Origin of the sequence: Actinokineospora fastidiosa (genome assembly GCF_014648415.1) — a bacterium.
Taxonomy (GTDB): Bacteria; Actinomycetota; Actinomycetes; order Mycobacteriales; family Pseudonocardiaceae; genus Actinokineospora; species Actinokineospora fastidiosa.
This window is the reverse complement of record NZ_BMRB01000010.1, coordinates 1-115,343: the sequence shown is the minus strand read 5'-3', so window position 1 is coordinate 115,343 and position 115,343 is coordinate 1. Positions and strand designations below refer to the sequence as shown.

At 73.3% G+C, this 115,343-nt stretch carries 73 protein-coding genes and 1 pseudogene (1 of these 74 running past the window's edge); 28 read left to right on the top strand and 46 right to left on the bottom strand.

Annotation, left to right across the window (positions count from 1 at the left end):
- Positions 1–2,342 carry the 5' portion of a Pls/PosA family non-ribosomal peptide synthetase gene (locus tag IEY98_RS30715; protein WP_189214191.1) on the bottom strand. 1,492 nt of this gene lie to the left of the window's left edge, so the window shows 2,342 of its 3,834 coding nt (coding positions 1–2,342); its start codon is at positions 2,340–2,342; the stop codon falls past the left edge of the window.
- A gap of 235 nt (positions 2,343–2,577) precedes the next feature.
- Between IEY98_RS30715 and IEY98_RS30710 the strand changes: the two genes are divergently transcribed.
- Positions 2,578–2,877 (top strand): PadR family transcriptional regulator, encoded by a 300-nt coding sequence (locus tag IEY98_RS30710; RefSeq protein ID WP_189214190.1) that lies wholly within the window; start codon positions 2,578–2,580, stop codon positions 2,875–2,877.
- Positions 2,878–2,887: 10 nt separating this feature from the next.
- On the opposite strand, the gene IEY98_RS30705 is transcribed toward IEY98_RS30710, so the two are convergent.
- Entirely contained in the window at positions 2,888–3,928 is a 1,041-nt protein-coding gene (locus IEY98_RS30705) for a LacI family DNA-binding transcriptional regulator (RefSeq protein ID WP_189214189.1), read from the bottom strand.
- 312 nt (positions 3,929–4,240) lie between these two features.
- Here IEY98_RS30705 and IEY98_RS30700 point away from each other — a divergent pair, with 312 nt between their 5' ends.
- The gene (locus IEY98_RS30700) at positions 4,241–5,773 is read left to right on the top strand and encodes a non-reducing end alpha-L-arabinofuranosidase family hydrolase (protein WP_229787766.1); all 1,533 of its coding nucleotides are present in this window, start codon (positions 4,241–4,243) and stop codon (positions 5,771–5,773) included.
- Positions 5,774–5,835: 62 nt separating this feature from the next.
- Here the strand turns inward: IEY98_RS30700 and IEY98_RS30695 are convergent, their stop codons facing one another.
- The gene (locus IEY98_RS30695; RefSeq protein ID WP_229787764.1) at positions 5,836–7,224 is read right to left on the bottom strand and encodes a glycoside hydrolase family 10 protein; all 1,389 of its coding nucleotides are present in this window, start codon (positions 7,222–7,224) and stop codon (positions 5,836–5,838) included.
- A gap of 520 nt (positions 7,225–7,744) precedes the next feature.
- Here IEY98_RS30695 and IEY98_RS30690 point away from each other — a divergent pair.
- The 4 genes from IEY98_RS30690 to IEY98_RS30675 all read left to right on the top strand — a co-directional run bounded on the left by IEY98_RS30690 (position 7,745) and on the right by IEY98_RS30675 (position 10,702).
- Positions 7,745–8,728: a methionine ABC transporter ATP-binding protein gene (locus IEY98_RS30690; protein ID WP_189214187.1), complete on the top strand. Its 984-nt coding sequence runs from the start codon at positions 7,745–7,747 to the stop codon at positions 8,726–8,728.
- Positions 8,728–9,408, top strand: a complete 681-nt coding sequence (locus tag IEY98_RS30685) for a methionine ABC transporter permease (RefSeq protein WP_189214186.1) — start codon at positions 8,728–8,730, stop codon at positions 9,406–9,408. Before IEY98_RS30690 ends, IEY98_RS30685 begins: the two co-directional genes overlap by 1 nt.
- Positions 9,409–9,437: 29 nt before the next feature.
- The gene (locus IEY98_RS30680) at positions 9,438–10,271 is read left to right on the top strand and encodes a MetQ/NlpA family ABC transporter substrate-binding protein (protein ID WP_189214185.1); all 834 of its coding nucleotides are present in this window, start codon (positions 9,438–9,440) and stop codon (positions 10,269–10,271) included.
- A 77-nt stretch (positions 10,272–10,348) separates the two neighbouring features.
- Positions 10,349–10,702: a hypothetical protein gene (locus tag IEY98_RS30675; RefSeq protein WP_189214184.1), complete on the top strand. Its 354-nt coding sequence runs from the start codon at positions 10,349–10,351 to the stop codon at positions 10,700–10,702.
- 67 nt (positions 10,703–10,769) lie between these two features.
- Here IEY98_RS30675 and IEY98_RS30670 read toward each other — a convergent pair whose 3' ends face one another.
- The 8 genes from IEY98_RS30670 to IEY98_RS30635 all read right to left on the bottom strand — a co-directional run bounded on the left by IEY98_RS30670 (position 10,770) and on the right by IEY98_RS30635 (position 19,348).
- Complete coding sequence (locus IEY98_RS30670; protein ID WP_189214183.1) at positions 10,770–11,585, bottom strand: carbohydrate ABC transporter permease; 816 nt, start codon at positions 11,583–11,585, stop codon at positions 10,770–10,772.
- Positions 11,578–12,528, bottom strand: coding sequence for a carbohydrate ABC transporter permease (locus IEY98_RS30665; RefSeq protein WP_229787762.1), 951 nt, complete (start codon positions 12,526–12,528; stop codon positions 11,578–11,580). Before IEY98_RS30665 ends, IEY98_RS30670 begins: the two co-directional genes overlap by 8 nt.
- The gene (locus IEY98_RS30660; RefSeq protein WP_189214181.1) at positions 12,525–13,820 is read right to left on the bottom strand and encodes an ABC transporter substrate-binding protein; all 1,296 of its coding nucleotides are present in this window, start codon (positions 13,818–13,820) and stop codon (positions 12,525–12,527) included. The genes IEY98_RS30665 and IEY98_RS30660 overlap by 4 nt, the downstream gene beginning before the upstream one ends.
- Before the next feature lie 8 nt (positions 13,821–13,828).
- Entirely contained in the window at positions 13,829–15,019 is a 1,191-nt protein-coding gene (locus IEY98_RS30655; protein ID WP_189214180.1) for a Gfo/Idh/MocA family protein, read from the bottom strand.
- Between the two features lie 140 nt (positions 15,020–15,159).
- On the bottom strand, positions 15,160–16,311 hold the full coding sequence (locus tag IEY98_RS30650; protein ID WP_189214179.1) for an ROK family transcriptional regulator: 1,152 nt from the start codon (positions 16,309–16,311) through the stop codon (positions 15,160–15,162).
- Between the two features lie 113 nt (positions 16,312–16,424).
- Positions 16,425–17,408: a serine hydrolase domain-containing protein gene (locus IEY98_RS30645; protein ID WP_189214178.1), complete on the bottom strand. Its 984-nt coding sequence runs from the start codon at positions 17,406–17,408 to the stop codon at positions 16,425–16,427.
- A 65-nt stretch (positions 17,409–17,473) separates the two neighbouring features.
- Positions 17,474–18,640: a Cmx/CmrA family chloramphenicol efflux MFS transporter gene (locus IEY98_RS30640; RefSeq protein WP_189214177.1), complete on the bottom strand. Its 1,167-nt coding sequence runs from the start codon at positions 18,638–18,640 to the stop codon at positions 17,474–17,476.
- Positions 18,641–19,186: 546 nt separating this feature from the next.
- The gene (locus tag IEY98_RS30635; RefSeq protein WP_189214176.1) at positions 19,187–19,348 is read right to left on the bottom strand and encodes a hypothetical protein; all 162 of its coding nucleotides are present in this window, start codon (positions 19,346–19,348) and stop codon (positions 19,187–19,189) included.
- 117 nt (positions 19,349–19,465) lie between these two features.
- Between IEY98_RS30635 and IEY98_RS30630 the strand changes: the two genes are divergently transcribed.
- Entirely contained in the window at positions 19,466–19,666 is a 201-nt protein-coding gene (locus IEY98_RS30630) for a class I tRNA ligase family protein (RefSeq protein WP_229787761.1), read from the top strand.
- Here the strand turns inward: IEY98_RS30630 and IEY98_RS30625 are convergent.
- Genes IEY98_RS30625 through IEY98_RS30615 form a run of 3 tightly spaced genes read right to left on the bottom strand, consistent with a single transcriptional unit; the run spans position 19,635 to position 22,301 of the window.
- Positions 19,635–20,987 carry a sensor histidine kinase gene (locus IEY98_RS30625; protein ID WP_189214211.1) on the bottom strand — a complete coding sequence of 451 codons (1,353 nt, stop codon included), beginning with the start codon at positions 20,985–20,987 and terminating at the stop codon, positions 19,635–19,637. The genes IEY98_RS30630 and IEY98_RS30625 overlap by 32 nt on opposite strands.
- A gap of 35 nt (positions 20,988–21,022) precedes the next feature.
- Positions 21,023–21,709, bottom strand: a complete 687-nt coding sequence (locus IEY98_RS30620) for a response regulator (protein WP_189214175.1) — start codon at positions 21,707–21,709, stop codon at positions 21,023–21,025.
- A 49-nt stretch (positions 21,710–21,758) separates the two neighbouring features.
- Positions 21,759–22,301, bottom strand: a complete 543-nt coding sequence (locus tag IEY98_RS30615; RefSeq protein ID WP_189214174.1) for a D-alanyl-D-alanine carboxypeptidase family protein — start codon at positions 22,299–22,301, stop codon at positions 21,759–21,761.
- A 231-nt stretch (positions 22,302–22,532) separates the two neighbouring features.
- Between IEY98_RS30615 and IEY98_RS30610 the strand changes: the two genes are divergently transcribed.
- Positions 22,533–23,096, top strand: a complete 564-nt coding sequence (locus tag IEY98_RS30610; RefSeq protein ID WP_189214173.1) for a hypothetical protein — start codon at positions 22,533–22,535, stop codon at positions 23,094–23,096.
- A gap of 131 nt (positions 23,097–23,227) precedes the next feature.
- Positions 23,228–23,581: a hypothetical protein gene (locus IEY98_RS30605; RefSeq protein WP_189214172.1), complete on the top strand. Its 354-nt coding sequence runs from the start codon at positions 23,228–23,230 to the stop codon at positions 23,579–23,581.
- A 143-nt stretch (positions 23,582–23,724) separates the two neighbouring features.
- Here the strand turns inward: IEY98_RS30605 and IEY98_RS30600 are convergent, their stop codons facing one another.
- A complete protein-coding gene (locus tag IEY98_RS30600) occupies positions 23,725–24,699 on the bottom strand; it encodes a TerC/Alx family metal homeostasis membrane protein (protein WP_189214171.1) in 975 nt (324 codons plus the stop codon).
- Between the two features lie 400 nt (positions 24,700–25,099).
- Here IEY98_RS30600 and IEY98_RS33330 point away from each other — a divergent pair, with 400 nt between their 5' ends.
- Positions 25,100–26,278, top strand: a complete 1,179-nt coding sequence (locus IEY98_RS33330) for a trypsin-like serine protease (protein ID WP_308425940.1) — start codon at positions 25,100–25,102, stop codon at positions 26,276–26,278.
- Between the two features lie 142 nt (positions 26,279–26,420).
- Here IEY98_RS33330 and IEY98_RS30590 read toward each other — a convergent pair whose 3' ends face one another.
- Entirely contained in the window at positions 26,421–27,023 is a 603-nt protein-coding gene (locus IEY98_RS30590) for a TetR/AcrR family transcriptional regulator (protein ID WP_189214170.1), read from the bottom strand.
- Positions 27,020–28,456: an FAD-dependent monooxygenase gene (locus IEY98_RS30585; RefSeq protein ID WP_189214169.1), complete on the bottom strand. Its 1,437-nt coding sequence runs from the start codon at positions 28,454–28,456 to the stop codon at positions 27,020–27,022. The genes IEY98_RS30590 and IEY98_RS30585 overlap by 4 nt, the downstream gene beginning before the upstream one ends.
- Positions 28,457–28,640: 184 nt before the next feature.
- On the opposite strand from IEY98_RS30585, the gene IEY98_RS30580 reads away from it, so the two are divergent.
- Positions 28,641–29,372 carry a hypothetical protein gene (locus IEY98_RS30580; protein ID WP_189214168.1) on the top strand — a complete coding sequence of 244 codons (732 nt, stop codon included), beginning with the start codon at positions 28,641–28,643 and terminating at the stop codon, positions 29,370–29,372.
- Positions 29,373–29,406: 34 nt separating this feature from the next.
- Here IEY98_RS30580 and IEY98_RS30575 read toward each other — a convergent pair whose 3' ends face one another.
- The 5 genes and pseudogenes from IEY98_RS30575 to IEY98_RS30555 form a co-directional block, all read right to left on the bottom strand.
- On the bottom strand, positions 29,407–29,610 hold the full coding sequence (locus IEY98_RS30575; protein ID WP_189214167.1) for an MbtH family protein: 204 nt from the start codon (positions 29,608–29,610) through the stop codon (positions 29,407–29,409).
- Complete coding sequence (locus IEY98_RS30570; protein ID WP_189214166.1) at positions 29,607–30,836, bottom strand: MFS transporter; 1,230 nt, start codon at positions 30,834–30,836, stop codon at positions 29,607–29,609. The genes IEY98_RS30575 and IEY98_RS30570 overlap by 4 nt, the downstream gene beginning before the upstream one ends.
- 55 nt (positions 30,837–30,891) lie before the next feature.
- Positions 30,892–50,172: a non-ribosomal peptide synthase/polyketide synthase gene (locus IEY98_RS30565; RefSeq protein ID WP_189214165.1), complete on the bottom strand. Its 19,281-nt coding sequence runs from the start codon at positions 50,170–50,172 to the stop codon at positions 30,892–30,894.
- Positions 50,169–57,677, bottom strand: a pseudogene (locus IEY98_RS30560) (amino acid adenylation domain-containing protein); the annotation flags it as partial. The gene IEY98_RS30565 and the pseudogene IEY98_RS30560, both read right to left, overlap by 4 nt.
- Before the next feature lie 55 nt (positions 57,678–57,732).
- Complete coding sequence (locus IEY98_RS30555; protein WP_189214163.1) at positions 57,733–59,061, bottom strand: serine hydrolase domain-containing protein; 1,329 nt, start codon at positions 59,059–59,061, stop codon at positions 57,733–57,735.
- A 659-nt stretch (positions 59,062–59,720) separates the two neighbouring features.
- On the opposite strand from IEY98_RS30555, the gene IEY98_RS30550 reads away from it, so the two are divergent.
- Positions 59,721–59,924 carry a hypothetical protein gene (locus IEY98_RS30550; RefSeq protein WP_189214162.1) on the top strand — a complete coding sequence of 68 codons (204 nt, stop codon included), beginning with the start codon at positions 59,721–59,723 and terminating at the stop codon, positions 59,922–59,924.
- A 15-nt stretch (positions 59,925–59,939) separates the two neighbouring features.
- On the opposite strand, the gene IEY98_RS30545 is transcribed toward IEY98_RS30550, so the two are convergent.
- Entirely contained in the window at positions 59,940–61,274 is a 1,335-nt protein-coding gene (locus IEY98_RS30545) for a hypothetical protein (protein ID WP_189214161.1), read from the bottom strand.
- A 144-nt stretch (positions 61,275–61,418) separates the two neighbouring features.
- Between IEY98_RS30545 and IEY98_RS30540 the strand changes: the two genes are divergently transcribed.
- From IEY98_RS30540 to IEY98_RS30525, 4 genes are all read left to right on the top strand, one after another.
- On the top strand, positions 61,419–62,624 hold the full coding sequence (locus IEY98_RS30540; RefSeq protein WP_189214160.1) for an NAD(P)/FAD-dependent oxidoreductase: 1,206 nt from the start codon (positions 61,419–61,421) through the stop codon (positions 62,622–62,624).
- A gap of 10 nt (positions 62,625–62,634) precedes the next feature.
- A complete protein-coding gene (locus IEY98_RS30535; protein WP_189214159.1) occupies positions 62,635–63,573 on the top strand; it encodes a sigma-70 family RNA polymerase sigma factor in 939 nt (312 codons plus the stop codon).
- A 216-nt stretch (positions 63,574–63,789) separates the two neighbouring features.
- Positions 63,790–64,374, top strand: a complete 585-nt coding sequence (locus IEY98_RS30530) for a LuxR C-terminal-related transcriptional regulator (RefSeq protein WP_189214158.1) — start codon at positions 63,790–63,792, stop codon at positions 64,372–64,374.
- A 109-nt stretch (positions 64,375–64,483) separates the two neighbouring features.
- Positions 64,484–65,851, top strand: coding sequence for an Evf family palmitoylated virulence factor (locus tag IEY98_RS30525; protein WP_189214157.1), 1,368 nt, complete (start codon positions 64,484–64,486; stop codon positions 65,849–65,851).
- A 36-nt stretch (positions 65,852–65,887) separates the two neighbouring features.
- On the opposite strand, the gene IEY98_RS30520 is transcribed toward IEY98_RS30525, so the two are convergent.
- The 3 genes from IEY98_RS30520 to IEY98_RS30510 form a co-directional block, all read right to left on the bottom strand.
- Positions 65,888–66,748 carry a metal-dependent hydrolase gene (locus IEY98_RS30520; protein ID WP_229787759.1) on the bottom strand — a complete coding sequence of 287 codons (861 nt, stop codon included), beginning with the start codon at positions 66,746–66,748 and terminating at the stop codon, positions 65,888–65,890.
- Between the two features lie 219 nt (positions 66,749–66,967).
- The gene (locus tag IEY98_RS30515; protein ID WP_189214156.1) at positions 66,968–68,344 is read right to left on the bottom strand and encodes an aspartate aminotransferase family protein; all 1,377 of its coding nucleotides are present in this window, start codon (positions 68,342–68,344) and stop codon (positions 66,968–66,970) included.
- A 34-nt stretch (positions 68,345–68,378) separates the two neighbouring features.
- Positions 68,379–69,869: a CoA-acylating methylmalonate-semialdehyde dehydrogenase gene (locus IEY98_RS30510; RefSeq protein ID WP_189214155.1), complete on the bottom strand. Its 1,491-nt coding sequence runs from the start codon at positions 69,867–69,869 to the stop codon at positions 68,379–68,381.
- Between the two features lie 132 nt (positions 69,870–70,001).
- On the opposite strand from IEY98_RS30510, the gene IEY98_RS30505 reads away from it, so the two are divergent.
- From IEY98_RS30505 to IEY98_RS30495, 3 genes are all read left to right on the top strand, one after another.
- Positions 70,002–71,618, top strand: a complete 1,617-nt coding sequence (locus IEY98_RS30505; RefSeq protein ID WP_189214154.1) for a PucR family transcriptional regulator — start codon at positions 70,002–70,004, stop codon at positions 71,616–71,618.
- A 79-nt stretch (positions 71,619–71,697) separates the two neighbouring features.
- Positions 71,698–72,528, top strand: coding sequence for a carbon-nitrogen hydrolase family protein (locus IEY98_RS30500; protein ID WP_189214153.1), 831 nt, complete (start codon positions 71,698–71,700; stop codon positions 72,526–72,528).
- Positions 72,525–73,982 carry an APC family permease gene (locus IEY98_RS30495; protein WP_189214152.1) on the top strand — a complete coding sequence of 486 codons (1,458 nt, stop codon included), beginning with the start codon at positions 72,525–72,527 and terminating at the stop codon, positions 73,980–73,982. Before IEY98_RS30500 ends, IEY98_RS30495 begins: the two co-directional genes overlap by 4 nt.
- A gap of 130 nt (positions 73,983–74,112) precedes the next feature.
- On the opposite strand, the gene IEY98_RS30490 is transcribed toward IEY98_RS30495, so the two are convergent.
- Both IEY98_RS30490 and IEY98_RS30485 read right to left on the bottom strand, forming a co-directional pair.
- A complete protein-coding gene (locus tag IEY98_RS30490) occupies positions 74,113–74,544 on the bottom strand; it encodes a nuclear transport factor 2 family protein (RefSeq protein ID WP_189214151.1) in 432 nt (143 codons plus the stop codon).
- A gap of 71 nt (positions 74,545–74,615) precedes the next feature.
- Positions 74,616–75,089, bottom strand: coding sequence for a MarR family winged helix-turn-helix transcriptional regulator (locus IEY98_RS30485; protein WP_189214150.1), 474 nt, complete (start codon positions 75,087–75,089; stop codon positions 74,616–74,618).
- A gap of 86 nt (positions 75,090–75,175) precedes the next feature.
- On the opposite strand from IEY98_RS30485, the gene IEY98_RS30480 reads away from it, so the two are divergent.
- Genes IEY98_RS30480 through IEY98_RS30470 form a run of 3 tightly spaced genes read left to right on the top strand, consistent with a single transcriptional unit; the run spans position 75,176 to position 79,846 of the window.
- Entirely contained in the window at positions 75,176–77,203 is a 2,028-nt protein-coding gene (locus tag IEY98_RS30480) for an MMPL family transporter (protein ID WP_189214149.1), read from the top strand.
- Between the two features lie 50 nt (positions 77,204–77,253).
- Positions 77,254–77,838: a class I SAM-dependent methyltransferase gene (locus IEY98_RS30475; RefSeq protein ID WP_189214148.1), complete on the top strand. Its 585-nt coding sequence runs from the start codon at positions 77,254–77,256 to the stop codon at positions 77,836–77,838.
- A gap of 28 nt (positions 77,839–77,866) precedes the next feature.
- Positions 77,867–79,846, top strand: a complete 1,980-nt coding sequence (locus IEY98_RS30470; protein WP_189214147.1) for a carbamoyltransferase family protein — start codon at positions 77,867–77,869, stop codon at positions 79,844–79,846.
- 3 nt (positions 79,847–79,849) lie between these two features.
- On the opposite strand, the gene IEY98_RS30465 is transcribed toward IEY98_RS30470, so the two are convergent.
- Positions 79,850–80,488, bottom strand: coding sequence for a hypothetical protein (locus tag IEY98_RS30465; RefSeq protein ID WP_189214146.1), 639 nt, complete (start codon positions 80,486–80,488; stop codon positions 79,850–79,852).
- A 272-nt stretch (positions 80,489–80,760) separates the two neighbouring features.
- On the opposite strand from IEY98_RS30465, the gene IEY98_RS30460 reads away from it, so the two are divergent.
- The 3 genes from IEY98_RS30460 (at position 80,761) to IEY98_RS30450 (ending at position 85,246) form a co-directional block, all read left to right on the top strand.
- Positions 80,761–81,624, top strand: a complete 864-nt coding sequence (locus IEY98_RS30460) for an SGNH/GDSL hydrolase family protein (RefSeq protein WP_189214145.1) — start codon at positions 80,761–80,763, stop codon at positions 81,622–81,624.
- Positions 81,625–81,729: 105 nt separating this feature from the next.
- Positions 81,730–82,866 carry a helix-turn-helix domain-containing protein gene (locus IEY98_RS30455; RefSeq protein WP_229787776.1) on the top strand — a complete coding sequence of 379 codons (1,137 nt, stop codon included), beginning with the start codon at positions 81,730–81,732 and terminating at the stop codon, positions 82,864–82,866.
- A 43-nt stretch (positions 82,867–82,909) separates the two neighbouring features.
- Positions 82,910–85,246, top strand: a complete 2,337-nt coding sequence (locus tag IEY98_RS30450; RefSeq protein ID WP_229787774.1) for a LuxR C-terminal-related transcriptional regulator — start codon at positions 82,910–82,912, stop codon at positions 85,244–85,246.
- On the opposite strand, the gene IEY98_RS30445 is transcribed toward IEY98_RS30450, so the two are convergent.
- The 9 genes from IEY98_RS30445 to glpK are packed head-to-tail and all read right to left on the bottom strand — an operon-like array spanning position 85,168 to position 95,389.
- Positions 85,168–86,814, bottom strand: a complete 1,647-nt coding sequence (locus IEY98_RS30445) for a carboxylesterase/lipase family protein (RefSeq protein WP_189214142.1) — start codon at positions 86,812–86,814, stop codon at positions 85,168–85,170. The genes IEY98_RS30450 and IEY98_RS30445 overlap by 79 nt on opposite strands.
- Positions 86,814–88,076, bottom strand: coding sequence for an ABC transporter substrate-binding protein (locus IEY98_RS30440; protein ID WP_189214141.1), 1,263 nt, complete (start codon positions 88,074–88,076; stop codon positions 86,814–86,816). Before IEY98_RS30440 ends, IEY98_RS30445 begins: the two co-directional genes overlap by 1 nt.
- Positions 88,077–88,081: 5 nt before the next feature.
- Positions 88,082–89,083 (bottom strand): branched-chain amino acid ABC transporter permease, encoded by a 1,002-nt coding sequence (locus IEY98_RS30435; protein ID WP_189214140.1) that lies wholly within the window; start codon positions 89,081–89,083, stop codon positions 88,082–88,084.
- Positions 89,080–89,961: a branched-chain amino acid ABC transporter permease gene (locus tag IEY98_RS30430; protein ID WP_189214139.1), complete on the bottom strand. Its 882-nt coding sequence runs from the start codon at positions 89,959–89,961 to the stop codon at positions 89,080–89,082. The genes IEY98_RS30435 and IEY98_RS30430 overlap by 4 nt, the downstream gene beginning before the upstream one ends.
- A 2-nt stretch (positions 89,962–89,963) precedes the next feature.
- Positions 89,964–90,689 carry an ABC transporter ATP-binding protein gene (locus tag IEY98_RS30425; protein ID WP_189214138.1) on the bottom strand — a complete coding sequence of 242 codons (726 nt, stop codon included), beginning with the start codon at positions 90,687–90,689 and terminating at the stop codon, positions 89,964–89,966.
- Positions 90,686–91,444 carry an ABC transporter ATP-binding protein gene (locus IEY98_RS30420; RefSeq protein ID WP_189214137.1) on the bottom strand — a complete coding sequence of 253 codons (759 nt, stop codon included), beginning with the start codon at positions 91,442–91,444 and terminating at the stop codon, positions 90,686–90,688. The genes IEY98_RS30425 and IEY98_RS30420 overlap by 4 nt, the downstream gene beginning before the upstream one ends.
- On the bottom strand, positions 91,438–92,280 hold the full coding sequence (locus tag IEY98_RS30415; protein WP_268244620.1) for an alpha/beta fold hydrolase: 843 nt from the start codon (positions 92,278–92,280) through the stop codon (positions 91,438–91,440). Before IEY98_RS30415 ends, IEY98_RS30420 begins: the two co-directional genes overlap by 7 nt.
- Positions 92,281–92,315: 35 nt before the next feature.
- Positions 92,316–93,842, bottom strand: a complete 1,527-nt coding sequence (locus tag IEY98_RS30410) for a glycerol-3-phosphate dehydrogenase/oxidase (protein WP_229787755.1) — start codon at positions 93,840–93,842, stop codon at positions 92,316–92,318.
- Between the two features lie 2 nt (positions 93,843–93,844).
- Positions 93,845–95,389, bottom strand: a complete 1,545-nt coding sequence (gene glpK / locus IEY98_RS30405; RefSeq protein WP_308425939.1) for a glycerol kinase GlpK — start codon at positions 95,387–95,389, stop codon at positions 93,845–93,847.
- 169 nt (positions 95,390–95,558) lie between these two features.
- On the opposite strand from glpK, the gene IEY98_RS30400 reads away from it, so the two are divergent.
- Positions 95,559–96,431, top strand: a complete 873-nt coding sequence (locus IEY98_RS30400) for an alpha/beta hydrolase family protein (RefSeq protein WP_189214135.1) — start codon at positions 95,559–95,561, stop codon at positions 96,429–96,431.
- A 125-nt stretch (positions 96,432–96,556) separates the two neighbouring features.
- Positions 96,557–97,120 carry an EF-hand domain-containing protein gene (locus IEY98_RS30395; RefSeq protein ID WP_189214134.1) on the top strand — a complete coding sequence of 188 codons (564 nt, stop codon included), beginning with the start codon at positions 96,557–96,559 and terminating at the stop codon, positions 97,118–97,120.
- Positions 97,121–97,142: 22 nt separating this feature from the next.
- Here IEY98_RS30395 and IEY98_RS30390 read toward each other — a convergent pair whose 3' ends face one another.
- The 6 genes from IEY98_RS30390 to IEY98_RS30365 all read right to left on the bottom strand — a co-directional run bounded on the left by IEY98_RS30390 (position 97,143) and on the right by IEY98_RS30365 (position 111,623).
- Positions 97,143–98,192 carry a Dyp-type peroxidase gene (locus IEY98_RS30390; protein WP_189214133.1) on the bottom strand — a complete coding sequence of 350 codons (1,050 nt, stop codon included), beginning with the start codon at positions 98,190–98,192 and terminating at the stop codon, positions 97,143–97,145.
- Entirely contained in the window at positions 98,182–100,050 is a 1,869-nt protein-coding gene (locus IEY98_RS30385; RefSeq protein ID WP_189214132.1) for a S8 family serine peptidase, read from the bottom strand. Before IEY98_RS30385 ends, IEY98_RS30390 begins: the two co-directional genes overlap by 11 nt.
- Before the next feature lie 28 nt (positions 100,051–100,078).
- Positions 100,079–100,393 (bottom strand): PIM8 family immunity protein, encoded by a 315-nt coding sequence (locus tag IEY98_RS30380; RefSeq protein ID WP_189214131.1) that lies wholly within the window; start codon positions 100,391–100,393, stop codon positions 100,079–100,081.
- Positions 100,390–110,253, bottom strand: a complete 9,864-nt coding sequence (locus tag IEY98_RS30375; protein ID WP_189214130.1) for a DNRLRE domain-containing protein — start codon at positions 110,251–110,253, stop codon at positions 100,390–100,392. The genes IEY98_RS30380 and IEY98_RS30375 overlap by 4 nt, the downstream gene beginning before the upstream one ends.
- A 128-nt stretch (positions 110,254–110,381) precedes the next feature.
- Positions 110,382–110,651, bottom strand: a complete 270-nt coding sequence (locus IEY98_RS30370) for a hypothetical protein (protein WP_189214129.1) — start codon at positions 110,649–110,651, stop codon at positions 110,382–110,384.
- A 132-nt stretch (positions 110,652–110,783) separates the two neighbouring features.
- Positions 110,784–111,623 (bottom strand): SGNH/GDSL hydrolase family protein, encoded by an 840-nt coding sequence (locus IEY98_RS30365; RefSeq protein WP_189214206.1) that lies wholly within the window; start codon positions 111,621–111,623, stop codon positions 110,784–110,786.
- Positions 111,624–111,846: 223 nt separating this feature from the next.
- Here IEY98_RS30365 and IEY98_RS30360 point away from each other — a divergent pair, with 223 nt between their 5' ends.
- Positions 111,847–113,088: a PucR family transcriptional regulator gene (locus IEY98_RS30360; protein ID WP_229787753.1), complete on the top strand. Its 1,242-nt coding sequence runs from the start codon at positions 111,847–111,849 to the stop codon at positions 113,086–113,088.
- Between the two features lie 9 nt (positions 113,089–113,097).
- On the opposite strand, the gene IEY98_RS30355 is transcribed toward IEY98_RS30360, so the two are convergent.
- Together IEY98_RS30355 and IEY98_RS33225 are read right to left on the bottom strand one after the other, a co-directional pair.
- Positions 113,098–114,204 carry a hypothetical protein gene (locus tag IEY98_RS30355; RefSeq protein ID WP_189214128.1) on the bottom strand — a complete coding sequence of 369 codons (1,107 nt, stop codon included), beginning with the start codon at positions 114,202–114,204 and terminating at the stop codon, positions 113,098–113,100.
- 71 nt (positions 114,205–114,275) lie between these two features.
- Complete coding sequence (locus tag IEY98_RS33225; protein ID WP_189214127.1) at positions 114,276–115,154, bottom strand: hypothetical protein; 879 nt, start codon at positions 115,152–115,154, stop codon at positions 114,276–114,278.
- Between the last annotated feature and the right edge of the window lie 189 nt (positions 115,155–115,343).

The following is a 115,343-nucleotide window of genomic DNA, read 5'->3' as shown; positions in this document are numbered from 1 at the left end:
GGCGCGACCTCGGCGCGCTTGCCGATCCGGGCGCCGGGCAGCAGCGTGCTGCGCGCGCCCACGACCGCGCCCGCGCCGATCCGGACGGTCCCGATGTGCAGCAGGTCGCCGTCGAGCCAGTGGCCGGACAGGTCGACCTCGGGTTCCACGGCCGCTCCCCGGCCCACCCGCAGCAGACCGGTGACCGGCGGCGCGGAGTGCAGGTCGACGTCGTCGCCGACGCGCGCGCCAAGGGCGCGGGCGTAGAGCGTGAGCCAGGACGCGCAGCCGATCCCGGTGACACCCGCCAACTCCGCGATCCGCTCCGCGGCCCAGAGTCGCATGTGGACGCTGCCGCCGCGCGGATAGGCGCCCGGGGCAACGCCGCGCAGCAGCAGGCGGGCCGCGCCCGCGGCAAGCCCGATCCGCCCCGGCGGGGACAGGAAGACCGCCCAGCCGACCGCGATCACCCACCACGGGGTCGTCGGCGCCCAAGCGGTCCCCAGCAGGTTGCTCAGCGCGGCGAGCACGACGGCCCAGCGGGCGCCGACCAGGGTCAGCAGGGGGATGGTGAGCAGCGTCTGGACGAATCGCGCCGATCGCGGGGTGGGGACGACTTCGCGGGGCCGCTGCCGGTCGGTCCCCGCGACCGATTCGACCAGCGTGGCGAGGGCGCCCAGCGTCGGGTGCTGGTAGAGGTCGGCCACGGCGATGCCGGGGTGCGTCGCCCGGATCCGGGAGACGAGCTGGGCCGCGGCGAGGCTGCCGCCGCCCGCGGCGAAGAAGTCGGCGTCCGGGCCGCTCGGGCCGATCCCGACGACCTCGGTCCAGCGCTCGGCGAGCCAGGCCTCGGTCGCCGACAGCGGCACTGCGACCTCGGTGGCCTCGGTGGTGGTCAGCGGCCAGGGCAGCCGGTCGCGGTCGACCTTGCCGGACGTGCGGGTGGGCAGGGTGTCGACCTGGGCCAGCAGCGGCACCAGCGCGGCGGGCAGGGCGGCGGTCAGCCGCTCGCGCGCGGCGTCGGGGTCGAAGCCGGGTTCGGCGACGACGTAGCCGACGAGCAGCTGCGCGCCCGCCGCGGTGGCGCGGATCGCCGCGGCCGCGCCCGCGACGCCGGGCAGCGCGGCGAGGGCCGCGTCGACCTCGCCCAGCTCGACGCGCCTGCCGTGCAGCTTGACCTGCTCGTCGGCGCGGCCGAGGAAGACAAGGCCCTCGGCGTCGCCGCGGACGAGGTCGCCGCTGCGGTAGGCGCGCCGCCAGCCGAGGGCGGGCAGCGGGGCGAACTTCTCGGCATCCTTGGCGGGGTCGAGGTAGCGGGCCAGCCCGGCGCCGCCGATGACCAGCTCGCCCGAGCCGCCCATGGGCACCGGCTCGCCGTCGCCGTCGACGACGGCCAGCTCCCAGCCCTCCAGCGGAAGGCCGATGCGGACCGGGCCGGAGCCGGTCAGCCGGGCGGCGCAGGCGACGACGGTGGCCTCGGTGGGGCCGTAGGTGTTCCACACCTCGCGGCCGGGAGCGGCCAGGCGCGCGGCCAGCTCCGCGGAGCACGCCTCCCCGCCGAGGATCAGCAGGCGCACGGCGTCCAGCGACTCCACCGGCCACAGCGCGGCCAGCGTGGGGACGGTCGAGACGACGGTGACGCCGCGCTCGACCAGCCACGGGCCGAGGTCGACGCCGGAGCGGACCAGCGACCGGGGCGCGGGCACCAGGCACGCGCCGCGCCGCCAGGCCAGCCACATCTCCTCGCAGGACGCGTCGAAGGCCACCGACAGCCCGGCCAGCACGCGGTCGCCCGGCCCGATCGGGGCGTCCGGCAGGAACAGGTCGGCCTCGGCATCGACGAACGCGGCGGCGGAGCGGTGGCCGACGGCGACGCCCTTGGGCCTGCCGGTCGAGCCGGAGGTGAAGATGATCCACGCGTCGTCGTCCGGCGCGGGACCGCCCGGCGCTCCCCCGGCCGGTCCGCGCAGCGCGAGCGCCCGGCCCTCGCCGATGACCGCGCACACGCCCGCCTCGGTGAACACGGTCTCGGCCCGCTCGTCGGGGTCGTCGAAGTCGACCGGCACGTACGCGGCCCCGGCGCTGAGGGCGGCGAGGATCGCCACGTAGAGGTCGGCGGTGCCGGAGGGGACCCGGACGCCGACCCGGTCGCCGCGGCCGACGCCCGCACCGGCCAGCACCGCGGCCAGCCCGTCCACCTCCGCGAGCAGTCCGGCGTAGTCGAGGACGCTCGTGCCGTCGTCGAGCGCGGGCGCGTCCGGGTGGCGCGCGGCGGTGGCGGCGAGGATGTCGACCAGGGTGCGCGGCGGGCTTTCCGGACCGGACCGGAAGACGGCGCGCTGGGCGAGAACGGGAAGGGTCATCGGTGGCGTGTGCTTCACTCGGGCCTGGAGAACAGCGACAACCGCAGGACATTACCCGGTGTTGATCGCCGCTGTCGCGCCGGAACGCCCCCTTGGTGCGCGGCGTCACACGCCCGAACGGTTGCGCCACAAGGACTATCAGATCGTGACCCGATATCGTTAACCGATATTCTTTGCCCTACCGGGATTCTAACTCGACTCGGCCTTCGATATCGGCATCCGATATCATCGGGTGATGGACGTCCTCCGCGAGTTCCACACCGGCGCGCTGCGGCTCCGGGTGCTCCACCACGCCGCCGAGACCCCGGTGCACGGGGCCTGGCTCGCCGAGGAGCTGGCCGCGCGCGGACACCGGGTCTCCCCCGGAACGCTCTATCCCCTGCTGCACCGCATGCAGGAAGCGGGTCTGCTCAAGTCCACCAGCGTCGTCGAGGCGGGCAGGCGCCTGCGCCGCTACCGCACCACCAAGCGCGGCAAGCGCCTGCTCGCCGACTGCCGCGCCGTCGTCGCCGAACTGGCCCGCGACCTCGGCTGACCTCGCCCGTTCACGGAGTAAGCCGCCGTCGCGGGGGCGCGGTGCTCGCCCGCACCACCAGTTCGGTCGGCAGGACGACCCGACGCTGGCGGTCGGACAGCCCCCTCGACAGCTCCACGACCAGTTCCGTCGCGATCGCCGCCATCTCGCCCAGCGGCTGCCGGACGGTGGTCAGCGCCGGGATCATGATCTCCGCGGGCGGCAGGTCGTCGAACCCGACCACGCTGAGGTCGTCGGGTATGCGCAGGCCGAGGGCGTGGGCGGCCTGGTAGACGCCGAGCGCCTCACCGTCGTTGCTGGCGAAGATCGCCGTCGGCGGCTCGGGGAGGCGCATCAGCGCCGTGGTGTGGCGGTAGCCGTCAACGATCCGGTACTCGCCCTCGCGGATCAGCGTCGGGTCGACGGGCAGGCCCGCCTCCTCCAGGGCCGCGCGGTAGCCGTCGAGGCGGGCGCGGGCGGAGAGCATCGGACCGCCGGTGATGATGGCGACGCGGCGATGGCCGAGGTTCACCAGGTGCCGGGTCGCGGCCAGGCCGCCGCTCCAGTTGTCCGCGCCCACCGAGGGCACGCCGTGGGCAGGTTCGCCGGTCGGGTCGACCAGCACGAACGGGATGTCGCGGCTGGCCAGCTGCACCTGCTGCGCCGAGGTGAGCTCGGAGTACACCATGACCACGCCGGTCGGCCTCCGGGTGAGCACGGTGTCGGTCCAGCTGCGGCCCGGCTCGTGCCTGCCCTGCAGCTGGGTCAGCACGATGGACAGCCCGTGCGCCCGGGCTGCCCGCTCGACGCCGTTGAGCACCGAGACCGGGTAGGGCCCGGCGAGCTCGTGGAAGACGACCTCCAGCAGCTGCGCCTTCGCCTGCCGCTTCTGCCTGCGGTACCCGTGCCGCTGGATCACGGACTCGACCATCGCCCGGGTGTCGGAGGCGACCTCCTGGTGGCCGTTCACGACCTTCGACACCGTCGCCGTCGACACCCCGGCCAGCTCCGCGATCTGCGCGAGGGTGAGCACACCCTGGGCCTCACCTGCGGAATCGGGGGCGTCGGTCATGGCGGGAGTCTATCGACCGCGCGTCCGCTCCCCCCGGGCGCAGCGCGCCGCCGTCGTTGACGCCGCCGGGCTTCGGTGGATAAATTGATCCGCGAAGTTCCGGCCATTCGTCCGAAAGTTTCAGAAGCGACCGGAGATCCCGCAGTTCCCGCCCCAGCCTGCGCGCGGCGCGGATTGTTAACGCTAACAATCGGTCGTGGAATGCCGGAACCCGGCAACGAGAGGAGCGTGCCCATGGTCGGCACGGAGAAACCCACCACGAAGACACGCACGACGACATCCACCCCGAGGACATCCACCCCGAGGACACCGATGCGGAGACGGCACAAGCTCGCGGCGCTGGCCGCGGCGGTCATCACCACCCTGGTCGGTGGCCTGATGATCGCGGGCGCTGCCCCGTCATCGGCGGCGTCGGTGGACACCAGCGCGTGGTATGTGCTGGTGAACCGCAACAGCGGCAAGGCGCTCGACGTCTACAACCTCGCCACCAATGACGGCGCCCGCATCACCCAGTGGACCCGCAACGACGGCAACTGGCAGCAGTGGCAGTTCGTCGACTCCGGCAACGGCTACTACCGGCTCCGGTCGCGGCACTCGGGCAAGGTGCTCGACGTCCACAACTGGTCGACGGCCAACGGCGGGGCGATCGTGCAGTGGGCCGACACCAACGGGACCAACCAGCAGTTCCGGCTGGCCGACTCCGCGGGCGGCCACGTGCGGCTGATCAGCCGCCACTCCGGCAAGGCCGTCGAGGTGCAGGGCGCCTCCACCGCGGACGGCGCCAACGTGGTCCAGTACGACGACTGGGGCGGCGCCAACCAGCAGTGGCAGCTCGTGCGGGTCGGCGGCGGCCAGCCGACCACCACGACGCCCCAGCCCGGCGGCGAGCTGCCCTCGTCGTTCCGCTGGTCGTCCAGCGGCGTGCTCGCAGGCCCGAAGTCGGACGCGCAGCACGACATCGTCGCCATCAAGGACTACTCGGTCGTGCGGCACAACGGCAACTGGCAGGTGTACGCCACCACGGCCAGCAGGCAGGGCGGCTGGAACCTCGCGCACTTCCAGTTCCCGGACTGGGCGCAGGCCGCGGCCGCGCCGCACACGTTCCTCGACACCGCGTCCGGCGTCGGCCCCGGGTACCGGGCCGCGCCGCACGTGTTCTACTTCGCGCCGCAGAACCTGTGGTACCTCGTCTACCAGACCGGTCTGCCGAGCTACTCGACCAGCAGCGACCCCAGCAACCCCCGGTCCTGGTCCGCGCCGCGCAACTTCATGAGCGCCGAGCCGGACATCGTCCGCCGGAACAAGGGCAACGGCCACTGGCTCGACTTCTGGGTCATCTGCGACACCGCGAACTGCCACCTGTTCTCCAGCGATGACAACGGGCACATCTACCGCGCCCAGACCTCGCTGGCGAACTTCCCCAACGGCTTCGGCAACACCGTCATCGCGCTGCAGGACTCGAACCCCTACGGCCTGTTCGAGGGCACCGCGGTCTACAAAGTCGGCGACAGCGGCCAGTACCTGCTGCTGCAGGAGGCCATCGGCTCCACCGGCCGCTACTACAAGTCCTTCGTCTCCACCCGCATCGAGGGTCCCTGGACCCCGCACGCCGCGAGCGAGTCGAACCCGTTCGCCCGCACGAGCACCACGACGTTCCCCACCGGGCAGTGGACCCGCGACATCAGCCACGGCGAGTTGCTCAGGGCGGGCAACGACCAGACGATGCCGATAACCCCGTGCCGCCTGCAGTTCCTGTACCAGGGCCTGGACCCGAGCGCGGGCGGCGAGTACTCGCAGCTGCCCTACCGCATGGGCCTGCTGACCCAGACCAACTCCCCCTGCTGACGTTTCGGGTGAGGCCCCGGAGGGGAGGCCGTCGCGCCTCCCCTCCGGGGGTCGTTCGCCGGTCAGGCGGCCCGGCAGGTCAGGCTCGGCCAGGTCCAGTTGCCGCCGTGCATGACGGTGAAGCCGAACGCGTTGCCGTTGCCGTTGGGCCGGGCGGTCATGACGTTGCCGCTGGAGTCCCAGCTCGGGGTCGTGTTCCAGGTGGCGATGATCCGCTGCGGGTAGCGCACCGTCACGGTCACGACCCAGTTGTCGGTCCCGGTCACGGTGACGTTCCCGTTGAACCGGTCGCCCCACTTCTGGCCTTCGGAGTAGGTGGCCGTGCAGCCCCCGCCGGGCGGGGTCGTGGTCGTGGGCGGGTTCGAGGTGGGCGGCGTGGTGGTGGGCGGGTTGCCGGGGTCCGCGGCGTTCAGGGTCTCCAGGACGGCGTGGTAGGCGGCCTTCTTGTTGCCGGAGCCGTCGAAGAGCAGCGGGGTGCCGTACGAGCGCCACGAGTCCGTGTCGCGCACGCCCCACACGGTGATGCCGGTGCAGCGCGAGACCGCCAGGCAGGCCTGGGTGACGCCGCGGTACTGCTCGGCCTGGGACGTGCCCGACCCCTCGATGTCCAACTCGGTGATCTGCACGTCCACGCCGAGGTTGGCGAAGTTCTGCAGGGTGGTGTGGTAGTTCGACGGCACGGGGTTGCCGCTGTTGAAGTGCGCCTGGAAGCCGACGCAGTCGATGGGCACGCCGCGGGCCTTGAAGTCCTGGACCATCCGGTAGACGGCCTGCGTCTTGGCGTGGGACCAGTTGTCGGTGTTGTAGTCGTTGTAGCAGAGCTTGGCGCCGGGGTCGGCGGCGCGGGCGGCGCGGAAGGCGGCCTCGATCCAGTCGTTGCCGGTGCGCTGGAGGTTGGAGTCGCGGCGGGCGCCGCTGGAGCCGTCGGCGAAGGCCTCGTTGACCACGTCCCAGGAGTGGATCTTGCCGCGGTAGTAGGTCGCCACGCGCGTGACGTGGTTCAGCATCGCCTGCCGCAGGGCGGAGCCCTCCATGCGCGCCATCCAGCCCGGCTGCTGGGAGTGCCAGGCCAGCGTGTGCCCCCGGACCTTCTTGCCCTGCTGCAGGGCGAGGTTCACGATCCGGTCGGCGTTGGTGAAGGTGAACTGGTTCTGGTTGGGCTCGGTCGCGTCGAGCTTCATCTCGTTCTCGGCGGTCACCGAGTCGAACTCGCGGCCGATGATCCCGGTGTACGTCGAGTCGGACAACCGGCCCGCCGCCACGGCCACCCCGAAGTAGCGGCCGGAGATGTTCGCCGCCCCGGCCAGCGTGGTGGCGCTCGCCTCGACGGCCGCGTCGTCGGCGACGGCGCCCCCGCCGACCGCGGTCATCGTCCCCAGCGCGGCCACGGCCGCGACCGCCAGTCCCACCGCCAGCCTGCGGCTCCTGAATTGCTGTGCACTCGTACTCACTACTACACCTCGCACGGATTCGGCCGGAATTCGACACTGAGCGCGACCGAAACATTCGGTCAACATCTCGAAACATTCTGGATTGTAAGCCGCCGGAGTGGCGGACGAAATGCCGTGCGCGGTTTTCGAGAATTCTTCGGACTTTCGTAGGAGGAATGACTTTCCCGGGCGCTCATTCGGGCCCGTCCGCTCGACGGAGCCAGCCGCACCGGTTCTGGCGCGCCGTGGGAGACCGAAGTCACTCCGCTGGTCGGGTCCGCATGGCCTGGAGTCGCAGGGAAGTTCACATAGTGGAACGGCGGCTCGGCGATTCCGGAAGCGGCGGGGGCGGGTGCGAGCATCGCGGCATGGACAGCGCGCCGGTCACGACGGGAGGGCACATGCGGCCCCCCTGCGCGGCCCGCTGACCGAGGTCCGTCCCCGGGGGCTTCCCGCCCGATCGAGCGCGCCCGTCGTCCCTTCCCGTTCCAGGAGGTCGTCCTTCCATGTCCACAGCCCAGTCCCCCAGCCCGAGGCGGTCATGACCGACGGGATCGTGCTGACCGGGCTGCGCAAGGTGTACCCGCTGCGCGGCGGGGACGTCGTCGCGCTGGACGGGATCGACCTGCGGGTGCCGCGGGGCGCCATCCACGGCATCGTCGGCGAGTCCGGGGCGGGGAAGTCGACCCTGGTGCGCTGCGTCACGGCGCTGGAGCGGCCGACGTCCGGCACCGTGCTGGTCGACGGGGAGGCGGTCGACGCGGCGGGCGAGCGCGACCTGCGCCGGGTGCGCCGCCGCATCGGCATGGTGTTCCAGCAGGTCAACCTGTTCGACGCGCGCACGGCGGCGGAGAACATCGCCTACCCGCTGCGGATCGCCAAGGTCCCGGCGGCGCGCAGGCGCGAGCGGGTGGCCGAGCTGCTCGACCTCGTCGGCCTCGCCGGGCGCGGCGGGTCCTACCCGGCCCAGCTCTCCGGCGGGCAGAAGCAGCGGGTCGGCATCGCCCGCGCGCTGGCCGCCGACCCGTCGGTGCTGCTGTGCGACGAGCCCACCTCCGCCCTCGACGCGGCGACGACCCGGCAGATCCTGGCGCTGATCCGCGACGTGCGCGACCGCGTCGGGGTGACCGTGCTGATCATCACCCACGAGATGTCCGTGGTGCGCGAGGTCTGCGACTCCGTCTCGCTGCTCGACCGGGGCCGGATCGTCGAGCACGGGCCGATCGGCGAGGTCGTCGGCAGGCACGGGACCCGGTTGGCGCGCGAGCTGATCCCGCTGCCGGTGACCGCCGACAGCACCACGGTGGAGGCGGCGTTCGCCGTCGAGCACACCGGGGAGGTCTTCCGCGCCATCGGCGGGATCGACGGCGTCGCCGTCGCCGCGGGCACCGTCGAGACGCTGGGCGGGGTCCGGGTCGGCAGGCTGCGCCTCGACGTGGCGCCCGACCGCCGCGCCGCCGCACTCGCCGCGCTGCGGCAGGCGGGCCTGCACGTCACGGTCGCGCCCGGCGAGGAGGCAGCCTGATGGGCGACTGGCTCTCCGACCTGTTCAGCAACCCCGCGATCACCGACCGGCTGCCGGAAGCGACGCTGGAGACGCTGCTGATGGTGGGCTGGTCGGCGCTGCTGGCCGCGGTCGGCGGACTGCCGCTGGGCCTGTGGCTGCACACCACCGGCCCGGGCGGGCTGCGGCCGCGGCGCTCGGTCAACGCGCTGCTGTCGCTGGTGGTGAACGTCGGCCGGTCGCTGCCGTTCATCATCCTGGCGATCGCGCTGATCCCGTTCACCCGCTCGGTGACCGGCTCGGCGCTGGGCTGGCAGGCCGCGGTCGTGCCGCTGACCGTCGGCGCGATCCCGTTCTTCGCCCGCCTCGTCGAGAGCGCCGTGCGCGAGGTGCCCGCAGGCAAGGTCGAGGCCGCGCAGCTCGCCGGGGCGTCGAGGGCGCAGATCCTGACCGGGGTCCTGGTCCGCGAGTCGCTGCCCGGCCTGGTGTCCGGCTTCACCGTGACGGTGATCGCCCTGGTGTCGTACTCGGCGATGGCGGGCGCGATCGGCGCGGGCGGGCTCGGCTTCCTCGCCATCAGCTACGGCTACAACCGCTTCCAGTCGGACGTGATGATCGTGTGCGTGATCGTCATCGTGCTGCTGGTCCAACTCCTGCAAACCGCGGGCGACCTCATCGCCCGCGCTGTCGACCACCGGTGAGACCCACCACCCGTCAGAGAAGGAAACCCATGCGCAAGGCCATCAGCACCACCGCGCTGTCCGTCGCCGCCGCTCTGGCGCTGACGGCGTGCGGTTCCGAGGAGCCCGCCGCGGGCGACGCCACGCTCTCGGTCGGCGCGAGCATCACCCCGCACGCGGAGATCCTGAAGTTCGTGCAGGAGGAGCTGGCCCCCAAGGCGGGCATCGAGCTGGAGATCGTCGAGTACGAGGACTACGTGCTGCCGAACGAGAACCTCGCCGACGGCACGCTCCACGCCAACTACTTCCAGCACAAGCCGTACTTCGACGCCCAGGTCGCCGAGCGCGGCTACGAGTTCGGCCACTTCCCCGGCGTGCACATCGAGCCGTACGCGCTCTACTCGGGCCGCGAGGGCGGCAAGCCGCGCTACACCTCGACGAAGGACCTGCCCGACGGCGCGGTCATCGGGATCACCAACGACCCGTCGAACCAGGCGAGGGCCCTCAACCTGCTGGTGAAGGACGGCCTGATCACCCTCAAGGACCCCGCCGACCCGGCAGCGTCGGTCCTCGACGTCCAGGACAACCCGAAGGGCCTGCGGTTCCAGGAGGCCGACCCCGCCTCCCTGGCCCGCACGCTGGAGGACGTGGACGCCGCGATCATCAACGGCAACTACGCCCTTGAGGCGGACCTCAGCGCCACGAACGACTCCCTGCTCGTCGAGTCCGGCCAGGACAACCCGTACGCCAACTTCCTGGCCTACCGGAAGTCGGACGAGGGAAACGCGGCCCTGACCACCCTCGACCGCCTGCTGCGCTCCCCCGAGGTCCGCGGCTTCATCCAGCAGCGCTGGCCGAACGGCGAGGTCCTGCCCGCCTTCTGATCCGGGACGCCGGGCGCCAGCCCGGTAGGGCTGGCGCCCGGATATCCTCGGTTTCACCGAGGGCGGACGGAGGCGCGATGGCCACGAGTGATCCGCACATCCACGTCGACCGGCGGGTCCTCCACGCACACCCCGCCATGCGCAACCTGATCTCGACCACCCTGGGCCGGGCCACCGACGCCCCCACCGTCGTCACCACAGGCTGCGGGCTCCAGGTGCCCTACGCGATGACCTCTCCCCGCCCGGAAAGCGTCACGTGCCTCGCCTGCCGCGACCACGCCCACCGCGAGCACCTGCGCTTCGCCGACCAGGTCGAGCGTCTGGGCCGCACCCCGATGCCCGGCGTGGACATCACCCGCGAGCAGCTGGACGACGCCGTGGCACACCTCCGGGATCTCGCGAGAAGGTTCTCCAGCCCATCCGGCCGGTGACGCCCGTGCGCAAGCCGGAAGGCGGCGTCCTCGACCGTGCCGCCGTCACGGCCGAGGACGCCGGGGACTACTTCAGTCCGGAGTGCGCGATCCCCTCGATCACCCGCCGCTGGAGGGTGATGAACAGGATCAGGACGGGGGCCATCGCCAGCAGGCTGGCCGCCATGACCAGGGGGATCTGCGTGCTGCGCTCGCCCTGCAGGGTCGCAAGGCCGACCGCGAGGGGCATGTCCGTGCTGTTGGTGGTGACGACGAGCGGCCACAGCAGGTCGTTCCACGACCACAGCACCGTGATGATCGCCAGCGCGACGAGTCCGGGCCGGGTGAGCGGGAGCATCACCCGCCAGAACACCTGGAACGGGTTGCAGCCGTCGAGGCGGGCGGCCTCCTCCAACTCGGGGGGCAGCGCCGCGAAGAACTGGCGCATCAGGAACGTCCCGAACGCGCTGAACAGGCCGGGGGCCACCACGCCCTGCACTGTGTTCAGCCAGTCCAGCGACTCGACGATCTCGTACTGCGGGATCAGGTACACCTGGCTGGGCACCATCAGGACCGACAGCGTCAGCGCGAGCAGGACCCCGCGCCCGCGGAACCGCATCCTGGCGAAGGCGTAGCCCGCCATCGAGCACAGGACGAGCTGCGCGGCGGTGCGCAGCACCGTGATCAGCACCGACACCCAGAACTGGGACAGGAACGGCAGCCGCTCGAAGACCAGCGCGTAGGCGGCGAGGCTGGGCGCGGCGGGCAGCGTCGGCGTCGCGCTCGTCGCCTCGCTCTGCGTGGACAGGCTGAGGACGACCTGCCACACGAACGGGAACAGCATCGTCGCCGCGCCGACCGCGAGGACCAGGTGGGTCGGCCACGCCCGCGTGCGGTCAGACATCGTGCACCCACTTCCGCTGCAGGAGGAACTGGACGGCGGTGACGCAGGCGGTCATCACCAGGATGGCGATGGCGATCGCGGCGCCGTAGCCCTTCTCGTTGCTGGGGAACGAGGCCTCCCAGAACAGGTAGACCAGCGACTTCGTCTCCCGCATCACCGGGTTCGCCGTGCCGACCAGCGCGTAGAGCAGGTCGAACAGCTGCAGGCCGCCGATCACCGTCACGACGGTCACGAAGAACACCGACCGGCCGACCATCGGCACCGTGATCGCGAGGAACTGCCGGGCGGGCGACGCGCCGTCCAGCGACGCCGCCTCGTACAGCTCGCGGGGCACGTTCCGCAGCGCGGCCGAGAGGATGATGATGTTGAACCCGAGGGAGAGCCACAGCCCGAGCACCGCGGTGGCCACCAGCGACCAGCCGGGCGTGGACACCCAGTAGACGCCCTCGATCCCGACCAGGCCGAGCGCCCAGTTGAGGATGCCGTAGTCGCCGTTGTAGATGATCTTCCACACCTGGGCGACGGCGACCGGCATCGCCACGTACGGCAGGAAGAACAGCGTCCGGTACAGCGTCGCGCCGCGCAGGCCCGGCCGGTTGAGCAGTGCGGCCAGCACCAGCGCGATGGGCACGCCGAGCAGGACGATGGCGGTGTAGGCCAGGGTGTTGAGCGCGGCGCGGCCCAGCTCCGGGTCGGTCACCAGCCGCGCGTAGTTGTCGAACCCCACCCAGGTGGACCCGCCGAACACGCCCCACTCGGTGAAGCTGAAGTACGCGGTGCGCAGGATCGGCCACAGGTAGAACACCGCGACGCCGAACACCAGGGGCCCGACGAACAGCAGCGGCCACGCGCCCTGGCCAGCGCCCGGCCCGCGCCGCCGGGCGGGGCCGCCCGGGGCGGGAGCCGTGCGTCCCGCCCCGGGCGCGGTCGTGCCCGCGGTCACTCCTTCTCCAGCGCCTGGTTCATCGCCTCGGCCATGGCCCTGGCGGCCTCGGCCACCGGCTTGGCCCCGGAGAACGCGTCCGGCAGCAGCTCGGGCTCGAACTTGCCCCATGCCGCCGAGTTCTTGCTGACCGGGTACGGCACGGCGTAGTTCTCCGCGCCGTCGAGGAACACCCGCAGGTTGGCGTCGGGCAGCACCGTGAGGAACGAGTCCTGCGTGCCCTTGTGGGCCGAGATGACGCCGCTGAGCTCGCTGAAGGTCACGGCGGCCTCCTTGCCTGCCAGGTAGGTCAGGAACGCCTCCGCCGCTGCCTTGTTCTCGGTGTCGGCGCTGATGGCGTGCGCCAGCCCGTGGATGACCGTGGCCTGCCGCTTGTCGCGCGGCAGCGGGGCGACGGCCACGTCCGCGGCGATGGGACTGTCGGCGATCAGCTTGGTGTCCCAGGAGCCGGACCAGAACATGGCGGCGCGGCCGCTGGTGAACCGGCTCAGCGCGGAGGTGTCGGCGTCCTGCTCCAGGCTCGGCATCGCGTCGGCGGCGATCAGGTCGGCCCACACCTGCAGGCCGCGCGCGGCCTCGGGGCTGTCGAAGCCGGACCGCTTGCCGTCCGGGGAGATGACGTGCCCGTCCGCCGCGGCGATGGTGTTGTAGTAGGTCTGCTGCCCGCCGTCGACGAGGGTAGCGGTCACCCCGAAGACGTCCTTGGACTTCAGCTTGGCGCGGATGTCCTTGGCGGCCTGGGTGAACTGCTCGACCGTCCAGTCCGCCGCGGGCTCGGCCACGCCCGCCTCGGCGAACAGCTTCTTGTTGTAGAACACCGCGATGGTGTCGAAGTCCTTCGGGACGCCGTAGCGGACGCCCTCGTAGGTGTAGAGCGTGTCCAGCGCCTGCGGGTAGTTCGCCGGGTCGATCTTCCCGGCGTCGACCAGGCCGGTGATCGGGGCGAGTTTGCCGTTGCTGGCGTACAGCTGGAAGTTCGGCCCGTTCATCCAGAGCACGTCGGGCATGGTCCCGGAGCCCGCCTGGGTCTGCAGCTTGGTCCAGTAGCTCTTGTAGGGCGTGACCTGGACGTTGACCTTGACGTTGGGGTAGGTCCGGTTGAAGTCCGCGACCACCCGCTGGGTCGCCTCGGCGACGTTCTCGCCCCAGACCCCGTAGGAGATCTCGGCCGTGAGGTCGGCGGGGTCGGCGGGCTGCTCAGCTGCCGCGTTCCCGCCGGGGCCGCCGCCGCAGCCCGCGAGGGCGACGGACGCGGCGACGAGCGCGGACAGCACGGCGAGGTGCTTTTTCATCGGTGCTCCTAGTGGTCGAGCAGGGGGCGTGCGGGTTGGTGGGCGGCGAAGTAGGCGGCCACCTCGGGGGCGACCGGCGGGACGCGCTGCGGCGTCGACCCGGTGCGCAGGGACCGGGTCGCGGCGCACCCGGCCGCGATGGCCTCGCGGGCGGAGACGGGATCGGTGTCGGTCGGCACGCCGTCCCGGACGAACCGCAGGAACTCGGCCATCGTCAGCGCGTCGGCGTCCCCGTGCCCGCCGTCGTCGCCGGTGATCGGGTAGGACCGGTCGCCGCCGGGGAGGTAGCCGGTGCGCTTGGTCCAGACCCTGACCTCGCCGCCCGCGCCGTCCCCGAAGTTCTCGATCCGGCCCTCGGTGCCGATGACGGTGTAGTTGCGCCAGTAGTCCGGGGTGTAGTGGCACTGCTGGTAGCTCGCCAGCACGCCGTTGTCCAGTCGCATGAGGACCATCGACAGGTCCTCGACGTCGATGTCCCGGTTCAGGTCGGTCTGGGCCAGCGGCGGCCAGTTGTCCAGGGAGAACCAGTCGCGCATGGTGCGGTCGCTGTTGTCGCGGCGCGAGTCGACGCGGCCGTAGACCGTCAGGTCCCCCATGGCGACGACCTCGCGGGTGACGCCGCCCGCCAGCCAGTGGACCACGTCGATGTCGTGCGCGCCCTTCTGCAGCAGCAGCGACGTCGTCTTGGCGCGTTCGGCGTGCCAGTCCTTGAAGTAGAAGTCGCCGCCGTGGCCGACGAAGTGCCTGCACCAGATCGACGTGACCTCGCCGATGTCGCCGCGCGCGATGATCTCCCGCATCAGCCGCACGACGTGCATGTGCCGCATGTTGTGCCCGACGTAGAGCCGGGCGCCGGACGCGTGCGCGGCGGCGAGCACGCGGTCGGCGTCCTCGATGGTCGTGGCCAGCGGCTTCTCCAGGTATACCGCCACGCCCGCGCTGAGCAGCCGCTCGCTCACCTCGGCATGGGTGTGGTCGGGGCTGGTGACGATCGCGGCGTCGAGGTCAGGGCACGCGCGCAGCAGGGCGGAGACGTCGCGGTGCACCGGGATGTCCCCGAACCAGCGCGCGGCGCGCTCCGCTGCCCGGTCGTCGGGGTCGACCGCGGCGACCAGCCGCGCCCCCTCGGCCACCGCGTGCTCGGCGATGGGCGCCCGCGCGCCCACCCCGACGACGGCGATGGTCAGGTCCTTGATCACACGCTCTCCCCGCAGTAGTGAAAAGCAGTTTTCTTACTGTTGGGTGAGCAGGGTTGCCGAGATACTTGGTCAACTCAAGGGTTGAACGGGTGCGCGTTAGCCAACCGTGACCTGAACGGCCCCGGTTCTGCTGCGCGGTTTCACAACGCGGCGGGTAGGTGCTCGCGCGGCGAGTCCGGGTGCAGGGCCAGCGGCGGCGTGCTCACGTCCGAGCTGCCCAGCAGCGTGCCGCCGAGGGTGTCGAAGGTCCGCAGGACGCCGCCGAGCGGGACGTCGAGCTCGCCGAGCGCGTGCCCGACGATCGGGTACTCGAAGGGCAGGTCGAGCTGGGCGGCCACTTTCGAGCGCAGCATGGGGACCAGCAGGTCGGCGTAGCGGCCGAGCCGTCCGCCGAGGACGACGAGGTCGGGGTCGACGGCGGCGAGCAGGCCGCCCACCGCGGGCGCCATCCGGTCGGTCAGGTCCTCGGCGACCCGCAGCCCCTCCGGCCCGCCCGCGGCGAGCCGCGCGTCGGCCGCCTCGATGTGCTCCCACGGCCGCTCGTCGCCGCGCGCGGGCCCGGCGAGGACCCGCAGCGCCAGCAGCTCGCCCGCCTGGTGGTGGCGGCCGACGTGGACCCGCCCGCCGAGCACGATCCGGGCGGAGACGTGGAACCAGGTGAGCAGGTACAGGCTGGTGTCGGCGAAGCGGGCCGCGCCGAGCGTGGCCTCGGCGGCCGCGGCGAGCACGAGGTCGTTCTCCACGGCGACCGGGCAGCCGAACAGCTCGCCCAGCCTGCTCGCGATGTCGACGTCCTGCCACTCCCGGACCGCGGGCGACCGGGCGAGCCTGCCGTCGTCGCCGACGATGCCGGGCACCGCCAGCGTGACGCCCGCCAGCGTGCCCAGCGGCAGCCGCGCCGCCTCGAACGCCCGCGCGACGTGGGCGCGCAGCGGCAGCAGGTCCGCCGAGCCGGTGCGCGGGCTGGCGGGTCCGTCGATGTCGGTGTGGACGATGTCGCCCGCCAGGTTCGCGATCGCCACGCGCTGGCGCACGTCGGACAGGTCCAGCCCGACCACGTGGTGCCGCTCGGCGCGGAAGCGGTACCGCCGCGCGGGCCTGCCGCCACCCGAACTCGGCGGGGCGGGCGGGACGTCGCCGTCCACCAGGCCGTCGGCCTCCAGGTCGGCGATCAGCGCCTCCACTGTCGGCCGCGACAGCCCGGTCCGGGTGGCCAGCTCCCGGATGGTCGCCACGCGCACCTCGCGCAGCCCTTCCAGGCACCGCCCCCTCGGCGTCGTCGCCCTCAGCATGCACCGACCCCCCGCGTCCATCCACCGGCCTCCACCGCCGAGCTTATGACCAGCGCACACCGTAGGCCGTGCGGGTCGCGCCCGGCACGCGCGGCCTCGGCAGGCGCCGGACGTCACACGCCGAGGAAGCGCACCAGTGGCCAGGCGCCCTCCGACGTGTTCGCGATGACCGTGTGGGTCGTGCCGGACTCGGGCACGTGCACGCTCTTGAACGACACCCCGGCGTCGCCGCCGATCAGGATGACCGCGCCGCCGGTCTCGTGCAGCCAGAAGCCGAGTCCGTACCGCATCGACTCGGCGGGGACGTCGCTGCGCGGGCGCACCATCTCGGCCACCCGGTCCGGGGACACGATCCGCCCGGCGAACAGCGCCCGCCACAACGCGGTGACGTCGGCCGCGGTGGTGTAGATCCCGCCGTCGCCGCCGCCGCGGATGGGCAGGTGGAACACATTGGTCCGCCACTCCCCGTCGACCTGTAGATAGCCGACCGCCGTGCGCTCGCCGAGCGAGTCGGACCGGAGGAAATCGGTGTCGACGAGCCCGGCCGGTTCGCAGACGCGTTGCCGCACCAGGTCGTGGAACGGCACCCCGCTCACCCGCTCGGCGATCAGGGCGAGCACGACGAAACCGCTGTTGCAGTAGGAGAACCGCTCGCCGGGCGGGAACTTCTGCGGATACCCGTCGAGCACCGGCAGGTATTGCTCGATGTCGAGCAGGCACTGCACCGGCACGGGCAGCACGTACGCGGAGAGGTCGGTGACGACGTCCTCGTCGAAGTAGTCCCCGATCCCGGACCGGTGCGCCAGCAGGTGCTCGACGGTGACGGCGGCATCGATCAGCGGAAGGTCCTCCCCCAGCACCTCCCGCGCCGTCGTCGACAGCGTCAACAGCCCTTGCTCCATCAGGCTCACCACGGTCAACGCGGTGAACCCCTTGCAACCGCTGGCGATCGCGAACCGGGTGTCGACCGTGTTCGCGATGCCGTATCCCCGGTGGGCCAGCCCGTACGCCTTGGCGAACACCTGCCCGTCCCGATCGACCCGGACCACGCCGGAGAACCCGGTGTCCCGAGCGACGACGTCCAGCCCATCCTCCATCGACCCACGATGACAGGGTGGGCGTGCCGAAGTCCCCCGATTTTCCGCGCTCTCCGGCACGTGGGCTAGCCCGTCGACACTCCCGACCTGGTGCGGGCGGACAGCAGGGCGATGCCGCCGACCAGCAGCGCCGCGGCGACCAAGGCGGCGCTGACCAACAGCGGGGAGCGGAAGCCCGCGCCCGCGCCGATGGCCGCGCCGCCGAGGGCCGGGCCCGCCGCCGCGCCCACGTTGAGGGCGGCGGTGGCGAAGCCGCCCGCGAGGGTCGGCGCGCCGCTGGCCGCGTAGAGGGCCTGGGAGATCAGCGTCGAGCCGACAGCGAACGACAGCGTTCCCTGGACGACCGTGCACACGAACGCCGCGACCGGGTCCCCCGCGGTCGTGGCGAACACGAGCCAGCCGATCAGCAGCCCGATCGCGCCGAGGCCGAGCAGCGCCGTCGGGTTGGTGTCGGCGTACCGGCCGCCGAGGGTGACGCCCGCGAACGAGCCGAGGCCGAACAGCAGCAGCGCCAGCGGGACCCAGCCCGACGGCAGTCCGGCCACCTCCGTCACCACGGGGGCGAGGTAGGCGAACGAGCAGAAGGTGGCGCCGTTGACCAGTGCCCCGAGCACCAGCACGACGATCAGGCGTGGGCTGCGCATCGCCCGCAGCTCGTGCAGCGCGCTCGGCGCGTTCCGGTCGGGTGCGGCGCCGGGGACCGACCGCAGGATGGCGACGACGGGCGGCGCGGACAGGACCGCGACCGCCCAGAACGCCGAGCGCCACCCCCACAGCTCGCCGAGGTACGCGCCCGCGGGCACACCGGCGACGCAGGCGATGGTCACGCCGCCGACCAGGACCGCGGTCGCCCTGCCCTTGGCGTTCGCGCCGACCATGCCCGCCGCCGCGGCGATGCCCACGGCCAGGAAGCCCGCGTTGGCCAAGGCGGCGACCACTCGGGTGACCAGCAGGACGGTGAAGCTGTCGGTCATCGCGCCGACCACGTGCATCACCAGGAAGGTGACGAGAAAGGCCAACAGCGCGGCCCGGCGCGGCCAGCGCAGGCTCAGCACCGCCACCACGGGCGCGCCGACGACCATCCCGACAGCGAACGCGGAGATCAGCGACCCCGAAGCGGGGATCGACACCCCCAACTCGACAGCGATGTCCGGCACCAGGCCGGACAGCATGAACTCCGACATCCCCATGGCGAAGACCGCCAACGCGAGGACATACACGGCGAAAGGCATCAAGAGGCTCCAGGAGACAGGATCCACCGACGGCACCGGACGGCACGGCCGGCCCCCGGGCGAATCCGGGGGTGCGGGGCGATCGCGAGAACGGTGGCGGGACCGACGAAGCCCGGACGGAGGGCAAGGCCCAAGCACATCAGCGCGGCCGAGGACCACTCCGCTGGACACCGGTCTCGCTGGCGGGACCGACGAAACCCGGACACGCCAACGAAGCAGGCTGCTCGGCCACGAGGTGGCAGACCGACGAATTCGGACACGCCAACGAAGCCGCGGGCTGTTCGACCGCAAGCAGTGGCGGGACCGGGAAAGCCCGAGCGAGCGCGCGGTCCGAACAGTCAGCGCCGGATGGGCGCGACAGCGGAGAGGGCCACCGTTCGGTGGCTACCTACTGGAGGCCTCGGGGCTGGACACGCCCCACAAGCTACAGCGCCCCTCCGACACCGTCCACCCGCGGGCCTCCCATCGCGGGATAGGTCAGCGGTCCAGCAACCAGCGGATGGGAGACGCCGGATCGTCGTGGGTGATGGGGTCGGCAAGGGTCAGTCATCCCCGGCCGGTGAACCCGTCGGCCAGCACGTCGGCGAACACCGGGCCGGGATCGCAGACAGCCTCGTCGACCGGCACGTCACCGCTGCCGAACACCACCGTCTGCGCCTGCACGACGGTCCCGATCACCGTCCCCGGGCGCAGGGGGTTCACGGTCATCCCCGGCTCGGCCACCCACACCCCCGATCACGGACACGCGCCCCAGTATGGAATAGCGCGGCGCGGGCGGGCGATCAACGGATAGCCTGGGCCGGTCCTAGCTGGGGGGAGGCCAGGATGACCCGTCGGTACCTCACCACCGCCATCCCGTACGTGAACGCCGAGCCCCGCCTGGGCTTCGCGCTGGAACTGGTGCAGGCCGACGTCATGGCCCGGCACCGGCGGCATCGCGGCCACGAGGTCCGGTTCCGTGGCGCAAGCGTCTGTCCACACTCGCCGGTCGCCCTCAGTCAGGTGGGGTGCCTCGGGGCAGGGTGAGGATGAAGGTGGAACCGCCCGCGGCACGCAGGGTTCCGTTGTGGAGGGCGGCGTTCTCGCGGGCGATGGCCAGGCCGAGGCCACTGCCCTCCGAGCCAGTCCTGGCCCGGTCGCCGCGGACGAAGCGGTCGAAGACGACCGGGAGGAGGTCGGCGGGGAGGCCGGGGCCCGCGTCGGTGACGGTGATCGACACCTGGGTGGGGTCGCGACCGTCGATGGTGACGGTGATCGGGGGCGCGCCGTGGCGGGCGGCGTTGGAGAGGAGGTTGCGCATGATGGTGTGCAGCCTGCGCGGGTCGCCGACGACCGTGGCGTCGCCGGAGGTGGTGACGGTGACGGACTGGTCGGGGGCGGCCAGGGCCGCGGCGTCGGCGGTCAGGGCGGGGAGGTCGACGGGTTCGGGGCGGTAGTCGGCCGCGCCCGCGTCCAGCAGCGACATCTCCAGCAGGTCGTCCACCAGGGCGCTCAGGCGGCGCGCTTGGGCGGTGACCAGGTGGGCCGAGCGCTCGCGGTCGCCGGGGTCGGCGCTGTCCAGGCTCTCGGCGGCGGCCAGCATCGACGCCAGCGGGGTGCGCAGGTCGTGGGCGACATCGGCGATGAACCGGCGCTGCTGGCGCTCCTTGGCCCGCAGCGCGGCGATGGAGTCGCCGAGGCGGGCGGCCATGCTGTTGAAGGAGCCCGCCAGGTCGGCCAGCTCGTCGCTGCCGCGCACGGGCACGCGCACGTCGAGTTCGCCAGCGCCGAAGCGCCGCGCGGCGGCCGCGGCGACCCGGACGGGTCGCTGGACCAGGCCCGCCGCCAGCACGCCGATCAGCGCGGCCGCCACCGACACGACCGACGCCACGACGACGAGCCGCGTCCGCAGCCAGGCCAGCTCCCGGTCGATCTTGTCGCGGTTGTAGAACTCGACGAGCACGATGTCCGGGGACACCGTGCCCGCCACCGCGAACCACGCCCGGGGGCCGTCGTCGGCGGTGTAGGTGACCGGGTCGAGACCCTGGCGGGCGATATCGATCTCGTCCACCCGCAGGTCCCCCGGATGGCCGGGCGAGCCCGCGGCCGCGGTGTACCGGACACCGTCGGCCGCCGTCGCGCCGCGCAGGTCCACCACCGCCCACGCCACGCCGAGCCTGCCCTCCATGAAATCGGCGATGCGCTCCACTTTGGACGAACCAGGCGCCCCGAAGTGCCTCGCCGCCTGCTGGGCGTCCGAGCGGAAGCCCGCGAGCGCCGACGCGGCGAAGCGGTCCCACGCCGGACCGGACTGCATCTGGTAGGACAGCGCAGCGACCGCGATGGACGCCGCCACCGTGATCAGCATGACCGTCACCGCGATGCTCCCCCGCAGGCCGAGCCTCACGGCTTGACCAGCCGGTACCCCAGCCCGCGCGCGGTGCGCAGCAGCGTCGGGTTGGCCGGGTCCGGCTCGATCTTGGCGCGCAGCCGGGCCACCGCGGCGTCGACCAGCCGCGAGTCGCCGGAGTAGCCGTAGTCCCAGACGTTGCGCAGCAGGGTCTGCCTGCTGAGCACCTGGCCGGGGTGGTCGGCGAACTCGATCAGCAGGCGCAGCTCGGTCGAGGTGAGGCCCAGCTCGACCCCGTCGCGGGTGACCAGCATCGCCGCGCGGTCGATCACCAGGTCGCCCACCCGCGTCACCGGTGACGGCGCGGGCGGGGCGGCGGCCCGGCGCAGGATCGTCTTCACCCGCGCGTCGAGCACCCGGGGCTCGGCGGGCTTGACCACGTAGTCGTCGGCACCGCCCTCCAGCCCGACGACCACGTCCACCGGATCGCCCCGCGCCGTCAGCAGCACGACCGGGACGGTGGCGCGGGCCCGGATGCGCCTGCAGACCTCGAACCCGTCGATGCCGGGCAGCATCACGTCGAGCAGGACCAGGTCGACCGGCAGCGCGGCGTCGAAGAGCTCGGCCAGCGCCTGCTCCCCGGACCCGGCCACGGCGACGTCGTGCCCCAGGCCGCGCAACGCGCGGGCGAGCGCCTCGGCGAGCGCCGCGTCATCCTCGACGAGGAGGAGTCGGGGCACCGTTGCTCCCTTCGGGTGAGTGGGGTGACCTGCACACGTATACCACCGGTCACCAGTGGCGGGCGGTCCGCGCCGCGCCCGGGTGGGGCAGCCGGACCGGCGGTAAGCCCGCCCTGCCGGGGTGGTGCTCGAAGTGCCACCACTCGTTGTCGTAGGTGCGGTACAGGTCGTACCGGCCGCCGTTGACCTCCAGCCAGCGGGCGCCCTCCACCGGCCGCACGTCCAGCGCCGTGCCCGCGACGTGCCGGGACTCCTCCGGCGGCAGCGCCCGCAGCCGCGCGGCCGCCGCCGACCCCGTGCGCCGCACCTCGGCGGCGAACAGCCGGTGCTGCTCCCCCGCGTCCCGGTGTCCCGAGGTGAGCCCGATCAGCACCCCGTCGCGCCAGAACGCCTCGGTCCGCGCCGCCGTGAACGCCGCGCGCGTCCCCGCGGCCAGCCCGGTCAGCGACTCGCGGGGAAACCGCAGGCCGAGGGCCCACTGGCAGGCCCGTCTGCGCCCACCGCCCGGCCCGACCGCCCAGGCGATGGGGAGCAGGACGACGGCGATGACGATGGTGGCGACGTGGAGCACACGCTCTCGCAAGATCCTCATGCCTGCCACGGTGCCCGCGCAGTGTGCGTCCACATCCGCCGTTCTGTGACAGTTCGTCGACGAGATGAGACGGTTCCCCACGGAGTGCGGGGAACAGTCCGCCGACGGCCACTGCTGGGACCGGCACAGCGTTCACGGGCCTGCCGGGGAGAAGGTGCTCGAACCCCGAAACCACCCGGGAGACCATGATCGTTCCCGTATGCTGTGGCGGGCCCGAGGGGAGTAGCGCGCATGCGGAACGAGAAGCCGGAACCGCTGTCGGAGCACCGGCGGGAACTGGTCCTGGCCGAGTACCGGGCGCTGCGCGACGAGAGCATGAAGCGGATGGACCACCGGGTCACCCTCCTGGTCAGCTCGCTGACCATCAGCGGCGCGATCCTCGGGTTCGGCGTGGAGCGCAAGGACGGCTCGCTCCTGCTGGTGGCCCCCGTCATGGCCGTGCTGTTCGGACTGCTGGTCCTCTACCACACCGCCATCGTCGCCGAGATCGCCCAGCACGTGGCGACGCGCATCGAGGCGCCCATGAACGCGCTCTACGACGGGGCGATGGGCTGGCACACGCGGCCGGAGCGGCAGAACCGCTTCCGCGGGCTCTCCCTCCTCCACCTCCCGATCATGCTGACCGTGCTGGCGCCGACGGTCGCGGCCCTCGTGCTGGCGTGGCAGTTCGACGGCTCGCTCGGCACGAAGATCCCGCTCGCCGTCCTCGACGGCGCACTCGTCGTCTACTACCTGGTCCAGTACACGAGGCGGATCAGCCGCTCCTCGGCGCGCGCCGACGGCAAGGCGGCGTAGTCGGCACCAGGATCGTGCGGAACCACGTGCTGTCGCGGTTCCGGTTCACACGATCGGTTGTCGGTGTGGCAGCGGGCCGGGGCGTTCTTGATGATGAGGGAGCAGTGTCCGCCTGAATGATGGAGGGTTTCGTGCGTACGGTTACCCGCTCGATCGCGGCAGTCGTCCTCTCCGTGCCGCTGGTCTTCGCAGGCGCGGGCGTCGCCGCTGCCGACAGCGGTCGCTCGAACGTGGCTGGCTACCAGCAGTCGAACGCCACCGCGGGCCCTGACGGGGCGGCGCGCCACCTGATCCTCAGCGGCGTCGACGCCGACGGCAACGCGTACTTCTACGAGGTCCAGTTCTACGCCGGGCCGGACGGCGCGGGCTCCCTCGGCACGACGGCCGTGGCCGGGCGCGACGGCGCGCACTTCCAGCAGTTCCACTCCCATGCCGGACCGTACAGCGCGGGCTCGACGCACACGTCGTCCAGCTCGGGGCGCTGACACCTCGCGACGGCGGCCGCGGCTCCACCGCGGCCGCCACAGCTAGTGAAACGGCCTCGGCGGAATCAGCGCCGCGCAGGTGATCACCAGTGCGGCCATGACCAACAGGACCAGCGCCAGGTCGAGGAGCGCGGCGAGCATGGTCACTCCCGGGAGGCCAGGGCGCGCGGCCGGTTCCCGGCGCGCAGGCTGGTCGCGGTGACCACGGCCAGGACGCCGATGATGACGGCCAGGGAGACCGCGGTCGGGATCTCCGGCACGGCGGGCCAGATGCCGTGCGCCCAGTGCAGCGTCAACTTCACCCCGATGAACGCCAGGATGACCGCGAGCCCGTGGTTGAGGTGGATGAGCTTGGCCAGCGCGGTGTGCAGCACGAAGTACAGCGCGCGCAGGCCGAGCAGGGCGAAGGCGTTGGTGGCGAAGACCAGGTAGGGGTCGTCGGTGATGCCGTAGACGGCGGGCACCGAGTCGATGGCGAACACCACGTCGGTCGCGAACACCGCCACCACGACCACCGCCAGCGGGGTCAGCGCCCGCCTGCCGTGTTCCCGCACGGTGAGCCGGGCGCCGTGGTACTCGTTGGTGACCGGCATCAGCTTGCGCAGGAACCGCACCGACCGCATCCGGGAGATGTCCGGCTCGGCCTCCGACCCGGACAGCGCGCTGTGCAGCATCTTCACGGCCGAGGCGAACAGGATCAGGCCGAACACCAGGAAGGCCCAGGTCCCGGCCGCGAGCAGCGCGGCGCCCGCCGCGATGAAGACGCCGCGCAGCACCAGCGCGCCGACGATGCCGTACAGCAGGACGCGCTGCTGCACGGCGGGCGGGACCGCGAACGCGGCCAGCAGCAGCATGAACACGAACAGGTTGTCCACGGACAAGGACTTCTCGACCACGTAGCCCGTCAGGAACTCGACGGCCTGGTCACCGCCGAAGTCCCACCACAGCCAGACCCCGAACAGCATCGGGAGCGCCAGGTAGAACACCGACCACCCGACGGCCTCCCGCACGGACACCTCGTGCGGGCGGCGGGTCACCAGGAAATCGGCGACCACCAGCGCCAGCAGGACGATGATGCTGATCAGCCACAGCATGGGCGAACCGACGGAATGCGGCATGGAGACCTCCTCAAACGACTACGCGTTCGAGGTCTCCTTCACCCCTCCCGGGGCGGCCTCCCGAGGACATCCACGCTGTCCGTATTGACCGGGTAGACCCTGACGGAAGTACTCCCCTCGCGACCAGTATCACCAATGCGGGCGCGTCAGTAAAGCCGGGGTAAAGCAGTCGCTGTCACCCGAACGGGCGGAACGCCGCCACGTGCGCCGATCGAGTGACGAACATCGGCCGGAAAACCCCTACCGCAATGGCGGGGAAGACCCGTGGCGGCACGGATTGATAGACCGGTCCCCGGTTGAGCACGATCGGGTTTCCGGCGCCGAGAACGGCGCCGGGATGTCCCTGCGAGGACGGGTTCGGCGCCCTGCTGCTCCATTGCCGGCCCGGAAAGGACTGATCGTGCGAAAGACATCGAGGATGGCGCTCGCCCTGACGACGAGCGCCGCCGCGGCCCTGGTCGCGACGGCGGGGCCCGCCCTGGCGGCGCCGCCGCCGGATTCGGGGGAGGCGGGCATCCAGGTCGTGGGCGGCACTCGGGCCGCCGAGGGCGAGTTCCCGTGGATGGTGCGGCTGTCGATGGGCTGCGGTGGCGCGATGATCACCGACCAGGTCGTGCTCACCGCCGCGCACTGCTTCCGGTACTCCCCTCCGGGCGGCAGTGACCACACCTCGACCACCGTCACCTACGGCGTGGTCGACCTGCAGGACTCGCGGGCGGTCGAGCGCCGGGCGAGCTACCTGTACATCAACCCGGACTACTCCGACGCGAACGCGGGCGACTGGGCGCTGCTGAAGCTGTCCAGCCCGATCGCGGGCGCGGCGACGCTGCCGATCACCACCACCAAGGCGTACGACACGGGCACCTTCACCATCGCGGGCTGGGGCGACACCCGCGAGGGCAGCCAGACGGGCTCGCGGTACCTGCTGAAGGCCGAGGTGCCCTTCGTCAGCGACTCGAAGTGCGCCGCGGCGGGCGGGATCTACGACGGCCTGGTCCCCGAGCGGGAGATCTGCGCGGGCTACGACCAGGGCGGGATCGACACCTGCCAGGGCGACTCGGGCGGTCCGATGTTCCGCAGGGACGGCGCTGGCAACTGGATCCAGGTCGGCATCGTCAGCTGGGGCCTGGGCTGCGCGCGGCCCGGCAAGCCCGGCGTCTACACCGAGGTGAGCACCTTCGCCGCGGAGATCTCCCGCAAGGCCGCCGAGCTCGACGGCGAGCCGCAGCCCGGGGGCAAGGAGTTCGCGAACACGGACAACGTGGCGATCCGCGACCTCACCACCGTCTCCAGCTCGGTCGCCGTCTCGGGCCTGAGCGGCAACGCCCCGTCGGGGCTGCAGGTGGGTGTGGACATCAAGCACACCTACCGCGGTGACCTGGTGATCGACCTCGTCGCGCCGGACGGCACCGCCTACCGGCTGAAGGACTCCTCCAGCAGCGACTCCGCGGACAACGTGATCACCACCTACACGGTCAACGCCTCAGCCGAGGCCGCCAACGGCACCTGGAAGCTCCAGGTCCGCGACGTCTACTCCGGCGACACCGGCTACATCGACGCCTGGAAGCTGGTCTTCTAGCGGGGTTCCCCGCCCACCCCGCCGCCGTCCTGGCGGGGTGGGCAACGGGGCACGCGACGCGGACCAGATCACGCAGACCCCTTGCCGCAGAACATTTTTGGTCCAGCGACGGAAGGTACCGCACGAATACCTCGATCCCGGCTCACCCCGGTAGGGCGAAGCCCACCTGGCGGAGCATGCGGCGAAGGTAGGCGGTCAGCTCCGTGGCCGAGCGGTCGCCGGGCGCCAGCACCAGCTGGTGCAGCACGGCCCCCCACATCAGGTCGATCACCATGTCGACGTCCGTGGTGGCAGGCAGCACGCCGTCCCGCTTCGCGCGGGCGAGGGTCTTCCGGGCACGTTCGCGGCGGGGCTCGAGGTGGTGGCGCCAGTACGTGGAGAGCAGCTCCGGGTGGTCCGGTCCGGCGCCGATCATCCGGGCGGTCAGCGCTCGCGCGCCGGGGTCGGCCAGCAGTTCACCCCACCGGGGCAGCAGCTCCTCGATCACGTCGAGCAGCGGACCGCCGACCTCGTCGACGGCGCGGACCTGCTCGTGCATGGACTCGAGCGCGTGGGCGAACAGCTTCTCCTTCGAGCTCCACCGCCGGTACACGGTCACCTTGGCCACGCCTGCCCGCCGGGCGATCTGCTCGATGCTCGTCCGCTCGACACCCCGCTCGATCAGGAGCTCGACGGCGGCCCGCAGGATCGCCTCGTCCGCCTCCGGGTCGCGCGGACGGCCAGGACCGGTGCGTGGGGAAGTCACGGGCGCATTGTGTCAACGCCCGGCGGCCGCAGCATCGCTGTCAGCCGATCCCGCAGCGCGGCCGGGTCGTCGCCGCGCCACGCGAGGTGCGCGTCCGGGCGGATGAGCAGCGCGTCTCCCTCCCCTCGCAGCCAGGCCACTTCGCCCAACGCTGTGCGGGCCACGGCCGACAGCTCGGCCGAGCCGCCGACCAAGGCCCATTCCGGGCCAAGCTCCGCGTGCAGCCGTGTCCGGGTTCCGTCGGTGCGCTGGTACTCACCGTCCGGGATGCGGTCACCGGGCCGGGGCGCCGGGCCGCGGCCACCGAGGGGGCCACGCCGGTAGGTGACCCACAACTGCGACGCCACCCGGGTGGCGCGGCGCTGCACGGCCGGGATGCCGAGCAACGGCACCACCACCCGGTCGCGGAGGAACCGCGTGAGCGCCGTCTCGCCGAGCAGCAGCCGCGTGTTCGCCGTGGTGTTGCGCAGGACGTCCGCCGCCAGCGGCCTGCGCTCGGCGCCATAGGTGTCGAGCAGTTCGGGGCCTGCCAGGCCGCGGACCACCAGGCCCAGCTTCCACGCGAGGTTCTCCGCGTCGCCGATGCCCGTGTTCATGCCCTGACCGCCGATCGGGCTGTGGATGTGCGCCGCGTCGCCCGCCAGCAGGACCCGGCCGCGGCGGTAGTCGGCCGCCAGCCGTCGGTGGATGCGGAACACCGAGGCCCACACGGTCTCGCGGATGCCGATCTCCGACTGACCCGCGCGCTCGGCGAGGAGCTGCCGCAGCCGGTCGACGACCTGCTCGGGGGCGAGCCGCTCGCCGTCGTGCGGCACGTCGGCCATGAGGCGCCAGAGGTCCGGCTCGCCGGGCATCGGCATGGCAAGCAGCATGCCGTCCCGGTGGTACCAGCCTGCGGAGACGCTGCGGTCGCGGTCCCAGTCGGCGCGGACGTCGGCGAGCAGGAACCGCTCGGCGACCGGCACGCCGGGGAAGGCGATCCCCGCGAGTTCGCGGACCGTGCTGCGGGCGCCGTCGCACCCGACCACCCAGTCCGCCCGCGGATTCTGGTCGAGGGACGTAATCTCGGTCCCCCAGTGGATGGGCACGCCCAGCTCGGTGAGCCTGCGGCGCAGCTCGGCCTCGATCGCGGCCTGCGACACGAACAGCGCCTGCGTGCGCTCCCGCCGGTCCGGCAGGAACCGCATGGTGGCGATCGGCCTGCCGCCGACGTGCATCCGCATGCCTGCGGGCTCGAGCGTCCGTTCCCGCAGGTCACCGAGGGCACCCAGTCGGTCAAGGACCTCGACGCCCCGGGCGTGCAGGATGTTCGCCCGCGAGGTCTCGGCGGGCCCGGTGGCGCGGTCGACGAGCCGCACCCCGACACCCTGCGCGGCCAGGCCGCACGCCAACGCCATCCCCGTCGGTCCCGCTCCCACGATCAGCACGTCCATGCGTCAATAGTATACGTGGTCGTAGGCGTATCGTAATTGCTCGCTACCGCGGCCTCTGGGGGCAGGGGGCGTGCGTCCCGGGGGCGATGCCGGGTCGGACCCGAGGGTGAGATCGGCGATCGGGGGTCCGACCACGGTCTGATCTTGCTTGTGCCCGAGGCCGCCGCACCCGCCCAATGAGGGGGTGCGGATTCTGGAAGTGCCTGCCACCGTCCACCGGGGGAGCTGGTTCCCCGGGCGGATCGTGGGCGGGGCAGCGCTGGTTGTGGGGCCCGTCGTGTGGTTTGCCGGGCTGCTGATCCGGTATCTGGCCGTCGACCACTCGACGTCCGATGTGGAGCCGTTGGCCGCGGTGGCGGAGTTGGCGGCGTATGTGCGGAATCCGGGATTGATGACGGCGGGCTACGCGCTGTTCGCCGCGGGGGCCATCCTGATGATGCTCGCTCTCGTCACCCTGGGGCGGCTGGCGGCGGGGCGGTGTCCGCGTCTTGCGACGGCGGGGGCCGTGTTCGTCGTGGTGGGGATCTGTGCGCGGGTCTACTACAGCGGGGTCGACCACACCGCGTTCCAACTGGTGGAGCGGTTGGGGGTCGAGGCGGCGACGCAGCTCGTGCGGGACGCCTATGTGCCGATCTCCTATGGGCCGCTGCGGATTCCGGTGATCATCGTGGTGTTCTACTACCTCGGGCTCGCTCTCCTGGCCATCGCCGCGATCAGGTCCGGCACGGTGGGGGTCGTGCGCGGTGTGGTCGTGTTCGCGGCCGGTCTCTGGATGGGTGTGCTCAAGGAGGCGCACGTCCATGAGCTGGTGATCCTTGGGCTGCTGGTGGCGACGCTGGCGCCGCTCGGTGTCCGGATGCTGCGGTCGGCGGAGATCGATCCGGTGGACAGACCATGGCGGGTCAGTTGGCTCTGACGGAGGCGGGGGACGGTGTCCCCCGCCCGCACCATCAGGTCGGGTTGGCCTCCATGTGCTTGCGGAGGCTGATCGGGCGCATGTCGGTCCACACGCGGTCGACGTGGGCCGAGCAGTCCTCCTTGGTGCCGGTGGTGCCTTCGGCGTGCCAGCCCGCGGGGATCTCGTGGTCGGCGGGCCACAGGGAGTACTGGCCCTCGTCGTTCACGAGGACCTGGTAGGTGATGTCGTCCCTCATAGCTGGACTTCCTCTCTCTGGTGGGCGCGCCCGGGATAGCGGCGCAGGGTGGGGTTGACGGTGACGAACAGCGTCACCACGGCCATGCCGATCACGCAGACGACGACGGCGTGGCGGGCGGTGAGGGTTTCGGCGAGGACGCCGCCGAGGGCGGGTCCGATGGCGGCGGCGGCGCCTACCGCCACGTTCATGACGCCGCTGAGCCTGCCGCGCATTTCGTCGGGGGTGAGCAGGAGTTGGTGGGTGGTGATGGTCGTGTTGGCGGTGGGGGCGAACAGGGCCATGGCGGCGAACACCGCGCCCATGAGGTAGCCGCCGGGCACCAGGAGGGTGAGCGGGGCCAGCGCGGTGAGCGCCCAGAACACCGCGGCGATCGCGATGTGCGGGCGCAGGGCGCGGTGCAGCGCGGGGGCGATCAGGGCGCCGAGGAGGCCGCCGGCGCCCAGCATCGCGGCCATGATCCCGATCTCGCCCGCCGGGACGCCGCGCTGGTCGGCCAGGACGATGACGATGAGGTAGAAGGCGCTGAAGAACAGGTTGAGCACGACCGCGCACAGCGTCGTCACCCGGATCTCGGGGTGGCGGGCGACCCAGCGGATCCCGTCGCGGACCTCCCGTCCGAGACCGCGCAGCGGCGCCCGTTCGACCCGGCGCGGGGGCAGGCGCAGGAACAGCAGCGCGGTGAAGGCGATGACGTGGGTGATGAGGTCGAGCAGGAAGGGCACCCAGCGGGCGATGGCGAACAGCACGCCGCCGAGCGCGGTGCCCGCGAGCTGGCCGATCGACGACCGGGCCGAGTTCAGGGCGATGGCGGTCGCCAGCTGGTCGTCGGGGACGATGGCGGCGATGCTGGCGTCCTCGGCGGGCTCGAACAGCGCGCGGCACGCGCCCAACACCACGGCGACGAGCACCAGGTGCGGGAGTACGACGGCGTCCAGCAGCAGGACGGCGACGAGCGAGGCCAGCGCCGCCGCCTGCACGCCCTCGCACGCCAGCATGACCCGCCGCCGGTCCCACCGGTCGGCCAGCGCTCCCCCGGGCAGGCCGACGACGAACTGCGCCACGGCGTCCGCGGCGAGCACGACGCCGGACGCCACCGCGGAGCCGGTGACGGCCAGCACGAGCAACGGGAACGCGATGAGCGACGCGCTGAACCCGACCTCGGCGCAGGCCTGGCCGACCCAGAGGAGCGTGTAGTCGCGGTTGCGACGGAGCGGGACGGTCATCGCCCACCTCGGCGATCGGCGGCGCGCCTGTCGGCGTTGTGTCGCGGAGGGATGGTCATCGGCATTCCCCGGCGATGGCGCGGAGGGCGTCGGCGAAGTCCGCGGCGAGTGCTTCCACGGCGGCCCGACGGCAGCGGTCGGTGCGGTAGTGCCAGGCGAAGGTCATGACCCCGTCGTTGACCTCGCCCACGACGTCGATCGTGTGCGGGGAGTGGTCGTCGTGGTCCTGGCCGATGACGGGGAGGCTGGACCGCAACAGCCCGCTGTCGGCCGGGGCGTCCTCGAACTGGCCGAGGTAGTTGAACGAGACCGCGGGGGTCGGCAGCTCGGGGAGGTCACCGAGGTAGCGCAAGGCGCTGTAGCTGAAGCCGTTGCGCGGCACGGCTCGCAACGCCCCGCGCACCTCGCGAACCATCTCCCGCCAGTTCTGCCCGGTGACGGTGAGGGTGACGGGGAACATCGTGGTGAACCAGCCGACCGTCCGCGATAAATCGATACCGTCGATGACGTCCTCGCGGCCATGGCCCTCCAGGTCCACGGTGATCCTCGGCTGACCGGTGCAGCGGGTCAACGACCACGCCAGGGCAGTCAGCAGCACATCGTTGATCCGGGTGCGGTACGTCCGCGGCGCACCCCGCAGAAGTGCGGCGGTGTCGTCGATGTCCAGGACAACGGCGACGGGCTCGGCGGGGGTGGGGCTGGATTCAGCCGAAGCGTAGCCAGATTCCGCCGGACGGTTACCCGACTCGGCCGGGACGCGGCCGGGTTCGGCGGGGTCCGGGGTGGATTCCGCCGCGGGGTGGGCTTCGGCGTGGCCGCTCTCGACCTGCCCACCACGCTCGGGACGACCGGGGTCAGCCGGAGTGGGGTGGAGGTCGGGGGTGGCAGCCACCGCAGGGCGCGCACCGGCATGCCCACCTTCTGCCCGCCCACCTCGCCCGACGTGACCGGGCCCAACCGGAGTGAGGTGGTCCATGGGGAGGTAGGGGGCGGTTTCCATGGTGGACCAGAAAGTGCGGTCCTCGTCCAAGGCACCTGTGGTGACGAGGGTCGTCAGGGAGTGGGACCAGTGTTGGAAGGACGTGGTCTTGGGGCCGAGGTCGATGGGCGTGCCCGTTCTGGCTTGGTTGTATGCGGTTTCCAGGTCCTCCAGCAGGATGCGCCAGGAGACTCCGTCCACCACCAGGTGGTGGGCTGCCAGTAGGAGGCGGGGGGCGGAGCCGTCGGTGAAGTGGAAGAGGGCGGCGTGGAAGAGGGGGCCCTGGGTGAGGTCGAAGCTGGTGTGGAGGTGATCGGCGATGGTGGTCACCTCGGGGGAGTCCGGGGTGGGCACCTGGTGGACGGTGAGGTGGTCGGCCTCGGTGGGGGCGGCGTTGTGCTGGCGCCAGCCGTCGGGGTCTTGGGTGAAGCGCAGGCGGAGGGCGTCGTGGTGGGTCGTCAGGGCGTTCAGGGCCGTGCGTAGTGCGGTTGAGTCGACGTCGGGGGACAGTTCGGTGTGGTGGGCCTGGTTGAAGTGGTGCGGGTTGGCGCGCTCGCCCGAGAAGAACCAGTGCTGGATGGGGGTGAGCGGCACCGGGCCCGTCACCAGGGCGTGGTCGGCGGGGTGGTCGGTGGTGGCGGTGACCGTGGGGGCCAGTTCGGCGATGGTCTGGTGGCGGAACAGGTCCTTGGTGGTCACCGTGAGACCCGCGCGGCGGGCTCGGGAGACGACCTGGATGCTGAGGATGGAGTCGCCGCCGAGGGTGAAGAAGTTGTCGTCGACGCCGACCCGGTCGACGCCCAGCACGTCGGCCCACACCTCGGCGAGCGCGACCTCGACGGCGGTCCGGGGTTCCCGGTGCTCGGTGCCGGTGGCGGCGAGGTCGGGCGCGGGCAGCGCCCGGCGGTCGACCTTGCCGTTGGGCGAGACGGGAAGGGCGTCGAGCACCACGAAGGCGCTCGGGATGAGGTGGTCGGGCAGGGTGGCGGCGAGGAAGTCCCGCAGCTCCCCGGCCGGGACCGGCGGACAGGCCACGTAGGCGACCAGGCGCTTGTGCCCGCGATCATCCGTGTGCACGGTGGCGACCGCGTCCACGACGGCGGGATGGCGCCGCAGCGCGGCCTCCACCTCGCCGAGTTCGACCCGGAACCCGCGGATCTTGACCTGGTGGTCGACCCGCCCGAGGAAGCGCAGTTGGCCGTCCCGCGTCCAGCGCACCAGGTCGCCCGTGCGGTACATCCGCTCCCCCGGCCCGCCGAACGGGTTCGCGACGAACCGCTCCGCGGTGAGGCCGGGCCGGTTCAGGTAGCCGCGGGCCAGCCCGACCCCGGCGACGTACAGCTCCCCCGCGACCCCGATCGGCACCGGGTTCAGCGCGGCGTCGAGGACGTGCGCCTCGGTGTTCCAGATGGGCCTGCCGATCGGCGGCGTGCCGTCGTCCGGCAGCGGGTCGCTCCACGTGCTGACCACAGTGGACTCCGTAGGGCCGTAGGCGTTGATCATCCGCCTGCCCGGCGCCCACCGCCGCACCAGCTCGGCCGAGCAGGCGTCGCCGCCGACGACCAGCGTGCGCAGGTCCGGCAGGTCCCCCGCGGGCAGCGTCGCCAGGGCGACCGGCGGGATCAGCGCGTGCGTGACCCGCCGCCCGCGCAGCACCTCGGCCAACGGGTCGCCCACCAGCGGCCCCGGTGGGGGCACCACGAGCGCCGCGCCGGAGGTCAGCGCCAGGCACAGCTCCAGGACCGACGCGTCGAAGCTCGGCGAGGAGAACGCCAGCACCCGGTCCCCCGGCTCGACCGCGAACCGCTCCGCCTCCGCGGCGGCGAAGCTCGCCAGTCCGCGGTTGGTGACGACCACGCCCTTCGGCCGCCCGGTGGACCCGGAGGTGTAGATGATGTAGGCGGCGTGGTCGGGGGACGAGACGAGGTCGCACAGCGCATCGTCCGGTTCGGGGGCGCGGGTCTCCTCCGCGAGCCAGGCGGTGTCGTCGACCACCAGGACCGGCCGGGTGTCCTCGAGCATGAAGGCGATCCGGTCGGGCGGGTAGTCCGGGTCGACGGGCAGGAAGGCGGCGCCGGTCTTGGCCACGGCCAACTGTGCGATCACCAGCTCCGGGGAGCGCGGCAGCACCAAGGCGACCACGGTCTCCGGCGCCGCGCCGCGAGCGGCGAACACGCGGGCGGCGTCGGACGCGCACGCGTCCAGCTCGGCGTAGGTGAGGGTCCGCCCGCAGGCGATGACGGCGGGCGCGTCCGGGTGGCGCCGGACGGCCTCGGCGAAGAGGTCTGCCAGCGACCGGGCCGGGATCTCCCGGGCCGTGTCGTTCCACGAGCGCAATAGGGCCTGGTCGGTCTCGGTGGTGACCGGGAGGCGGGAGACGGGTGTCGTCGGGTCGGCCGCGGCGGCGGTGAGGAGGGTGGTGAGGCCGTCGGCCATGCGGTGGACCGTCGCGGGGTCGAAGAGGTCGGTGTTGTAGCCGATGGTCGCGGTGAGCCCGCCGTCGTCGGCCTCGTGGAACTCCACGGTGACGTCGTAGGCCGCGGTGACCACCGGGACGGCGACGTCGGCGGCGGTCAGGTCGGCGAAGCCGGTGGTCGGCGTCGGCGCGTTCTGCAGGGCGACCATGGCCTGGAACAGCGGGGTGCGGCTGGTGTCGCGGTCGGGGGCGACGGCGTCCACCACCCGCTCGAACGGGACGTCCTGGTTGGCGAAGGCGTCGAGGGTCGTGGCGCGCACGGCCGTCAGGAACTCGGCGAACGGGATCGCGGGGTCGACGGTGGAGCGCAGGACGACGGTGTTGACGAAGAACCCGACGAGCCGCCGCAGGTCCGGGTGGTCGCGGCCGGCGACGGCGGTCCCGACGGCGATGTCGTCCTGCCCGCTGAACCGGTGGAACAGCACCTGGCACGCCGCGACCAGCGCCATGAACAGCGTCGCGTCCCGCTGTCCGGCCAGCGCGCGCAGACGCTCGGCCACGGCGGCGGGGACGGCGAACTCGACCTGGTCGCCCGCGGTGGTGTGGACGGCCGGGCGCGGGCGGTCGGTGGGCAGGTCGAGCGCCGGGACGCCGTCGAGCCGGTCGCGCCAGTACGCCAACTGCGTGTCGAGGACGTCGGTGCGGCTGCGCTGCCAGCGGGCGAAGTCGCGGTAGCGGACCGGGAGTTCGGGCAGGTCGGGCGCTGTGCCGGAGTTCGCCGAGCGGTACAGCTCCGCGAGATCGGCGATGAGCACGCCCGCCGACCAGCCGTCGGTGACGATGTGGTGCATGGTCAGCGCGAGCACGTGGTCGTCCGCGCCGAGCCGGTACAGCGTGGCGCGCAGCAGCGGGGCGGCGGTGAGGTCGATCGGCCTGCCCGCCTCCTCGGCCAACGCGGCAGGCAGGTCTGCCTCGGTGATCGGCAGGACCGGCAGCGCCAGCGCGTCGACCGCCGGGTGCACGCGCTGGACGCCGTGCCCGTCGATCTCGTGGAAGCTGGTGCGCAGGGCCTCGTGGCGGTCGATCAGGCCGGTCAGCGCCGTGGTGAGCGCGGAGACGTCGAGCGGGCCGCGCAGCCGCAGGGCCAGCGGGGTGAGGTACTCGGTGCTGTCGGGCTCGAAGTGCTGGAGGAACCACAGGCGCTGCTGCGCGAACGACAGCGGCGGGTCGTCGTCATCACCCACCGGGATCGCAGGTGCGGGTTTCTCACCGTCCAAGGTGGCGGCCAGCGCCGCGACGGTCGGCGCGGTGAACACCGCGCGCGGCGACACCTCGACGCCGAGGGCGTCCTGCAGCCCGGACACCACCCGGATGCTGAGGATGGAGTCCCCGCCGAGGGCGAAGAAGTTGTCCGACGCGCCGACCACCGGCACGCCGAGCACCCGGGACCACACCTCGGCGACGACGCGCTCGGCCTCGGTGCGCGGCGGCACGTGGCCCGCCGCCTGCTCGATCTCCGGGGCGGGCAGGGCGCGGCGGTCGAGCTTGCCGTTCGCCGTGCGGGGCAGGGCGTCGAGGGTGACGAAGGCCGACGGGACCATGTGCGCGGGCAGCGTCGCCCCGAGCGCGGCCCTCGGGTCGGCGGGCAGGTCGCCGACGACGTAGGCGACCAGGCGCCGCGCGCCGGGCTCGTCCTCGCGCACGACCACCGCGGCCGAGCGGACCCCGGGCAGCGCGCCGAGCGCGGTCTCGACCTCGCCGGGCTCGATCCGGAACCCGCGCACCTTGACCTGCTCGTCGACGCGCCCGAGGAAGACCAGCTCGCCGTCGCGGGTCCAGCGCACCAGGTCGCCGGTGCGGTACATCCGCTCCCCCGGCGCGCCGAACGGGTCGGCGACGAACCGCTCCGCGGTCAGGCCGGGCCGGTCGTGGTAGCCGCGGGCCAGGCCGACCCCGGCGACGTGCAGCTCGCCGGGCACGCCGGGCGGCACCGGACGCAGGTCGGGGTCGAGGACGTAGGCGCGGGTGTTCGGCAGGGGCCGCCCGATGGGCGGGGCCTCGGCCGCGGGGTCGAGCGGAAGCGTCCAAGTGGAGACGACGGTGCACTCGGTGGGCCCGTAGGCGTTGACCATCCGCCTGCCGGGCGCCCAGCGGCGGACCAGCTCGGCCGGGCACACGTCTCCGCCGACGACCAGCGTGCGCAGGTCCGGGAAGTCCACATCGGACAGCGTGGTGAGCGCGGCAGGCGGGATCAGCGCGTGGGTGATCCGCTGGTCGCGCAGCACGTCCGCCAGCAGGCGGCCGACCAGCGGCCCCGGCGGCGGCACGACCAGTTCCGCGCCGGAGGCCAGCGCCAGGCACAGCTCCAGCACCGACGCGTCGAAGCTCGGCGAGGAGAACGCCAGCACCCGGTCCCCCGGCAAGACCGCGAAGCGCTCGGCCTCGGCTGCGGCGAAGTTCGCCAGGCCGGTGTGGGTCACGACCACGCCCTTGGGCCTGCCGGTCGAGCCCGAGGTGTAGATCAGGTACGCCGGAGCCGCGACCGGCACGGCGACGCCGGGGTCGGTGTCCGGCTGGTCCGCCGCGTCGACCGGGCCGTCGAGCACGAGCACGGGCCGGGCGTCGTCGAGCATGAACGCGACGCGCTCGGCCGGGTAGTCCGGGTCGACCGGCAGGTAGGCCGCGCCCGCCTTGAGCACGGCGAGCTGGGCGACGACCAGGTCGACCGAGCGCGGCAGCTTCAGCGCTACGATGCGCTCCGGGCCAGCGCCGCCCGCGATCAGCCGGTGCGCCAGCCGGTTCGCGGCGGCGTCGAGCTCGGCGTAGGTGAGCACGGTGTCCCCCGACCGCACGGCCAGGGCGTCGGGCCGGACGGCAACCTGCTCGGCGATCAGGGCCGGGAAGGTCCGCGGCGCGACCGGGGACGCGGTGTCGTTCCATTCGCGCAGGACGCGGTCGCGCTCGTCGTCGCCGAGCCACGGCAGGTCGCCGACCGGCCGCCCGGGGTCGGCGGCGATGGCCGCGACCAGCCGGAGCAGCCGGTCGGCGAGCGCGGCCGCGGTCTCGGCGTCGAACAGGTGCGGGTCGTAGCCGAGTTCGAGGTGCAGCCGGGTCCCGTCGGTGTGGACGCCCGCGCTCAGCGGCAGCGTGGTGGCTTCGGCGGACTCGACCGACACGACGGCGGGGCCGCCGTCCGGGGCGTCGCCGACGGGGTAGTTCTCGAACGCGAGGACGCTGTCGAACCGGCCGCCGTGGGCCTGGGTGGTCGCCAGCGGGGCGTGGTCGAACCGCCGTGACTCGGCCTGGTCGGCCTGCACCCGGCCCAGCAGGGACAGCACGGGCTCGGCGGGGTCCACCCGCACCCGCGTGGGCACGGTGTTGATGAACATGCCGATCATGGACTCCACGCCCGGCAGGTCGGCGGGGCGGCCGGAGACGGTCGTGCCGAACACGACGTCGTCCTCGCGGGCGCACCGCGCCAGCAGCAGCGCCCACGCTGCCTGCACCACGGTGTTCACGGTGAGCCCGTGCGCGCGGGCCATCCGCTCGACGGGCGCGACGGGCGCCGCGGTGCGCACCGCCGCCGTCGACTCGACGGGGTGGTCCGCCGCGGGGACGCGGTCGTACGGCAGGGGCGTGGGGCCCTCGACGCCTGCCAGGACGTCGCGCCAGTGCGCCTCGGCGGCCTCGGCGTCCTGGTCGGCGAGCCACGCCAGGTAGTCGCGGAACGGACGGCGCGGCTCGGTGTCCGACCCGGTCATCCTGGCGAGCACGTCGGCGAACACCTGGGACGTGCTCCAGCCGTCCAGCAGCAGGTGGTGCGCGGTCCAGAGCAGGTCGACGGTGTCGTCCGGCCCCTCGGCGACGACCAGCCGCAGCAGCGGGCCGCCCGGGTCGAGCGGGGCCGTCAGGTCGGCGTCGGTGATCGGCCGGTACTCGACGGGCAGGCGCGCGGTCCGGCGCACGACCTGCACCGGCTCGGGCACGCCCTGCCAGACGACCTGGGTGCGCAGGACCGGGGTGTCGTCGACGACGGCCTGCCACGCCTCGCCCAGCAGTCGCGGGTCCGCCACGCCCGACAGCCGCACGCGGGTGCGGTTGACGTAGGCGTTCGCGTCGCCCGCGAGGCTGTGGAACAGCATGCCCGCCTGCAGCGGGGTGAGCGGGTACACGTCCTCGACGTCCCGCCCGTCGCCGACCAGGGCGTCCACTTGGGACTGGGTGAGGCGGGCCAGCGGGAAGTCCGACGGCGTGCGGCCGCCCGCGACGGCGCAGTGCGCGACGATGGCCCGCAATGCGTCCGCGACACGGTCGGCGAGAACGCGAACGGTGGCCTCGTCGTGCACCTCGCCCGCGTACTCGAACTCCAGGCGCAGCCTGCCGCCGGTCACCGCGCCGGTGATGTCGACGAGGTGGCTGCGCGGGGTGTCGGGGGCGACGTCCTGGCCGAGGTCGGCCGCGGAACCGCGCAGCAGTGCCCCGGGCTCGTCGCCGCCGTCCCACCGGCCCAGGTAGTTGACGCAGATCTGCGGCGTCGGCACGGCGTCCAGGCCGCTGTCGTCGCGCAGGTAGCGCAGCGCCTCGAAGCTCAGCCCGCGGTGCGGCACGGCCCGCAGGGTCTCCTTGACGGACTTGAGAACCGCGCCCCAGTCCCCGGCTGGCAGGTCGAGCGCGACCGGGAACTGGCTGGTGAACCAGCCGATGGTGCCCGTGGTCTCCACGCCGTCGAACAGGTCCTCGCGGCCGTGGCCCTCCACCGTGACGACGGGGCGGTCGTGGCCGGTCCAGTCCGCGACCGCCCGGCCGATCGCGGCCAGCAGGACGTCGTTGACCTGCGTCCGGTAGGCGTCGGGCACCTTCCGCAGCAGCGCGTCGGTGGTCTCGGCGTCCAGTTCGACCGAGACGGTCCGCGCGGCCCCGACGGTGTTGGCCCCGCCGTCGTGGTCGACCGGAAGCGCGGGCGCGGCCGGGATGGCCCGCCAGTGCGGGAGGTCGGCGTCGAACCCACCCGCCTGGGTGTGGTCGACCAGCAGGCGCGCCCAGTGCCCGAAAGTGACGGTGGCGGCGGGTTCGGCGGCGAGGTCGCGGTACGCCGCTTCCAGGTCGGCGAGCAGCACCTGCCAGGACACGGCGTCGACGACGAGGTGGTGGGCGGTCAGGAACAGCACGGGTTCCGGTCCGGTGAACAGGATCGCCCGGAACACGCGTCCCTCCGCGGGGCGCAGCCCGGCCTGGGCGGCACGGGCGTGCGCGTCGCGGTCACCGCTCCGAACGACGTGGAACACGTCATCGACCGTGGGCAGCGGCTCCTGGGCCGTCGGGGTGACCCGGCTGCGCAGGCCGGGGTGCCGATCCACCAGCGCGGTGATCGCCTCCCGCAGCCGGTCCTCGTCCACGGCGGGGTCGACGCGCAGCGTGATCGACATGGTGAAGTGGTCGGTGGGACAGGTCTCGAAGAACCACCGCTGGATCGGCGTCAGCGGCGCGGGGCCGCCCGTGTCGGCTATGCGCTCCACGGTCACGGGAGTGGCGACCGCGGCGAGGTCGGCGAGGGTCTGGCGCAGGAAGACGTCCTTGGCCGTCACCCGGAGTCCGGCCTGCCGGGCGCGCGCGACGACCCGCATGCTGAGGATCGAGTCGCCGCCGATGGCGAAGAAGTTGTCCCGGGCGCCGACCCGCTCGACACCGAGCACGTCCGCCCAGATCGCCGCCAGCTCGCTCTCCACGCCCGGCCTCGGCGCGACGTGCCCGTGGTCGGGTCGGGGCGGCTCGGGCAGCGCGCGGCGGTCGACCTTGCCGTTGGGCGTCGTGGGCAGCGCGGGCAGCGGGACGAGCGCCGACGGCACCAGGTAGTCGGGCAGGCGGGCGCGCAGGAACGCGGTCAGCTCGTCCGGTTCGGCGGCGCCGACCACGTAGGCGACCAGCCGCCGCGTCTCGCCGCTGTCGCGCGCGACCACGGCGGCCTCGCGCACTGCCGGGTGGCGCAGCAGCGCGGTCTCGATCTCGCCGGGCTCGACCCGGAAGCCGCGGATCTTCACCTGGTCGTCGACCCGGCCCAGGTGCTCCAGCCCGCCGTCGGCCGTCCACCGCGCGCGGTCGCCGGTGCGGTACATGCGGCCGGGGGCGAACGGGTCGGCGACGAACCGCTCGGCGGTCAGGCCGGGCCGGTTCAGGTAGCCGCGGGCGAGCTGCGGTCCGGCCAGGTAGAGCTCTCCCGGCACGCCGACGGGCTGCGGGCGCAGGCGGTCGTCGAGGACGTAGGCGCGCACCGTGCTCAGCGGCGGGCCGATGCGCGGCCGCTCGCCGCTGATCTCCGACCAGGCGGCGTCCACTGTGGCTTCCGTGGGGCCGTACATGTTGTAGACGGGCAGGTCGGCGGCGGCCAGGTCGTGCCAGAGCGCGTCGCCGACGGCCTCGCCGCCCAGGGTGAGGGCGCGCAGCCCGGTGTCGAGCAGTCCCGCGTCGATCAGGCCGCGGGCGTGGGCCGGGGTCACGTCGAGCACGTCGAGGCCCGCGGCGTAGGCGACCAGCTCGTGCGGGTCGAGGCGGACGTCGTCGGGGATGACGTGCCACTCGTGCCCGGCGGCGAGGAACAGCAGCCCTTCCACCGCGGTGTCGAAGGAGAACACCGCCGTCTGCCCGTACCGCAGGCGCCCCTGCCCCGCGAGCGGGGCGATGAACTCGGCCTGCTGGTGGGCGAACAGGGCGGCCAGGCCGCCGTGCTCCACCACCACGCCCTTGGGAGTCCCGCTCGACCCTGACGTGTAGACGACGTAGGCCGGGTTGCGCGGGTTCACCGGCACGCCGGGATCGGTGTCGGGACAGCCTGATGTGTCCGGCATGGCGTCGAGCACCACGACCGGGTCGGCGTCGGCCAGCGCGGACCGCAGGCGCTCCTCGGGCAGCGCGGGGTCGAGCGGCAGGTACGCGGCGCCGGACTTCAGCACGGCCAGCATCGCGACCACCATGTCCGCCGAGCGCGGCAGCACGAGCGCGACCAGGCGTTCCGGCCCGGCGCCGCGCGCGATGAGCAGGTGCGCGAGCCGGTTGGCGGCGGCGTCCAGCTCGGCGAACGTGCGCCGGTCATCACCGCACACGACGGCGGTGGCGTCGGTCGTGGGGAGCCAGCGGTGCAGCGGGACCGGCGGCACCTCGCGCAGCGGGCGCGCGGGGGGCGGCGGCGGACCCATGGGCAGGTCGGCGACCGGGCGCTCCGGGTCCTCCGCCGCGGCCGCGAGCAAGACGCCCAGGTGCTCGACCATGCGCGCGACGGTGGCCTCGTCGAACAGGTCCGGGTTGTACTCGACCGCGCCGTTCAGGACCTCCCCGGCTTCCTGGAACTCGATGGTCAGGTCGCACGTGGACGTCAGCACCGGCAGCTGTTCCTCGGCCACCGCCAGGCCCGGCAGCCCGGGCACCTCGTCCGGGGTGTTCTGCAACATGACCATGACGTCGAACAGCGGGTTGCGGCTCGGATCGCGCTCGGGGGCGACGGCGTCGACCACGCGCTCGAACGGCACGTCCTGGTGGGCGAACCCGGCGAGCGCGGTGCTCCGGACCCGGGCGAGCAGGTCGGCGAACGAGGCGTCCTCGTCGACCGACGCGCGCAGCACCAGGGTGTTGACGAAGAACCCGACGACCCGCTCCAGCTCGGGCCGGTCCCGGCCCGCGACTGCGGTGCCCACGGCGAAGTCGGACTGACCGCTGTGCCGGGCGAACAGCACCTGGCAGGCGGCGAGCAGGGTCATGAACAGGGTGCTGTCCCGGCGCCTGCCCACCTCCCGCAGGCCCGAAGCGACCTCGGCGGGCACGGTGAACGCGTGCATCGCGCCCGCCGTGGAGCGCACGGCGGGGCGCGGGCGGTCGGTGGGCAGCCGCAGCGGCTCGACGCCCGCGAGCGCGGCGCGCCAGTGCGCGAGCTGGGCGTCGAGGTCGGCCCGCTCCCGCTGCCAGAGCGTGAAGTCGGTGTACCGGACGGGGATGTCGGGCAGCTGGCCGCCCGCGTACAGGGCGGCCAGGTCGTCGGTGAGCACGGCGGTGGACCAGCCGTCGGTGATGATGTGGTGCAGGGTCAGCACCAGCACGTGGTCGTCGTCGCCGACGCGGATCAGCGTGGTGCGGAACAGCGGTCCCCGGCGCAGGTCGAACGGCTGGGCGCAGTCGCGCGCCAGCACCGCGGCGGGGTCGTCGGCGGTCACCTGGACGAGGTCGGCCGGATAGGGGTCGTGCACGATCTGCACGGCCTCGCCGTCGATCTCGTCGAACGTGGTCCGCAGGGACTCGTGGCGGGCGATCAGCGCGGTGAGCGCGGCGGTGAGGGCGTCGACGTCCAGCGGCCCGCGCAGGCGCAGGGCGGTGGGGCTGACGTACTCGGCGCCGCCCGGCTCGAACTGGTCGAGGAACCACAGCCGCCGCTGCGCGAAGGACTGCGGCACGGGGCCGGACACCACCGCGGCCGGGATGGTGTCCTGCTCGCCGGCGGGGACCACGCGGGCGAGCGCGGCGACGGTCGGGTGGTCGAAGAGGGCCCGCGGGGAGATCCGCGCGCCGAACACCCCGCGCAGCCGGGAGACCACGCGGATGCTCAGGATCGAGTCGCCGCCCAGGGCGAAGAAGTTGTCGGCAGTCCCGACCCGGGGCACCCCGAGCACGTCGGACCAGACGGCGGCGACCACGCGCTCGGCCTCGGTGCGCGGCGCGACGTAGTCGCCCGCGCCCGCCCCGAAGTCGGGCGCGGGCAGGGCGCGCCGGTCGAGTTTGCCGCTGGGCGTCTGCGGCAGGGCGGGCAGCGGCACGAACGCGGCGGGCACCAGGTAGTCCGGGAGGGTGTCGGCGAGCGCGGCGCGGAGGTCGGCGCTCCCGCCGACGACGTAGGCCACGAGCCGGGCCGGGCCCGTGCCGTCCCGGTGCGCGACGACGGCGGCGTCCCGCACGCCCGGCAAGGCGCGCAGCGCGGCGGCGACCTCGCCGGGCTCGATCCGGAAGCCGCGGATCTTGATCTGGTCGTCTGCGCGGCCGAGGTAGTCCACCTGGCCGTCGGCGGTCCAGCGCACCCGGTCCCCGGTGCGGTACATGCGGCCGGGGGCGAACGGGTCGGCGACGAACCGCTGGGCGCTCAGGCCGGGGCGGTCCAGGTAGCCGCGGGCGACCTGCGCGCCCGCCAGGTACAGCTCGCCGGGGACGCCCGGCGGCACCGGGCGCAGGTCGTCGTCGAGCACGTACGCCCGCACATTGCGCAGGGGTCGCCCGATCAGCGGCGGCGTCCCGGGCACGGCGACGGCGCGCGTGGCGTCGACCGTGCACTCCGTGGGGCCGTAGTAGTTCACGACCTCCAGCCCCGGGCGGGACGCGAGTTCGCGCCACAGCGCCTCCCCCACCGCCTCCCCGCCGAGCAGCAGTGTGCGCAGCGGGGTGTCGAGCAGGCCCGCGTCGACCAGCTGGACCGCGTAGGTCGGGGTGAGGTCGAGGACGTCGATGCCGGTGGCCGCGATGTGCTCCACCAGACCGGCCGGGTCCAGCCGCAGGTCGTCCTCGATGACGTGCAGTTCGTGGCCCGCCGCGAGGAACAGCAGGCCCTCCACCGCCGTGTCGAAGGAGAACACCGCGGTGAGGGCGAACCGCAGCGGACCGGCGCGGCCGGTCAGGTCGGCCCGGTGGTCGTGGAGCAGGTTGGCCAGGCCGCCGTGCTCGACGACGACCCCCTTGGGGCGGCCGGTCGAGCCGGAGGTGTAGATGACGTACGCGGCCTGGTTCGGGTGCGGCCTGATCCCCGGGCTGGTGTCGGGCAGACCGGCGGTGTCGCCGATCTCCGTCAGCACCAGGACGGGACGGGCGTCGTCCAGCAGCAGCCGGACCCGCTCGGCGGGCAGCGCCGTGTCGACCGGCAGGTACGCCGCGCCCGCCTTGAGCACGGCCAGGATGGCCACGACCAGGTCTGCGGACCTCGGCAGGTGCAGCGCCACGACCCGGTCCGGCCCGACGCCCTGCGCGATGAGCCGGTGGGCGAGCCGGTTGGCGGCGGCGTCCAGCTCGGCGAAGGTGAGTGCGGTGTCCCCGCACACGACGGCGGTGGCCCCGGGCGTCAGCGCTGCCTGCCGCTCGAACTCCTCGGGGTAGCTGGTCGCCGGGAACGGTGTCGCCGTGGCGTTCCAGCCGGTCAGCACGCGCTCGCGGTCCTCAAGCGACAGCCACGGCAGCGCGCCGACGGGCCGGGTGAGGTCGTCGGCGAGCGCGGTGAGCAGGGTGCGCAGCCATCCGGCCGCGCGGCGCGCGGTGGCGTCGTCCAGCAGGGCCGGGTCGTAGGCGAGATCGAGGTGGAGCCGGTCGTCGGCGTGCGCGGACAGGGTGAGCGGCAGCGTGGTGGTGTCGGTCGTCGCCACCTCGCGCACCCGGGGCCCGGCGCCGGAGTCGTCGAAGGGGTAGTTCTCGAAGACCACGACGCTGTCGAACAGCGGCAGGTCGGCGCGCACCGGGCTGTGCGAGCGGATGCGGGTGAGCGCGAGGAAGTCGAAGCGCCGGGACTCGCTCTGCGCGTCCTGCAGCGCGCGCAGCCAGTCGGCGACGGGCCGGGCGCTGTCGACGCGGGCGCGGGTCGGGATGGTGTTGATGAACATGCCGACCATGGACTCCACGCCGGGCAGGTCGGCCGGGCGCCCGGAGACCGTGGTGCCGAACAGCACGTCGTCGACGCCCGCCCAGCGGGCGAGCAGCAGCGCCCACGCGCCCTGCACCGCGGTGTTGACGGTCACCCCGGCGGCGCGGACCGCGGCGCTCAGGGCGGCGGTCTCCTCCGCGTCCAGCGCGAACCGGACCGACTCGCTGGACTCGGTGCGGTGCGCCTGCTCGGGCCGCCGGTCGTAGGGCAGCGCGAACGGGCTGTCCACATCGGACAAGACGGAGCGCCAGTGCGCGTCCGCGGCCCCGGTGTCGCGTTCGGCGAGCCAGCGCAGGTAGTCGCGGAACGGCCTGCGGGCCTGCGCGGCGGCCGGGACGCCCTCGGTGATGGCGCGGTAGTGCTCGCGGATCTCGGCGAACACCTGCCCGGTGCTCCAGCCGTCCAGCAGCACGTGGTGGGTCGACCAGACCACCGCGACCCGGTCGTCGGCCAGCCGGGCGATGGCCACGCGCAGCAGCGGGGCGCTGCCGAGGTCGAACCCGGCCGCCCGGTCCTCGGCGACCAGGTCGGCGAGCGCGGCGTCGCGGTCCGGCAGCCCGCGCAGGTCCCGGTGCAGCACGTCGAGCCGGACGCCGCGGTGGACGACCTGGACCGGCTCGTCGACGCCCTCCCACACCACGGAGGTCCGCAGCACGGGCGTGCGGTCCACGACCCGCTGGAACGCCTCGGCCAGCGCGTGCGGGTCGTGGACATCGTCGAGCACCAGCCGGACCTGGTCGACGTAGGCGGTGCCGGAGGGGTCGACCAGGCCGTGGAAGACCATGCCCGCCTGCAGCGGGGTCAGCGGGTAGATGTCCTCGACGCCGGAGCCGTCGCCCGCGATCCGGTCCACCTGGGCCTGGGTGAGCCGGGCGAGCGGGAAGTCCGACGGGGTGCGCCCGCCTGCGCCGGGCCGGGCGCAGTGCTCGGCGATCCCGGCGAGGGCGTCGGCCATCCGTCCCGCCAGCCGGGCGACGGTGGCCTCATCGTGGGCCTCCGGCGAGTACTCCCAGGTCAGTACCAGCTCTCCGGCCTCGACCACGCCGGTGATGTCGAACAGGAAGTCCCGGTTGGCCGCTGGGTCCACTTCGGACCCCGGCGTCGGGTGCGTCGTGCCCGCGTCGAAGCGGCCGTGGTAGTTCAGGCACACCTGCGGCAGGGGTCCGCCCAGGCCGCTTCCGGGGCGCAGGTAGCGCAGCGCCTCGTAGCTCAGCCCCTTGCGCGGGATGGCGCGCACCTGCTCCTTCACGGCCTTGAGCACCGAGCCCCAGTCCCCGTCGGGCAGGGTCAGCCCGACGGGGAACTGGGTGGTGAACCAGCCGACTGTGGTCGACAGGTCCACGCCGGGGATGACGTCCTCGCGGCCGTGGCCCTCCAGGGTGACGGCGACGTCGGCGCGTCCGGTCCACTCGGCCAGGGTCCGGCCGAGCGCGCTCAGCAGCACGTCGTTGACCTGGGTCTGGTAGAGCGCGGGCACCCGGGTCAGCAGGGCGTCGGTGGTGTCGCGGTCGACGCGGACGGTGATCCGCCCGGCCGAGCCCGCGCGGGTCGGTCCGTCGTGGTCCCTCGGCAGTGGCGCTGGCTCGGGGGTCGCGGCCCAGTGCGGCAGGTCGTCGTCGAAGCCGCCCGCGCCGACGTGCTCGGCGAGCAGGTGGGCCCACTGCGGGTAGGGGGTGCCGACCGGCGTCAGGCTGACGGGTTTGCCGTCGCGCAGCTGCTCGTAGGCGGTGCGCAGGTCCTCGACGACGATGCGCCAGGACACGGCGTCGACCACGAGGTGGTGGGCGATCAGCAGCAGCCGCGCGCTGCCCTCGATGTCGACCAGCGCCGCGTGCAGCACCGGCCCGTGCTCGATGTCGAGCCCGTCGCGCGCCGCGTCCGCGTAGGCGGCCAGGTCGGAGACGGTGGGGCGGTGCAGCGGAACCGGGTCGGCGACGGGGTGCTGCCGCCATTCGCCGTCGGTCCGGTGGAACCGCATGCGCAGCGCGTCGTGGTGGGCGACGACGGCGGCCAGGGCCTGGGCCAGCAGGTCCGGGTCGGCGGTGGTCTCCACGTGCAGGGTCATGGCGAACCGGGCGCGCGGGCCGTGCGCGGCGAAGAACCAGTGCTGGATCGGGGTGAGCGGGGCGGGCCCGGTCCGGGTCGGGGCGGCGGGCTCGGCGGCGCGGGTGACCGCGGTGGCGAGGTCGGCGATGGTCTGGTGGGCGAAGACGTCGCGCGAGGTGAGCGCGAGCCCGGCCCGCCGGGCGCGCGAGACGATCTGGATGCTGAGGATGGAGTCGCCGCCGATGGCGAAGAAGTTGTCCGTCACGCCGACCCGGTCGAGGCCGAGCACGTCGGCCCAGATCCCGGCCAGCAGGGACTCGGTCGCGCCGCGCGGGGCGACGTGGTCGGCGGCGTGGCGGTCGGGCTCGGGGAGGGCGCGGCGGTCGAGCTTGCCGTTGGGGGTCAGCGGCAGCCGGTCGAGCCGGACGAACGCGGCGGGCACCATGTGCTCCGGCAGCGTCCGCCGCACCTCGGCGCGCAGGGCGGCCGGGTCCTCGTCGCCGACGACGTAGGCGACGAGCCTGCGGTGGCCGCCGTCCTCGCGGACCACCACGGCGGCCTCGCGGGCGCCCGCGGCGACCAGCGCCGCCTCGATTTCGCCCGGCTCGATCCGGAACCCGCGGACCTTCACCTGGTCGTCGGCGCGGCCGAGGTAGTCCAGCCTGCCGTCGGCGGTCCAGCGGGCCAGGTCCCCGGTGCGGTACATGCGCTCGCCCTGGCCGCCGAACGGGTCGGGCGGGAACCGCTCGGCGGTCAGCCCCGGCCTGCCCAGGTAGCCGCGGGCCAGCTGCGGGCCCGCGAGGTACAGCTCGCCCGGGACGCCGGGCGGCACCGGCCGCAGGCGGGCGTCGAGCACGTAGGCGCGCAGGTTGCGCAGCGGCCTGCCGATGACCGGCCGGTCGCCGGTGACGGGCGTGGACACCGCGTCGACGGTGGCCTCGGTGGGGCCGTAGAAGTTGTAGGCGGCGGTGTCCGGCGCGGCCGCCAGCTCCCGCCAGAGCGCGTCGTCGATGGCCTCGCCGCCCACCATCAGCACGGCGGGCCGGTGGCGCGGGTCGGTCAGCAGGCCCTCGGGTAAGAGCTGGCGCAGGTAGGACGGGGTGAGGTCGAGGAAGTCGATCCGGCGGGCGGCCACGTGCTCGACGAGCGCGGCCGGGTCCATGCGGATCTCGTCGGGCAGCAGGTGCAGCTCGTGGCCGTCGGCCATGAGCACCGGGCCCTCCCACGAGGTGTCGAAGGAGAACACCGCGGTGAGCGCGACGCGGAGCCTGCGCCCGCCCGCGGCGGCCACGAAGTCCGCCCGGTGGTTGTGCAGCAGGTTGACCATGCTCCGGTGCTCCACCGCCACACCCTTGGGCAGGCCGGTGGACCCGGAGGTGTAGACGACGTAGGCGGTGTTGTCCGGGCGCAGCCCGACGTCCGGGTCGGTGTCCGGCAGCCCGTCGGTCTCCAGTGGACGGTCGATGACGAGCACCGCGCCCGAGTCCGCGACCAGGTGCGCGCGCCGCTGCGCGGGCAGCGCCGGGTCGACCGGCAGGTACACCCCGCCCGCCTTGAGCACGGCCAGCTGCGCGACCACGGCGTCCACGCCACGCGGCAGCGACACCGCGACCACCCGCTCCGGCCCCGCGCCCTCGGCGATGACGCGGTGGGCCAGCCGGTTGGCGCGGGCGTTCAGCTCGGCGTAGGTCAGCGACTCCGTCCCGCAGACCAGGGCCACCGCGTCCGGGGTGCGCCGGGCCTGCGCCTCGAACAGGGCGGGGAAGGTGGTCTCCGGCACGGGCAGCGCGGGCCCGGCCCAGTCGCGCGTGACGGCCTGCCGCTCGGCAGGGGTCAGCCAGGGCAGCTCGGCGAGTGGTCGGTCCGGCGCGTCGGCGATGGCGCCGAGCAGCACGGTGAGCCGGTCGGCGAGCGCGCGCACGGTGGCGGCGTCGTACAGGTCGGTGCGGTACTCCAGCACGCAGTCGAGCCGGTCGGGCCGCTCGGTGAACTCGACGCTGAGGTCGAAGTTCGCCGCCCAGCGCCGCAGCTCCACCTCGGCCACCGCCAGTCCGGGGAACTCCGGCAGGCCGCGCTGGGCGTTCTGGAGCATGACGAGCACGTCGAACAGCGGGTTGCGGCCAGGGTCGCGGGGCGCGCCGACGGCCTCGACCAGCCGGTCGAACGGCGCGGCGGCGTGCGTGAACGCCGTCAGCGCGGTGTCGCGGACGGTTCCGAGGAAGTCGGCGAAGGTGCGCTGCTCGTCCACAGTGGAGCGCAGGACGACGGTGTCGGCGAAGAAGCCGACCACGCGGTGCAGTTCCGCGCGGTCGCGGCCCGCGGTGATGGTGCCCAGCGCGACGTCGTCCTGCCCGGCGTACCGGGAGAAGAGCACCTGGCAGGCCGCCATGAGCACGGTGAACAGGGTCGTGTCGTGCGCCCTGGCCAGCGCGGCGAGCCGGGCGGCGAGCTCGCCGGGAACGGCGAGGTGCTCCGCGGCGCCGTCGGTGGACCGCACGGGCGGGCGCGGGCGGTCGGTCGGCAGGTCGAGCGGGGTGACCCCGGCGAGCGCCCGCCGCCAGTAGGCGACGTGCTCGTCCATGGCCGGGCCGGTGAGCTGCCGCTGCTGCCAGGCCGCGAAGTCGCCGTAGCGCGGGCCGTCCTGCACCGGGGGGCGACCGGCGTAGGCGGCGGCCAGGTCCTCCAGCAGGACCGTGAGGGACCAGCCGTCGACGACGATGTGGTGCGCGCTGAGCAGCAGCACGTGCTCGCGGTCGCCGAGCCGGACCAGCGCGGCGCGCAGCAGGGGACCCTCGCGCAGGTCGAACGGCCGGGAGAACTCGGCTTCGAGCACGTCGTCCAGGTCGCCGTCCAGGTCGCCGTCCGCGAGATCGATCCGGTGCAGGTGGACCGGCGAGGGCGGGTGCACGATCTGCACCGGGCTGCCGTCGGCCTCATCGAAGGTCGTGCGCAGGATGTCGTGCGCTGCGACCACGGCGTCGAGCGCGGCGCCCAGGGCGGTCACGTCGAGCGCGCCGGTCAGCCGCAGGGCGACACCGCTGTTGTAGTCGGCGCCGCCGGGTGTGAACTGGCTGAGGAACCACAGCCGCTGCTGCGCGGAGGACAGCGGCAGCGGCGTGTCGCGCGGCGCGGGCGGGATGGCGTCCGGCGCGGCGGCGCGCGTGCCCGCCAGCCGCTCGGCGAGCCGGGCCCGCAGGTGCTCGGGCAGGGCGTCGCGGCGGCGCTCTCTCGATGAGGTCATGGGGCGGGGTGTCCTTCCGGCTGCTGGTCGCCGAGTCGGGCCAGTTCTTCCAGTTCGCGCAGCACGTGGTCCTCGACGCGCTCGGCGAGCGCGCGGACGGTGCGGGCGGTGAGCACGTCGCGCGGGGTGAGGCGCAGGTCGAACGCCGCGTTGGCGCGGGCGGTCACGTGCAGGCTGAGGATCGAGTCGCCGCCGAGGTCGAAGAAGCTGTCCTCGACGCCGACGTGCGGGACGCCCAGCACCTCCGACCAGATGAGGGCGAGGGTGCGTTCGGCGTCGGTCTCCGGCGGGACGTGCGTGTCGGGGGTGAAGTCCGGGTCGGGCAGGGCGCGGCGGTCGAGCTTGCCGGACCGGGTCAGCGGCAGCCGGTCGAGCGCCACCACGGCCGCCGGGACCATGTGCTCGGGCAGGACCGCAGCGGCGGCCCGGCGCAGCGGCGCGGGATCGAGGCTGGCGGGGGCCACGTAGGCCAGGAGCCTGCCGTCGCGGGCGATCACCGCGGTCTCGGCGACGCCGGGCTGGGCGGCGATGACGGCCTCGACCTCGCCCGGCTCGATCCGGAAGCCGCGGATCTTCACCTGCTGGTCGGTGCGGCCGAGGTACTCCAGCGCGCCGTCTCGCGTCCAGCGCACCAGGTCGCCCGTGCGGTACATCCGCGTTCCGGGCGCTCCGAACGGGTCGGCGACGAACCGCTCCGCCGTCATGCCGGGCCGGTTGAGGTAGCCGCGCGCGAGCTGGACGCCCGCGAGGTACAGCTCGCCCGGGGCGCCGGGCGGGGCCGGGGCCAGGTCGGCGTCGAGCACGCGCAGCCGGGTGTTCCAGACCGGGCGGCCGATGGGCACGGTCTCCTCCCCCGGCGCGCACGCCCAGTGGGTGACGTCCACCGACGCCTCGGTGGGCCCGTACAGGTTGTGCAGTTCGGCGGGGACCCGGGCGTGGAACTCGGCGGCCAGGTCGGCGGGGAGCGCCTCGCCGCTGCACAACACGCGGCGCAGGCCCGAGCACGCCGTCAGGTCCGCGTGCCGCAGGAACGCCCGCAGCATCGACGGGACGAAGTGGACGGTCGTGACCGACTCGGCGCGGATCACCTCGGCGATGTGGTGCGGGTCGCGGTGCCCGTCCGGGGCGGCGAGCACCAGCGCGGCCCCGGTGATCAGCGGCCAGAAGAACTCCCACACCGAGACGTCGAAGCTCGCCGGGGTCTTCTGCAGCACGCGGTCGCCCGCGTCGAGCCGGAACCGGTCCTGCGTCCACAGCAGCCGGTTGACGATGCCCGCGTGCGGCACGACGACGCCCTTCGGCGTGCCGGTCGAGCCGGAGGTGTAGATGACGTACGCGGCGTTCGCCCCGGTCACCCCCGGGTCCAGCGGGCTCGCGGGCCGGTCGGCGGTGTCCATCACTACCGCGGGGTCGTCGAGCACGGTGACGGCGTCGGCGTCGGACACCAGGAAGGCGACGCGCTCGGCGGGCAGGTCCGGATCGACCGGCAGGTAGGCCGCGCCCGACTTGAGCACCGCCAGCAGCGCCACGACCAGTTCGGGCGACCGGGGCAGCCGGACCGCGACGACCCGCTCCGGGCCCGCGCCGAGGGCGACCAGCCGGTGGGCGAGGCGGTTGGCGTGGGCGGCCAGCTCCGCGTACGTCCAGCGGACCCCGCCCGCGACCAGGGCGAGCGCGTCCGGCGTCCGGTTGGCCTGCGCGTCGAGCAGGGCGACGAGTGTGGTGTCGGGCACCGGCACGGCGGTGTCGTTCCACGCGTCCAGCACGCGCTCGCGGTCGCCGGGGGTGAGGGCGTGGACGCGGGCGAGCGGGCGGGCGGGGTCGGCGACGAGTTCCCGCAGCAGGTGCGCGAGGCGGTCGGCGAGCCCGCGCACGGTGTCGGCGTCGAACAGGCCGGGTTCGTAGCCGAACACCAGGCGCAGCCGGGCGGCCGGGTAGGCGGTCACGGTGAGCGGGAAGTTGGTCCGCTCGGCCGCGGTCATCCCGCGCACGCCCGGGATGGCCTCGGCGGGGTAGTTCTCGAAGATGACGGCGCTGTCGAACAGCTCGACGCCGCGCGGGACGTCGGTGTGCCCGCGCAGGTCCGCGATGGCGGTGTGCTCGAACCGGCGGGCCTCGGCCTGGCCGCGCTGCACCCCGCGCAGCCAGTCGGCGACCGGCGTGTCGCCGTCGACCTCGGCGACGACGGGCAGGGTGTTGACGAACATGCCGATGATGGCGTCCACGCCGGGCAGGTCGGCTGGCCTGCCGGAGACGGTCGTGCCGAAGCACACCCGCTTGTGCCCGCTGTGGGCGGACAGCAGCAGCGCCCACGCGCCGAGCACGACGGTGCCGGTGGTCAGGCCGTGCGCGCGGGCGAAGGCGTCCAGCGCCGCCGAGTCCTCTTCGGACAGCGTGGTCTCCGTGTGCGCGGTCGTGCTGGGTTCGTCGACCGACGCGCGCGGACGGTCGCAGGGCAGCGGGGTCGGGGCGGTGATGCCCGCCAGCACGCCGCGCCAGTGCTCGGCGGCCTCGGCCGGGTCCTGGCGGGCGAGGTGGCGCAGGTGGTCGGCGAACGGGGGCCGCTCGGGCAGGTCCCGGCCCGCGTGCGCGGCGGCGACGTCGGCGAGCACGCCGAACGCGCTCCACCCGTCGAGCAGCACGTGGTGGAAGGTCCACAGCACCTGGACCTCGGTGTCGGACAGGCGTGCCACGCAGACCCGCGTCAGCGGGGCGGCGGCGAGGTCGAAGGGCTCGGCGTCCCGCGCGATGAGGTCGGCCAGGCACGCCTCGCGGTCCTGCCCGGTCCAGTCGAGCAGGGTCACCGGCACGGTCGCCCGCTCGTGCACGACCAGGACGGGTTCGGGCACGTCCTCCCACACCACGGCGGAGCGCAGCACCGGCGTCTCGTCCACGACCCGCTGCCAGGCCGCGGCGTAGGCGGCCGGGTCGGGGACGCCGTCGAGGACGAACGCCAGCTGCTGGAAGTAGGTCCCCGGCCGGGACAGGCCGTGGAAGACCATGCCCGCCTGCATCGGCGTCAGCGGCAGGATGTCCGCGACGCCGGGGGTGGCCAGCCGGTCGACGGTGGCGGCGTCCAGGGCGACGAGCGGGAAGTCCGACGGGGTGCGGCCGTGGGCGCCCGCGCACTCGGCGACGATCGCGCGCACCGCGGTCAGCATCGCCTCGGCGAGCCGGGTGACGGTGGCGGCGTCGTGCAGCGCCTCGCTGTAGTGCCAGGTGATGGCGAGGCGGTCGGTCACGACGGCGTTCACATCGAGCACGTGGGGGCGCGGTGAGCCGGGGTGCGCGTCGAGGGCGAGTCCGCCGTCGACACGGCCGAGGTAGTTGAACGCCACCTCGGGGTCGGTCCCGGTCACGACGCCCGCGATGTGGCGCAGCGCGCCGTATCCGATGCCTCGGTGCGGCACGGCGCGTAACCGCTCCTTGACCGCCTTGAGCGCGCCGGGCCAGCCCGCGCCTCGGGGCGCGTCGAGGGTGACCGGGTAGAGGGTGGTGAACCAGCCGACCGTGCGGGTGAGGTCCACGCCGTCGATGACGTCCTCCCGGCCGTGCCCCTCCAGGTGGACGGCGACCCGGTCGCGGCCGGTCCAGTCGGTGAGGACGGCGGACAGGGCGGTGAGCAGCACGTCCTCGGCCGTGGCCCGGTAGGCGGCGGGGATGTCGCGGAGGAGGGCGGCGGTCTCGGCGGGGTCGAGCTCGACGCGGACGGTCCGCTCCCCCGCCACGGTGTTCGCGCCGTCGCGGTCGCGGGGCACGGTCCCGTCGGGCGTCTCGGCCCAGTGCGCCCGCTCGGCGTCGAACCCGCCCGCCCGGGTGTGCTCGACGAGCCGGGTGGCCCACTCGCGGAAGGAGGTGGTGCGGGCGGGCAGCGCGACGGGCTCGCCTCGGGCGATCCGGTCGTAGGCCGTCCGCAGGTCCTCGGCGATGACGCGCCACGAGACGCCGTCGACCACGAGGTGGTGGGCGCGCAGCCGGGCGCCGGTGCCCACGGCGGTCGCGGTGAACAGCGGGCCGTGGCCGTCGACGTCACCGGCCTCCCCCGGCGGCGCGTTCACCTGCCGCCAGCCGGGCGTGAACCGCATCCGGAGGGCGTCGTGGTGCTCGACCAGCGCGTCGGCGGCGCGGGCCAGCGCCTCGGGGTCGACCGGGCCGCCGAGGTCGACGGTGATGCTCTGGTGGAACCACTCCGGGTGCGGGGACCCGGCCTCTAGGAACCACCGCTGGATCGGGGTGAGCGGCGCGGCCCCCTCCACGGGCCCGGTAGGCCGCTCCACCGCGGCCCGCACGTGCGGGGCGAGCGCGGCCACGGTCTGGTGCTCGAAGATGTCCCGCGAGGTCACCGCCAACCCGGCGGCGCGGGCGGCGGAGACGGCCCGGATGCTCAGGATCGAGTCGCCGCCGAGCGCGAAGAAGTTGTCCCGCACCCCGACCCGGGAAGCCCCCAGCACGGACGCGAACACCTCGGCAAGGGTGGCCTCCACGGGGGTGCGCGGGGCCAGGTAGCCGCTGCGGACCGGCTCGGCGACCGCGGCGCCGGTCTCGCCCCCGGACCACTCGGCCAGGGTGCGCAGCAGGCGGTCGGGTTCGGTGGTGATCGCGCGGAGCACGCCGTCGATGGCCGCCGCGAGGTCGGCGATCCTGGGCTCGTCGAACAGGGCGGCGTCGTACTCCAGGGTCATGGCCAGGGCGTCGCCGCGCGGCCAGAACTCGACGGCCAGGTCGAAGCGGGCGGCGGGGCGGGGCAGGTCGTGCTCGGCGAAGCGGACGCCGCCGGACTCCGTCTCCGCGACGACGGGCTGGTGCAGGGCCACCGCGGCCTGCACCAGCGGGGTCCTGGCCGGGTCCCGTGGCGGGTCGAGGTGGTCGACCACCTGGTCGAAGGGCACGTCGTCGTGGTCGAACGCGTCGAGCGCCGTGGTCCGCACCTGGTCGAGGAAGTCGCTGAACGGGAGGTTCGGGTCCACTGTGGAGCGCAGGACGACGGTGTTGACGAAGAAGCCCGCCACCCGGTCCAGCTCGGGCCTGGGCCTGCCCGCGCGCACCGCGCCGACGGCGATGTCGCGGCTGCCGGACACAGCGGCCAGCAGGAGCTGCACGGCGGCGGTGAGCGTCATGAACAGCGTGGCGTCATGGGCGGCACCCACGGCGCGGAGTGCCCGTACGAGGTCCGCGGGCACCTCACGGCGGTGCACGGCGCCCGCGGCGACACGCGCGGGCGGGCGGGGGCGGTCGGTCGGGAGGTCGAGCGGGCGCAGCCCGTCCAGCCGGTCCCGCCAGAAGGCGAGGTCGGCCGTCCAGTCGCGCCGTCCGGCCTGCCACACCGCGTAGTCCGGGTACTGGACGGGAAGCGGGGCGAGGTCGGCGGGCGGCCCGCCGGTCTCCTCGCCGTACAGCGCGGCCAGCTCGGCGGTGAGCACGCCCGCCGACCACCCGTCGGTCACGAGGTGGTGCTGCGCCAGCACCAGGACGTGCTCGTCGGCGGCGAGCGGGACCAACGCCGCCCGCGTGGTCGGCCCGGCGAGCGGGTCCACCGGCTCCACCGTGACGCTCGCGGCCGTGTGCAGCGGCAGCCGACCGCTCGGGGCGACGACCTGCACCACCTCGCCGTCCACCAGCTCGAAGGTCGTGCGCAGCGCGTCGTGCCGGTCCGCGAGCCGGTCGAGCGCGCGCTGGAGGGCTGCTCGGTCCAGCGGGCCGCTCAGCCGGACCCCGATGCCGGTGGCGTTCACCGCGCTGCCCGCGGTCTGCTCCGCCAGCCACAGCCTGCGCTGCACGGGCGCCAGCGGGAACGGCCCGGTCCTCGGTGCCCGCGGGATGCACGCCTCCGCGGCGGCGGTCTCCGGCAGCGCGGCGGCGATGGCGGCGACGGTGCGGCGGTCGAACAGCGCCCGGCCGGAGAGCCGGACCCCGAGATCGGCGACCAACCGCGCCCGGACGCGCTCGGCCAGGATCGAGTCGCCGCCCAGGGCGAAGAAGTCGTCGTCGACGCTCACCGCGTCCACGCCGAGGATGTCGGCCCACACAGCGGCGACCGCGCGCTCGCGGTCGTCCCGCGGCGGCACGTGTCCGGCCGGTCGGGCGCCGATCTCCGGCGCGGGCAGCGCGTTACGGTCGAGCTTCCCGTTGGGGCTCAACGGGAACGCGTCGAGCACGACCACGGCGGCGGGCACCATGAAGTCCGGGAGGGCCGCGGCCACCCGCTCCCGCAGGCCCTCCGGCTCGGGCCGCCCGCCCGCCGCCGGGGTGACGTAGGCGACCAGGCGCTTGAGGCCCGCCTCGGTGCGCGGCACGACCACCGCCTGGCCGACCGCGGGGTCCGCGGCGAGGACCGCCTCGATCTCGCCCGGCTCGATCCGGTAGCCGCGGATCTTCACCTGGTGGTCGGCGCGGCCGACGAACTCCAGGCCCTCCGGGCCCCGGCGCACCACGTCGCCGGTCCGGTACATCCGCGCGCCGGGCGGGCCCGCCGGGTCGGGCAGGAACCGCTGCGCGGTCAGCCCCGGTCTGCGCAGGTAGCCGCGGGCCAGGCCGACGCCCGCCACGTACAGCTCCCCCGCCGCGCCGTCGGGGACCGGGCGCAGGTCGTCGTCCAGGACGTGCGCGCGGGTCCCGGTGATCGGCAGGCCGATGGGCGGCGGGGTGTCCCGAGGGGACAGCGGCTCGCTCCACGTGGACACCACGGTCGACTCCGTGGGGCCGTAGGCGTTGATCATGCGGCGGCCCGGGGCCCAGCGCCGCACCAGCTCGGCGGTGCAGGCGTCGCCCCCGACGATCAGCGTGCGCAGGTCGGGCAGGTCGACGTCGGGCACCGTGGCCAGGGCGACCGGCGGGATCAGCGCGTGGCTGACCCGGTTCGCGGTGAGCACGTCGGCAAGGTGGTCGCCGACCAGCGGGCCCGGCTCGGGCACGACGAGCGCGGCCCCGGACGGCAGCGCCATGGCCAGTTCCAGCACCGAGGCGTCGAAGCTGGGCGAGGAGAACTGGAGCACCCGGTCGCCGGGGCGCACCGCGAACCGCTCGATCTCCGCCTTGGCGAAGGTGGCCAGGCCGCGGTGGGTGACCACGACGCCCTTCGGACGGCCCGTCGAGCCGGAGGTGTAGATGACGTAGGCGGGCTGGTCGGGCTCCGGGCGGCGGCCCGGGTCCTCGACGGGACCGTCCATGGTGGTCACCAGGTCGGGGTCGTCGAGCACGACCTGGGGGCGGGCGTCGTCGAGCATGGCGCGGATGCGCTCGGGCGGGTAGCCGGGGTCGACCGGGAGGTAGGCCGCGCCCGCCTTGAGCGTGCCGAGCTGCGCCGCCACGATCGCCGCCGACCTGGGCAGCACCAGCGCGACGATGGACTCCGGGCCCGCGCCCGCGGCGATCAGCCGGTGCGCGACGCGGTTGGACCAGGTGTCGAGGTCGCGGTAGGACACTTTGCCGCGCGCATCGATGATGGCGGGTTCCGACGGCGCGCGGCGCACCTGGGCAGCGAAGAGGTCGAGGAGGGTTTCTGGCACGGGTCGCCCTTTCCAGGCATGGGGATGACGCGCCAAGGGGCGCGCGGGGCGTCGGTCAGGCCGCGGAGACGGCCGCGCGCCCGCGGTGGGCGAGCCTGCCGCCGACCTGGAACCAGGCGGGTTCGCCGTTCGGGCCGGTGATGAACCGGCCGACCTGGTCGGTCACCCCGGTGTCGCAGTCGCGCAGCGCGCAGCGCAGTCCGGGGTAGACGGTGAGGTCGGCGAACGGGGCGCCGTCGACGGCGGCGTGCAGCCGCCCGCCGCCAGCGTGGGTGATCCGGTAGGTGGTCTCGCCGTTGGCGTACTCGCCGACGCAGCCGGGCGGCGGCGCGACCGGGTCGCCGAGGTCGGGCAGCGGGTCGTAGTCGGCGATGGGCACGCCCAGGTCGGGCAGCTCGGCGACCAGCTCGCGCCACAGGGCGAAGCCGGTGGCCCCGTTGGCCGTCAGCGCGACGGCCGTGCCGGTGGCCGGGTCGACGCGCAGGTGGCAGGACGTGCCGTCGCCGGTGCCGTCGTGGCCGACGGACCGCAGGGCGCCGCCGCCGTAGCTGGCCAGGCCGATGCCCCAGCCGTCGGCCAGGCCGAACGGCTCGGCGCACGGGGCGGGCGCGCGCATCTCGGCGAGCGCGTCGGGATCGAGGGGGCCGTCCGGCTCGAACCCGGCCAGCGCCCTGCCCAGCCGCACCAGGTCGCTGGCGCTGGCCGCCCACGCGCCCGCGGGCGCCTCCGGCGGGCACAGCGACTGCGCGACCGGCCGCGCCACCCCCGTGTCCCGCCGCACGGCGTGCCCGGTGACGAGATCGGCCGCCCGGCCGGGCCCGACCACGAACCGGCCGGGCAGGTCGAGCGGGTCGAGCACCAGCGCCTGCGCCGCCTCGGCCCATGTCATGCCGGTGATGTCCTCAATGGCGTGCCCGGCGATCAGGTAGCCGATGTTGGAGTAGGAGAAGGCAGTCCCCGGCGCCGCGAGCGGGTCGACGGCGCGGCAGCAGTCCTCGACGTGCCTGCGCAGGGACGTGGCGCGCACATCGGGCGGGTCGGAGGGCAGTCCGCCGGTGTGGCTGAGGACGTGCCGGGCGGTGAGCTGGCCGCGGGTCCGCTCCGGCAGGGCGCTCAGCCCGTCGACCTGCTCGGCGAGCGGCTTGTCCAGGTGCAGGTCGCCGTCCGCGACGAGCACCATGGCGGTGGCGGCGGTGAGGAGCTTGGTGATCGAGCCGGTGGGGAAGGCGGACTCGTCGGTAACCGGTTCGGCGGTCCCGTGCCGCCGCACCCCCGTCGCGAAGGTCCGGATGAGCCGGTCCCCGTGGATCGCCAGCTGTAGGCCGGGAATGGAGTACTCCGCTGCGAGCTCGGTCAGTCTGCGGCGAATGCGGGCGCTGTCCATGCTTCCTCACTGTCGACACCGGTTGGCCACCCACCGCTCCCCCACCCACGGTCTGTCTCGGGTAGGTCGAATAAGCGCCCGCCGGAGCGGAATCGCGTCCTCGACTGAACTAATGGTGACTACGGTCCGCTTCTGTGAGCTACCGCCGATTGGAGCAATGGCGATTTCACGACAAGCGGAGCCGATGAGTGGAGAAGAAAATCGCGGTAACACGTTTAGAACTTGAGATCCACGCTTTCCAGCGGCTATGCGGCCAAACGAAAACCGCTCAGCCGGGTTGTCGTGATACCAATCACACCCGTTTGCGCTAGCGTCCGCGAACCGGCCTGCGACCAGCGGTGTTCCGACTCGCACAGGTAGGACGAAGAAGAGGACGCCCTCTCACTTTTGTCGCACGAACAACGGCCGACAGCAGGGGGAATCGTCCGTTTTCGGTCGCACGTGGCGTGGCGTGGAAGAAATTTTCTCAACCCGATCGACGCAGTGCCGATCACCCGACTGCGGAGTAGTTTCGACATCCACGGAACTTCGGTCGCCAAGGTGCGAGAAGATGCGCGTGGAACGCGCGCAGAGAACTATTTTCGATCAATCGTCACGACGCGTTCAGCGCCCGGAAAGACCGCAAGTCAGCACCTGTCACTCTGGTGCGCTGCGTCACAGTGATCCCGAAGATGCCGGTCGGCCATGCGGTCCGGATCGCCGTCGCCCGGGCCGGAATCGGCCGTTCTCCTGGGCTGCGGGCCTCCTTGGAGTTCATCCGCCGGTTCCCGCGCGGCAACGCTAATCGCCGAAGGCGGATCGGTGATCAGCGCGATCATCAGCGCCGATCGGATTGTCACTCGGTGATGACCACGCTGCGTTGACCGTATCCGGGGACGCTACTGCCGAACGAGCGTCGCCTCGGCCGCGCCGGGCTCGTAGTCGGCGAAGTAGGACAGGGACTCGCCGTCGATGCCGAGGGTGATCGTGACCAGGCTCGCGCACCTCGACCGCGGATCGGAGGTGATGGTCTCCAGGACGACGAGCTTCTCCGGGGCGCTCTCCAGCAGCTTGAGCGAGCCGGTGCAGCCCAGCTCCGGGTAGTGGGAGGTGCCGACGTCGTCGCCGACGTCGCCGTCCCTTAGGGACAGCCGGGCGTGGTAGGCGGTCCCCGATCCCGGCTGCTCGACCGGCCCGCGCGACTGCCAGTCGCCGAGGAAGCGGCGGTCGACGGCGGGGCACGCCAGCGTGGTGAGCGCGTCGTACTCGACGGTCGGCCTGCGGTCCGGGTTCGGGCCGGCGATGCCGGACGCGCCCAGGCTCTCCGGGCCGATCACACCCCACAGGCCGCGGTAGCCCCACCACGGTTCCTCCTCGACCGCGCGCAGGCTCTCCCAGGTGTGCCACGGCGTTCCCGCGGAGGTCCGGTCGGCGACGGCCGCGGTGGCGAGCGGGAACGCGCCCGCTCGCGGGTAGGAGCCGTGCGAGCCCTTGGCCGCGTAGGCGACCGGGCGGTTCCCGGCGAACTCCAGGCGGTTCCACGGCAGGTGGCACGCGGGCTCGTTGTGCCGCCAGAAGACCATCCCGGTCGGGCGCCCGCCGTCGACCTGGACGGCGACGCGCTCCCAGTCGCCCTCGTGGTTGTTGATGAAGTCGTTGTAGCCGTAGAACAGCCAGTAGACGAAGGCGCCGTGCCCGTCCGGGTCGCCGACGTGCTGCCAGTACACGGGCGCGGTCGCGCCGTCGCCGCGGCGCAGATCGTCGTCGAGGTCGAGGTAGAAGCCGCGGCCGTCGCCGTACACCTGCCGCTCGGCGCTGTTGGTGCGGTACAGCGTGGCGTCCTCGTCGTGCGTGCAGGGCAGCGGGTCCTCGCTGTGCGGCTGGATCGTGGAGGCCGCGGGGTGGGAGTACTCGCCGCTCGCCAGCCCCGACTCGCTCACCTCGGTCGCGACCGGCTTGTCGTCCTTACAGAGCTTCCCGTGGTCGAACCAGAGATCCGCGCCCGCGACGAACCGGCTCGCGTCCATGGGCAGGTTGACCTCCCCGTCGGCCAGCCACACCGCGGGCGCGAGCTCGCGGGCGAGCCGGGACCGGGGATCGGCATCCGGATCGGACGCCGCCGCGGAGGTGGTCGGCGCGGTCGAGGACGGCCCGGGTTCCGCCGTCCCATCGCACGCGGAGGCGAGCAGCACCACACCGGCCGCGATGATCGGCAGGCCGCGGCTCCGGGTCATCCGTCGATCGTAGCCGCGGTGCCCGGCTTGATCACTTCGGCAGCCCCGGCGGGCTGTGACCCACGCCATACGCGGTTCCTGTCAGCAATCGGCGCGCTGTCCCGCTCAAGTCACCGAAGCCAAGCGAACCGACAGGAGCAGCTCATGAAGCACCGCATCGTCGTCCTCGGCGCGGGCTACGCCGGGGCCTACGTGGCCGGGAACCTCGCCCGGCGGCTGTCCCAGGAGGACACCGAGATCACCGTGGTCAACGCCGCGCCGGACTTCGTCCAGCGGCTGCGGCTGCACCAGCTCGCGGCGGGCCAGGACATCGAGACCGTGCGGCTCGCCGACGTCTTCGCGGGCACGGGCGTCCGGCTGCGCCTGGCCAGGGTCACCGCCGTCGACCCGGACCGGCGGGTCGTGGCCCTGGCCGACGCCGACGGCGGCGGCGAACTCCCCTACGACACGCTTTTCTACGCGCTCGGCAGCCACGTCGCCGACCACGGCGTCCCCGGGGTGGTCGAGCACGCCTTCGACGTCACCGGCCTGGCCTCCGCGCTGCGCCTGCGCGAGCGCCTGGACGGCCTGGACAAGCGGGGCGGCGGGAGCGTGCTGGTCGTCGGCGACGGCCTGACCGGCATCGAGACCGCCACCGAGATCGCCGAGTCCCGGCCGGGGCTGGCCGTGACGCTGATCGCCAGCGGGGAGCTGGGCGCCCGCCTCTCCGCCGGGGCGCGGGCCCACCTGCGCCGGGCCTGCGACCGGCTGGGCATCACCGTCGTGGAGCACGCCACCGTCGAGGTCGTCGAGCAGACACGAGTGCTGTGCGCGGACGGCACCGTCCTGCGGTCCGACGCCACCGTGTGGACGGCCGGGTTCGCGGTCCACCCCATCGCCGCCGCCAGCGGGCTGGAGGTCGCCGAGAACGGCCAGATCGTCGTCGACCGCACCATGCGGTCGGTCTCGCACCCGGAGGTCTACGCCGCGGGCGACAGCGTCCGCGCCATCGGCGACAACGGACTGCCGCTGCCGATGTCCTGCGCCTCGGCCGGGTACACCGGCAAGCAGGCCCTCGAGGCGATCATGGGGCGGCTGACCGGCCGTCCGATCCCGACCGTCAAGCTGACCTACGTGGGCAACCACATCAGCCTCGGGCGGCGGGACGCGATCCTGCAGCTGGTCGACGAACGGGGGCTGGCGAAGCCGAAGCACCTGGGCGGGCGGGCGGCCGCGCGGATCAAGGCGGGCATCCTGAGGACGGCGCTGTGGGCGACCTCCCACCCGACGTTCGGCCTGCCCAAGCGCAAGCGCCGCCTGGCCGTGCCGGACGCGTCCGCCGTGACCGCCGTCGGAACCGCGGCCGCCTAGGGTGGTCCCCGTGGACGCGACCGCCACCGACCGCTTCGAGGCCAGCCGGAACCGGCTGGCCTCGCTGGCCTACCGCATGCTCGGCTCCGCGGCCGACGCCGAGGACGCGGTGCAGGACGCGTTCCTGCACTGGCAGGCCGCCGACCGGCGGCTGATCGCGGTGCCCGAGGCCTGGCTGACCAAGGTCGTCGCCAACCTGTGCCTCGACCGGCTCCGCTCGGCGCAGGCGCGCCGCGAGCGCACCGTCGGCGCCTGGCTGCCCGAACCGCTCCTCGACGGCGACCCCATGCTCGGCCCGGCGGACACCGTCGAGCAGCGCGAGTCGGTCTCGCTGGCCGTGCTGACCCTCATGGAGCGCCTGTCCCCCGTCGAGCGGGCCGTCTACCTGCTGCGCGAGGCGTTCTCCCACAGCCACGCCGAGATCGCCGAGATCCTCGACATCACCGAGTCGGCGAGCCAGCAGCACCTGCACCGGGCCCGGCGCCGCGTCTCCGCGGCCCGCCGCCGCGCTGACGAGGTCGACCCGGCGTCCACCCGCAGGATCGTCGAGGAGTTCCTCGCCGCGGCGACCTCGGGCCGCATCGACCGGCTGGTGGCGCTGCTGACCGACGACGCCACCGCGATCACCGACGGCGCGGGTCTCACCGAGACGCTGCTGCACTACGACACCCCGGAGCGCATCGCCGCCATCGCGCGGGCGGGCTTCAAGCCCACCGCCGCGAAACGGCGGTTCGTCGGCGGCACGCCCGCCATCCACTACGCGCTGGTCAACGGCGGGCCCGCCATCCTGGTGGTGCTCGGCGACCGGGTCGTCGGCTCGGTCGCGTTCGACATCGCCAACGGCAGGATCGCGACCGTGCGCGGCATCGCCTCCCCCACCCGCCTGGCCCGCGTCACCGAGGTCTGGCGGCAGCGCGAGCCGGACGCGCCGCTCATCGCCCAGTGGTGACCCGAAAGCACAGCGACGGCGGCGGGTTTCCTCCACTGAGGAGGATTCACCCGAAAAGCTAACCCTTCGTCCGGCTCGTTGCCCGGCTCCCGGTGGACCTGTCACCGTCTGCGGTGATCGGTGGCACGGGGAGGTGGGTCGTCGCACAGACATCCAACCGAACCGGTGGGGCCGGGGACCTGGGCGCCACAGCCCCGCGGCGGCGACGCGCGGACCGTGGGGCTCCTCGGCGTGGGGGTGCTGCGCGCCGTGCTGGCGACCGGGCTCGCCGCGCTGGGGTGGACGTGCGTCGCCGACCCGGCGACGGCCGCCCAGGCGGCGCTGATCATCCCGGGCGGCGGCATGGCGGTGGCCAAGGTCGTCGCCGAGTGCGCCGCGCGGGCGATCCCGACGGTGGTGCTCGGGTCGGTCCGCAGCCCGCAGGAGATGATCATCGCCGTGCACGCGGGCGCGACCGGCGTGGTCGACCGCGACCTGCCGGTCCTCGACCTGCTGGACGCCGTGCAGGGCGCGCTCACCGCCACCGGGCGCCGGGACGGGCTGCTGGACGCGCTGCGCGGCAGGCTGGTCCTGCAGGACCGGATCGACCGGCTCACCGGGCGGGAGCGCGCCGTGCTGGCCGGGCTGGCCTCGGGCCGCGCCGCGGCCGAGATCGCCCGCCGGGACCAGGTCAGCATCGCCACGGTGCGCGCGCACATCCGCTCGATCCTGCACAAGCTGGACGTGCCGTCCCAGCTGGCCGCGGTGGCCGAGGGGCGACGCGGCTGGCGCGAGCTGAACCTGGCCGACCACGACCCCTGAGTTGTCGATGGTGACTGAGTAGTCGATTGTGACGATGCCGCGCGACCGCGCACCGCCACAGACTGGCTCGACGTACGGCGGCCGCCGTACCGAGCCAGGAGGAGGCACCATGTGCGAGACACTGTCCGTCGCGGGCACGACGATCGCGGGTTGGCCGGGCGTGGAGGTCTACGGGAGCAACGGCGACGGCACCTTCCGCAGGCTGCACGGCTGGGACTGGTCCACCACGGCGCACTGGCACTATCAGGTCGCCACCTTCGACACCGGGTCGTACTGGGTGCCCGCGTCGACGCACCCGCCGCGGAGCTGGGAACCCACCACGCTCATCACCGGCGACCGGCCGGTCGACAGCCGCGGCGTGAACCCGAGCGGGACCGAGTACCGGCCGTCCGGCCTCTACCTCTGGATCCCCGCGATCCCGCGCGGGTACACCACGGGCCGCACCAACAACCGGGTGCAGTGCAACGCGCCGCAGCATCCGCCCAATCTGCTGAACACCGCCGCCGCGCCGGTCCCGGACGCCGCGATGGACAGCGCCCACCAACGGCTGGACCTGATCCTCGCCGAGCCGGAACCGCTGCGGGCGGCCGCCGACGGCACCAAGTTCATCGACTCCGACGGGCTGATCTCCTTCATCAACCTGTCCACCAGCCTGGTGAAGGACAACGCCGAGTTCAAGACCGGCACCGCGGTGTTCGACAAGATGGCCAACTTCTTCTCGACGCTGCGGATCAAGGTCTTCACCGCGCTGGCGAACGGGAAGATCAAGCCGTTGCAGGACGACGCGCCGCCGACCGACCAGTGGTCCCCGGCGGTCACGCACTACATGCAGTTCCTGCTGCAGGAGGCGGGCGGACTCACCGACTACTCGCTGACCCGCGAGACCTACTCCGACACCCAGTACCTCGCCGAGTTCAGCACGGCGTTCATCAAGACGGTGTTCGACGCCGTGATGGTGCCCAGCTCGATCATCAGCGGGGTGACCGGGTTCATCTCCGGCGTCAGCGACACGTTGCGGCACAGCTGGGACGACCGCACGCGCACCTACTCGGTGGCGCTGCTCGGCCAGTGCCACGAGGCCGTGCAGGAGAACACCGATCCGGACAAGCCGATCTACCGGTACTTCCCGAAGCTGAAGTACTACTACCTCTCCGTGTCGGCGCACCAGACCGAGTTCACCACGCCGTGCTCGAAGCTCCAGCAGATCACCTTCGACTTCAACTACGAGTACTACGTCACCGGGGTCAGCGCCGCCGTGCTCGACGAGACGTCGGCTGAGCACCAGAAGTTCCTGGCGTACCTGGACAAAGCGCAGGCGGTGAACTATCAGGACGCGCAGCAGAAGCTGGACATGATCCTCGACGGCACGGTCTCGGCATCGCCGGTCGCGCCGCACGGGCTGGGCGCGTTCAACGTCGATCTGCGCGCCTACCCGCTCGTGCAGGCCAACCGCTCCCGTCGGCTGACGCTGGCGTAGGGCCCCGCGATGACGACGACACGGCGTCGCGTGGGGTCAGCGCAGGTGGTCGACCAGCCTGCCGCCCTCGCCGAAGAGTTCGGCGGTCCAGCGCTCCAGCAACGCCGTGTTGTCGTCGTCGTCCGGGTGGAACCCGGGCTTGGTGTAGGCGCGGATGCGCCGGACGACGGCGCTGGTGAGGAACGGGGAGTGGCGCAGCGCCGCGATGCTTCGGAACAGCCTGCGCGGGTTGTACGCGGCGCGGTCGGCGAGCAGCGACAGGATCGTGTGCAGGACGACGCCGAACAGGAAGGCGACGTTGACCGCGCGCATGGTCCAGATGCGGCGGCGTTCGGTGCCGCCCGCCATGCGGTACACGTCGAAGGCGACGGACTTGTGCTCGGACTCCTCGACGGCGTGCCAGAGCAGCATCTCGCGCACCTCCGTGGTGCCCAGCAGCTCCTGCGCGCGTTCGTCGCTCAGCAGGGTCTCGGCCAGCGCGGCGGTGTAGTGCTCCAGGGCCGCGGTGATCGCCAGGCAGGTCATGGGGTTCAGGAGACGTTCGGCCCGGCGCAGCGCGACCCGCGTGTGCCAGTCCACCCGTCGGGTCGGGTAGCCCATCTGCTGGAGCCGCTCGTTGAGGGCGCGGTGCTCGCGGCCGTGCGTCACCTCCTGCCCGATGAAGCCCGCGACCTGCTTCTTCAGCGCCGGGTCGGTGATCTTCCCGGCCTGGTCGCGCACCGAGCGGACGAAGAAGTCCTCCCCTTCGGGGAACATCGCCGACAGCACCGCGACGATGTGGCTCATCACCAGGTCGCCCTTGACGTAGTGCCGGTCGAGCGACCCGCTCGGATACGCGAAGCGGATCCGCCGAGTCCGCACGTCGCGGTGCGGGACGGGCTTGCCTGCCATGCTCATCGCGTGCTCCCGTGCGTCGACCGACGATAGCCGGACTGACGGTAACAGCTACCGGAGGTCCTAGGTAAGCCCTCCGCCGCGGCGGGCGCCCACCAGCCGGAAACGTGTTCTCTGTGGACAAAACCGCAGGGCGATCGTCTGCCTCTTCGTCGACTGTGCGGCCCTTACCGCCGCCCTGACCCTGGCATCCGGGCTTCCGAGGTCAGGGCGGCGCGGCGGTCACAGCAGGGTGGTGGCCTCGGTCAGGGTGTGGCGCAGGATGCGCTCGATCTCGTCGAACTCCGGTTGGCCGCAGATCAGGGGCGGGGCGACCTGCACGACCGGGTCGCCGCGGTCGTCCGGGCGGCAGTACAGGCCGTTGTCGAACAGCGCTTGGGGCAGGAAGCCGCGGATCAGGCGTTCGCGCTCGTCCGCGTCCAGGGTCTGCTTGGTCGTCTTGTCCTTGACCAGTTCCACCGCCCAGAAGTAGCCGTCGCCGCGGACGTCGCCGACGATCGGGAGGTCGAGCAGTTTGCGCATGGTCGCCCCGAACGCGGCCTCGTTGTCCAGGACGCGCTGGTTGAGGCGCTCATTGTCGAAGATGTCGAGGTTGGCCAGGGCGACCGCGGCCGCCACCGGGTGGCCGCCGAAGGTGTAGCCGTGCGGGAAGATGGTCTTGCCGCGCAGGAACGGCTCGACGATCCGCTCGGTAGTGATCATCGCGCCGATCGGGGCGTAGCCGGAGCTCATGCCCTTCGCGCACGTCACGATGTCGGGCGCGTAGCCGAACTTCTCGCACGCGAACGTGGTGCCGTGCCTGCCGAACGCGCCGATCACCTCGTCGGAGACGAGCAGGACGTCGTAGGTGTCGCAGATCTCGCGGACCCGCTGGAAGTACCCCGGCGGCGGGGTGAGGCAGCCGCCGGAGTTCTGCACCGGCTCCAGCACGACCGCGGCGACGGTCTCCGGCCCCTCGAAGAGGATGGCCTCCTCGATGCGGTCCGCCGCCCACCGTCCGAACGCGACCGGGTCGTCGCCGTGCTCGCGGGCGCGGTAGATGTTGGTGTTGGGCACCCGGAAGCCGCCCGGGGTGAGCGGCTCGAACTGCTGCTTCATCGCGGGCAGCCCGGTGATCGCCAGCGCGCCCTGCGGGGTGCCGTGGTAGGCGACGGCACGGCTGATCACCTTGTGCTTCAGCGGGCGGCCGGTCAGCTTGAAGTACTGCTTGGCCACCTTCCACGCGCTCTCCACCGCCTCGCCGCCGCCGGTGGTAAAGAAGACCCGGTCGAGGTCGCCGGGCGCGGCGTCGGCCAGCCGCTCGGCCAGCCGGACCACCGGCGGGGTGGCGTAGCCCCAGACGGGGAAGTAGGCCAGCTCCTCGGCCTGGGCGGCCATGACCTGGGCCAGCTCGCGGCGGCCGTGTCCGGCCTGCACGACGAACAGGCCGGACAGCCCGTCCAGGACCCGCCTGCCCCGGTCGTCCCAGACGTAGGCGCCCTCGCCTCGGGTGATCACCGGCCCGGTCCCGGCCGACATCCTGGTGAAGTGCGGCCACAGGTGTCCCCAGGCGGCCGAGGCGCGACCGGTGGCCGCTGGCGAGTGCTCGGTGAGTGTCATGGGTGCCGTCCTGTCGTGTCAGTCAGTCGTCGTGTCAGTCGTTGCGCGGGAAGCCGAGGCTCAGCCCCCGCTGGCCGCCGTCCGGCCAGCGCGAGGTGACGACCTTGCCCCGGGTGAAGAAGTGCACGCCCTCGACGCCGTGGGCGTGCGTGTCGCCGAACAGCGAGTCCTTCCAGCCGCCGAAGGAGTAGTAGGCGACCGGGACGGGGATCGGCACGTTGACCCCGACCATGCCGACCTCGACCTCGTGCTGGAAGCGCCGGGCCGCGCCGCCGTCGGTGGTGAAGATCGCCGTGCCGTTGCCGTAGGGGTTGGCGTTGACCAGGGCCAGCGCGTCGGCGTAGGTGTTGACGCGCACGACGGAGAGCACCGGGCCGAAGATCTCGTCGGTGTAGACCGACATCGCGGGCGTGACGTGGTCGAGCAGGGTGGGGCCGAGGAAGAAGCCGTCGGACCCGAGCGCCGCGTCCCGCCCGTCGAGCACCAGCGTCGCGCCCGCCCGCTCGCCCTCGGCGATGTAGGCGGCCACCCGGTCGCGGTGGGCGGCGGTCACCAGCGGCCCCATGTCGCAGCCCAGCCTGCCGTCGCCGACGCGGATGCCCCGCGCGCGCTCGGCGATCGCCGCCACGAGCGGGTCGGCCGCCGCGCCGACGGCGACCACCACGCTGATCGCCATGCACCGCTCGCCCGCGGAGCCGAACCCGGCGCTCACCGCGGCGTCGGCGGCCTGCCCGAGGTCGGCGTCGGGCAGCACGACCATGTGGTTCTTCGCCCCGCCCAGCGCCTGCACGCGCTTGCCCGCCGCGCTCGCGCGCTGGTGGACGTACCGGGCGACCGGGGTCGAGCCGACGAACGAGACGGCCTTGATGTCCCGGTGGTCGAGCAGCCCGTCGACGGCCTCCTTGTCGCCCTGCAGCACGGTGAACACCCCGTCGGGCAGGCCCGCGCGCTGCCAGAGCCGCGCCAGCAGCAGCGCCGCCGACGGGTCCTTCTCGCTCGGCTTGAGCACGACGGTGTTGCCCGCCGCGATCGCGATGGGCACGAACCACAGCGGCACCATCACCGGGAAGTTGAACGGGCTGATCACCGCCACCGGGCCGAGGGGCTGGCGGACGGAGTGCACGTCCACGCCGGTCGAGGCGTTCTCGGTGTGCGCGCCCTTGACGAGGTGGCCGATCCCGCAGGCGAACTCCACGACCTCCAGCCCGCGCGCGACCTCGCCCTGCGCGTCAGAGATGACCTTGCCGTGCTCGGCGGTGATGATCTCGGCCAGCTCGTCCGCGGCCGCGTGCAGCAGCTCGCGGAACGCGAAGAGGACCCGGGTGCGCCGGGACAGGGAGGTGTCGCGCCACCCGGGGAAGGCGGCGGCCGCGGCGGCCACCGCGCGCTCGACCTCCTCCGCGCCCGCCAGCGCCACCCGGCGGGCGACCTTGCCGGTGGCGGGGTCGAACACGTCGGCCGCGCGGCCCGGGTCCCCGGACACCTCCGCGCCGTCGATCCAGTGCCCCACGATGTCCGCGCTCATCCCGTTCCCTCCGCCTACGACCGACTGGTTGCCCCCAGCCTCGGGTGCCCGGCCCCGGCCAACCAGTTACACAGTGCCGCTGATCAAGCACGAGGACCGACGATGTGTAAAACCGCGTGTTAGGGTCCGGCGATGTACCCGACCGTGGCGGACGTGCTCGCCACCCCCGCCGTGCAGGCGGGTCGTCCCCGGGTGCGCGCGGGCGGCGACGCACTCGACCGGCCCGTCCGGTGGGTGCACGTGAGCGAGATCAGCAACGTGGCGGGGACGCTCGAAGGCGGGGAGCTGCTGCTGTCCACCGGGATCGTCGCCACCGACCCCGGCGTCGACCTGGCCGCCTACGTCGCCGCGCTGCGCGACGCCGGGGCCAGCGGGCTGGTGGTCGAGCTGGGCGGGCACCTGCCCGCGCTGCCCGAGCCCATGGTCCGCACCGCGCGCCGACTGGGGTTCCCGCTGGTGGAGCTGCGGCGCACCGTGCGGTTCGTCGAGATCACCGAGGCCGTGCACGCCCGCATCCTCAACGTCCAGCACGAGCGGCTGCGGTTCACGCAGACGGTCAACGAGGTGTTCACGACGCTGACCGTCGAGGGGGCCCGCGTCGAGGAGATCCTGGCCAAGGCCAGCGCCCTCGGGGACCACCCGGTCGTCCTGGAGGACCTGTCCCACCACGCGATCGCCTTCAGCGGCACGACGCAGGCCGAGGAGCTGCTGCGCGACTGGGAGGCCCGGTCGCGGCTGGCCGCCGCGGGCGCCGAGACCGCGGTCGCGGGCCCGGAGCGGTGGCTGTGCACCCCGGTCGGCCCGCGCCGGGGCCGGTGGGGGCGGCTGGTCGTGCCGCTGGCGGTAACCGACGCGGACCGGGTGGCCGCGGTGCTCGAACGCGCCGCCGACACGCTCGCGATCACCCGCATGCTCCACGGCGAGGGCCGGGACGTCTCCCTCGACGCGCACGGCGGCCTCCTCCGGGACCTGCTGGCCGGTCAGCTCACCGACGAGCGGGCGATGAGCGCGCGGCTGCGGGCCCTCGGCCTTCGGCCCGGCCGCGCCTACGCCGTCCTCGTGCTCGCCGTCGGGTCCCCGGGCTCGCCGTCGGCCGCGCTGGACCAGGCAGCGCTCGACGCCGCCGCGGCAACCGCCCGCGCGCAGGGCCGGGCGGCCCTGACCGGGGTCACCGCCCCCGGCCGGGTCGCGGTCGTGTTCCCCTGTCCGTCCGAGGCCGACGAGCCCGCGGCCGTCCGGTCGTTCCTGAGCGCGATGGCCGCCCAGCCGCGCCTGCCCTCGGGCACCTCGGCGGCCGCGGCGGCCCCGGCGGGCAAGCTCACCGGCCTGTCGGCGGCGCTGGAGGAGGCGACCCACATCGCCGACGTGGTGGCCGCGGACCCCGACCGGGTCGGCGAGCGGGAGGTCTACCGCAGCCGCGACCTCGGCGCGCGCGGTCTGCTGTGGTCGCTGCGCGCCGACCCCCGGCTGCACCGGTTCGCCGAACTGCAGCTGCAACCCCTGCTCAGCCACCGCTCCCCGCGGCACGGCGACGAGCAGGACCAGCTGCTTGACCTCCTGCGCACCTATTTGGCCGCCAACGGCAACATCGCGGTGCTCGCCCGCACCCTGCACCTGAGCCGCCCGGCGGTGTACGCGCGGCTCAAGCGGCTGTCGGACGTGCTGGGCCGCGACATCGCCGACGCGGAGACCCGCCTGACGCTGCACCTCGCGGTGCTCGCCTACGACCAGGCCGCGCGCACCCCTTGACAGTGTGTCGCCGAACACACCACACGGTTTACGGATCGTCACTTGTCCGTCCGCCTGTCCACGATCGACAGTGCACCGCATGACCGAGCCGCCGCAGGATCCCGAGGCCGTCCGGATCGCGGGCCTGCAGACGCCCAGCGCGCCCGCCGACGTGCGGGCCAACCTCGCCGCGCTGGAGCGCGCCGCCGAGCAGGCCGCGGCCGCCGGGGCCCGGCTGCTCATCACCCCCGAGCTGTTCGTCACCGGGTACGACATCGGCGACGCCGTGCACGCCCTGGCCCGCGAGGACCTGGTCGGCCCGGCCGCCGGGATCGCCGCGCGCACCGGCGTCGGCATCGTGCTCGGCGCGCCGGAGCACGCCGACGGCGCGTACTACAACAGCGCGTACTTCATCGACGACCACGGCCGGGTCACCGCGCGCTACCGCAAGGCCCACCTGTTCGGCGACCTCGACCGCCGCTACTTCACCCCCGGCGACGACCTGGTCTGCACCACCAAGTTCCACGGCATCACCGTCGCCCTGCTCATCTGCTACGACGTGGAGTTCCCCGAGCCGGTCCGGGCCGCGGCGCTGGCCGGGGCCCACCTGGTCGCGGTGCCCACCGCGCAGATGACCCCGTTCGAGTTCACCGCGGACCACCTCGTCCGCACCCGCGCCTGGGAGAACCAGGTGTACCTGGCCTACATCAACCACGACGGCAGCGAGGGCTCGCTCGACTACATCGGACGCAGCAGCGTCGTCGCGCCGTCCGGCGACGTCCTCGACCGCGTCGAGCACGGCACCGGCCTGCTCGTCGCCGACGTGAGCCCCGAGGCGGTGCGGCGCGCGCAGCGGGACAACCCGTACCTCACCGACCGCCGTCCCGGCCTCTACCTGCCTCCCCCTTCCCGTGAGGACGACCAGCCATGAGCATCCCCACCACCCGCGACAGCCACGAGCCCACCGCCGAGCCCGCGCCCCGGTCGCGCCTGGCGGGCCGCCTCGGCACCGGCGGCATCGTCTTCATGGTCATCGCGGCCGCCGCCCCGCTGACCGTCATCGGCGGCAACGTGCCGCTGGCCATCGGCTCGGGCAACGGCGCGGGCGCGCCCGTCGGGTTCGTGATCGCCGCGCTCGTGCTGCTGGTCTTCTCGGTCGGGTTCGTGACCATGACCCCGCACGTGCGGGACGCGGGCGCGTTCTACTCCTACGTCACCCACGGCCTCGGCGGCAGGCCCGGCATGGGCACCGCGTACGTGGCGCTGGTCGCCTACACCGCCATCCAGGTCGGCATGTACGGCTACTTCGGCTGGGCGGTCGGCGACCTGGTGACCCACTACGGCGGGCCTTCGATCCCGTGGTGGGTCTTCGCCGTGGCCGGACTGGTCGTGGTGGGCCTGTTCGGCTACCGGCACATCGAGCTGAGCTCCAAGGTGCTCGGGGTCGCGCTGGTGCTGGAGATCGCCGTCGTCGTCGCGCTCGACGTGGCGATCATCGGCACGGGCGGCGCGGACGGGATCAGCGGGGCCTCCTTCACCCCGGAGGCCGTCGCGTCGGGACCGCTGGGCATCGCGGTGCTGTTCGCGCTCACCGGGTTCATCGGCTTCGAGGCCACCGCGGTCTTCCGCGACGAGGCGCGCGACCCCGAGCGCACCATCCCCCGGGCGACCTACCTGGCCGTGCTGATCATCGGCGTGTTCTACGCGGTCTCCTGCTGGAGCCTGATCGAGGGCATCGGCGCGAGCCGGGCGGGCGAGGTGGCCAACGAGGCGCTCAGCAGCGGCGGCAACATGCTGCTGGACTCGGCGGGCACTTACCTGGGCACGGTCCTGCGCGACGTCATGCAGGTCCTGTTGTGCACCAGCGTGTTCGCGTGCGTGCTGTCGTTCCACAATGTCATCGCGCGCTACCAGTTCGCCCTGGCGAGCAACGGGTCGTTCCCCGCGCCGCTCGCCCGGGTCCACCCCCGCCACGGCTCGCCCGCGTTCTCCTCGGTGGTCCAGACCGGCACCGCGCTGGTGCTGGTGCTCGTCTTCACCCTCGTCGGCCTCGACCCGCTCGTCGGCGTCTTCGGCTCGATGGCGGGCGTGGCCACCGTCGGCATGGTCCTGCTCATGCTGCTGACCTCGGTCGCGGTCGTCGCCTTCTTCCTGCGCGCCCCCGAGGCCCGCGCCGGACGGACGTGGACCACGGTGGTCGCCCCCGTCGTGGCGGTCGTCGGCCTGCTCGTCAGCCTGTGGCTGGTGGTCTCCAACTTCACCCTGGTGACCGGCGGCAGCGTCGGGGTGAGCGCGGTCCTCGGCCTGATCCCGGTGGCCGCCCTGATCGCGGGCGCCGCCATCGGCCCGCGCTCGCGGCTAGTCGGCGCGGACCAGCCGAAGTGACGCAGCCGGTCGGTGCTGCCCGGTCTCCCCGGGCAGCACTCTCCCGGCCGGTACCCAAATCCCTGGCGGCTGGAGGCCGCCTAGGCCAGCCGCGGCGGTTGGTTCGTTGAGCAGGCGGCGGGACGCGGGGTCACATGTCCCAGCCCGCGCGCATGGCGAAGGCGTCTACGTAGACGTCTTTGCGGGTTATCCTGTCGGACTTCAGGTGGAGGAGGTCTACGGCTTCGAAGCGGGCGTGGGTGCCTGCTTTGCCGGTGTACCGGCCGATGGGGAAGTCTGCGGCCAGGGTGGCGGTGATGGTGTACTCGATAACCGCCAGGTCGCCGCGGACAACGATTCGCGGGTTCTCTGCGTGATAGTCCGGCATTACCTGGAAGAACGCGGCGTACTGCTCCCGAAGGGCATCCGTGCCCCTGACCTCGGCTGCGCCTTCCAGGTGCAGGTGGAAGACCATGTCGTCGGCCTGCATCGACAGCAAGGTGTCCACGTCGTGGGCGTTCCAGGCGGCGCAGTAGCGGGTGACGGTTGACTCGACGTCGGTGGTGGGGTCGGTCGCGGTCATCGGGGTGCTCCTTCGCGTAGAGCCGAGACCCAAGATGATCTCCCACCTACGCCGTCGATCACCAGCGTCCGTTACGGCTCAACGAACCGGCCGCGCGCGGTCACCGTGGCGTCGATGGTGGTGGTCAAGAACCGGCCTATGACGGCGCGGTGGTCATCTGGGAGGTCGCGCCAGGCGGCGAGCAGTTCCTGCCGTAGGGGCGCGAAGAAGGCGATGCCGAGTTCGCGGGCCTGGTCCCGCATGCGCAGTTCGATCTTGCGGCGGTCGCGGGCGCTGCGGATCCGCTCGACGTGACCGGCGCGTTCGAGTCGGTCGAGCAGCGACGTGGTGGCCGAGTTGCTGAGGTTCAGCGCCGCCGCGAGCGCGGTGGGGCTCAGCGGGGTGCCCGCCTTGGCCGCGTCCATGATCACCGCGAGGGCGTTCATGTCCGTCCGGTGGACGCCGTGGACCTCGGCGAACATCTCGGCGAACCGGTCGGACTCCACGGTCAGCCTGCGCAGCAGGGTGATCAGCACCTCGTCGTCGAACCGCTGTCCGTCCGCCATGCCGCCCCTCCGGTTGCCGCCCGTGCGGGCCCACCATATCCTTCGGTCACCGAAATTTCCTGCCGTCGAATTTACTGGAGCCTGGTATGCGGACAACCCGGCGGTGGCTGGTCCCGGCCGTGGTCCTGGTGGCGTGGCTGGCCCTGGGCTCGCTCGCCGGGCCGTTCGCGGGCAGGCTCGCCGAGGTGTCGGAGAACGACGCCGCCGGGTTCCTTCCAGCCTCGGCGGAGTCGACGCAGGTCACCGAGCTGCAGCGGCTGTTCAGCGACCGCCAGGGCGTCCCGGCCGTCGTCGTGGCCCAGCGCGCCGACGGGCTGACGGCCGCCGACCGGGACCACCTGGCCAGAGCGGCGGACAAGGCGTCCGCCCTGGGCGAGGTCTCGCCGGTCCTTCCCTCGGACGACGGTGCGGCGGCGCGCGTGATCGTGGCGCTGGCCCCTGCGCAGGAGCCCGCCGAAAGCGTCGCCGCGCTGCGCGAGGCGGTCGGCGAGGGCGCGCCGCCCGGGCTGACCGTCCTGGTGACCGGACCGGCGGCGCAGGGAGCGGACCTCGGCGAGGCGTTCGGCGGGATCGATGGGCTGCTGCTGCTCGTCGCGGGCGCGGTCGTGGCCGTGATCCTCGTGGTGGTCTACCGAAGTCCGCTGCTGCCGCTGTTCGTCCTGCTGTCCGCGGTGTTCGCGCTCGGTGTGGCCAGCCTCGTGGTCTACCTGTTGGCCGACAACGACGTGCTGGCGCTCAACGGACAGAGCCAAGGCATCCTCTTCATCCTGGTGTTCGGCGCCGCCACCGACTACGCCCTCCTGCTCGTGGCGCGCTACCGCGAAGAACTGCGCAACGCCGACAAGTACACGGCCACAGCGCGCGCGTGGCGGGCGACCATCCAGCCCATCGCCGCCTCCGCGGGCACGGTGATCCTCGGCGTGCTGTGCCTGCTGTTCAGCGACCTCAACTCCAACCGGGGGCTCGGCCCGGTGGCCGCCATCGGCATCGCGGCGGCCCTGGTCTCGGCCATGACCTTCCTGCCGGCCGTGCTCGCCCTGGCCGGTCGGGCCGCGTTCTGGCCGTTCTCCCCCAAGCCCGATGCGCCGTCCGACGGCGGCGGCTTCTGGGGGAAGGTGGCCAGCCGGGTCGGCAGGGCGCCCCGCGCCATCTGGATCGCCACCAGCCTCGCGCTGCTGGCCCTGGCCGCGTTCTTCCCGCAGCTGAAAGCCTCCGGCACCGCGCAGTCCGACATCTTCCTGACGCCCGTGGAGTCGGTGGCGGGTCAGGAACTGCTCTCCCGGCACTTCCCCGGCGGCACGGGCGCGCCCACCATCGTCGTCGCCCGCGCCGAGCACGGCGAGGCCGTCACCCGCGCCGCGCGCGTCGACGGCGTCGCCGACGCGCGGATCACCGGGCAGGCGCAAGGACTGGTGCGCGTCGAGGCGGTGTTGTCGGACCCCGCCGGGTCCGAGGCGGCGGTCGCGACCGTGCAGCGGCTGCGCGAGGCGGTGCACGCCGTGCCGGGCGCCGAGGCCAAGGCGGGCGGCCCGACCGCGCAACTGCTCGACACGCAGCAGACCTCCGAGCGGGACCGGCAGGTGATCATCCCGATCGTGCTGGTCGTCATCTTCGCCGTGCTGGCGCTGCTGCTGCGGTCCCTGCTGGCGCCCCTGATGCTGATCGCCACCGTCGTGCTGTCGTTCGCCGCGACCATGGGCGTCTCCGCCCTGGTGTTCAACCACGTCCTCGGCTTCCCCGGCGCCGACCCGGTGGTGCCGCTGTTCGGGTTCGTGTTCCTCGTCGCGCTCGGCATCGACTACAACATCTTCCTGATGACCCGCGTCCGCGAGGAGGCCGCCGCCCACGGCACCCGGGACGGGACGCTGCGGGGCCTGCGCCTGACCGGCGCCGTGATCACCTCCGCCGGGGTGGTGCTCGCCGCGACCTTCGCCGCCCTGGCGGTGCTGCCGATCCTGTTCCTGGCCCAGATCGCCTTCATCGTCGCGTTCGGCGTCCTGCTCGACACCCTGGTCGTGCGGTCCCTGCTGGTGCCCGCCCTCACCCTCGACATCGGCCGCCGCGTCTGGTGGCCGTCGGCCCTCAGCAGGCGAAACGCTGAACAGGCGGAGTGAAGGTTGCGTACGGTAGCATCGCGTGCACTCTCTGACGTAATGAGGTGTCCGTGGTCTTCCTCGTCGAGTTCCTGCGGGATCCCCGCCGCACCGGGGCGGTGACGCCCAGTTCGCCGTGGTCCATCCGGTCGCTGCTGGATGAGGCGGAGGTGGCGGGCGCGCGGAGCGTGGTCGAGCTCGGCGCGGGGACGGGCGCGATCACCAGGGCGCTGCTCCAGCGGCTCCCGCCGGACGCCCGGGTCCTGTCGCTGGAGGTCAACCCCTCGTTCGTGGCCCGGCTGCGGCGCAGGCTGGCCGACGACCGGGTGTCGGTCGTGGCCGCGTCGGCCGCGGACCTGCGGGAGGTCCTGGCCGAGCACGGCATGGGGCGGGTCGACCGGGTCATCAGCGCGGTGCCGTGGACGACGATGCCCTCGGGCCTGCGGGCCGACATCGTCTCCGCCGTCGCCGACGTGGTGGCCGACGACGGCCGCTTCAGCACGCTCATGTGCAGGCACCGCGCCGCCACGGCCGGGGCCAGGTCCTTCGACCGGTTGCTGCGGTCGCGCTTCGGCACGGTCTGGCGCGGGCAGACGGTGTGGGCGGAGTTCCCGCCCATGTTCGCCTACCACTGCGAGCGGCCGCGGGGCCGGTAGCCGCCCGGTCCTCGGACGGGAGTGAGCCATGCTGGTACTCGGGATCACCTGCTCGCTGGCCCCGGCGGCCGACGACTTCATGGCCCGCCGGTGGGAGCTGCACTTCCACGACGCGGCGGCGGTGCTGCTGCGCGACGGCGAGGTCGTCGCGGGCGTGGAGCAGGAACGGCTCAACCGCGTCAAGCACACCACCGCGTTCGCCGGAGAGGCCATTCGCGTCTGCCTGGACGCGGCGGGCGCCAAGCCGGGCGACCTCGACCGGGTCGCGTTCTTCTTCGGCGAGGAGTACACCGACCGGGAGCTGTTCGAGCACTACGCCGACAACCCCGCGCTCCCGCTGGTGTGGAGCAGGCAGTTGCTCGCCACCCGGCTGCGGGAGGCCCTGGACGCCGACGTGCCCGACGACCGGCTCCAGTTCGTCGAGCACCACAGCGCGCACGCCTACTCCGCCTATCCGCAGTCCGGGTACGACGACGCGCTCGTCGTCGTCATGGACGGCGCGGGAGAGGACAGCGCCATCTCCGTCTACGACGCGCACGACGGCGCCATGCGGATGCTGACCAGCCACGCGATCAGCCGCTCGCTGGGCATGCTGTACCTGGCGGGCACCCGCCTGCTGGGCTACGGCCTCGGCGACGAGTACAAGGTGATGGGGCTGGCCCCGCACGGCGACCCGCGCACCTACCGCCGGGTCTTCCGGTCGCTGTACGACCTGCGCCCCGACGGCGACTTCGACCTCGACCACACGAGTCTGCGCCCCGCGTTCGCGGCCGCCGGGTTCCGGCCCCGCCGCCGCGGCGAGCCCTTCGACCGCCACCACCGCGACTTCGCCGCCGCGCTGCAGGAGACCGTGGAGACCATCGGCCACCACGTCATCGGCGCATGGCAGCGGGCGACCGGCCACCGCCGCCTGGCGCTGGCGGGCGGTGTCGCCCAGAACTGCACGATGAACGGCAGGCTGCTGCGCGGCGGGCTCTTCGACGACGTCTTCGTCCACCCCGCCGCCCACGACGCGGGCGCGGCGCTCGGCGCGGCGGTCAAGGCCAACGCCGACCTCTCGGGCGCCCTCCCCCGCTCCCGGCTGCGCCAGGTCTTCTGGGGCAGCCCGCTGCCCGAGGACCGCGACCTGGTCGCGCTGCTGGAGCGCTATCGGCCGTTCCTCACCGCGCGCCGCTCCACCGACGTGACCCGCGACGCGGCGGAGCTGCTGGCGGCGGACGCGGTGATCGGCTGGGTGCAGGGCCGCTCCGAGTTCGGCCCCCGCGCCCTGGGCAACCGCAGCATCCTCGCCGACCCGCGCCCGGCGGCCAACCGCGACCGGGTCAACCGGATGATCAAGCAGCGGGAGGGCTACCGCCCGTTCGCGCCGTCGGTGCAGGCCGAGCGCCTGCGCGACTACTTCGACTTCCCGGAGGGCGCGCGGACCCCCGACTTCATGGTCTTCGCGGTCCCGGTGCGGGAGGACAAGCGCGCCGAGCTCGGCGCGGTCACCCACGTCGACGGCAGCGCGCGCGTCCACGCCGTCGACAAGGCGGTGAACGAGCGCTATTGGCGCCTGCTGGACGAGTTCGCCCGCCGCACCGGGGTCCCCGTCCTGCTGAACACCTCGTTCAACAACCACGCCGAGCCCATCGTCGACTCCGCCGAAGACGCCATCCAGTGCTACCTCACCACGCAGTTGGACCACCTGGTGATCGGCGACCACATCGTGTCCACAACGGACTGGACCGACGCCGACCTCTGCGGGATGGCGCCCGCGCTCGTTCCGCTGGCCCGCCTGCGGACCGAGACGGAACCGGGAGGCGCCGCACGGCATGTCGTCGCCTTCGCCACCGCGGGCGGCAGGCAGCTGACCGTGGACGACGCCACCCTGCTCGTCCTGGCCCGCGCCGACGGCGCCCGCACCCTGCGTGACCTCGATGTCGAGCCGGGCTCGTCCACACTGGACCAGATCCGCGAGCTGTGGAGCGAGCGGTTCATCACTCTCCGCCCACCCGTGGCCGACTGAGGGCTACTCCTTCGTCACTTTGACCACCTTGAGCTGCAAAGCACGCGGCGGTCCGCTGTCCGTCGACGAGCAGTCGCCGACCTCGGTCTGGTAGCTGGCGCCGGGCGAGAGGTCGTCCACGCTCACCGGGGTCTCGCACACGCCGCCGCCCGTCACCTCGATCAGCACGGTGAACGAAGCGGCTTCGAGGCCCTTGTTGCGCAGCGTGACGGTGACGGCCGTGCCGTCGGTTCCCGCGTGCCGCTCGCCGAGGCGCACGTCGAGGTCGTTGTGCAGGATCTCGGCGGTGCGGTCGTCCGGGAAGGCGTTGGGCGAGGACTTGGGGGTGCCCGCGACGAGCATGATGACCGCGAGCCCGAGCGCGATCCCGCCCAGGATCGATCCCGCGACCGCCAGCGCGTTGCCTCGGCGGCGGCCGGTGGACCCGGCGATCCCCAGGGCGAGGCCGGGCAGGGCGAAGCCCAGCGCGAGGTAGGCGCGCGTGCCGGTGAGGGCGAACGGGGCCACCAGGAGCAGGCACCCGATGGCGCCGAGGACCACGGCCAGGACGCCGAGCCCCGCGCCCTTGGCGGGGTCGGACGGCGCGGCGGCCGGACCAGCGGCCGTCGGGGGATGCGCGGGTGGGTTGGCAGGGCCGCTCATCGTGGACAAACCCGACTCCCCTGGAGGTCGCTTCCGGCTTCCGATCGCGGCCGAACCTAGCACTGCCGCGACCGGCGCGGGCCCATGATCGACGAGGAAGTGGACCCGGCCTCGATTGTCGTGCCGATGACACAAACGGCCGCTCTGGTATTGGGTTCGACAGCGTTCCGGGTACCGCGTGTTGACAGGCGTGGAGGCCGGGGACAAGCTGGCGAGGCTTTACCTACTTTCAAGTAGGAATCCCTGCTGTCGCCGACGACACGGAGAGTCCCTTGCCCCGACGCCTGATCGCCATCGCCGCCGCCGCCGCCACGGCCGCAGGGACCGTGGCGCTGTCCTCCGCCGGTCCCGCCCAGGGCGCCGACCCCATCGACTATGCCGCACTCGGCGACTCCTACAGCGCGGCCTCCGGCGTCATGCCGACCGCGCCGGGATCGCCCGCCCAGTGCCTGCGCTCCGCCCTCAACTACCCGAACGTGATCGCCGAGCGGACCGGGGCCAGGCTCACCGACGTGACGTGCGGGGCGGCCCAGACCAAGGACTTCACCGCCGCCCAGTACCCGGGCATCCGGCCGCAGGTGGACGCCCTCAGCGCCGACACCGACGTGGTGACCCTGACCATCGGCGGCAACGACAGCGGCATCTTCATCCGCGCGGCGCTCACCTGCTCGATCGCCGGGTTCTTCACCGGCGGCATGGGCAGCCCGTGCAAGGACCAGAACGGGAGCTCGTTCGAGGACACCGTCCGCGACAAGACCTACCCGGACCTGGTCGACGCGCTCCGGGCGGTCCGGGCGAAGGCGCCGAACGCCGAGATCGCCGTCCTGGGCTACCCGTGGATCGTCCCGGCCACCGGCGGCTGCTTCGACAAGATCACCATCGCCGCAGGCGACATCCCCTACATGCGCTCGCTGCAGGCCACGCTGAACGACGCCGTCGGCCGCGCGGCGGCCGAGACCGGGGCGACCTACGTCGACCTCAACGGGCTCTCCGACGGGCATGACGTCTGCCAGCCCCCGGGCGTCCGCTGGATCGAGCCGCCCATCGGCGCCCAGAACTCGATCTTCGCCCATCCCAACGCGCTGGGCGAGCGCGAGATGGCGGCCGCCGCGATGGCCGCTCTCGACCTCGGCTGACCCCTGCGCGAGAGCTTTACGTAGTTCTGCTGATGGCGCGGATCGCGCGTCGCCGACGACTCTTGCCGGTACCCCGGGCTTCGAGGAGGAGGCGCAGTGACGGCGATGCGGCGGGATGTCGCGGTGGGCGAGGCCCTCCGGCTGTCCGTGGCGGAGGTGGCGGCCGAGGTCACCGTCCGGATCCGGCGGGAGCTGCCGGTGCTGGGCGCGGCCCGGTACCTCGACCCGCTGGTCGAGGGCCTGGTCGGGCAGTTCATCGACCCGAGCGGCGCCGCGGCGGACGAGGTCGTGTCGAGGGGGCGGGACGCGGGCGCGCGGGAGGCCCGGGAGGGCCGCGGGCCGGAGGTGCTGCACGCGGCCGTGCGGCTGGGCACGGGGATCGCGATCGCGCGGCTGGCCGAGCACGCGCGGCGGCTGGGCCTCGGCGACGAGATCGGCGCGGTCGGGCGGATGGCGCAGACCGCGTTCGCCCACACCGAGCGGCTCGTCGAGGCCGTCACCGAGGGGCACGCGGGCGTCGGCGCGCTCGACGGCCGGGGGCGGGACCGGCGGATCCTCGTCGACCTGCTGCTGCGCCCCGAGCCGGGGGCCGCCGAGATCAGGGCTGCGGCGCGCGCGGCAGGCTGGCCGGTGCCCGCGGGCGTGGCCGTGGTCGCCGTGCGGCCCGGCGGCCCGGCCGTGCCCCGCGGGCTGCCGCACGACACGCTGCCCGCCCTGCACCTGGACGAGCCGTGCCTGGTCATGCCGGACCCCGACGGCCCCGGCAGGCGCGGCGGGCTGGCGGCGAGCCTGCGCGGCTGGGCGGCGGCGATCGGGCCGACGGTCGGCGTCACCGACGCCGCGCGGTCGCTGCGCTGGGCGCGCCGCGCGCTGCGCCTGGTCGGACGCGTCGACGCGGGCCGCTCCCCCGTCCGGGCCACCGACCACCTGCCCCGGCTCATGACGTCCTGGGGCGCCGAGCTGGTCGACTACGCCGCCGCCGACCGCCTCGCGCCGCTGGCCGCCGTCCGCGCCCCGCTGCGCGCGGACCTGGAGGCGACCCTGCTGGCCCTGCTGGAGTGCCACTTCCGGGCGAACGCCGCCGCCGAGCGGCTGCACGTGCACCCGCAGACCGTCCGCTACCGCCTGCGGAAGATCGAGGCGCTGTTCGGCGACGGGCTCTACGACCCGCGCATCCAGCTCGACCTGCACCTGCTGCTGCACGCCCGCCTGGCGGACCGCCACGGCCACCACGGCGAGTGATTGTTTGGTCACGCTCATCACCTTGAGTTACGGTGGCGTCGTGATGGACGTGCCGCGCGCCACCACCGGCTACGTCGGCAGGCGGCGGGAGTCCTCGGCCGTCCGGGCGGCCCTGCGGCCCGGCTGCCTGGTGACCCTGACCGGTCCGGGCGGCGTCGGCAAGACCCGGCTGGCCACCGCCGTCGCGAGCCAGGCCTGCCGCGAGTTCGCCGACGGCGTGGTGTTCGTCGACCTCACCGAACTCGGCGACGGCGCGCTGCTGCCGGATCTCGTCGCCACCCGGCTGGGCCTGCACAACCGCATGGGCCAGCCCGACGCCGTGGTGACCGCCCTGCGGGAGCGGGCGCTGCTGCTGGTGCTGGACAACTGCGAGCACGTGGTGGACGCCGCCGCGGCGTTCGCCGCCGCCGTCCTCGCCGCCTGCCCCCGGGTCGCGATCCTGGCCACCAGCAGGCAGACCCTCGGGGCCGCCGGGGAACAGGTACTGCGGGTCCCGCCGCTGGCGGTGCCCGCCGACGACGTGGCGGCGTCGCCGGACGCCCTCCTCCGCTACGACGCGGTGGCCCTGCTCGTGCAGCGCGCCTGCGCCGTGCTGCCGGACTTCGAGCTGACCGCCGAGAACAGCGCGGCCGTGCTGGACATCTGCAGGCACCTCGACGGTCTGCCGCTGGCGATCGAGCTCGCTGCCGCCCGGCTGCGCTCGCTGTCGCCGCACCAGATCGCCGACCGCCTCACCCGGCGGCTGCCCGCCCTCGCCGCCGCCCCGCGCACCGCGCCCGAGCGCCAGCGCACCCTGCGCGCCACCATCGACTGGAGCTTCGCGCTGTGCTCCCCGGCCGAGCAGACGCTCTGGCTGCGGGCGTCGGTCTTCGCGGGCAGCTTCGACCTGAGCGCGGCCGAGCGGGTATGCGCGGGTCCCGACCTTCCCGTCGACGACGTCCTGGACACCGTCGAGGGGCTGATCGACAAGTCCGTCCTCATCCGCGAGGACCACGGCGACATCGTCCGCTACCGGATGCTGGAGACGCTGCGCGAACACGGCCGGGAACTGCTCGACGCCAGCGGCGACCGGGCCAGGGTCCGCCGCCTGCACCGCGACTGGATCGATGAGCTGACCGCGGCCGCGGACGCGAACTGGGCCGGGAACGAGCAGGTCGGCTGGATCACCCGGCTGCGGCGGGAGCAGGCGAACCTGCGCGCCGCGCTCGACTGGTCGATCTCCGAGCCCGGGGAGGCGGGCGCCGCCCTGCGGATCGCGTCCCGGCTGGACGAGTACTGGATGTTCTTCGGCCACAGCGTGGAGTGCCGCCAGTGGCTGGAGCGGGCGCTGGCCGCGACCCCGGACGACCACCCCGACCGCCCGAGGGCGCTGGCGGTGTGCGCGCTGCACGCGGTCTGGCACCTCGACCTCGACGCCGCCGAGCTCCTGCTCGCCGACGCCGAACCGGCAGCGGCGGACGACGAGCTGTTCGGCGCGTTCCTCACCTACGTGCGCGCCCTCGCCGCGCAGATCAGGACGGACACCCGGGCCGCCGACCTCGCCGGGGAGGCCGCCGCGGTGTTCCGCGCGCACGGCGACGTGCGGCGGGAGCTGCACCCGCTGTGGATCCACGGCGTCTCCACCGGCTACCGCAAGGGAGACGTGGCGGAGGGCAGGCGCTCGCTGCGCCGCATGCTCGACCTCTGCGTGTCGCACGGCGAGACCCGCTACCGGGCGATGGCCCAGTTCGGCCTTGCCTACCTGGAGGTCGAGCGCGGCGACGTGCTGGTGGCCGAGGACCTCGCCCGGCAGTCGCTGCGCAGCCTGGTGGGCATCGGCGAGGGCTCGGGCACCGCGTACCTGCTCGACGCGCTGGCCTGGATCGCCGACCGCAAGGGCGAGCACGAGCGCGCCGCCGTCCTGTTCGGGGCGGCGGCACGGGTCTGGGCGGCGATCGGGTCGGCCCCGGAGATCGCGGTGTCCGGGCCGCACCGCGCCCACAAGGCCGACACCATGGCCGCCCTCGGCGCCGAGCGGTTCGCCCGCGCGCACGCCGAGGGCCGGGCGATGGGCGCCGACGAGGTGGCCCGGTTCGCCCTCGGCGAGACCGAGCCCCCCACCGACGCCTGGCCGGGCGTGCTGACCAGGCGCCAGTGGGAGATCGCCGGACTCGTCGCCGCGGGGATGTCGAACCGGCACATCGCCACCCGGCTGGTGATCTCCCAGCGCACCGCCGACACCCACGTGCAGAACATCCTGAACAAGCTCGGTCTTCACAACCGTGCCCAGATCGCTGTCTGGTTCACCGAGACGGCCAACGCTCAGTCCACAGCGGACCAGAAGCCGCAGCGGTGGGCGGCGGGGAAGTCCGCGACCCGGCCGGGCGTGGGCGGCGCGTAGGAGAGCATGTGCGGCCGCGCGGCGGTGTACGCGGGCCACACGGCGGCGCTCGCTGGCCGTCCGGTGGTGGCGAAGGCGGTCCAGTGCCCGCGCATGGTGGCGGCGAGCCGTTCCTGCTCGGCGGTGAGCCGCGCGGGGAACGCCGCGTTGCCGATCCCGAACAGGTACTGCAGCTCCGAGGCGTGCGACGCGCCGTAGGGGAACGACACCGGCGGCAGGTAGAGCTGCGGCGCCTCCCGATCGGCGAACTCGTAGGCGTAGGTCGGCACCCACCGCGACAGCCAGCCGTCGAGTTCCAGGGCGGGGCAGGCGAAGGTGGCGTCGGTCGCCGCGGCGGCGAGCGCGGCGGCCGGGTTGGGGTAGTCGGCCAGCGGATAGAGCTGGGCCGCCCGCTTCGCCGTCTCCGCGGGGACACCGGTCATGGCGCTGATCTCGGCCACCAGGTTCTCCGCCGTCACCCGCCGCCCCACCATGTCGTAGTTCGTCGCGACGAAGAACGTGGACTCGTCGCTCGTGCTCCCGTTGACGACCGGGACCCGGTTGAACTCCCCGGAGCGGAACGCCTTGTCCAGGGAGGTGGGCAGGACGGCGCCGTCGGTCTGCAGGAAGCCGATCGGCTGCTGCTTGGCCAGCAGCGCCGACGCGGGCAGGGAGCGCAGGCACTCGGCGGTCTGGTCGGGGCAGCCCGCCGCTGCGCTGAGCGCGCCGCCGTCGGCCTTGGCGTCGGCGAGCGACTGGAGCCGCAGGTTGTAGGCGCCGCTCTGGTTGACCGCCGCGGAGAACAGGCCCGCCGAGCCGGGCGAGGCCAGGTGCGCCAGCACGCTCAGCCCGCCCGCCGACTCGCCGAAGATCGTCACCCGGTCCGGGCTCCCGCCGAAGCTGCCGATGTTGCGCTGGACCCAGCGCAGGGCGGCCTGTTGGTCCATGAGCCCGTAGTTGCCCGCCGAGCCGTCGGCCGCCGCCAGCGCGGGGTGGGCCAGGAACCCCAGCGCCCCGAGCCGGTAGTTGATCGTGACGACGACCGTGCCGTTCTCCACCAGCGCGGTCGGGTCGTAGTTGCCGCCCATGCCGGAGGTGAGCGCGCCACCGTGGATGTAGACCATCACGGGAAGGCGGTCCCGCCCGCGCGCCGCGCCCTTCGGGGTGTGGACGTTGAGGAAGAGGCAGTCCTCGGACGTGGCCGCGGTCGTGTTCTGCGGGCAGCGCGGCGAGAGCCGGGTCGCCTCGCGCACGCCCTGCCAGCGGGCCACCGGGCCTGGCGGTCGCCACCGCAGCTCGCCGACCGGCGGTGCCGCGTACGGGATGCCGAGGAACCGGTCGGTGGTCCCGGAGGTCGCGCCGCGCAGGACCCCCGCGTCGGTGACCACGACCGGACCGCGGCCGGGCCCCGCCGCGGCGGCGCCGTCGCTGGCCGCAGACGGACCGCGATCAAGTTCGGCCGCGGCGGCCCCGCCCCGGTCGCTGGGCGCGGACGGGCCGGGGTCGGGCTGGCCCGCGGCGGCGGTGCCGCCCATGATGCCGCCGAGCGCGACGGCGGTGAGCGCGACCGCGAGTCGTCTGGTCCTCATCAGCCCGCCTTCCTGGTGTCGATGGGCTCGCCGAACAGGTTCCAGCGCTCGCCCTGGAACCGCTGCAGTTGCAGGGTCTCGATCGGGTAGCCGTCCTGCGGGCCGGTGTTCATGGTGACGCCGGGCAGCAGCAGGTCCGAGCGGACGTCGCTCAGCCCGCGGACGGCGGCCATCAGGCCCTCCCGCGTCGGGCACTGCATCGCGGCGAGCGCCTTCTCCATCGCGCCCGCGGAGGCCCAGCCCAGGCTGTAGAAGGCGTTCTTGGTGTCCAGCCCCGGCGCGTACTGGGCCATCTTCGCCTCGTACAGCGCCATCTCCGGGTCGTCCGCCCACTGTGGATCGGACGGGTCCTTGAGGAATGCGGCGGAGACGATGTTCTGCACCTTGTCGAAGCCGACCGGCTTGAGGACGGTGTTCGACGACGCCACGTTGTTGATGATGTGCAGCGGGTTCCACGCGGTGTTCGCCGCGTCGGCGGCCAGCGCCTGCGAGCCGAACTTGGGCGTGGTGATGTTCAGGAACACGTCGGCGCCCGACCCGGCGAGGTTGCGCATCTGCGGGTCGACGCTCGGGTCGGTGGCCTCGTAGGTCTGCTCGGCGACCACCGTGACGCCGCTGCCCGCGATCTCCTCGACGAAGCCCGTGCGCAGGTCCTTCCCGTAGTCGTCGTTCTGGTAGAGGATCGCGACCTTGGCCGAGGGCCGCTCCCGCTCGAGGTACTGGCCGTAGATCCGGCCCTCGGACAGGTAGCTGGGCTGCCAGCCGATCGTCCACGGGTGCTTCACCGGGTCCGCGCCCCACTTCGACGCCCCGCTGGAGACGAACACCTGCGGCACCTGCCGCTGGTTGGCGTACTCCATGACCGCCGACGACGTGGGCGTGCCGAGGGTCTGGAACAGGGCGAAGACGTTGTCCTGCTCGTTGAGCCTGCGGGCCTCCTCGACGGACTTGGGCGGCTGGTAGCCGTCGTCGCGGACGATGTATTCGATCTTGCGGCCGTTGACGCCGCCCTTCTCCGCGTTGAGGTAGTCGAAGTAGGCCTTGACCCCCTTGGGGATCTCGCCGTACGCGGACGTGGGGCCGGACAGCGGGTAGATGCCGCCGAGCTTGACCGCGTCGTCGGTGATCCCGGTGGTCTGCTGCCCCTGGCAGGTGCCGTCGCCCGCGGTGGTCGCCCCGTCCTCGCCGCGCCCGCCGCAGGCCGAGGCCGCGACCAGGGCGGCCGCGGTGACGGCGGCCAGTCGGATCGTTCTGGTGCGCATGGTGCTCACTTCTTCCGTAGGGCTTGGTCGAGGAAACGGCCGCCGCGGCCTGCCAGCCCGGCGAGACCGCGGGGGGCGACGTACATGATCAGGATGATCACGACGCCGAACACGACGCCGGGGGCCGCCTGGTTGACGTCCTGGGCCAGCGTCGGGACGAACAGCACGAACGCGCCGCCGAGCAGCGGGCCGAAGGTCGAGCCCAGCCCGCCGACGACGATCCCGGCGAGCAGCAGGATGGACAGGTTGACGGTGAAGGAGTCCGGCGAGACGAAGGCGATCACCCAGGTGTTCACCGCGCCTGCGGCGCCCGCGAGCATGGCGCTCCACGCGAACGCGAGCGTCTTGTACCGGGCCAGCCGCACGCCCATGACCTCGGCGGCGATCTCGTTGTCCCGCACGGCGTGCAGGGCACGGCCCACCCGGGAGCGCAGCAGGGACCACACGGCGAGTCCCGCCGCGGTGGCCACGGCCAGCGCGAGGAAGTACAGCCACTGGTCCTCGGCCAGCCCCGTCCACGACGGCGGCTCCGGCCGCGACAGGGTCAGGCCCATCGATCCGCCGGTGACCGACTCGAACCGCTTGAGCAGCGGCACCAGGAAGATCGCGATGGTCATCGTGACCAGCGCCAGGTACAGCCCGCGCAGCCGCAGCGCCGGGACGCCGAGGCCGAACCCGAGCGCGAACGTCACCGCCATGGCGGCGGGCAGCGTCAGCACGTGCGGTGTGTCCCAGCGGTCGAGCATGACCGCCGCGGTGTAGGCGCCGATGGCGAAGAAGCCGCCGTGCCCGAGCGAGATCTGCCCGGCGTGCCCGACCAGCAGGTTCAGCCCGAGCAGCGCCACTGCGTACACCAGCACCATCGTCAGCTGGAAGACCCGGAACGGCTCCAGTTGGAACGGCGCGACGCAGGCCGCGACGGCGACCAGGGCGACGGCCAGCCTGCGGAGCGCCGTGGCGCTGGGAACGGCCAGCCTGGCCGTGCGGGGGATGTCGACGTCGCTCATGCCCGCTCCACCGCCGCGCGTCCGAAGAGGCCCTGCGGGCGGAACAGCAGGACCCCGATGATGACGGCCAGCGGCACCCCGATCTTCAGGTCGGAGCCGATCACGCCGACGTACGCCCCGGCGAGGGTCTCGGCGATGCCGACGACCAGCCCGCCGACCACGGCGCCCACCGGGCTGTCGAACCCGCCCAGCGTGGCCGCGGCGAAGGCGTAGATCAGGACCCCGCCCATCATGGTGGGCTCGAGGAACAGCACCGGCGCGACGAGCACGCCGGACACGGCCCCGACCAGGGCGGCCAGGCCCCAGCCCAGCGCGAGCACGCCGCTCACCCGGATGCCGAGCAGCCGCGCGGACGCCGGGTTGCTCGCCACCGCGCGCATCGCCAGCCCGATCTTGGTGTAGCGGAACAGGATGTAGAGCAGCCCCATGACGACCGCGACCACGCCGAGGACGCCGAGGGTCGAGTAGCTGAGGTGGACCCCGCCCGCGTCGAGCGCGCCGCCGGGGAACGGGCTGGGGAAGTCCTTGATCAGGAACGACCAGATCCAGCCCGCCGCCGCGTTGACCAGGATGAACAGCCCGAGGGTGACGATCACCAGCGCCAGCTCGGGCGCGCCCTCGACCGGCCGGATGACGACGCGCTCGATGAGCATGCCGCCGCCGAACGCGATCGCCAGCGTGGCCCCGAGCGCGAGCCAGAACGGCACGCCCGCCTGGACCAGCTGCCAGGCGATGAACGTGGCGAACATGGCCATCTCGCCCTGGGCGAAGTTCACGATGCCGGTGAACCGGTAGATGAGCACCAGGGCCAGCGCGAGGCTGGCGTAGATCGCGCCCGCGCCGAGGCCCTCGACCAGTTGTTGGATGAAGTCGGCCACGGCTATCCCTCGATCCCGAGGTAGGCCCTGGCCACCTGCGCGTCGGCGCGGATGTCGGCGGCGGCGCCGGAGAGCACGACGCGCCCGGTCTCCAGGACGTGCGCCCGGTGGGCGAACTCCAGGGTGAGGTGCGCGTTCTGCTCGACGAGGATCACGGTGGTGCGCTCCCGTTCGTTGACGGCGCGGACGATCTGGAACAGCTCGCGGGTGACCAGCGGGGCCAGGCCGAGCGACGGCTCGTCGAGCAGGATCAGCCGAGGGCGCGACATCAGCGCCCGCCCGATGGCGACCATCTGCTGCTCGCCGCCGCTGAGGCTGCCCGCCGCCTGCGCCCGCCGCTCCCGCAGGACGGGGAAGTAGTCGTAGACGCGCTCGATGTCCTCGGCGACGGCGGCGCGGTCGCGGCGGGTGTACGCGCCGAGGCGCAGGTTCTCCGCCACGCTCAGCGGCGCGAAGGTGCCGCGCCCCTCGGGGACGTGGGCCACGCCCATCCGCGCCACCGACTCCGGCCTGCGCCTCGGCAGCGCGACGCCGTCCAGCCGCAGGACGCCCTCGGTGCGGATCATCCCGCACAGCGCGCGGAGCAGGGTGGTCTTGCCCGCGCCGTTGGGTCCGAGGACCGCGCAGATCTCCCCCTCGGCGACGTCGAACCCGATGCCGTGCAGGACCTTCCCGGCGCCGTACCCGGCGTGGAGGTCCTCGACGGTGAGGAAGGCGTGCGCGCTCATGCCGCCGCTCCCAGGTAGGCGTCCCGGACGGCCTGGTCGTTCTGCACCTCGGCAGGCGTGCCGTCGGCGATCTTGCTGCCGAACTCCAGGCACACCACGCGGTCGCAGATCCCCATGACGAATCCCATGTGGTGCTCCACGACGATGACGGTCAGCTCCCGCTCCTCGCGCAACGCGCGCAGCAGCGCGGCGAACTCGTCGACCTCGCCGTGGCTGAGGCCGTTGCACGGCTCGTCGAGCAGCAGCAGCCGGGGCCGCGCGGCCAGCGCGCGGGCCAGCTCGATCCGCTTGAGCGTGCCGAACGGCAGCCCGGCGGCCGGGTGGTCGGCGACGGCGGCGAGGTCGAGCCGGTCGAGCAGGGCGTCGGCCTCGGCGCGCAGCGCCGCCTCCTCCCTGCGCACGGACGGCAGCCGCAGCGCCGCCGACAGGAAGCCCGCCTTGGCGTGGCGGTGCGCGCCGACGAGCACGTTGTCGCGCACCGACAGCTCCGGGAACAGGCCCAGGTTCTGGAAGGTCCGCGCGATGCCCATCGCCACGATCGCGTGCGGGGCGACGGCGAGCAGGTCGGCCCCGTCCCAGCGGACGGTCCCCTCGTCGGCCTGGTAGCGGCGGGTCAGGCAGTTGAACAGCGTGGTCTTGCCCGCGCCGTTGGGCCCGATGAGCCCGACCATGTCGCCCGGGCGCACGGTGAACCCGACGTGGTCGAGCGCGGTGATGCCGCCGAACCGCACGGTGAGGCCGGATACCTCTAGCATGTGTTCTCCAGCGGGGGACTCATCTCGGAACTCCTTCGGTCGGTCACGCGGGTCAGCCAGCCGATGAGGTCGGCGGTGATCTCCGCGCTGTTGGTCTCGTAGAGCAGTTGGTGGCGGGCCGCCCGGTAGGTGCGGTAGGTGATGTCGACCAGGCCCGCCGCGCGGTACCGGCGGACGAGCAGGTCGCTGAGCGCCAGCCCGTCGTTGAGCGGGTCGCGGTCGCCCACCACCACGTAGAGCGGCAGCCCCGGCGGCACGCCCCGGGGTCGGGCGAGCCGGGGCGCGGCGGCGTGCATGTCGCGCAGCCCCGCGCCGTCGAGCGGGAACGCGCAGCGCGGGTCGGCCAGGAACGCGTCGACGAAGGCGTCGTCGCGGCTGAGCCAGTCGTAGCGGGTGCGCGTGGGCTGGAAGCGCGCGTTGTAGTAGTCGAGCCGGTCGGGCTCGCGGGCGAGCCGGTCGAGCAGCCCGTCCAGCGCGGTGGTGCCCGCGAGGACCGCGCCGTCCAGCAGGTGGCCGTGGTCCAGCATGAGCTGCTGCACCGCGTACGAGCCCATGCTGTGTCCCATCAGGACGAGCGGCAGGCCGGGGTGGCGCTCTCGCAGCAGCTCGGCCAGCACCCGCAGGTCGTCGACCAGGCGGTTCCACCCGTCGTCGCCGAGGTGGCCCGGACCGTCCGTCATGGACAGTCCGTGGCCGCGCAGGTCGTGGGCGTAGACGGCGAGGCCGTGGCGGCTCAGGGTCGTGGCGAGACCGTCGTAGAGGTCCGCGTGCTCACCCATGCCGTGCGAGAGGTGGACTACGCCGCGAAGCTCCCCTGTGTGCGGCCATGAGCGCACACGCAGGCGCAGCCCGTCGGCCGCGGTGAAGCCGTTCACCGGTCCCCCAGCAGCGCGTCGACCCGGTCCCGCACCTCGGGGGTGTCGAGGCCGCGCAGGGTGAGAGTGGTGCGGCGGCGCAGCACGTCCTCCGGGGTCGCCGCCCACTCGTGGTCGCGGGCGTAGACGACCTGGGCCCAGATGTCGGGCCCGTCCGGGTGGACCGGGGCGGCCAGCGCGGGGTCGGCCCGGATGAGGTCGGCGAGGTCGAGGGCGAGCGTGCCGTAGTGGGTGGCCAGGTGCGCGGCGATCCGCTGGTCCATCGGCTCGCCGCTCGACCGGTCGGCCACCAGGCGGTGGGCGACCGCGGCGGGGGCGGCGACGCCGGGCAGCGGCGTGGTCGGCAGGGTCCGCGCGCCGAGGCCGAGCCGGTCCAGCACCATCCGGCCGATGTGCCGGTAGGTGGTCCACTTGCCGCCCGCGATGGAGAGCATGCCGCCGCGGCCCTCGGTGATCACGGTCTCCCGCTTGGCGGTGGCCACCGCGCCCGGGCCGCCGGGCAGCACGCGCAGCCCGGCGAAGGCGCAGGTGACGTCGTCGCGGCGGAGTCCGCCCACCGCCTGCCCCACCTCGTCGAGGATCGTCGTGATGTCGGCGTCGGTGGCGCGCACGTCGGCGGGGTCGCCGTCGTAGGCCTCATCGGTGGTGCCGAGCAGCAGGTGGTCCTCCCAGGGGATGGCGAACGTGACGCGGTACTTGTCGACGGGCGCGGTGACCGCCGCCTGCCACGGCGCTCGCCGCTTGAGCACGACGTGCGCGCCCTTGGACAGCCGCACGGTCGGGGCGGCGGCGGGGTCCTCCAGCGCGCGGACCCGGTCGACCCACGGGCCGGTCGCGTTGAGCACCAGCCGGGCGTCGATCCCGAACTCCGTGCCGTCCACGCCGTCGCGCACCTCGGCGCCGACCACCCGGCCCTGGCTGGTGCGCAGGGCGGCGACGGCGGCGTGGTTGAGCACGACCGCCCCGGCGGCGACCGCGGCGCGGACGGTCATGATCGCCACGCGGCTGTCGTTCATCTGGTGGTCGGTGTAGACCGCGGCGGCCCGCAGGCCGTCGGCGCGCAACGCGGGCACCTGCCGCAGCGCCTCCGTCCGGCTGATGACGCGGCCGAGACCGTCGCCGAAGGCCGACAGGGCGGAGTAGAGGAACACCCCGGCGCCGAGCTTGGCCGCGCCGTGCGGGCCGTCGCCGTAGACGGGGACGATGAACCGGCGCGGGGTCACCAGGTGCGGGGCGATCTCGGCGGCGAGGGCGCGCCGCTCCCGGTGGTTCTCCGCGACCAGGCGGATGTTGCCGGTCTGCAGGTAGCGCAGTCCACCGTGGACGAGCTTGGTCGACGCGCTGGACGTCGCGCCCGCGAAGTCCCCGGCGTCGACCAGCGCGACCCGCAGCCCGGCCTGGGCCGCCGTCCACGCCGCGGCGATGCCGACGATGCCGCCGCCGATGACCAGCAGGTCGAACGTGCCCCGCCGCAGCTCGTCGCGGGTGGCGACGCGGTGTGTCGCCGTCGCTTTCCCCACCACGGCTACCTCCCCTCGATCGCGTCGTCGGCGTCGAGCCAGCCCTTGGCCAGCTCGACCGCCTTGCGGTACTTGCGGAACTTCCGGTCGCGGAACCCGCCGCCCGGTTCGGGCCGCCACCGGGTCTCCCGCGTCCCGCACGCGCGCAGCTCGTCCAGGTCCGCCCAGACCCCGGCGGCCAGCCCGGCGGCGAAGGCAGCGCCCACGGCGGTGGTCTCGGCGACCTCGGGCCGGACGACCTCGACGTCGAGCACGTCCGCGAGGGTCTGCATGAGCAGGCCGTTGGCGGTCATCCCGCCGTCGACGCGCAGCGATCCCAGCGCGAGCCCGGAGTCCAGCGCCATGGCGTCCACGACCTCGCGGGTCTGGTACGCGGTCGCCTCCAGCGCGGCGCGGGCCAGGTGCCCGCTGCCCGCGTAGCCGGTGAGGCCGATCAGCAGGCCGCGCGCGTCCGGGCTCCAGTGCGGGGCGAACAGGCCGGAGAACGCGGGCACCAGGTAGAGCCCGCCGTTGTCGGGGACCGAGCGGGCCAGGGCCTCGATCTCGCCCGCGCTGGCGATGAGGCCGAAGCGGTCCCGCAGCCACTGGGTGAGCGAGCCGGTGTTGGCGATCGCCCCCTCCAGCGCGTAGACGGGCGCCTCGCCCGCGAGCTGGAAGCCGACGGTCGTCAGCAGGCCGTGCTCGGAGGGCACCGGGTCGTGGCCGGTGTTGAGCAGCAGGAACGCGCCGGTCCCGTAGGTGGACTTGGCATCGCCCTCGGCGAAGCAGGTCTGCCCGAACAGCGCGGCCTGCTGGTCGCCCAGCGCCGCGGCGATCGGGACGCCGTCGAGCACGCCGCGCGCGGTGCCGTAGACCTGGGCGGAGGGGCGGATCTCCGGCAGCAGCGAGCGCGGGATCGCCATGGCATCGAGGATCGCGTCGTCCCAGTCCAGCGTCCGCAGGTCCATCAGCAGCGTGCGGCTGGCGTTGGTGACGTCGGTGACGTGCAGCGCGCCGCCGGTGAGGTTCCAGATGAGCCAGGTGTCGAGCGTGCCGAACAGCAGCTCGCCGCGCTCGGCGCGCTCTCGGACGCCGGGCACGTTGTCGAGCAGCCAGCGGATCTTGGGTCCGGAGAAGTAGGACGCCAGCGGCAGGCCGGTCGCCGACCGGAAGCGGTCGCGGCCGTGGTCGGCGGCCAGGTCGGCGCAGAGCGCCTCGGTCCGGGTGTCCTGCCAGACCAGCGCGTTGTGCACCGGACGCCCGGACGCCCTGTCCCACACGACGGTGGTCTCCCGCTGGTTGGTGATCCCGACCGCCGCCAGGTCGCCGGGCGCGACGCCCGCGGCCCGCAGCGCGCCCGCCACGACCTCCTGCGTCCGCGCCCAGATCTGGGCAGCGTCGTGCTCCACCCATCCCGGCCTGGGGAAGATCTGCGTGTGCTCCCGCTGATCGGCGCCGAGCACCCGGCCCGCGACGTCGAACACCATGCAGCGGGTCGAGGTCGTGCCCTGGTCGACAGCCGCGACGAGGCGCTGCGCCATGTGGTCCCCCTCCTCGTTCGGACTGGTCACGGCCGAAGACAGTAGGAAAGGAAAAGGCGGGGCACTACGAAACGCGGGATAACGTTCCCGGCTGGCGTTATCACCAGCGGATAACCGATTCCGGGATCACCGACGTAGGGTGATGACCCCCATTCGGGAAACGAAATCCCCGCAGCACTCCTCCCGTGGAGGTTCATCCATGCGGTTCGCCAGGACATCGGCGGCGCTGCCCGCCATCGCCCTGTTCCTCGCCGTCGCGGCCGCTCCCCCGGCCGCCGCGGCCACCGAATACCAGCGCGGCCCCGACCCCACCGAGCAGAGCGTCCTCTCCGCGACCGGCCCGTTCACCTATTCCACGGTCTCGGTCAGCGACTGGGCATCGGCCGGTTTCGGCCGGGGAACCATCTACTATCCCAACGAGACCGACCAGGGCACTTTCGGCGGGGTGGCCGTCTCCCCCGGCTACACCTCCACCGAGGCCCACATCGCCTGGCTCGGGTCCCGGCTGGCCTCGCACGGGTTCGTGGTCATCACCGTCACCACCAACAGCCTGTACGACGATCCCACCGAGCGCGGGCAGCAGTTGCTGGCGGCGCTGGACCACCTGGCCACCAAGTCCCCCACGGCGGTGCGGCAGCGTCTCGACCCCGACCGCATGGGCGTCGTCGGCCACTCGATGGGCGGCGGCGGCTCCCTCTACGCGGTCTGGGCGCGGCCGTCCCTGAAGGCCGCCGTGCCGCTGGCGCCGTACCACACGATCAAGAACTGGAGCGGGATCCGCACGCCGACCATGTTCATCGGCGGCAGCGATGACACGGTGGCGACCGTGGAGCAGCACGCGGAGGTGTTCTACAACAGCCTGGTGTACGCCCGAGATCGCGCGTACGCGGAGCTGGCAGGCGCCACGCACAACTCGTCGTTCCTCTTCGAGGACCACCCCACGGTCGGCAAGTTCACCGTGGCCTGGCTCAAGCGCTTCATCGACAGCGACACCCGCTACGACCGCTTCCTCTGCCCGCCGCCGTCCGGGGCGTACCTGACCGAGTACCGGTCGTCCTGCCCGCACGCCTGACCGCCGCCGTGGGCCCTGGCCGGGTCAGGGCCCACGGCCGCGCTCTGGGCTGGACGGGTGGGTGTTGTCCCCGATCCGGTGAGCGTGCTTGTCCCGCCTGCGCTGATCATCCGAAGCTCGGTGGCATGACACCCGCCGAACTGCTCTCCACCAAGATCCAGCGTGGCTTCGACCACCTCGACGCCGACCGCGACGGCTGGCTCGACGAGGACGACCACGTGCTGATGGGCCGCCGCATCGCCGAGTCCCTCGGCCACGCGCCCGGCTCACCGGAGGAACAGCGGATCATCGACATGTATCTGCGCATCTGGCGCGAGGTGCACCTGCCGCACGTCGAGCCGGGCGCGCCCGGCATCTCCCGCGACAGCTTCGTCACCTCCACCAGCGCCCTGGCCGACGACCCCGCCGCCGCCCAGGCCACCCTCGGCGCCCTCGCCGAGGCGTTCCTGGAGATCGCCGACCTCGACGCCGACGGCACGGTGACGTTCCGCGAGTTCCTGGCCTACCAGCACGGCCACTTCCCCGGCATGACCGAGACCGCCGCCCAGACCGCCTTCACCCACCTCGACACCGACGGCGACGGCCACCTCTCCCCGGAGGAGTTCATCCGCGCCACCATCGAGTACTGGACCAGCTCCGACCCCGCCTCCCCCGGCAACTGGTGGCTCGGCGACCCCGTGGCCCAGTGACGCCGGTGATCAGCGGCGGACGCTATGCCAGCAGCGTGTGCCCGAGTGGTCTGTTCTCGGGTTCGCCGGGGAGGACGAAGTAGTAGCCGCCTCCGAAGGGGAGGGTGTAGCGCTCCAGGGCCTCCCCGGCGAGCCTGCGCTGGATGGCCTCGAAGCCGCGTTCGAGGTCCTTCTGGTAGCACAGGAAGATCTGGCCGACGTCCTCCGACGAGTGGCGATAGGTGTAGCCCCGGCGGAGGACGCGGTGGGCCTGGCTTTCCGGGGTCCGGGGGTTGGCGCGGCGGATGTGGGAGTCCAGGGCGATGCGGGCGCCGTCGGGGTCGGTGGCGTAGTCGGGGTCCGGAGTGGACTGGCCGAGCGGGAGGTCGGTGTCCTTCGTCCGGCCGAAGACGCGCTCGTGTTCCTCCGTGCTCTCGGCGTTCCAGGTGGGCATCGCCAATCGGATCAGGCGCACCACCAGGTAGGTCCCGCCCGCGCACCACGCGGGCTCGTCCCGGCCCGCCCAGACCAGGTCGTCGGCCAGGTCCGGGGCGGGGTTGCCCGCGCCCTCGCGGAAGCCGAAGAGGTTGCGCTCGTGGGCCGTCCCGCTGATCTGCCACAGCCGCCGCGTGCCGGGCAGGGACACGGCGGCCGGGTCGGGCGCGCCCACCAGCAGGTCGCCGTGGCACCACGCCGGGTCGAGCACGTCGGCGCGGAAGGCGGGCATCGGGCGCAGTAGGCGCGGCGGGGCGAGGCCGAACCGGCCGTCGAACAGGGACGCGCCCACCGAGACCACCGCGCCCGGGATCTCCCCCGCGGCCCGCAGCGCCGCCGCCAGGCCAGCCCGATCGGCCGCGGTGACGTCGAAGGCCGTGAGGGTGAGCGCGGCGGGCGGCGCCAGGACGCCGTCCTGGTGCAGCGCCCGCAGGTCGAGGGCGGCGTCCTGGTGCGGCGGGTCCAGGCCGCCCGTTCGCGTGGTCGGCGCTGGATCCGCGGTGGGCGCGCAGCTCGCGGTCAGCGCGCCCACCGCGGCGGCCAGCACCGTCCGCCGGGTGGGGCGTCCCGGCCCGGCGGACGGGTCGCTAGAGGGCAAGTGTCCACCCGACGAGCGTGCCGACGTCGAAGCCGAAGTTGTCCCGGACCACCAGCCGCCACTCGCCGTTGGCCTGCTGCGGCGCGAGCGTGAGCGGGAAGGTCTGGTCGAGGTCCGCCGCCCCGTCCGCGCCGTCGGCCGCCTTGAGCGTGTGCTCCACGCCGTCCGGTGAGACCAGTCGGACGGACAGGTCGCCGCGGTAGGTGTGCTCGACCCGGACCCGCACGGTCGGCGCCGACGAGACCTGACGCGGACAGGACGTGACGGTCAGCGTGCTGGTGACCGTCTCCATGTCCGGAATGGGCGTGCGCGTGGTGTTCTCCAACGTGCACACCACACGCGGAGGGACGGTCACGTCCACGGTCGCGGTTCGCACGAGGCCGTACGGCCCGGTCGCGGTGACGGTCGCGGTGAAGCTGGGGGCGTCGCCGGTCACGGCGATGGTGAGCGTCGCCCCCTGACCCGCGGGCACCGACGCCGGGCTCACCGACAGGCTCGCCCCCGCGGGCGCGCCGGACGCGGTGACCGCCAGGGTCTGCGGCTTGTCGACCAGGTTCGTGGTGGTGATCGGGACGGTCGTGCTGGACCCGACCTCGACCGTGACGGCGGTGGACCCCACGGCGACGCCGAAGTCGCGGTCCGGCGGCTCGAACGACCCGCCGGTGTAGAGCAGGCGGTTGGGCGAGCCCGCGCCGAGGGTGGCCGGGTCGAGGGCGTCGACGGTGGCCCTGGCGAGCAGGATGTCGGTGACCTCGGCGGGCGTGGCGTCGGGGAAGCGGGACAGCACCAGCGCCGCCGCGCCCGCGACGTGCGGGGACGCCATCGAGGTGCCGCGCAGGATGCGCGTGGCGGTGTCGGAGCCGTTGTGCGCGGACTTGATCTCCTGGCCGGGCGCGAAGATGTCCACACAGGACCCGTGGTTGGACCCGCTCTGCTCGCCGCCCCACCCCCGGGCGCGCTCGCCGCTGGAGTTGCTGGCGGCCACGGTGATGGCGCCGGGCACGCGGGCCGGGCTGTACTCGCAGGCGTCGCGCTCCCAGTTGCCCGCGGCGACCACGTAGGTGACCCCGCTGGCGATGGAGTTGGCGACGGCGGCGTCCTCCAGCTCCGATGCCCCGCCGCCGAGGCTCATGTTGGCGACCGCGGGCTTGGTCGCGTTCTGCGTCACCCAGTCGATCCCGGCGATGATCTGGCTGACCGTGCCCAGGTTCTCGCAGCTCAGCACGCGCACCGACACCAGGTCGACGCGGGCGGCCAGGCCGTGCTCCGCGCCGCCGATGGTCCCAGCGACGTGCGTGCCGTGCCCCTCGGTGTTGCAGTCCTGGCCGTTCCACCCGTCGCCGATCGCGTCGAACCCGACGCTCGCCCGCCCGCCGAACTCCGCGTGCGAGGTGCGGATGCCGGTGTCGAAGACGTACGCCGTCACCCCGGCCCCGGCCTCGTCCGGGTAGTGGTAGGCGCCGTCGAGGATGGAGGTGCGCTGGTCGATCCGGTCCAGGTTCCACACCGGGTTCACCCGGGTGCCGGTGCCGTAGACCACGGCGTCGGCCTCGACCCTGGCCACCCGGGGGTCGGCGGCCAGCCGCCGCGCGTCCTTCGGGTCGGCGCTGACCACGAACCCGGTCAGCGCCCGCCGGTAGACCCGCTCGACCTGCACGCCGTAGCGCCCGGCGATGTCCTCGGCCGCGGCCTGCGCGGCCACCCCGGGCCGGGGCTTGAGCGCCACGATGTAGCGGCCCTCCACCACCTGCGCCCCCGCCGCGTGCACAACCCCTTCGGGAGCCGCCTGCGCCTGTCCCGCCCCGGCCACGGCCAACGCCACCGCGGCTGCGCCCGCCGCCCATCTCCTGATGCCCACTATCGGTTACCCCCAGTCGTTTGCCGCGTCATTCGCGGACGATCTCGAATCCGGCGCACCAGAACGACGCCGTGCCGTTGTCCGGGTCCGTGACCTTGTAGTGGACCCCCTCAAGACCGTCGGCGGAGACGTCGACGATCTGCAGGGTCAGGGCCAGCCACGGCGACGGCGCGCGGAACTCCAGGTCGGTCACGCCGGTGAAGCACAGGCTCGCCCGTGCCCCATCCAGCGTCACCTCCAGCCGCAGGTCCAGTTCGGTGTCGTCACCGCGCTCGACGACGGCGCGGACGATCGTCCAGTCCCCTTGCCGGTACAGCGCGGCGTAGTCCGACAACGCGGTCATCCTGGGTACTCCCCCGGGGCGTGCTTCACGGTTTCCTGGCCACCTTGGCGCCCAGGACCGTACTCGAACTTGTGGTGGTGCACGTCCGGGATGCCCTGCTTGGGCAGGCCCGCGTTGTAGTCGGTCCGGCCGATGAGCCTGCCGTACTGGTCGTAGTGGGCGACCCACGGCTCCACGCGCACGCCGCCGGGTCCTCGGTCGTTGATGTACTCGCCCGTCAGCGTCCGGGTGCCCGGGGTGGTCTGCTTGGGCGCCTTGAACGCCTTGTCGACCAGGTACGCGCCCGGCACGTACGGCTTCTTGCCGTCCGGGTCGGTGGCGTGCGTGGGCTGGTTGGCCGCGTAGGCGTGCAGGTTGACCCCGCCTGCGAAGCCGATCGGGTCCTCGCTGATGAACCGCTGCAGGACGGGGCTGTAGTAGCGGGCCCGGTAGTGGTAGAGCCCGGTGCCGTCGTCCTCGCGGCCGGTGTAGCGGAACGGGTTGCCGAGGTCGTCGCCGGTCACCTGGGTGCGGCCGAACGGCTCGTAGGAGTACGCCGCGCCCGCGCCCGACGCGTCCACCAGGGCGACAGTGCTGCCCAGCGCGTCGGTGAGCACGCGCCGCTCCACGCCCCCGGCCTGCCGGGTGTGCCAGCCGTCGATGCCGGAGCTGGTCATCGTGGCCGTGACGGTCCCGTTCACCAGCTCCTGCAGCGGGTTCTGCCCGTCGTACAGGTAGTGGGTGGTGGTCCCGTTGACCGTCCTGCCGAGCCGTTCGCCCGCCGCCGCGTAGGTGAAGGCGGCCGACACGCCCGGCCGGGACAGCCCGGCCAGCTGGCCCCTGGCGTTCCAGGTGTAGGTCGTCACGCCGTCGGAGGTGAGGTGCCCCTCGGCGTCGTAGGCGACGGCCGTCGACCCGACGCTCGTCAGGCGGTTGGCCGCGTCGTACGTGCCGGTGAACGGCTCGGGCAGCAGTCCCCGGGAGAACGACCCGCCCGTGCTGACCGGGAGCCCGGCCGCGTCGCGGCCGTAGGTCAGCTCGCCGAGGACCTGCTGGTCCCTGCGATAGGTGATGCCCGTGACCCGGCCCGCGTCGTCGTAGCTCTGCGTCTGGTGCACGCCCGCGCCGGGCGCGCCGACGCGGGTCGCCAGCCCCCGGTCGTCGCGCACGACGGCGGAGACCACCGTGCCGTCCCGCTCGATCGCGGACAGGCGCTGCTCGGCGTCGTACACGTGGCGCACGGTCGTCCCGCCGGGCACGGTCATGGTCCGGTCGCGGACGGTCGGGCTGTACGAGTAGGACACCGTGCCGTGCGGCGTCGTGCTCATCGTCACCCGGTCGAGGCCGTCGTACTCCGTGCTGACGACGCCGCTGGTCGAGTCCTCGGCCCGGACGGTCCGGTTGGCAGCGTCGTAGCCGTAGTCGACCGCGATCTCCGTGCCGAACTCCGTGCGTGTGCGGCGGTCCAGCTCGTCGTAGGTGTGGGTCGTGACGATCCCACGCCTGCTGGTGTGCTTGACCGCGTTGCCGTGCAGGTCGTACTCGAACGTCTCCACCGCGCCCAGCGGGTCCGTCACCGACGAGACGCGGTCGATGGAGTTGTAGGCGAACACCGTCTCGCCGCCGCGCGGGTCGCGCACCTTGGTGCGGTTGCCGTTGTCGTCGTAGGTGTAGGCCGTGACGCGGCCCAGCGGGTCGGTCACCGAGGCGATGTGGTCGCGCGCGGTGTAGGTGGTGTCGGTGGCCGCGCCGCGCGGGTCGGTGGTGCGGACCGGCCTGCCGATGCCGTCGAACGCGGTCGCCGTGACGCGGCCCAGCGGGTCGGTGATCCGCACGGCGTCCCCGCCGATGTACTCGGTGGTGGTCGCCTTGCCCGCCGGGTCGGTCGTCTTGGTGATCTGCCCGGACAGGTTGGTCTCGAACGCCGTGCGCTTGCCGAGCCGGTCGGTCGTGCCCAGCGGCCCGCCGCGCGCGTCGTACTCGTGCACGGTGGTCTTGCCGTAGATGTCGGTGTGCTTGGTCAGCTCGGCGTGCGGGCCGTTGTACTCGAACCGCTCCGTGCGCGCCTCGGGCGTGCCCGCGAGCGTGACCGTCTCGCTGACCTGCCCGAGGTCGTTGTACGCGTACGTCGTGCGCCTGCCGAGCGCGTCCACAGTGGCCACCCGCCGCACGCCAGCGGCGTCGTACTCGTGGGTGAGCGTCTGGGCCAGCGGGGTGCCGAAGGCGCGGGTGTCGGTGAGGACGCGGCCCTTGGCGTTGAACGTGAACCGCTGCACGTGCCCGCGCGGGTCGGTCATCCGGGTCTCGGTGATGACGCCGTTGACCGCGGTGTAGTCGAAGGTCGTCACGCCGCCGTCGGCCTCGACCTGCCGCTTGACCCGCTTCTCGGCGTCGTACTCGTTCTCCAGGTAGCGGTTGCCGTTCGGCTTGGTGATGGTCTTGAGCAGGCCGTTCTCCCACGTGTAGCGGGTGACCCCGCCGTCTGGGCCGGTGACGGTGCTCAGCCGCCCGGTCGAGTCGTAGGTGTAGGACACCCGGCGGCCCAGGTTGTCCTCGATGGCGGCGACGCGCGGCGGGTTGCCGCTGTCGTAGGTGAACTTCACCCAGCGCCCGCTCGGCGAGGTGATCTGGGTGATCGGCCCGTTGAGCCGCACCTTGCCGTCGGTCCACGGCGGCGCGGGCGCGCGGGTGATCGTGGTCGTGTTGCCGAACTTGTCCCGGATGGACTGCATCGGGGCCTCGTCGGCGAGCACGATCACCCGGCCGTCGCGCAGCTCGACGTCCCAGCCGTCGCCGTTCCAGCGCACGGTCGAGCCGTCGTACTCCGTCGGCGTCGGGTCGGCGCGGAACACCGCGCCCGCGTAGTCCGAGCCGGGCGAGACCCGGTGGTAGTGGATCTTCGCGCCGTTGGGCTGGATCAGGTCGAACTGGGAGAAGTCGAAGTTGCCGATCTGCCCCGGCGACCACGGGAACATGCCGTAGTCGAAGTTCGTGCCGACGCCGAAGGGCCGCACGTCCGGGTCGCCCTGCTGGTAGGTGCGCTTGATCTCGATCGGCATGATGTCGTCGACCACCAGGTCGACGGCCTCGTCGACGAGCAGGCCGGTGGCCAGGTCGACCGGGTCGCCGCCGAGCTGGCCGCCGGGGATGGGCGCCTTGGGCGGCGGGTTCATCCCGGGCACCGCGGTCATCGCCCCGGTGAGCCGGTAGAACTTCACGTCGCCGTCCGGCACGATCTGCTTGCCGTCGGGTGAGACCGTGCCCTGGCCGTAGATGTGCCAGCCCTTGCCGTCGGGGTCGTAGTTCCAAAACTGGGTCCGGGTGCCCGGCGGCTCCTTGGTGTAGTTCGGGTAGACGATCGTCGCGCCCTCGGGGAACAGCGTGCCCCCGCCGGGCTGCACGGTGAAGTACACCGGCACCTTGGTCGGCGGCAGCGGGAACGGCGCGCGGTCGATCGGGATGGGCGTCAGGTTCAGCTCGGTGACCACGTTGCCGTCGGCGTCGCGGACCACCGTGCCCTTGGGGATGTGGACCTCCAGGCCGGGGATGGCCTTGGTGGTCAGCACGACGTCGCTGGTGGTCGGGCTGGCCACGCGCACGGTGCCCGCCGGGTCCAGCTCGGGCAGGAACACCGTGTGCGGCAGCACGAGCACCTGGCCGCGGGCGAGGTCGACGCCGATGTCGAACACGCCGTGGTCGCCTGCGCCCCGGCCGTCCACGCGCACCGCGACGTGCCCGGACGGCACCCCGGTGAGCACGAAGCGGCCCTGGTCGTCGGTCGAGGTCTGCTGGTCGCCCACGCTCACCTTGACCCCGGCCAGCGGGGCGCCCGCGGTGCTGAGGACCTTGCCCGCCACGCCGGTGAACCCGAGCGGGAACTGCAGCGGCCGCTCGCGCACGGGCGCGGGGTCGTGGCGGGTGGACCAGCCGTCGCCGTTGAGGTTGAGCGCGTCCGGGCGCCAGCCCAGCGAGTCCGGCTCCTCGCAGCCGTACGGCAGCGCCGAGCCCGGCTCCTCCACCTCCTCGGCGGGGTCGCGGTCGGCGGCCGACGCGCCCGGCCGCGCCGCGCTGGGCACCGGGGCGCAGTCGGGCTGGCGCGGGGTGACCGGCGCGGACGCCGTCTCCGCGCTCGCCCCGGCCGCCGTCGGCGGGACGTACACGGTCACGTCCAGGGTCCCGACCGACCCCGCGGTCGGGTCGAACACCAGGGTGTATGTGCCCGTCTGCGACAGCGTGGGCAGGGAGAAGTCCAGATAGGACGCCCACCAGTGCCGCGCGACGTAGGTCCCGTCCGGCGCGATGATGGAGTAGTACGTGCCGTAGTTGTTCGGGAAGCCCAGGCCGAGCCGCATCCGCAACCGCTGGTTGGCGGTCGCGGCGAAGGTGGCCTTGCCGTTCTGCGCGGCGCGGTCGATGGTGATGCGCTTGGCGGTGCCCAGTTCGAGCAGGCCCGCGTCGGCCTCGCCGGACAGCGTCAGGCGCAGGGTGCCCTCGGTGACCGTCGACGGGGTGATCTCCACCCGGTACTCGCCGGTGACCGGGAGCGCGGGCAGGTCGATGCCGAAGCGGGTGTCGATGGTCAGGTTCTCCAGGTTCGCCCCGTCGGGCTTGATCACCTTGACCCGGACGTTGGCGATGCTCGACGGGCTGGTGCCCAGGCTCAGCCGCTCCCCGGCCGTCCCGGTGAACCGGCCGACCACGCGCTGGCCGGGCAGGTCGAGGGTGAGGTCGGTCGGCGTCGCGCCCGCGACCAGCTCGCCGACGTCCCTCGGCTCGGCGGCGACGACGCCGAGCGCGCCGGTCCCGGGCGTCTCGGGGTCGACCTGGATGCGGTAGCGCCCGGTGGTGGGCAGCGTCGGGATGTCGACCGTGCGGTTGCGCAGCCCGATCCGCACGCCGTCGGGCCGGTAGACCTGGACCGACACCTCGCCGGAGATGGCCCGGTCGGTGGTGGTCAGGAACAGCGGGCGGCCCGCCACGCCGTCGTAGTCCAGCCAGACGTCCTGGCCGGGCCGCTCGACGGTGACGTCCTTGACGCTGTTGGTGGCGATCACGCCGCCCTGGACGCCCGTGGACAGCCACACCTTCACCGTGCCGACGGCCTGCCAGCCGGTGACGAACAGGTTGTGCGCGCCGGTCTTGCGCAGGGTGGGGACGTCCCGCGTCTCCGCCCAGCCGGTGCGCACCTCGACCTGCACGTCGTCGGGCTCGGACATGATCGCCGACGGGAACGCGGGCCGGTCGTTCTGCGCCAGGGTGTTCTCGGTGTAGCCGAGGCCGAGCACCTGCCCGGCCGTGCCCTGGAAGGGCAGCCGCACCGACTGGCCCGGCCGCTGGATGCGGATGGGCGTGCCCGGGCCGTCCACCACCAGCGGCTCGCCGTCGATCACCCCGGACAGCCACAGCCTGGCGAAGCCCAGCTCTGTGGAGTCGAACGAGACGGTGACCTTGTGCTCACCGGCCTGCTTGGTCCTGAACACCATCGTCGGCGTGTGCACGCTCGGACGCGACGACCAGGTGTTGTAGCTGCCGTCCGGGTGGTAGACCCGCACGTTGTAGTAGTTGTTCGGCTCGCTCATCTCGGTCAGGCCGAGGCTGAGCCACTCGCCCTGGTTGGCGGTGAACGGGAACTCCACCGTCTGGCCGAGCTCGGTGATCTGGAACCCGACGCCCGCGCCGTCCTTGGTGAGCCTGCTGCCGGTCAGGTCGTGCGACGCGGACATCCGCACCGAGCCCGCGCCGTCGTCGTTGGGCTCCAGGACCAGCGCGTAGGTGCCGGTGGTGGGGAAGGCGGGCAGGTCCTGGCTCAGCCGTCCGCCCGCCCACAGGTCCAGCGGGTCGCCGAGCGCCTGCCGGGCGAAGTTGCCGCCGTACGGGGTGAACATCCACATCGCGGAACGGACGGGGATGGTGTTGTTGTCCAGCGTGACGTTGACCCGCTCGCCCGCGATGCCCTCGACGAGCACCAGCGCGGACTTGCCCGCGGGCACGGCGACGTCGACGGCGGGGCTGCCCGCGCTGATCGTGCCGCCGTAGACCAGGCCGGACATCGCGAACCCGCGCGGGGCGACCAGGAACGTGCCCGCGCTCTCGGCGACCCCGCCCGGCGTGCGCACGGTGATCTTCCCGGAGGACGCCGCCTCCGGGATCCTGACCGTGATGCTGGTCGGGCTCGCGGACTGCACCTGGGCGACCGTGCGGTGGAACAGCACGATGTCGCGGGTCTTGTCCGGGTCGAACCCGGTGCCGGTGATGGTCACCAGCTCGTCGCGGGTGCCCCGGTCGGCGGAGATCGCGGTGATGGTGGGCGCGGACGTCGCCGCGCTCACCAGGAACGGCCGGGGCGCCGACGCGGTCGTGCCGCGCGTGGTGACGGTGACCGCGCCGTCGGTCGTGCCCGCCGGGACGACGGCGGTGATCCGCGACGCGGTGGCCGAGGTGACGGTCGCGGCGATGCCGTCGAAGGCGACGGCGTTCTCCGCCGGGGTCGTGCTGAACCCGGTGCCGCTGATCTCCACCCGGGCGCCGACCGGCCCGCGCGCCGGGACGACGGCGAACACGCTCGGCGTCGCGGTGGCGTAGCGGTCGGTGCGCAGCAGGTTGCCCGCGTCGTCGTAGTGGAACGCCGCGGCCTCGCCGGTGTCGGTGGTGACGCCCGCGAGCTGGCCCGCGGCGTCGTAGTGGTACTCACGGCCGCCCGCGGGCGTGCCGACGACGAAGGTGTGGGTGGTGGGCGCGGAGAGCGCGCCGGTGCCGGTGACCTTGGCCCACACGGTCAGCGTGCGCTTGCCCGAGCGGACCGGGATGAGCGTGGCGGTGGCCGTGCCGTCGGCGACGGCGACCTCGGTGGGCGCGGCGTCGGTGTCGAGCTGGTAGCGGAACACGTCCGGCGGCAGGCTGCCCACCGCGCGGAAGGTGAACACGCCCGCCTGCCCGAGGCTGCCGTGCGGCTGCCCGTCGGCCGGGTAGTCCACTGAGGACACCTGGGGCGCGTCCGGCACGCCGACCGGGGCGTCGGCGACGGTGAAGGTGTACTCGGTGGGCTGCGACAGCGCGCCGTCGGCGTTGAACGCCCACACCGTCAGCGTCTGCGCTCCCGCCGAGGGCGGGGCGATGCGGGTGTCGACGCGGCCGGTGCCGGGCACGTCGGTCGTCGGGCCGTCGCCGAAGCGCCAGCGGTAGCCGGTCACGGGGACGGTCCCGGTGGGCTGGAAGGTGAACACGCCCTCCCGGCCGGGGCCGCCGTGCTCGCCCTCGGCCGGGTAGTCCACCGACGACACCTGCGGCGCGTCCGGGATCGGCGCGGGCGGGGTGGCGACGACGAACTCATACGTCGTCGGGGCCGAGACGGCGCCCTCGGCGGTGTAGGACCGGACGGTCAGCGTGTGCGGTCCCGCGGTGGTCGGGGTGACCGCGACGAGCACCTTGCCGGTGGCGGCGACGTCGGTCGTGGCGCCGCCGTTGAGCTGCCAGCGGAAGCCCGCGATCGGGACGGCGCCCGCCGTCTTGAAGGTGAACGTGCCCGGCTCGTCGGGGCCGCCGTGCGGCTGTCCGTCGGCCGGGTAGTCGTAGGAGACCACCTGCGGGGCGGTCGGGATGGGCGCGGGCATCCGGTAGGTGACGGCGAGGTTGGGCCGCAGCATCGGCTCGCCCGCCTCGTCGGAGTGCAGCAGCACGCGCTGGCCCGCGCCCGCCTCGTCGCGCACCTTGACCATGAAGCCGTGGTTGGCGGCCGGGTTGTCCACCCAGGCCTGCGCCATCGCGGCGTTCTCCCAGATGTGCCAGGTCGGCCGGTCCTGGATGCCGACGACGTGGTCGGCGGCGGCAGCCGCGTCCCCGCCCGGCGCGGTCCACGGCACGCCGGTGGCCGCCTGGTTCCAGGTGGCCTGGCTCTCGGTGAACGGACGGGTCAGCGGATGGCCGTCGAAGACCGCGCCGCTGCCGTAGGTGTAGAAGCCCCAGATCGACAGGTCGGCGTCGACGACCTCGGTGCCCGGCGGGATCGCGGACAGGTCGTAGCGCACCAGCGCGCGCGACTTGCCGTAGGTGCCGCTGTTGTTGCCCACCATCAGCCACGGCTGGCCCGCCACCTGGTTGTGGTTGGCGGTCGGCAGGTTGGCCGCGATGGTGGTGTCCGCCGTGGCCCGGAACAGCTGGGTGACCAGGCCCGCCTTGGGCGTGCGGGCCAGCTGCGTCGCGCCGGGGACGAGCTGCCCGTCGCGCGACTTGGCGACGACCATGTAGTGATAGGCGTTCCACTGCAGGTCGGGCCGGTCGGCGGGGGTCGGCGCCGCGGTGGTGTCGGTGAACCTGGTGACGCTGCTGCCGACCGTGCCGACGAGCGTTGCCGACGACGGCGTGAAGACCTGCGCCGCCGAGCGGTGCACCTGGTACTCGACGAGGTCGTCGGCCGGGTTCGCCGGGTCCGGGTCGGGGTAGGGCGACCAGGTGAGCTCGGCGCCGGTCGCGTAGGTCTTGGCGATCGGGTGCAGCGCGACGCCAGGACGGCCGTAGGTGAGCACGAGCTGCGGATTGGTGGGGGCGTCGCCGTTGTAGTCGCCCTCGGCGCCGAGGTAGACCGCGCCGCCGCGGCCCAGCGTGCTCTCGTCGACGGCCTTGACCATCACGCCGTGGTTGGCCGCGGAGCCGGACACCCAGGACTGGGCGATGTTGCGCACGTCGAGCTCGTGCCAGGCGCCCGCGACACCGGCCCTGCGGACGGCGGTGGACAGCCCGGCCTCGGCGAAGGCGCTGTGGATCGTGTTCCAGGTGGCGCTGTCCTCCGCCCACGGCCCGGTGATCCGCCGCGCCTCGACGGCGATGTCGCCCGCGTCGGTGTGCAGCTCGTTGTCGTAGTACAGGCGGAGCTTGGCGGAGGCGAGCGTGGTCCCGGCGGGCACGACGGAGGTGTCGAACTTGACCAGGGCGCGGGCCCTGCCCCACGGGTCGGTGCCCACGGAGAGCCGGTAGCTGGCCCCGTCGTTGCGGTCGGGGGTGTCCGACCAGATCTGCACGTCCTGTCCGCCGGTGGAGGTCGGGTCGACGCGGATGGTGGGGTCGATGACGACCGGGTAGGCGCGGGCGGGGTCGTTCAGCCAGTCCTTGTCCGCGCGCACGACGACGGTCACCCGGTCGCCGTCCTGCTCGACGGTCTGGGTGACCTTGTCGCTCCACGCCTTGCCGTGCGGGGACTTCGGGTCGTCGGCGCTGTCGTGCATGAAGGGGGCGGGCATGACGTACAGCGGCGGGCCGTCGCCTGCGAAGAAGCCGATGGAGCCGTCGTCCTGGGCGCGGGCGGTGACGCCCTCCGCGGCGACGGTGAACCGGTAGGTCGGGTCGGCGGGCGCGCGGTGGAGGACGATCTCCTCCTTCAGCGCCTCACCGGTGACCTGGTAGCGCAGGTCGGCACCGTCGAAGGCGTCGGGATAGGTGACGGTGTCGCCGTCGGCCTCCGGGTCGAGAGTGCGCTGTGGACCGTCGATGCCGAGGTCGACCCGGGTGTGGCCGAGCGCGAAGCGGGCCATCCGGCCGCTGTCCTCGCCGAAGGCGGTGTGGAAGGCGTTGTCGGTGTTGGCGTAGGCGAACCCGTCGGCGTCGTGCTCGCGGACGGCGGTGTCGATGTCCCGCCAGGTGTCGCCGTCGCGGTAGTGGCGTGGCCGGGCGGAGACCTCGGCCTCGAACTGGCCGTTGGACAGCTCGAACACCCGCTGCACGGCCGAGCGCCGGTCGACCAGTTCGCGCACGCGGGTCGGCGGACCCGCCTCGGCCACGGGATCGGGCTCGTCGTCGAAGAGCCCGGTGAACGGCAGCGCGCCCACGGCGAGCAGCAGAACCAGGGCGAGCAGCAGGAATCTAGGCATGCCGAAGACGCGCGTGCGCACGGACCCCCCAGGTCGACGCCGGGCAGCTGCCACCCCCAGGTGACCACGGCACTCCCGGCCCGCGATCACGGTATCCGGCCGGGGACTCCCCGCCTATCGGCCAATCAGGGTACGCACAAACACCGAATTCACATGGCCTGCTTCACGCACTCGACGACGCCCGCCTGCGGCTCCGTGTCCTCGGCGGGCTCCCCCGCGACGAACCGCTCGTACTCGGCGTCGGAGGCGTGCTCGGCGTACCAGTCGGCGATGCAGTCCACCGCGGCCTGCGGAGCGTCGGCCATCCCCGGATCGGCCTTGATCCGCTCTATCACCGCGTCCCGCCGATCCGTGGACGAACAGCCGGACACCAGCATCCCCACGACCGCCACGACGGCGCCGATCCCCCGGAGTGTCATGGACCGAGCGTACGAGGAACCCGACGGCGGGGCCAGGCTTTCCCGGAAGCGCGATGCCGCTGGCGCTTTGCGGGCGAGCCAACGGCATCGTGCTTCCGACTGTGGATGACCTAAGTAGACACTGGCCGTCCGCTATCGGGCAGCGGCGGCGACCGCGGCGCCGAAGGCGGCCATGCCCTTCGCGTTGGGGTGGAGGGGCGCCGCGGCGTCGGTGGGGACCAGGCCCTCCAGGTAGCGCTCGTCCCAGGGGGCGCAGATGTCGTGGCCGACGGTGATCGCGGCGAAGTCCACGTACACCGCGCCGCGCTTCTCGGCTTCGGCGCGGATGGCGGCGCTCAGGCGGTTCATGACGCCCTGCAGGTAGTCGGCGTCCCGCGCCCACACCGGCTGCCTGGGGTAGCAGCCGCCCTCGCGGATGTACGTGCCGTACCCGGTCACCACGATTCTGGCGTGCGGGGCCCGGCTCCTGATCTCGTCGATGACCGCGCCGAAGGTGGGCGCCCAGGCGGCGACGGCCTCGGCCATGGTGTCGCGCCCGTCCGCGGTCATCCGGTCGTGGCAGGACACACCGAGCGGTTCGGGGAAGACGTTGACGCAGCTGAGGGCCGTGGTGAACAGGTCGAGGTCGTTGGCGCCGATCGTGAGGGAGACCAGGTCCGTGCTGGGCTTGAGCGCCTCGTACTGCGCCCGGACCACGCCGAACTGGCGGGTCGCGAGGTGCTCCGTCGTCGCGCCGGAGCACGACACGTCGGTGAGCACCGCGCCCAGGGCCTTCGCCGCGACCGCCGGGTAGTTGCGGTCCGAGCGCAGGCACAGCAGGTTGATGTCCTGGTGGGGGACGAACGGCCCCGCCGCGGCGGAATCGCCCATGGCGACGTACTCGAACCGGTCGTCGGCGTGGGCGCCCGTCACGGACGCCGCCATGGCGCCCATCACCGCCAAACCCGCCACCAGTCGCCTGCCCAACCGCATAGCCACCTCCGCCGCTCACCCGGTTACCGGGAAGTAATGTGGTGGACACATCGTGGCGGCGGGGCGACCGGAAAGCAGTAGGACCCTTCTCAGAGAAATCTCGACGGCATTGTGATTGAGCACGATCCGGACCTCTTTCCGCAGGCCCGTCCGGCCGTGTGATGATGGCTGACCAACTGTCTGCCGAGGATTGGGCGAGGTCCAGAATGGGGCGGCGATCATCGTGACGGATCACAACCGCGCGCTGTTCACCTTCGGGGGACGGCCGGTGTCGGAGATCCTGGCCGCCCTGCTGCCCGACCTGGTGGCGGACGTGCTGAAGGAGATCACCGCGCGGGTTCCCGCCTACGCGCGGCTGCCCGGCGAGGAGATCTACGGCGACATCACCAAGGTGACCGAGCACGTCCTGAAGTCGTTCATCGCGATGATGCGCACCGGGGCGCTTCCCACCCGGCAGGAGTTGGACTACCTGCGCGAGTCGGCGGCGCGGCGGGCCGAGGAGGGCCTCCCGATCGACGTGGTGCTCACCGCCTACCACGTCGGCGTCCAGGTGGTGTGGGAGGCGCTGAGCCTGCGGGTCCGGCCCGAGGAGGTCGGCGACGCCATGGCGGTCAACGGGCTGGTCCTGCGGTACCTGGAGCTGGTCACGCCCGCGGTCGGCGCGGGCTACCTGGACCAGCGGCAGGCCATGTACGACGACGAGCGGTCCGCCCGCCACACGCTGCTGTCCGCCCTGCTCACCGGCACGGACGTCCCGGCGGCCGCGGGCCGCGCAGGCATCCCCCTGCCCGCGGCCTACCTCGTGCTCGCCCTCGCCGTGGGCGCCCATCCCGACGAGGCCCGCCCGGGCGTCGACCCGCTCGTCGCCGGGCGGCGGAAGCTGCGCAGGCTGCGCTCGGAGCTGGAGCGGCAGGTGCGGGGCGCGGTCCTGTCGTCGCTGACGCCGGAGGGCGGGACCATCCTCGTCCCGACGCCCGCCGTGGACATCACCGCGCACGAGTGGGACCGGCTCGCCGCCGTCGTCCGCGCGATCGGCCGTGCCGCCGGGGCGCCGGTCACCGCGGGGGTGGCCGCGGCGGCCCCGGACGCCGTCGCCGACGCCGCGGCGCTCGCCGCGGACGTGCTGGAGGTCGCGGTGCGCTTCGCCAAGCCCGTGGGCGTGTACCGGATCGACGACGTGCTGCTGGAGTTCCAGCTGTCGCGGTCCAGCGAGGCCGTCGACCGGCTCGCCGCGCTCCTGGGCCCGCTGGAACCGGGCGGGGAGCTGATGCAGACCCTGGAGGTCTTCCTGCGCGAGGGAAGCAGGCGGCCGGCGGCGCGGGCGCTGCACGTGCACCCCAACACCGTCGACTACCGGCTCCGCAAGGTCTACGAGCTGACCGGTCTGGACGCGAGCAACGTCGGCCACGCCGGTCTGCTGACCGCCGCCCTCCTCGCCCACCGCGCGGCGGCCGCGAACCCGTGACCCCCTGGGTCAGGGGGCGGTGGGGCCGGGGGCGAGAGCGCCAGCGACGAGGAGGACGGCGCTCAGGCTCAGCACCAGGAGGACGGCGAACAGGTAGTGGCGGGGACGGGCCCGGCCGGGCATGCGGCGCAGCACGACGGTGACGGCGCAGAGGGTGGTCACGGCGATGGGCAGCAGCGCGCGCCAGGCGTGGTCGAGGTTGGTGAGGGGGAGGAACGCGTCCGCGCCGTACAGCGAGAGGATCAGGGCCGGGAGGCCGAGCCCGGCGGCCGCGGCGGCGGCGATCATGTTGAACCGCTGCTGCGCCTCGCCGTCCTGGGCGACGGCGAAGGTGGACATGCTGTTGAGCAGGGAGGTCAGCCGCTCGACCTCCTCGGCCAGCTGCGCGTCCATCGCGGAGCAGTGCGCGAGGGCGGCGCGGTAGGTGCCGCCCCACGGCTTGGGGTCGGGGGCGCCGTTGTCGGTCTTGCGGTTGTGGTGGTAGGTCTCCGGGTCCCACAGCCAGATCCACAGGCCGTCGCGGTGGGCCTCGCAGGCGACGTCCCTGGCCCGGCCCAGCGCGATGGACAGCTCGATGACCTGCGCGAGCACCGGGCGCAACGCGAAGCTCCTGCGCTGCGCCAGCAGGTCGGCGACCTGCCGCTCCAGCTCGTAGCGCACCTCGCGCAGCCGCAGCACCTCGTTGCGGGACGCCTCGGCCAGCGCCTTCGCCGCGGCCACCGCCCGGGCGCGCGGGTCGCCGGTGAGAACGTGCTCCGGTCGGGCCAGCGAGGCCAGCAACTCGTCGTCGACCTGGTCGGCGGACACGACGTCCTGGTGCCAGCCGCCCGTTTCCGACCAGGAGTTGTGCAGCAGCAGGGTGACGGCGGCGGAGTCGTCGGCCGCGACGGTGAGCCGGACCATGCCGACCACCAGCCGACGGCCGCCGCGCTTGCCGATCACCCGCACGAACGGCACGGCCAGCACCGCCTCGGCGCCCAGCCGCTCGATCGTCTCCCGGGTCAGGTGGTCGTCGTGCAGCGTGCCCACCTCGGCGGTCACCGTCGCCCACACGCCGTGATCCCGGACGGGCGGCTCTCCCGCGAGCACGAGGTGCCGATCTGCCTCCGATTGCATGATCGAATCCTAGGACGGCCTTGATCAGCGCGAGACCCGTTTTGCGAGACCGTTAGGCCGAATGGGCGCAGCTAAGCACCCTTGCGCACCAACCGGTTGAGTCGGGCGCCGATGTCGTGGTCCATGGGGGTGTCGGCGGGCGCGAGTCCGAGGGTGGCGGCGAGTTTCGGGAGGTGGACGTCCGCGACCGCCTCCACGAGCTCGGTGTGGTCGACCACCGCGCGGCGTATCCGACGCCACGCGGTGGCCCAGGCGCCGACGGCGACAGGGGCGGCGGGCCACCACCAGCAGGCCAGGACGGCGTATGCGGCCGCCCATACGGAGAGCGCGACGGCGGAGTCCAGCCGCGCGCGAGCGGTGCGCAACTCGGCGCGGACGTCCTCCGGCAGGACGACCCACAACCGCATCCACACCGACACCAGGTCCACGCCGTACTGGTTGCCCACCCGCGTGGCGGTCGCGGCCAACCGATCACCGGTGAAGGTGGGACGCACGGGTTCGGCCAACGAGACACGGTCCCGCCGGGCGGACAGCCGCGCCAACTCCCGGTCGACCTCCGGCGACCGCTGATCGAGCGGGACCTTCTTACGCAGCCGCACCACCTCGTCCTGCCACCGCCACCACCGCCCCACACGCCGCGCGACCCCGCGCCTGCCCAGCCACCCAGGCCACGACCCGAACCACAACGGCCGAGCGACCAGTTCCGCCATAGCACCCACCCCCACCCCCACCACGGCCGACGCGACCAGGACAGCGATCAGCGCCCCCGCCTGCACCAAACCCGACCACCGACTCACCGTCACAGCGACGGCCTCACCCCACGCACGCGCCCCGGCCAAGTCCAACGCCGAACCGTGCCCCAACCGCACCGCCACCACGACGGCCGCGACCAGCAGCAGGCCAGGCACCACCAACCGCGACAACCACCGCTCGGCAAGCTTCTTACCCAACTCATTGAGAAACGGCGTCACCGACCAGCCCTCCCCCACCGCCACCCAACCACCGTCCAACCAACGGCCGCCCTGACACCACCCACCACAACGACCGCTCAGCGAGCCTCTTACCCAACCCATTGAGAAACAGCATCACCGGCCCGCCCTCCCGCCAACCACCATCGCAACCAACGGCAGCCCCGGCAC

Excerpts from the sequence above, each read along its gene's own strand:
- IEY98_RS30400 (WP_189214135.1), top strand. The coding sequence starts at position 95,559 with ATGCGGTTCGCCAGGACATCGGCGGCGCTGCCCGCCATCGCCCTGTTC.
- IEY98_RS30490 (WP_189214151.1), bottom strand. The coding sequence starts at position 74,544 with ATGACCGCGACCGACCCCACCACCGACGTCGAGTCAACCGTCACCCGC.
- IEY98_RS30370 (WP_189214129.1), bottom strand. The coding sequence starts at position 110,651 with ATGACACTCCGGGGGATCGGCGCCGTCGTGGCGGTCGTGGGGATGCTG.
- IEY98_RS30565 (WP_189214165.1), bottom strand. The coding sequence starts at position 50,172 with ATGACCTCATCGAGAGAGCGCCGCCGCGACGCCCTGCCCGAGCACCTG.
- IEY98_RS30425 (WP_189214138.1), bottom strand. The coding sequence starts at position 90,689 with ATGAGCGCGCACGCCTTCCTCACCGTCGAGGACCTCCACGCCGGGTAC.
- IEY98_RS30450 (WP_229787774.1), top strand. The coding sequence starts at position 82,910 with ATGGACGTGCCGCGCGCCACCACCGGCTACGTCGGCAGGCGGCGGGAG.
- IEY98_RS30625 (WP_189214211.1), bottom strand. The coding sequence starts at position 20,987 with ATGCTGATCACGGTGGCGGCGTCCATCGCGGTCGCTGCGCTGTCCTAC.
- IEY98_RS30445 (WP_189214142.1), bottom strand. The coding sequence starts at position 86,814 with ATGAGGACCAGACGACTCGCGGTCGCGCTCACCGCCGTCGCGCTCGGC.
- IEY98_RS30540 (WP_189214160.1), top strand. The coding sequence starts at position 61,419 with ATGAAGCACCGCATCGTCGTCCTCGGCGCGGGCTACGCCGGGGCCTAC.
- IEY98_RS30680 (WP_189214185.1), top strand. The coding sequence starts at position 9,438 with ATGCGCAAGGCCATCAGCACCACCGCGCTGTCCGTCGCCGCCGCTCTG.
- IEY98_RS30525 (WP_189214157.1), top strand. The coding sequence starts at position 64,484 with ATGTGCGAGACACTGTCCGTCGCGGGCACGACGATCGCGGGTTGGCCG.
- IEY98_RS30610 (WP_189214173.1), top strand. The coding sequence starts at position 22,533 with ATGCGGAACGAGAAGCCGGAACCGCTGTCGGAGCACCGGCGGGAACTG.
- IEY98_RS30420 (WP_189214137.1), bottom strand. The coding sequence starts at position 91,444 with ATGCTAGAGGTATCCGGCCTCACCGTGCGGTTCGGCGGCATCACCGCG.
- IEY98_RS30365 (WP_189214206.1), bottom strand. The coding sequence starts at position 111,623 with ATGCGGTTGGGCAGGCGACTGGTGGCGGGTTTGGCGGTGATGGGCGCC.
- IEY98_RS30455 (WP_229787776.1), top strand. The coding sequence starts at position 81,730 with ATGCGGCGGGATGTCGCGGTGGGCGAGGCCCTCCGGCTGTCCGTGGCG.
- IEY98_RS30685 (WP_189214186.1), top strand. The coding sequence starts at position 8,728 with ATGGGCGACTGGCTCTCCGACCTGTTCAGCAACCCCGCGATCACCGAC.
- IEY98_RS30660 (WP_189214181.1), bottom strand. The coding sequence starts at position 13,820 with ATGAAAAAGCACCTCGCCGTGCTGTCCGCGCTCGTCGCCGCGTCCGTC.
- IEY98_RS30395 (WP_189214134.1), top strand. The coding sequence starts at position 96,557 with ATGACACCCGCCGAACTGCTCTCCACCAAGATCCAGCGTGGCTTCGAC.
- IEY98_RS30505 (WP_189214154.1), top strand. The coding sequence starts at position 70,002 with ATGTACCCGACCGTGGCGGACGTGCTCGCCACCCCCGCCGTGCAGGCG.
- IEY98_RS30435 (WP_189214140.1), bottom strand. The coding sequence starts at position 89,083 with ATGAGCGACGTCGACATCCCCCGCACGGCCAGGCTGGCCGTTCCCAGC.
- IEY98_RS30495 (WP_189214152.1), top strand. The coding sequence starts at position 72,525 with ATGAGCATCCCCACCACCCGCGACAGCCACGAGCCCACCGCCGAGCCC.
- IEY98_RS30710 (WP_189214190.1), top strand. The coding sequence starts at position 2,578 with ATGGACGTCCTCCGCGAGTTCCACACCGGCGCGCTGCGGCTCCGGGTG.
- IEY98_RS30690 (WP_189214187.1), top strand. The coding sequence starts at position 7,745 with ATGACCGACGGGATCGTGCTGACCGGGCTGCGCAAGGTGTACCCGCTG.
- IEY98_RS30640 (WP_189214177.1), bottom strand. The coding sequence starts at position 18,640 with ATGCCTTTCGCCGTGTATGTCCTCGCGTTGGCGGTCTTCGCCATGGGG.
- IEY98_RS30675 (WP_189214184.1), top strand. The coding sequence starts at position 10,349 with ATGGCCACGAGTGATCCGCACATCCACGTCGACCGGCGGGTCCTCCAC.
- IEY98_RS30575 (WP_189214167.1), bottom strand. The coding sequence starts at position 29,610 with ATGAGGGACGACATCACCTACCAGGTCCTCGTGAACGACGAGGGCCAG.
- IEY98_RS30510 (WP_189214155.1), bottom strand. The coding sequence starts at position 69,869 with ATGAGCGCGGACATCGTGGGGCACTGGATCGACGGCGCGGAGGTGTCC.
- IEY98_RS30670 (WP_189214183.1), bottom strand. The coding sequence starts at position 11,585 with ATGTCTGACCGCACGCGGGCGTGGCCGACCCACCTGGTCCTCGCGGTC.
- IEY98_RS30480 (WP_189214149.1), top strand. The coding sequence starts at position 75,176 with ATGCGGACAACCCGGCGGTGGCTGGTCCCGGCCGTGGTCCTGGTGGCG.
- IEY98_RS30705 (WP_189214189.1), bottom strand. The coding sequence starts at position 3,928 with ATGACCGACGCCCCCGATTCCGCAGGTGAGGCCCAGGGTGTGCTCACC.
- IEY98_RS30380 (WP_189214131.1), bottom strand. The coding sequence starts at position 100,393 with ATGACCGCGTTGTCGGACTACGCCGCGCTGTACCGGCAAGGGGACTGG.
- IEY98_RS30545 (WP_189214161.1), bottom strand. The coding sequence starts at position 61,274 with ATGACCCGGAGCCGCGGCCTGCCGATCATCGCGGCCGGTGTGGTGCTG.
- IEY98_RS30630 (WP_229787761.1), top strand. The coding sequence starts at position 19,466 with ATGACCCGTCGGTACCTCACCACCGCCATCCCGTACGTGAACGCCGAG.
- IEY98_RS30500 (WP_189214153.1), top strand. The coding sequence starts at position 71,698 with ATGACCGAGCCGCCGCAGGATCCCGAGGCCGTCCGGATCGCGGGCCTG.
- IEY98_RS30635 (WP_189214176.1), bottom strand. The coding sequence starts at position 19,348 with ATGACCGTGAACCCCCTGCGCCCGGGGACGGTGATCGGGACCGTCGTG.
- IEY98_RS30570 (WP_189214166.1), bottom strand. The coding sequence starts at position 30,836 with ATGACCGTCCCGCTCCGTCGCAACCGCGACTACACGCTCCTCTGGGTC.
- IEY98_RS30650 (WP_189214179.1), bottom strand. The coding sequence starts at position 16,311 with ATGCTGAGGGCGACGACGCCGAGGGGGCGGTGCCTGGAAGGGCTGCGC.
- IEY98_RS30700 (WP_229787766.1), top strand. The coding sequence starts at position 4,241 with ATGCGGAGACGGCACAAGCTCGCGGCGCTGGCCGCGGCGGTCATCACC.
- IEY98_RS30600 (WP_189214171.1), bottom strand. The coding sequence starts at position 24,699 with ATGCCGCATTCCGTCGGTTCGCCCATGCTGTGGCTGATCAGCATCATC.
- IEY98_RS30645 (WP_189214178.1), bottom strand. The coding sequence starts at position 17,408 with ATGGAGGATGGGCTGGACGTCGTCGCTCGGGACACCGGGTTCTCCGGC.
- IEY98_RS30585 (WP_189214169.1), bottom strand. The coding sequence starts at position 28,456 with ATGGACGTGCTGATCGTGGGAGCGGGACCGACGGGGATGGCGTTGGCG.
- IEY98_RS30520 (WP_229787759.1), bottom strand. The coding sequence starts at position 66,748 with ATGAGCATGGCAGGCAAGCCCGTCCCGCACCGCGACGTGCGGACTCGG.
- IEY98_RS30465 (WP_189214146.1), bottom strand. The coding sequence starts at position 80,488 with ATGAGCGGCCCTGCCAACCCACCCGCGCATCCCCCGACGGCCGCTGGT.
- IEY98_RS30440 (WP_189214141.1), bottom strand. The coding sequence starts at position 88,076 with ATGCGCACCAGAACGATCCGACTGGCCGCCGTCACCGCGGCCGCCCTG.
- IEY98_RS30470 (WP_189214147.1), top strand. The coding sequence starts at position 77,867 with ATGCTGGTACTCGGGATCACCTGCTCGCTGGCCCCGGCGGCCGACGAC.
- IEY98_RS30355 (WP_189214128.1), bottom strand. The coding sequence starts at position 114,204 with ATGCAATCGGAGGCAGATCGGCACCTCGTGCTCGCGGGAGAGCCGCCC.
- IEY98_RS30615 (WP_189214174.1), bottom strand. The coding sequence starts at position 22,301 with ATGAGGATCTTGCGAGAGCGTGTGCTCCACGTCGCCACCATCGTCATC.
- IEY98_RS30485 (WP_189214150.1), bottom strand. The coding sequence starts at position 75,089 with ATGGCGGACGGACAGCGGTTCGACGACGAGGTGCTGATCACCCTGCTG.
- IEY98_RS30555 (WP_189214163.1), bottom strand. The coding sequence starts at position 59,061 with ATGGACAGCGCCCGCATTCGCCGCAGACTGACCGAGCTCGCAGCGGAG.
- IEY98_RS30515 (WP_189214156.1), bottom strand. The coding sequence starts at position 68,344 with ATGACACTCACCGAGCACTCGCCAGCGGCCACCGGTCGCGCCTCGGCC.